We start from the raw sequence: 115,343 nt of genomic DNA on the forward strand, positions 1-115,343 counted from the left end.
GTCTGAACTGAGGCTTTCAAGATGCCGACCCATCCGGGTCAAGCTCACCAAGGCGCTACGCCGCAGCGAATTCCCGGATATCATCTCGCTCATCCGCCACAACATCGAACTTATCAAAGCGCGCTTGGGGCAGAGGGCTTGGCGCTGAAAGCGCACCTCGACGCCCCATCACCGCGCGACAGGCACGACTGTCGCAAACTCGCCGAAGAACGGCTTTTCTTCGAGAAGCTCGCGAGGGTTGGCGTGCCGGCGGTTAGACCGATGCAACTCGGAGATGGGATGCGGCTATACGGCGCTCTAATTGCATGAGCTGCCGGTATGGCCTGCATCAGACATCAATGTGGCCAGGCAGTTGCCTGACCACGATCTGACAACAACGCTAGCAGAGCAGGGTTGACATAAAGGTTCTCGCGTCCGGCCTTCATTCCCTGCAGAAACCCTTCCGAGGTCAGTGCCTTGAGATAAACGGCGGCGGTCTGGCGTTTGGCCACGCCGGACTCGACCAGGTCGCTAATCCGGCAATAGGGGTTCACGAAGATCAACTCGGCCAGTTCGCGGGAATAAACTTTCGGCAGGCTCTACCGCATCCGTGTGACCCGTCTGTTCCAGCAGGTCGCGGATGGCGTGGATTTTTGCGGTGGTCCATTGAGCCGTCGTCCTGACCGCGTCCAGCATGAACAGCACCCACTGCTCCCAGGCTCCTCCGGTGGTGACGTCCAGCAGATACCTGTAATAGAGCGCCTTGTTCTGAATAATGTGCCGGCTAAGATAGAGCACCGGGATATCCAACAGCCCTTTGTCTACCAGATAGAGCAGATTCAGTACGCGTGCCGTTCTGCCGTTGCCGTCGACGAAGGGATGGATGGCCTCGAACTGATAGTGTGTCACGGCAAGACGAACCAGCGGATCCGTTTCTTCGGCCGCGTGGATATAGCGCTCCCAGTTTGCGAGCTTCGCGCGCAGAAGGTCCGCTCCTTCCGGGGGGTATAGATCACGGTGCCCGTCGCATCGTTCATCAACGCGGTGCCGGGCGTGTCGCGGATATCGAGATCAACGCCCTTGATCGTGCGGCAGGCCTCAACAGCGATGGCAGTCGAGAGCGGGCGTTGCTTTAGCATCTCGAAGCCGCGATGCAAGGCCGTGCGATAGCGCAGTGCCTCCTTGGTCGCGGGATCGGCCTGACCGTCGCTATTGTTGGCGAAGCGGAACAACCGGTTGGTCGTGGTGACGATGTTCTCGATTTCCGAGCTGGCTTGGGCCTCGAGTAGAGGGATTGAGCTGATTAGCACCGCCTGATTGGGGATGAGTTGTCACGAGACTCGCAGCTCCGCCAAGGTGGCCCGCGTCTCGATGCAGGCTTTAAGTATCGCTTTTGTCTCGAGGTCCTGCGCAGGCGGGTAATTCTTTGTCTCGATTGAACGAACGGTGAATGGCGAGACGGAAGCAATTGTCCGTGATTGGCTTATATTGTTGACGAGGAGAAGTGCTCCGAACGGGTCAACTCAGCTTTCGAGGGAATCCCGCAGCCGGTAGTAGGCGATCATGGCGGATGCATAGATCGGGTGCAGATCGTGAAGCGGCAACGGCTTGATATCGGTTAGCTTCAGGGGCAGCGGGTTCACCGTCGAATTGAGGAGATGGGCACCGATCGCTGTGCCCAACGCGCTCGCCATCGCCACGCCGCGCCCGTTATAGCCAAGCGCCATCGTGAGGCCGGGTGCCGGCTGGTGAATATGCGGCAGGTGATCCCGGGTCATCGCCACGCGCCCCGTCCAGCGGAATTCCAGCGATACGGAGCGGACCTCGGGAAAGAATGCGTGAAGAGCCCCGACAATGCGGTGATAATCCGCAGGCGAACGCGGATCGGAGAAGCTGCCGCGTCCACCCATCATCAGCCGATCGCCCGGCCCGATCCGGAAATAATTGCCGACGCGGCGGCTGTCGGAGACAGCGCTTCTTTCAGGCAGGATGCGCTCCAGGAGATTGCTGTCGAGTGGCGCGGTGGCGATTTGGAAGCTGTTGGCCGGGATCACCGTCGCCTTTAGCCCCGGCCATAGAGAGCTGCTGTAGCCATTGGTGGCGATGACGACATTGTCGGCCACGACTTTGGCTCCGTTGCTGAACATGACCGCCCAGCGCGAGCCGTTGCGCTTCAGTTCTGTCGCTTCGCTATTGCCATGAACTTTTATGCCGGCGGCAAGCGCGGCGCTCGCCAGGCCGCGTGCGTAGTTCAACGGATGAATACTGCCGGCCCGCATGTCGATCCAGCCGCCGACAAAGCCGATGCCGCCGGTCCTGCGTTTCATAGCCTGTGCGTCCAGCATCTCGACCGGCGCGCCGCGCGATTGCCACTGCAGCATGCGCTTTTCGAGCGTGGGCAGGTGCGATTTCTTGACGGAACCCTGTATCCAGCCTTGGCGGATCGGCTCGCATTCTATGCGATGCTTTTCGATCAGGGAAAAGACGGTATCGGCGGTGCGGCCGGCAAAATCCGTCGTCGCCTCGCCAAAGACCGCGTCGAGCACGTCCGGGTCAAGCTTCAGTCCCGGAATGACCTGTCCGCCGTTACGTCCGCTGGCGCCGAACCCGGGGCCGACCATATCGGCGACGATCACCGATGCGCCGCCCTCGGTCAGGCTCAACGCTGCAGTCAGGCCCGTATAGCCAGCGCCGATCACGACCACATCGGCCGTGTGGGCTCCTTCAAGCGCGGGTGTCGCGGGCGCGGGATCGGCGGTGGCGGCCCAGAGGGAAGAAGCAGGGTCGAGCATGAGAAGTGACCTGTCGTTTATACGGGATGCGTCACGCGGCGCAGGAAGTCCTGTGTACGCTCGTGCTTTGGATTGCGCAGGATCTCGCCGGCCGGCCCTTGTTCCACGATCCTGCCACCGTCGAGGAAGAGGACGCTATCGGCCACTTCGCGCGCGAACTGGATCTCATGCGTGACGACGAGCATGGTCATGTGCTCCTCGGCGAGCGCACGCATCACCTGCAGCACCTCGCCGACCATTTCGGGATCAAGCGCCGAGGTCGGTTCGTCGAAGAGGATCGCCTGTGGCTGCATGGCAAGCGCACGGGCAATGGCGACGCGTTGCTGCTGCCCGCCCGATAATGAGCCGGGATACGCATTGACCTTGTCGGCAAGCCCGACGCGCGTCAGCAGCGCCACCGCCCTTTCACGCACTTCGGCCGCATCCTGCCTGAGCACATAGAGCGGTCCCTCCATCACGTTCTCCAGAGCCGTGCGATGAGGAAACAGGTTGAAGCGCTGGAACACCATCGAAACCCGGGTGCGGATATCATGAATGCCAGAGGATTCCGCGTCGACCGGCTGGCCGTCGATCGCGATGCGGCCGCTCTGATAGGTCTCAAGTCCGTTGACGCAGCGCAGAAGCGTCGATTTGCCGGAGCCCGATGGTCCAATCAGGCACACCACCTCGCCCTTGCCGATCCCGGCCGTGACGCCCTTCAGCACCTGATGACTGCCGAAGGATTTGTGTACGTCGTCGAAACGGATCATGGGGCCTTCCCCATCGCGATCTCGACGCGGCGCATCACGAAATTCAAGGGGATCGTCAGGCAGAGATAGAGCAATGCCACGAGGGTGAACACGGTCATGTTGTTGAAGGTCGATGACGCAAGCATTTTGCCCTGCATGGTCAGTTCGGCGACCGAGATTACCGATACCTGAGAGGAATCCTTCAGGAGCATCACAACATTGTTCGCATAGGGCGGCAGCACGATCCTGAAGGCCTGTGGCAGCACCACGCGACGCATCATCAGCGGCCGCTTCATGCCGATCGACTTGGCTGCCTCCACCTGACCCTTGTCGACCGCCTCGATGCCGGCGCGAAACGTCTCGCCGATATAGCAGGAATAGGTCAGCGCCAGGCCGATCACCCCGGCCTGGAAGGCGGTCAGATCGATACCGATCTCCGGCATCACGAAATAGATGTAGAAGAGGATGACCAGGATCGGAATGCCGCGCACGAACTCCACGAGGACGCGTGTCGGTGCGGCGAGCGCGCGGATGCCGGAGGTCCGAAGCAGTGCCCAGACAAGACCGAGCACGGTCGCCAGGCAGAGGGCGAGGATCGTGACCGCGATCGTCAGCCATAGCCCCTTGAGAAGCAGCGGCATGTATTCCGCGGATTGCGTGAGAAACTTGCTCATGAATCGCTTTCTTTGCGACGATGCGGGTCATCCTTCGGCGGGGAGACGCGGTGCATGGATGCGCTCTCTCGTGGCGTTCGGTTCAAAGCCCGTATTTGGCGAAAATCTTTGCGAGTTCGCCGCTTTCCTTCAGTTTGGCGATGGAAGCATTGACCTTTTCCAGAAGCTGCGGATTGTCCTTGGCTACGGCTAGGGAGACCTCGCCCTGTTTCAGCGGTTTGTAACCGTCGACAAGCCGTATGCCGAGGTCGGGGTTTTGAGATATCTGGTAAGCGATGATGGGCTGGTCGCCGAAGCCGGCCTTGATACGGCCAAGCTTCACGTCACGCATGATGTCGGCGATCGAATCATAGAGTTTCACTTCGCTGAAGGTGCCCAGTTTCTGCAGGGTATCGGCGAATGTGGTGCCGATCTGTGCGCCGACCGTCTCGCCGTTCAGCTCTTCGATCGTATAGTTCTCCGGGTTGGCGGCGGCGACGAACATCGCGTCGCCATAGGTGTAGACCGGCGTGCTGAACTCGACCACCTGCCTGCGCTCCTCGGTCGCGAACATGCCGGCGGAGATCAGATCGATCTTGCCGGTGGTCAGGGCGGGAATCAGCGCCGAGAAGGCGGTGATTTCGAATGTGGCGCTGTCACCCGTGTCAGCCGCGATCGCGCTCGCCAGATCGACCATGGCGCCCGTCGGCTTCTGCGTCGCGGTATCGACGAATGTGAAGGGCACGCCCGTCGTCGTGATACCCACCTTGATCGGATCCTGGGCGAAGACCGGCGTTGCGGCCGCCATGACAAGCGCCGCGGCACAGGCGGCAATAAGTTTCAGTTTCATGAAATTCCCCTTGTCTGATTCGTTGTTTTCGTTCGGAAGCGAGCAGAACAGGCTAGCTCAGCTACATTCATCATTGACAGATTTTCACAATAATGAAATTTCTGCCATCTGCAATTGGTTAAGCGGAAATTTTTCATTTTCGTGAATTCAGGATATGAAGTGTGTGCTAGTCTGCCAGAAAGGGCGAGTTTCTCCCGAAAATCGCCGAACATCCGAGAGATAATGGGCCGGCATCGAGGAGATCGAAGGCCTTTTCAATATTGTGAACGAGAAGGTCTGATCGTTAATGACAGCTCCAGGTTCTTCGACGGCTCCGGCTCCGAGAGTTGCGCAGGAAGATGGCGAGGAGGATCGCAGCCTCGGTCTTGCGGTGCGCCAGGCGCGCCAGGCGCGTGGCCTCTCCCTCAAGCAGGTCGCGGATCGCGCCAATATTTCGGTCGGGCTTCTGAGTCAGATCGAGCGGGGCATCTCTTCGCCCTCGGTGCGGGCATTGCGGGCGATTTGCGGGGTTCTGGACCTGCCGGTCCAGGCGCTGTTCGGCGGCGAGGACGATACAGGCAGCCAGGAGGCTCACCGGATCGTCCGGCTCAATCAAAGGCGCAGTGTCGATTTCGGCAGCAAGGGCATGATCAAGGAGTTTCTGACCGTTCATGACGAGGGCGCGCTTCAGGTCATGGAGATCGCGCTGGAGCCGGCGGGCGGTTCGGGAGACGAGCCCTATAATCATGATGGCGAGGAATGCGGTGTCGTCCTCGAAGGGCGCCTGGAACTTTATATCGACGGCAGCGTCTATCGCCTTGGTGAAGGCGACGCGTTCCATTTCGAAAGTGCATTGCCGCACAAGTTCCGCAATCTGGCGAACGGCCGGACACGCGTGCTGTGGATCACCACGCCGCCGGTGTGGTGAATTCGGGCTGGAATGATCTATTCGTCAGTCAGGTTCTCAGAACCAGTCTTCCCGCCGCCGGATCTCGGCAGCAATGATGGATTCATCCCTGCGCAATGATAGATGACGTGCCGCAGCGAGAGCCTGCTTCCACTCGTGAAGCGCGCGGTCCTTCCGGCCGTCCAGCCAATGCGCAACGCCCACCCAGAGCCCCAACTGCGCCGCTCCTACAGGGAATACCCTACTGTAACGCTTGAGTTCATGAAGCGCTCGTCCCTCCCAATTGTCCCAGCGGTCGTATCGATCAGAAAGACCAGCTTCGCGCCCGCGCAAGAACACTTCCAACGCGCCGGAGATTCCAACCAGGATGCTGTGAGAAGACGGTCTGGGCATCTCGCGCAGCAGGCGCAGTGTCTCAATCGCGGCTTCAACACTCTCGGCTGACTGACCCACCCGGGCGAGTGCGAGCGCAAGCGCGCCGCTGGCCGTGATCCGAGCCGCGAGATCGACCGAGCCGGGCATTGCGGATGTTATCAGCCGCAGGATATCGACCGCTTCACGCGGTCGGTCCGTGTGCAGCACGCACAATGCCTTGCAGCGCAGGGCCCAGATTTCTTGCTGTATGTTGCCGGCATTCTGCGCTCGCGCAAGCAACGCCAGGGCTGTTGGTTCCAATGCAGCCTGGTCGCCTCGATAATAAAGGGACCAGAAACGCATTCCTTGCGCATTGCACCATCTCAACTGGTCTCCGGCCGTCAGCGCAAGGCTTTGCGCCTGATCAAGTCGCTGATCGACCATTGACCATTCACAGCGTCCAAGTCTCCAGAGCGCATCGAGATTACATACATGAGAGTGGATCGCAGGGTCGGCGAGAGCAACCGCCGCCTTCTCGGCCTTTGCCATGAAATGGGCGCTCGCCCGCCGCCAGCCGAGCATGCCAAGACCGCACGCCAGCTGTGCGGATGCCACCGCCATCTCCGCGGAAACGCCAGTGCGCTCCGCGTGAATAACCGCCCCGACCAGATTGCACATGCCGCTGGAAAAGCGCAGTTCGAAATAATCCACCATCGCCGCCTGATTCAGGCAACGGGATAATTCGCTCTCCCAGTCGACCGGATCCGGCATATTGTCCCGTGTGGGCAAATCCTGGGATCGGGGAAAGACCTGTTGGGCTACGAGCCGCGAGCCACGGCCGATCAGACGGATGAGAATTTTTGCGGGAGTACGCGGGACAGGCTTACCCGCCATTCTGAGCGCATATCTGATCGCCACGCCTTGAGCATGGATGTCGCCGCGGCTGTAATGGGCTTCGGCCATCTGCCGGCGCCAGCGCACCGATCGAAGCCTTTGTTCATCGCTCCAAAGCTGGCGGTTGGGCTCGTGCTGCAAACAAATTCCTAGAAATGCCTCAACTTCCCGGAAAGCGCCGATCTGCAGTGCATTTGTTGCCGCCTTGTCTGCATATTTGACCGCCTTTTCGTAGTTTTCGGCGGCATTGAAGTGTTGAACGAGGTCCGCGATGTCGGCTCCCACTGCGTCCGGTCGGCTCAGTTCGATCCAGCTCGCCAATCTTTCATGCAGCCGATGGCGCAAATCGCCGGGAATGGAGCCGTAGACCACGTCCCGGATCTGGTCATGACGGAATTCATAATCCGCCGGATCGGCACCTTGCCGCACGAGATGCGCCGCGAGAAGGGATTGAATCGGGGCATCGATGTTATTTCCATGCAGTGCCCTGAGGGTGGCGCCCGTGAACGAACGCCCGATCACCGCCGCTGCCTTGATGACATCCTGAGCCGCGGCGTCCAGACGATCGACACGCTCTCGTATGACCCGTTCCACACCCTCGAAATATCGCAGGTCGTCAAGCGGGCGAATGGATTGCCAAGACCCGTTGCGCTCCGCGATCAGGCCCTCACTCTTCAATGTCAGCGAAATCTCTTCGGCGAAAAACGGGTTGCCGCCGGCCAGTGCCGCGACGTGGCGGGCTATCTCGTCCTGTGGCGGCGCGCCGCCGAGCGTGCGGGCAACGATTTCGTGGATCGATGCGTCGCTGATTTCCGCCAGTTCGAGAATGCGGAAGAACCGTGCGGGATCATCCGATTCCATGTCCGTCGGCACCGCGCTCGCTCGTTGCCGCAGATTTCTCAACTCCTCCGGCACCTCCTCCGCACGAACACACAGGATAATCAGGAGTGACGACAATGACCCGAGCACCCACTCGACGAGCCGCCATGAGGCGGAATCGAGCCATTGGCTGTCTTCCAGGACCAGTATCAGCGGGCGGGGAGCCGATACGCCTATTATCTCGCCCAGAAGGCGCATGGTCGCATCGGCGCGATGCGCACCTTCCAGATGTTTCGTTCCCTCGTTCTGAGGGATCTCGGTGGCCAACACGTCGCCAAGAAGCGGCAGGCGTTCGACTATAGCTGGGTGATCCTGAACACGAATGCGGATATTCTGGAACACTTCGAAGCCGTCGGCGTCCACCGGCAAACCGACGAGGGATTCCAGCACGCGTCGCCACGCCAGCAGTGATGTGCGCCGTTTGTCCCGTTCAGCGCGGGATACCGACACCATCATACCGTCTGCGCGCAGATCGTCCGTGAAGGCATTCACCAGCGTGGTTTTGCCGATACCTGGCTGGCCCAGCACGACGACAAGACGGTTGGTTCCGGCAAGCGTCTCGTCAAATGCCTGTTTAAGGAACGCCAGTTCGCGTTGACGACCAATCGGCCTCGCCGGTGGCAACACTGCCCGGCTTGGCTCCAGCGGATGAAACACGGGCGCCATATCGCCGAGCCCCTTCAGCTGGAGCGTGCCGCGCTGATCGAACGAGAACCCGCCTCTGGCCGCCCGTTCAGTCTGGGCATCGCACAGAATGTCGTTGGCGACCGCCGTCATAAGCCGGGCAGCGCGGTTCATCGGTGGGCCGAAAACCATCAGCTGTCTGCGGTGCGGGCTTCCAACGACACGAAAGAGCGCTTCGCCTGTCGCCACACCAATCGAAACGGTCAGGCCAAGCTGTCGGACGATTGCATCAATAGCGCGGGCGGCATCGACGGCGCGCTGCGGGTCGTCACGGTGAAAGGTGCCGCGCGCGCCGAAGGCCGCGACAAAGACCAGCCCCTTGTCGTCGAAAAACAACTCCCCCGGTGGACCGCCTCGCTCACGCAGTGCTTCCTGGAGTGAGGCGCACAGGGCCTGATGGCGCGATAGTGCGAGGGGAGTACGGTGTTCGAGCCCGGAGATCCGCGCGAAGAGAGCTGAAATAGGCCTGATTTCGGCCAGCGCATCCAGCCGCGCCGCCAGCCTTCCCCCTTCGTCAACATCAGTCCCCGGCATGTCATGATGATCTTCCGGCGCCAGCCCGGCTGCAACGTCACGCAGTTGCGGGACCAGAAAGCCTGCCAGCCAATGGGAAGGCAGGTGTCGATCCCTGCTCTTTTCGCCCGGATGCGGAATCTTTGTATCTGTGGCCGTATCGCCCGCCAGGGCATTGGCCGCGTCTTTTGAAAGGACATATTCCCAGCTGCGTGCCGCCGCCATCGCCTTGGCCGCCTCGACGATCGCGTCGCCACCGGCGACGAGGTGCCAGATTGGTTCGCCGCCCACAATGGCGGTCCAGAGCTGACCCGCACCGATGCCGAAATGCAGCGCCGGTTCTTTTTCCCCTGCGGCGGCCTTCGGTCGTTCATCACGATCACGGCAGATTGCATCGGTGCATTCCGTGGCTGCCCGGACGGCTCCGACAAAGCCTTCATGATCGGCCGGCCAATAGGCGAGCAGGGAATCGCCAGCGAAATAAAGCACCTCGCCGCCGCGTGCACCGATCTGTTCCGCGCATCGGGTGTAGGAGAGGGTCAGCAGCTTCGGTATTTCTTCGAGCCCGCCATGTCCGCGCCGCGCCAGCTGTTCGACCAATGCGGTAAATCGCGAGACATCGATGAAGAGCACCGCGGCTGGAAACTCTGTGGCTGCAGGACGTTCTCCCCGCGCGCCATACAGCCTGCCGAGCAGACGCAGCGGCAGAAAACTTGCCAGCAGTTCGTTCCTCTCATCCATGGCCAGCGTTCCCACCTGGCTGCTCGCTTTTGGAGGTGCCGCAAAGGCGGCGTGCGGTATCTTCTCTCGATCCGGCGGTTGCGAGCTGCCCAAGGCCGGGGATTTTCGCACATATTTGATCGATAGCTAATAACTATCGCAAGGGACCGGAGGATCGGCCGGCAAGACAGGCAAAATCGCTATACAAATTTGCCGGAGGGAGTAGATTAGAGGTCGCCATTTACGACGTGCATCGCATCTGAGGGGAAGCGTTATGCGAAGTTTCGTGAGTGGGGGCGGCATTTCAATCGGTTATGATGATGTAGGTAGGAAATCTCTCCTGCTCATCGCATCGGCACGGAGCGAGGATGATGGGCTCCGGGCTTGACACCGACTCGCGCACCGCGTGGATCTCGCAAGGTTTCGAGCGCCTTATTCATCGTGTCCGCGGCGCTCCCGCGGCCGTCCATTTCGATGTTCTGATCATCGGCAGCGGCTATGGCGGAGCCGTCACGGCCGCGACATTCGCAGGCCGGCGTCAAGGCAACGTTCCTGTTCGTGTTGGGATGCTGGAGCGCGGCAAGGAATATTTGCCCGGCTCGTTTCCGACCGGTCTCGGCGAACTGCCACGCCACATCCGGCGCGAGCGCAACAATGAGGGCCTGTTCGACATCAGACCCGGACCGGAGGTGACGACGATCGTTGCCAACGGAGTTGGCGGCGGCTCGCTGATAAACGCCGGCGTGATGGAAATTCCCTCGCCGAGTGTTTTCCAGAAGGGGTGGCCGAACCAGCTCGCAAATCTGGCCGGTTGGCATTCATTCTTCGACCGCGCCTCTGACCTGCTCGGCGCACGCGTGGACGGTGTACCCAATACTATTACTGCGCATGCCGATGGGCTGCCGCAAAAATTCAGTGCTTTCAAAAGTATGGCGCCGAGTAACAGGTTTCGGCCGGCGGCGGTCACCATCGCGATGGCCGGTTCCACCAGCACGGGTAATGTCAGTCTCAACAAATGCACGCGTTGCGGCGATTGCGCGACGGGTTGCAATTTCGGCGCAAAGAACTCGCTGGACGTCAATCTGCTCGTGCGTGCCCAGCAGAACGGCGCGGAAATATTCAGCGGCGCGACCGTGCTCAATATCGAGAAGGATGGTGCCGTCGGCTGGATCGTCAATGCCGTGCACACCAACGCCACGCTTAGGGCACGTGATGGAGAGGTTCTGAGGATCAGGGCGCGGAAGGTCGTGCTGGCCGCGGGTACCCTCGGCTCCAACGAGATCCTGCGCAGATCGCATATGATGGGGCTATCGATTGCGAATGAGCAACTCGGCGAGCGCTGCTCGACCAACGGTGACATGCTGGTCGTCGACTATGGCACCAGGGCGGCGGTGAACAGTGTGGCGGATGCCGCTGTGCAGCCCTCGAAACGTGCGGTCGGACCCACGATCACGGGCGTCATCGATCTCCGGGACACGGCAGGTGTTCTCATCGAGGAGATGGCGGTTCCGGCGAGCCTCCGCCTCGCATTCACGGAGATCTTTGCGACGACCAACACTTTGCACGGTCTGGACAAGATCGACTGGTCAACGCATCGGCAGGGCTTCCCGAATGACGACGCTTATGCCGTGCCGCGCAAGTGCATCGAACACTCCGCGCTTTATGCCGTCATGGCCGACGACGGCGCCGCCGGCAGTATGGAACTCGATGGCGCGGTATCCGATGATCGCGACGGAATTGCGCGAATACGCTGGGAAAAGCTTCCGGATCTGCCAATCTTCGACACGCAGGTGGATATATTGACCGGACTTGCGAAGAACTCCGGTGGACGGATCATGGCAAATCCCCTTTGGAAATTGCTGCCGTCGGAGCTCACTTGGCTGCTGCGGGAAAAGCGTGGACCACTGACGACCGTGCATCCACTCGGGGGCTGCACCATGGCCGAGACGGGTTCCGAAGGAGTCGTGAACCACCTTGGCCAGGTGTTCTCAACCGGGACCTCAAGCGCGGTTCATGATGGGCTGGTCGTGCTTGACGGGTCGATCATTCCAACGGCGCTCGGAACAAATCCCGCGCTCGCGATCTCGGCGGTTGCGCTGCGCGCCGCCGAAGCGCTGGCCCTGGAATGGGGATATGACGTAGCGCCGCCGGCCGCTCCGGTTGCGGCCCTGGTCCGTCCGATATTTCGCTCGACCGATAGCGCTGTTCCGCCAGCAAAAACGGAAGTGGAGGTGATCGAGCGGATCGTCGGGCCAGTGCGGTTGAAGCTCAAGAACGGTGCTACCGGTTCTTATATCGTTGAAATGACCCTGCGCTTTCTTCCCAAAGCGTTGGCTGATCTCACGCCGAGCATCGGCGGCGATCCCGTTCTAAAGGTTGCTGCTGATCAGTCCGATCCGGTGGCGCGCAGCGCCATCCGTATCTTCCCGCGCGCCGAGTGGGAGATGCTCGAAAAGAGCTGGGACCCACCCGGCCTGAGAGAACAGAAACTTGATGCCATCGCACATTTCAGCGCGCCGCTCACCGGCGGTCTCAGGGTGTTCGAGCGACAAAGAAGCTGGGCTCTCGGCCGTATCGGGCGCGCGGGCAAGGCATGGCTCTTCAACCGGGGCCTGCGCGATATCTATCAGGCGATTGTCGACGGCGATGGAGGGCCGGGACCGCTGGCCCGCATCAAGTCAGGTCTTGCCATCGCCAGCCGCTCGGGAGAAATCCGTGCGTTTCGCTATGACTTGAGGATAGGGATACCGGACGCCGGTGCCAAGATCGCGCTCAATGGCGACCATGTGGTTGGCACAAAGACGTTCACTTACGCTCGCCGGGGCAATCCATGGAGACAGCTCATGGAAGTGGCGCTCGAGCAGTTCCCGGGTCTCACCGGCTCCACTCCGCACGTCCTGAGGCTCGACCTGGGATACCTGGCGCGCATTGGCGTGCCGCTTTTCCGGATAACCGGGCAGAGCGATGGAATCGGTGCGATCGGTGAACAAGTTACCGTTCTCGGTTATTTCCTGCGATTGCTGCTCGGCCAGCACATCTGGAGTTTCCGCGCGCCCGACAAGGACGTGGATCCGGCCAATGATGTCATCGATTTTTCTCCCCCGGCTACGCTTCAGCTGCCCGGCGGCGGTTCAGTGACAGCGCAACGAATCCCGATTCCAATGGGTTCCGAGAAACCCAACCTTGGGGGCGGGCGTGTTCCCGGCGAGGTGCTAATTACGCGTTATCCTCATCCCGGCACCATCAGGAGACCGGTGGTCATGCTGCACGGCTACAGTGCCGGCGGTACCACCTTTGCCCATCATGCGGTGAGCCCGAACTTCGCCAGTTATCTCTGGAACACTGGACGCGACATCTGGGTGGCGGATATGCGGACCAGCCCCGCCCATGCCACCGCAACGCAAGCCTGGAGTTTCGATCAGATCGGGAAAGAAGACGTCAAGAAGGTCATCGAAACCGCGGCCGCCAACTCGGTGGATGGAAAGGTCGACGTGATTGCCCATTGCATGGGGGCGGTCGTCTTCAGCATTGCCGCGCTTGAAGGCAGGCTGAATGACCTTGTCGACCGTGTTGCCTTCACGCAGGTCGGGCCGCTTGTCGTCTTCACGCCGGCGAATGTTTTTCGAGCCTATGCGATGCGCTATCTGATCGATTTCCTGCCGGACAAATATGAATTCAATCCCAAGAACCCGACCCTCGCCGACGATTTATGGGATCGGGTGCTTTCCACGCTGCCTTACCCGGTCGAAGAGTTCGATGTTGAAAATCCGGTCTGCCCCTGGAAGCGCACTCCCTGGACAAGAACGCGGCATCGCATGGATGCGCTCTACGGTCGTGATTTCAACGTCGCCAATATGGAACCCGAGATGCTGCGGTTCATCGACGAGCATTTCGGCGCACTCAGCCTCAAGACGGTAGCAACCACGCTGCACTTCGTCAGATATGCCCTGATGACCAACCATGAGGGCCGAAACCTGCTCGTATCGCGCAGGAAATTTCGTGAGAATTGGGTCTTCCCCGCATTCAGCGTGCATGGCGCCGAAAACGGGCTCTCCCACGTTTCAACTGTCGATCGTATGCAAAAGATCCTGGATGATGCGGGTCGGGTCTATGTCGCGCCGTTCATTAATCCGGGAGCCGGCCATCAGGACGCGCTGGTCGGTACCAAGCGTCATGCGACCTTCCAGAAAATCCAACAGTTCTTGGATGCTGATATTCCGTCCCAGCCAACCGACGGAAACACGAAGAAAACCGCTTATCCGCCGTGGATCGGGCCGATCATCACCGAGGAGAGGCCAGATACGCCGGCGCTTGTGCTGCGGGTCGGGTCGTTGCCGTCTCACCGGATGGCGGACGGCGTGGTCATGCTGCGTGTCCAACAATCTGGCAATCAAATCCTTCGACCCGACAATCCCGCTTTGCCTTGGGATCTGGCATATATCATCGATCACATGGTGGTACACAGATCGGCAGCGCTGGAGAACGGAGGCTGGGATGCGTTCGAAGCGCCGCTTCCGACGATCATGCCCGGCCATGATCCCGCTCATCCCGGCAACGCGCTGCTGGTCCTGATCGTCTATGACGAACCGAGCGAATTGTTTATTCCGGCCCGGGGTCTTTTCCGGGCAGTGGCAAGTGAGAGGCAGGTCTTCTGGTTCGACCCGATTGGCCACCGCGATGAAAAACCCGATAACTCGTTTCTGTTTGAGAGCTTTGAGCAGATGGCAGAGGCGACTTTCCGCGCTCTGGTGACGCCACGGCTTCATTCCATGTCCGACGACAAGGCAGAAACGAGGCAAGGGAGACTTGCCTATCGTGGTCTCGCCAAACTGAAGAGCGTCACGTTTGAACCTGATCCGCAGCCGGTTGCATCCGGCGGGTCATCCATGATGATGAATTTCGAACTGCCGGCAGGGCAGGGAACACTCGAACGTCTGATCGATATGGATCGCGACTTGTTGAACGGGGTGGTTCCCTACGATGCGCCGACCAATCCGCCCTCGGCGCCCATCGAGGCCGGCACCAGCTTTTCGCTCGCATCGTGCCAATATCCGGCCGGGTTCTTCGATGGGCCCGTCGCCGGCCGATCCTATGTTCGGATCGCCGAACACCTGCAGGGTACCGTGGGGATCAAGCCGCGCTTCATGTTGTTCGTGGGTGATCAGGTTTATGTCGATCCGACGGCGGGGCTATACGATCCGGCGAGTGAAGACGACCGCTATCGGCTGCCCTATGAGGCGTGGTTGAGACAACGGGACGTCCGCAACGCGCTGCGCCAGATCCCGTCGTTCATGCTGCTCGACGATCACGAGATCGTCGACAATTGGGAGCCGCTTTCGGACCCTGACGATGAAACGAACCAGGAGACGAAGAAAAGGGGTTTGGAGGCGTTCCAAAAATATCAGCGCGGTATCAGGCCGGGTCTCGAGGCTTTCGATTTCGACGGGTTTCATTTCTTCATGCTTGATACCCGAACCGAACGGACACATCGCAAGGTCGACAATCTGGCAAACGCGCATTTGTTTGCGTCTGATCCGGCCCAGCCAAACAACACAATGGAGAGGTTGAAGGACTGGCTATCGACCGCACCGGGGCCGAAATTCGTCGTCACACCTTTGATGCTGCTGCCGCGTCATCGCCGGGCGGTGCAACGCGACCGGCGTCTAGATCCGGGAAATCTCAGCAGCCTGCATTCCGACGGTTGGGACGGATATCCGAACTCGTTGCGCGAGGTGTTGACGCACATCGCAACGAACCAGATTCACAATGTGGTCTTTCTATCCGGCGACGAACATCGAGGTTGCATCGCGACGATTGACCTGCTCGATGCGGCCAACACTCCAGTTACCCGCATTCACTCGATCCATACCGCTGGGATGTATGCCCCTTATCCTTTTGCGAATAGTATCGACGAGGAGATCGTAGACAGTGAGACGATCGACATCGCGACTGCGTCCGGGAGCTTCAAATGCGTCGTCAACGCGACGCGGCCACCCCCCGGCGACGGCGCAACCTTCTTCTTCGTCCGCAAGGTCGGCGCCGACTGGAAACTGGATTGCGAATTCGCAGATGGATGGAGCCGGACGCTTACGCTGTGACCTTTTGGGACGGGCGGTATTGCTACCTTCCTCTTCTTACCCGTCAATCCATTCGAGCGCCACGCCTTGCGGGTCTGTCCAGGCGATGGGAACGCCATTATCGGAAAGCAGGAAGCGACCCGGCGCCGGAGCCTTTCGGGTGCGATTGGAAATTTCCGGAAAGACGCGGGGTGACTCATTGGAAATCCAATGCTGGCAGAGGGACATTGCGCGCGCGGCGAAAGCATCTCTCTCGGCCTGATTTGCAATATAAGTCAGGACGGCCGTATGAAAGATGACAAGAGTGGCATCGGCCGGTGCCTCCTGGCAGAGCCTCTCCAGGTCATTTCCGATCAGATCGCCTTTTATGAGCCGCAGCTTCTGCGCCGCTGCGATGCGCAACCCCGCCCTTAAATTTGCCAGACGGTCCTCTTGTTCGGGCCAGACCAGTGTTTCCAGCCATGTGCATTGCGATGGATCAGCGGCATCGATCGGGTTGATATCCAATCCCGCGCGCCAGATAATTTGCGGCATCGCTGTAGGAATAGGTGCGGCTTGATTGAGAGAACAATTGAAAACAGGATAATTTAATTGTGGCTTGGCTGGGTAGATCGACCCGCGCCCGTAGTTGTAACCGTAGAGATCCGGAATAAGGCATAAGCCTGCAGACGCACCGACCTCGATCAACGCCAATGGCTGTGGCAGGTGAGTGAGCAAGGGCAATAAGACAGCGCACCGTGCAGGTTCGTTGGTTTGCGTCGAGCGTAACAGCATGACAGAACGCACCATATTGGAATGGGCCAAAAGCGTTCTACGAAAGTCTGGCCAATCCTTGGGAATCCCGAACAGATGGCGTATGGCAGCAAACAGCAGGTTCGGTTGCTGCTTTTCCTTCGGCAATGTCATGAGGAATCCAATAGCGGTTCGGTCTTCCGCGACGCCCTGCGCCAGCGTCTCGTATAGCGATGAGCGGCCACGGGCCTCCTCTTCAGCAAATCTGGCGTAGCGAGCCGAAAGCTCGACTGCGTCCTGCTCGCTCATATTTCACATCCATCGTAGTTTGATCTTTTGCGGCCATGGCTTGTTTAAAGCACGCTCAGGAAGGAAACAATAATCAGCCGTCACCTCGACGAAAACCAGCGATGAGGTGCCACGTCTGATGATGATCACCCTAGAGAATATTCGATGAGCCGAACCGGACGACAGTTACTGGCGATTCTGGTTGTTATGCAGAGTGGAAAATCTTGTATACAAAAAAGTTGACTTTGCGCGCATGACAGATGATCTTACATACGAAATTTGCTGTGGAGCTGAATGAGGGAGGAACTCGAATGGCCGGCAACTTCATGCGGCTGGTTGGCGTCGCGATACTGGCCGTATCCGCTACAGGAAGCGCGGCCGACGCAAAAATCATCGATTTTCGTATTCTTGAAACAATCAGCCCTGCCTTTGAAGGGACGGCTTTCGGCAAAGCAGGCGCCTATGAACGTATCGACGCGGTGGCGGAATTCGCCATCGATCCGAAATCCGAGCGCGGTCAAAAAATCGTCGATCTCGACAAGGCGCCTGTCGACGCCATGGGTATGGTCCGCTTTTCAACGGAAGTAACGATCTTGCGTCCCGTTGACGCGACAAAGAGCCAGGGCGTGCTTTTATATGAAGTCCCAAACCGTGGCAGAAATCTCTCTTTCACACTGATGAATCTCTCGGACACGTCCAGCTTGCCAAAGACGGTGGAGGATCTGGGTGATGCCTACTTGATGAAGGAGGGCTATACGGTCGTCTGGAGTGGCTGGCAGACCGGCATTCCGGAAGATCTGGTAAACCTCTCTTTGCCCAAATTGTCCGATGTTACGGGACTCTCGCGTGAGGAGTTCGTGTTCGACAAGGCCGAGCCCGTCAGCGTGGCGAAGCTGACTTATCCGGCAGCCGATTTCGATCCCAAAAAAGCAACTTTGTCAGTGCGCCTGAGGGCGGAGGAGCCCCGCGCTGTCGCACCCGGTCTTTCATTCAGATATCTGTCACCGACATCGATCGAGATCACCCGCCCGCAAGGGCTGGACGCGGGAGCGATCTTTGAGTTCACCTATCCGGCCAAGGATGCGGTGCCGGCCGGCTTGGCGTTTGCCGCGACGAGCGATCTCGTTTCTTACCTGCGTGGCAATCCCGGGCACGATGCACCTGCGATCCTCACCGGGGTCAAGAGCACGATCGGTCTCGGCATCTCGCAGTCCGGCCGCTTTCTGCGCGATCTCATCTATCAAGGCTTCAATTCGGACGAACAGGGCACCCGGGTATTCGACGGTGCCATGGCACATATTGCCGGGTCACGGAAAAGCTTCACCAATTATCGCTTCGCACAAGCTGGCCGCTATTCGCGCCAGCATGAGGATCACGATTTTCCGGGTGACCAGTTTCCCTTTACCTATGCAGAAACAACCGATCCGCTCAGTGGACGAAGCGGCAGTATTCTGAGTGCTTGCAGCACCAATGATACCTGCCCGAAGATCATGCATACGGATACCTCAACGGAGTTCTGGCAGGCGCGGGCCTCGCTCATCTCGACATCACCGACCGGCGAGCCGCTCCAGATGCCTGAAAATGTGCGCCTCTATTTCATTGCCGGAGCACCACACTTTACGAGTTGGACGCCGCAAGGCGAGCAGGCATCGATATGCCGGTTTCCAGCTAATCCTCTGAGCTCTGCGCCGGTTATGCGCTCTCTGCTCGCCGCGATGCGTAGCTGGGTTCTCGATGGGAAAGACCCGCCTGCAAGCGTCTATCCTTCGGTGGCGGACGAAACGCTGGTGCCGTTAGACGAATTGAAGCTGCCCGTTTTTGGGCAAGACGCCTATACGCCGGTCTATAATGTCCTGAGGGTGCGTGACCATGATACCCTACCGCCCAAGGACGGCCCTTCCTATCCGGTTCTTGTGCCGCAGCTTGATGAAGATGGCATTCCCATCGGTGGCATCAAGGATCCGGCGGTCGCTGCTCCGCTCGGCACTTATTGGGGTTGGAACCTTCGCAAGGATGGTTTTGCTGGCGGCGATCTTTGTGGGCTGAATGGCAGCTACATTCCGTTGCCGATATCTGGCCAGGAAGCGAAAGGAGATAGCCGCAAACCGGTGGTCGACCGTTATCCCGACGCGGACGCGTATCTGAAGGCCCTTTCTGCGGCCAGCGACAAACTTATTGCCGCAGGAGTGATGCGCGCAGAAGATACCGACCTCATCCAGGAACGCGGCAGGGCAATGTTCCCACAGCAATAAGGGCGATCATTTCTGATCCGGGTCTGTCTGCGATGGGGCGTCCTGTCTTGCAGCGAAATCCGACAAGATGGCGCGCTGGCCCTTATGGATCCGGCGCTCGGCCTCGGTCAGCGAAAACCAGCCTGCTTTGTCAACTTCGGGAAATTCTTGGAACGATCCTGATCGTGGTGGCCATTCCATGCGGAACGTGTTGCTGGTGATCGCCGCGACATCGATTTCGGGATCAGCCTCGACTGCCCAGGCGATGACGATCTTGCCGCTGGGCTGCCTGTATTCATCCAGACGTTCGAAGCGCCCGTCGATTTCGACGCCGAGTTCCTCCCTGGTCTCGCGCCGCGCGGCCGTCAACTCGTCCTCTTCCTCATCGATCAGGTCCTTCGGTATCGACCAGGCGGCTTCGTCCTTGCGCGCCCAGAATGGCCCGCCCGGATGGACGAGCAGCACCTCGTAGCCGCTTTCGACGCGGCGGTAGATCAACAATCCGGCGCTGCGTTCCGCCATGCCGATTTTCTCGCTGAATTGCAGAGAGGAAGGGCCAATGATGGCCCTCCCGAGATTATACGAAGCCCTTGGTCAACTCCAGCGCCTGGCGTTCGAACAAGCGGCGATAGACTCCGTTCTCGCGCCGGATGAGCTGCGCGTGATCGCCTTCCTCGATCACGCGGCCGCGATCGAAGACGAGCAGCCGGTCGAGCGAGCGCACGGTCGAGAGCCGATGCGCGATGACCAGCGTCGTCCGTCCGACCATCAACCGTTCCATCGCCTCCTGGATCAGCACCTCCGATTCCGAATCGAGGCTCGATGTCGCCTCGTCGAAGATCAGGACCGGCGCATCAGCCAGAAAGGCGCGGGCGATCGCGACCCGCTGGCGCTCGCCACCGGAAAGCTTGACACCGCGCTCGCCGACCAGCGTCGAATAGCCCTTGGGCAGGGCACTGATGAAATCGTGAGCGCTTGCAAGTCTTGCGGCATTCTCGATTTCGCGCATTGACGCGCCTGGCCGGCCATAGGCGATGTTCTCCGCCAGCGAGCGGTGGAACAGGATCGGCTCCTGCTGCACGATGGCGATCTGGCCGCGCAGCGACGACTGCTCGACTTGCGCGATATCCTGACCGTCGATCAGGATGCGCCCGTCCGTGACGTCGTAAAGCCGCTGGATCAGCTTGACGAAGGTCGTCTTGCCCGACCCCGAATGCCCGACGAGGCCGACACGCTGGCCCGCGGGGATCGTCAGCGAGAAGTTCCTGTAGAGCGGCGTGACATGGCCGCCATAGTGGAAGGTGACGTTCTCGAAATCGATACGGCCTTCCTCGATGGCGATCGGTCGCGCACCCCGTTGGTCCTCGATGCCGAGGGGCTGATCGTGGATCTCGACCAGTTCCTCCATTTCGTTGACCGAGCGCTGGACATTGCGCACATGCATGCCGACATCGCGCAGATAGCCCTGCAGAACAAAGAAGGCCGTGAGCACGAAGGCAATATCGCCCGCGCTTGCGCGGCCGCTGCTCCACAGAACGATCGCGAAGCCGATCACCGCCGCACGCAGAACGAGCAGCGTCAGCCCTTGCATGGTTCCGTTGATCGTGCCGCGCACCCAGGTGCGCCGCGTGCGGTGACGCCACTTCCCGACGACCCTGGCAAGACGCGCATCCTCGCGCATCTCCGCGCCAAAGGCCTTGACGACCGGATTGCACGAGACCGCGTCGGCGAGCGCGCCGCCGAGCCGCGTGTCCCAGGCATTCGCCAGGCTTGCGGCCGGCGCGACATAGCCGAGTGATAGCGCAACTGTCAGCGTGACATAGACGATCGAGCCGATGGCGATGATGAGGCCCATCATGGGCCAGTACCAGCCGAGCAGCAAGGTCGAACCCACCAGCATGACCGCCGAGGGCAGCAGCGCCACGAGGATGGTGTCGTTCAGCAAGTCGAGCGCCCACATGCCGCGCGTGATCTTGCGCACCGTCGAACCGGCGAAGCTGTTGGCATGCCAGTCGGTCGAGAAGCGTTGGACGCGATGGAAGGCGTCGGCGGCGATCTCCGACATCATTTTCAGTGTCAGATCGATGATGCCGATGAAGGCGATGTGCCGCATCACAGTGGCGGCGCCCGAAAGGCCGAGCAGCACCAGAAAGGCGGTCACGGCCGCATTCCAGGCGATCTCGTCAGTGGCGGCACCGCGCGCCACGGCGTCAACCAGATGACCGGAATAAAGCGGCGTCAGCACGTCGGCCATTGTCGCGACGAGCACAGCGCCGACAATGACGGCAAGCCTTGCCGGCTGACGGCGCCAATGGACGCTCAGGAATCGAAACACATCGCGAAAGGCGTTGCCCCGCAGGGCATTGCGGAAGGAAGTCATGGTGTCAGCCGGATGCGGCACGCATCCGGTCCCAAATCAGAAATTCATGAAAAATGGCGCCGGACGCAAAACACGTCTTCAGGCGGTGCCGGTGTGATGCCAAGCGCATCCCATATGGGAGGGGCTCGGGCGGCAGCTGCCTTGACGTTGCGGCGCGGTAATCGGCAGGTGGTGACCTAGCCGCGCATGCGCTTCAAGCCGCTGCCTTTATGAGAAGAATAGAATGCTGGCATTCTTAGCCTCCCTTTGAAGGACAGAAACGGGAGGAACTTCATAACCGCGCAAAGTAATTTCGCCAAGTCCCCTTATTTCTTTCCTCCTGGAGGTGTGATCCGGGTGCAACAGGTCGATCGAGTGTGGTGCTGCACCCGCATAAGTTGAATGGAGGTCGACCAATTTTGACTTGGAAGGCATCTGCGGCATGATACCGTGATACTATGAAGCGATTTTTCCGTCCCGGAGGCATCATGTATTCCAAGGTCAGAGCTCTAGCGATAATCCTGCTGTTCATTGCAGGCGGTCTTTATCCGGGCCAGGCAGCGCTGGCCGAACGGGCGGCACCTTCAGGTGGCGTGCTGTCGCTTCTCCCGCCGCCGCAGACAACAGACCATTCCGTCGCCCTTGCCGGACGCACGCTCAAGTATCAAGCCAAGGCCGGTACACTGTCGCTTTTGTCGGGCAAGGGCGATGTCACCGCGGAAATCTTCTACGTCTCCTATACGCTCTCCGGCGAGACCCCCGACGCCAATTCGAAGCGTCCGATCACCTTCGTCTTCAACGGTGGTCCGGGCGCGGCATCCGCCTATCTGCATATCGGCGCCATTGGTCCGCGCATCATCGCGACCGCCGCCGATGGTGCGTTCCTCCCGCCGCCTCAGACGCTCGTGGATAATCCGGATAGCTGGCTCGACATGACGGACCTCGTCTTTGTCGATCCGGTCGGAACGGGTTACAGCCGCGAAGCGCCCGGCCAGGAGACGCGCAATTTCTGGGGCGTCAACCAGGATGCGACGTCCATGGGGGCATTCGTCCGGCTTTTTCTCACCCAGACCGGCCGCATGGGATCGCCGGTCTTCCTTGCCGGCGAAAGCTATGGCGGGTTCCGGGCGGCTTTGCTCGCCAAGACGCTGCAGGAAGACGCAGGCGTCAATGTGAACGGTGTCGCGCTCATCTCACCGGCGCTCGAATTCATGCTGGTGCGGCCGGACGAATTCGATACGCTGCACTGGGCGCTCGAACTTCCGTCGTTGGCCGCGGTGCGTCTGCAAAGCGAAGGTGTTGCCGGCGACGCGCTGCAAGCGCGATTGGCCGAGGTCGAGCACTATGCGCTCGGCGATTATCTCGCCGCCCTGACCGGCGGGCTGGAACAGGGCGGCCAACACGCAAGCCAGCGTGTGGCGGAGATCACCGGCCTGCCGCTCGATCTCGTCCAGCGGAACTTTGCGCGTATTTCGACGGGGCTTTTCGTCAAGGAGTTTGCGCGCAAAAAGGGCGATGTGCTGAGCGCCTATGACGGCACGATCGCAACGGCGGATATCGCCCCCGACAGTTCAAGGAACAATGGTCCCGATCCGGTGCTCGACCGCAGCGTACCGGTGCTGACCTCGGCCTTTGTCGACTATGCGCGGAACGAGCTGAATTTCCACACCAATATCAGCTATCGGCTCCTGAACGGCGAGATCAGCCGTGCCTGGGACTATGGCATCGGCTCACGCCAGGGCTATGCCGGCGTCATGAACGATCTCCAGCGGGCGCGCTCGCTCAATCCCGCCCTCGGTGTGCTGATCATCAACGGCTATACCGATCTCGTGACGCCCTATATGACGTCGCGTTATCTCGTCAGCCAGATTCCTTCCCTTCCAGGCGCAAGGCGCATCCGCGTCGCGGCGGTGGAAGGGGGGCATATGATGTATTTCAGGCCGGAAGGTCGACGCGCGCTGAAGGAACACGCCTCGGAACTCTATCGTGGGGTCACGGAATGATCCGGAGTGCAATCGCGTTTGCGTGCTTGACGTGGTGGCCACCCCACGCTCATTCTGCATCTGCGATCGGCCGGAACGGGAGTAAACGGCAGGGCCGCATTTAGACATAGTTCAGGCCTCGGGAGGAGCGCATGGACGAGCACCCATTCGATCGCCATGCAGATCGGATTCAGGCCGCGATTGCGTCGGACGCGACGGCCAGATCCGCGCTGATCGCCTCCTGGCGCCGCTCCTGCAACCTGCACCGGCTTGATCCCGCTTACCGCAAATCCCCCAAGCGCTTGTCTGACGCCCAGTTGAACGAGGCACGGCAGAGGATTGAACCGCTTGTCGTGGCGGCCAAATCCAGCCTGGACAGACTTTATCTCGCGGTGGGCGGGGCTGGATGCTGTGTTCTGCTGGCCGATCGCGATGGCGTGCCGGTCGAGCGGCGCGGAGCCATTGCCGATGACGATACGTTCCGCGAATGGGGCCTTTGGACGGGCGCGATATGGAGCGAGGACAGCGAAGGCACCAATGGCATCGGCACCTGCCTGGTGGAGCAGCGGGCGCTCACCATCCACCGTGACCAGCATTTCCTGACGCGCAACACGGATTTGAGCTGTACGACGGCGCCCATCTATGATCACGAGGGGAATTTGGCCGCGGCGCTCGATGTGTCGTCCTGCCGGGCCGATCTGACGGAAGGGTTCGTCAATCTCATTTCCATGGCGGTGATCGATGCGGCGCATCGGATCGAAATGGACAATTTCCGCATGGCTTTCCCCAAGGCGCGGATTTTGCTGGCGCCGGTCGCTGAGAAGAGCAGCAGGGCGCTCGTCGCGGTCGATGCGGATGATCTCGTGATCGGCGCGACCCGCGCTGCCCGTCTGGCGCTGGGGATCACGCCCGGTTGCCTGAAGAAGCCGCTGCCGGTGAGTAGTCTCTTCGGCTCCACGATCGAAGCGGAGAATTTCGCCGATGCCGAACGCGGCGTTCTGCAACGGGCGCTGGCGCGTGCGGATGGCAATGTCTCGGCCGCGGCCCAATCGCTCGGCGTTAGCCGCGCCACGCTGCACCGCAAGCTGAAACGCCTGGGTATTGAGCGCCCACATTGATTTTGGCGTCGGCAAGTGTCGCAGGATTGCGACACTTCGCAGATCAATCGCCTTGGGTTGGGCTGACAGCAAAGGCTGCTGCGGCGATGCTTCCTTCGGAACGCCGCATCCAGCGGCGTCGCTTCTCGGGAGGAAGACATGAACAAGGTAGAATTTTCCCGCACGGTGAAAGTCCCCTTCGCCAAGCGGTATGACAATTTCATCGGCGGCCAATGGGTCGCGCCTAAGTCGGGACGCTATTTCGAGAACATCTCCCCGGTGACCGGCCGGCCGCTCGGCGAAATCGCCCGCTCGGATGCGGCTGATGTCGAGGCCGCACTCGACGCCGCCCATGCCGCCAGGGAGGCCTGGGGACGCACGAGCGCCGCCGAACGGGCGCTGATCCTCAACCGCATCGCTGATCGTATGGAAGAAAACCTCGATCTTCTGGCGCTTGCCGAAACCTGGGACAACGGCAAGCCGATCCGTGAAACGACAGCCGCCGACCTGCCGCTCGCCATCGACCATTTCCGTTATTTCGCCGGCGCTATCCGTGCCCAGGAGGGTGGCATCTCCGAAATCGACCACGACACGGTCGCCTATCATTTTCATGAGCCGTTGGGCGTCGTCGGTCAGATCATCCCATGGAATTTCCCGCTGCTGATGGCCTGCTGGAAGCTCGCCCCGGCGCTCGCCGCCGGCAATTGCGTCGTCATCAAGCCCGCCGAACAGACGCCCGCGACTATCATGCTGTGGGCCGATCTCATCGGCGACCTCCTGCCAGCCGGCGTGCTCAACATCGTCAATGGCTTCGGCCTCGAAGCGGGCAAGCCGCTGGCCTCATCCCCGCGCATTGCCAAGATCGCGTTTACCGGCGAAACGACGACCGGTCGGCTGATCATGCAATATGCCAGCCAGAACCTGATTCCCGTCACGCTGGAATTGGGCGGTAAGTCGCCCAATATCTTCTTCGGGGATGTGACCGCTGAAGATGATGATTTCTTCGATAAGGCGATCGAAGGCTTCGTCATGTTCGCGCTCAATCAGGGCGAGGTCTGCACTTGTCCGAGCCGGGCACTGATCCACGAAGACATCTACGATGAATTCATGGAGCGCGCGCTGAAACGCGTCGAGGCGATCGTTCAGGGTGATCCGCTCGATCCCGCCACGATGATCGGCGCGCAGGCATCCTCCGAACAACTGGAGAAGATCCTCTCTTATATCGACATCGGCCGTCAGGAAGGTGCTGAGGTTTTGACCGGCGGCGAGCGCAATGAACTGCCGGGCGACCTTGCCGGCGGCTATTACGTCAAGCCGACTGTCTTCAAGGGCCACAACAAGATGCGCGTCTTCCAGGAGGAGATCTTCGGGCCGGTCGTCTCGGTCACGACCTTCAGGGATGACGACGAGGCCTTGTCGATCGCCAATGACACGCTCTACGGCCTCGGCGCGGGCATCTGGAGCCGCGATGCCAATCGCTGTTATCGCTTCGGCCGCGCCATCCAGGCGGGCCGCGTCTGGACGAATTGCTATCACGCTTATCCCGCCCATGCGGCGTTTGGCGGCTATAAGCAGTCCGGCATCGGGCGCGAAACGCACAAGATGATGCTCGACCACTACCAGAATACGAAGAACATGCTGGTCAGTTACAGCCCGAAGAAGCTCGGCTTTTTTTAAACTTGGCAAGCCTCGGAGCGGCGCGGCCATGCCGCGCCGCCTGGTTACTTTGATGTCGCTTGATCTCACCTGGAAGTCTGCAGCTTCCTCGGGATCCTGCATCGGGAGGATCATATGACCGGTAAAGTTTCGGCCACAACCGCTGCGTTGCAGTTGCTTGAGGAGATCGTAGCGGATCACGGTCCCGTCCTCTTTCACCAGTCCGGCGGCTGTTGCGACGGTTCGTCGCCGATGTGTTATCCGCAGGACGATTTCATCGTCGGCGATAATGACGTGCTGCTTGGGTTTATAGGCGATGCCCCGTTCTATATCAGCGCCTCTCAATTCGAGGTGTGGAAGCATACCGATCTAATCATCGACGTGGTGCCCGGGCGCGGCGGCATGTTCTCGCTCGACAATGGGCGGGAAAAGCGGTTCCTGACGCGCTCGAAGGTCTGTGCCGTCAGATAGAAAGCCGTCACGGACACTGGCGATGCAGTCTGCCCCTCATCAATAATCATTCCAAATTAAGACCTTGGGAACCCAGGAGGCTTTTCTGGCGTTTTCCAGCCTATCCAGGTTCAAAGCTGTTCCTGGACCTGTTCTGGAGAGACGACACAATGGCCCGGAGATCCATCTGGCGCGGCTATGGCTACGCTTGGGTAACGCTCGCATTTTTTGTTCTGACCATTGTCGGACATTGGATGTTTGGCTGGTTTGCTTTCGTGAACGAACAGCGGAGCCACGGTGAAGCAGCTACCTTTGGTCCGTATGCCGTCGAGATGATGCGCGATACGCTGGAGAACTGGCAGTCGGAATTCCTGCAACTCCTTTGGCAGGTCGGCGGACTGGCCTTCCTGCTCTTTCTGGGCTCCCCCCAATCGAAAGAGGGCAATGACCGCCTGGAAGCGAAAGTGGACGAATTGCTCCGGCATCTCGATCAGGAGCGCGGTGAGGCGATCATCCACGAGATTGATGATCGTTATTCCGGCAGGCATACCGACGAGCCGCATGCCCATCTGTGATGGCTTCACCGCGCGATGGCCTGATCGCGCGCTACGGAAAGCATGATCATGAGGCCTTCCGGACTCCAGTCCCGTGTGATCCGGCCGCCGAGCGGGCCGAGGGTGGCGCGCATCAGGAGTGTGCCGAAGCCTTCATCCGCGGGCTCGGATTCGACGGGTGGGCCGCCGCGCTCGCGCCATGTCAGGACGAACTGGCCGCCATCTTCACGGCAAGTGATGTCAACACACCCCCGCGCAGCGGAAAGGGCGCCATATTTGGCTGCGTTCGTTGCAAATTCATGCAGGAGCAGCGCGAAATTCGTCACCGCCGTACCGCTGAGCGGCAGGTCGGGGCCAGTGATGACGGCGCGGGGTTCGCCATTATCCCTGTCCTCCTCGAACGGCAGCAGGATCGACCGGATCAGGGCGTGAAGCGTCGTCTGTCCCTCACCACCGGCGGTGGCGTCCCACATCTGGGGAAGGGTCAGAGAGTGGGCCTGGGCCAGCGCGGCGAAACGCTCACGCACCCCGGAGATGAGTTCCTCGGTGGAGCCGGCCGACCGGGCGCTCAGCGTCACCAGGCTGCTGGAGAGGGTGAAGAGGTTCTTCACCCGATGGTTCATTTCCCGCAAGAGCAGGCGTTGCTGCTCTTGCGCCTGCTTGCGCTCGGTGATGTTGCGGGCGATTTTCGAGGCACCGACGATCCGTCCCTGGGCATTCCTGATGGGAGATACCGTCAGCGAAATATCGATCAGCGTGCCGTCCTTGTGCTGCCGAACGGTTTCATAATGGTCGATACGCTCGCCGCGACGGATACGCGCTAGGATTCGCGGTTCCTCATCCTGCCGATCCGATGGCATGAGTACGGTGACCGGTTGGCCGATCACCTCATGGGCTTTGTAGCCGTAAAGGCGCTCCGCTCCGTTGTTCCAACTCGTGATGATGCCGTTGAGGTCCTTCGACAGGATGGCGTCGTCGGAGGACTCGACGATAGCCGCAAGCCGCTGCGCCGTCTCGTCGGCGATCTTGCGTCCGGTGATGTCCACCAGCAGGTTGACCGCACCGGTCAGTTCGCCGGCTTCGTCAAAAAGCGGCGTCGGAAAGGCGAGGAAAGGCACGCGGTGACCATCCGGCCGCTCGGCGGCGGCCTCCATGCCAGCGATCGCCCGCTTCTCCTTAAGCGAGATGGCCATCGGGCATTCGTCATGGGGCGGGGACGTGCCGTCGGGCCAATAGAGCTTCCACGATCCGCAAAACCGGTCTTTTCCAAGTTCGGGCCGAACGCCCCACAACTCGGCGGCGGCTTCGTTATAGAAAGAGATGCGTCCTTCGGCGTCCGTGGTGTAGAGCGCCGCCTGCAGCGTCTGCAGGATTGTTTCGAATTCCTTCTTCCGCCGCATCAGGGCCCCGCGGGCCTTATGCTGTTCGGTGTGGTCGCGAAAAACGTTGATGGCACCGGCAACATTACCATCGGCATCTTTCAGCACCTCGATCGAGAGCAGCACCACAATGCGGCTCTTGTCGGGCCGTTCTATCACGATTTCCCGGTCGTACACGCTGTTGCCGGTCGCAAGCGCCACGGCCATCGGCCACTCCAGGTGGGGTATTTCGGCTCCTTCGACGTCAAGAAGGCGCCAGGAACCGCAGAAGCGCTGAGCGGGATCGCCGAGACGAGGAGAGCAGCCCCACAGTTCGGTCGCCGCCCGGTTGTAGCGGATGATCAGGCCATCCCGATTGCAGACACAGACGCCGACCGGCAGAAGCTCGAACAGCGGATCATTTGCATTCACATCGAGCGCACCATCCGCAAGCTGCAGCGCATTGGAAAGATCGGCGAAAGGGTTCATCGCATGCTCCGGAACGTGGACACTGAAATCCGGGGGCCGAAGCCGCTCGGTTGAAGCCGCTGCACCAGCCGACTACCTTATTCAAGAATATCATGCGCAACGGCTTTTTCCAGTGGGCTCAAGACTTGCGGATATATCGGAGGGCTCAGCTGCCGTCCCTGTCCAGTTCCGGATAGTGGCGGAAGATGCCGAATTCATTGAAGGCGAGACGCCGTTCGGAGGTAAGGTATCGTTTGATGTTCGGCCTTTCCCTGACCGCATCGCGGAGGGCGGCCAGCGCCGGATATTTTTCTTCATAACGTTTCATGGCGCGGGGGAATGCATAGAGCAGTCCCTCGATCACCTGGAACAGCGAAAGATCAACATAGCTCAGGCTATCGCCGACGCTATGTCTGTCGCCATGCGGGTTCTGCCGCAGCACTCGTTCGAAATAGCCGAGATATTTCGGCAGCCGCTCATCGATAAAACTGGCGGCACGCGCCTTGGCGGGATCCTTCTGCTCTTCGTAATATTGCGAAACCGCGATCGGATGATGGGTGTCGTGGGCTTCGACCAGGAAATCGGTGATCGTCAGTTGCAGCCCGTTTGCGAAAAAGCGCAGCGTCTCATCCTGCGGGGCAAGCCCGAGCTTTGGCCCGAGATAGAAGAGGATATTCGCCACATGCGAGATGAGCACATTGCCATCCCTCAGGAACGGTGGGGCGAAGGGAATATGCTGTTCCGTGCGGCTCGCCATGATCTTCATCATCGCCGCGGTGTCCTTGCGGGCCACGTCCACATAGTCGGCGCCGGCTTCCTCCAGCGCCAGCCGGACGAATTCGCCCCGGCCCGGAATGCCATCCCAATAGTAAAGCTCATAGGCCATGCGATCGTCTCCCGGTCTGCTTACGTGGAATTTCAGCTAGCATTTGCACCGCTGAGGCAAATGGACCGGAAGGAGAATAGGTTCCCAAACGGGAATTGGGAACCGCTTCATGGCTTGCTGCTGGGCCTATGGCTTCAGATCGATCGCGGCCCTGAAGCTGCCGTCCATGTAGAAAGGAACGGATGTGTGTACATGCGCGATCTTCCAGCTTCCCTGTACCTTCTTCAAACCGAGCGTCTGACGAAACCAGAGATCGACGTTCTCACCATCTGTCTTGGTTCCGGACATATGGATGAGCCCCGTTGAGAAGGCCGCCTGGTCGCCAACGGCGATCTCGACGTTGCGGGCTTCGCCGCCGATCGGACCACGCCAGGTAGAGAACCAGGCTTCAAGATCTTCGGCATCATCACCCCTGAACTCCAGTGGCGGGGCGAGTGTGAACTGCACGATATCGTTGGTCAGGTGTCTGCGTACGCCTTCCGCATCCTTGTTGCTGATCGCGTTCGACCAGGCGGCGATGACACCTTCCACCTCATGCTTTTCGCTGGCTAGAACCATCTTTGCTGTCCTCCTGTCAGTTGGGTCTGTCCCAAGGACGAACGGACAGGCACCGATCCGACAGGGTCGAAGAAAATTCTGCTGGGGTGAAATAATTCAGGCGGAAGCGCCGGTTTGCGCGAGCTGGTCGAGATGCATGCGGATATGGGCGGCTTCGGCCGCAGTATTGGCGAGGGAGATGGCGCGGTCGAAGGCGATGCGTGCCTCCTCGTTGCGGCCGAGCTTCATCAGCAGACCGCCCTTAACGCCGAAATAGTGGAAATAGCCGGAAAGCCTTTCCTCCAGCGGTTCGATGAGGGCGAGCGCATCGGCGGGCCCGCGCACCTTCTCGACCGCGACCGCGCGGTTGAGCGTGACGACAGGAGAGGGGGTGTGTGTCTCGAGCGCAGCATAAAGCAGTTCGATCTCCCTCCAGTCCGTATCCTCGGGACGCGCCGCGCGGGCATGCAGCGCGGCGATCGCCGCCTGGATCTGGTAAGGACCAGGGCGTCTGTGCCGCATCGCCTTGTCGATGAGCGCCAAGCCCTCCGCGATCATCTGCCTGTTCCAGCGGCTGCGGTCCTGGCTTTCGAGCAGGATGATCGCGCCGTCGGCGTCGAAACGAGCGGCTGCGCGGGCATGCTGAAGGAGCAGCAGCGCCATCAGTCCCATGATCTCGGGTTCAGTGGGAAAGATGCGCAGGAGCAGCCGTGCCAATCTTATGGCTTCGTCACAAAGCGGAAACCGCGCCTTGGCCTCGCTCCCACCTGCCGAATAGCCCTCGTTGAAGATGAGATAGACCATGGCGCTGACGACCGCCAGCCGCTCCGCCCTTTCGATCGGGCCGGGCGTCTCGAAAGGCAGATCGCCCGCGCCGATGCGCGCCTTGGCCCGGGTAATGCGCTGCTCCATGGCGCTTTCGCTGACGAGGAAGGCGCGCGCGATCTGCCGTACCGGCAGGCCCGAAACGATCCTGAGCGCCAGTGCGATCTGCTGCGTGGCAGGGAGATCAGGGTGACAGCAGATGAAGAGCAGGCGCAGGATGTCGTCGCGATAATCGGCGACGTCCATCTTCTCGGCGACGGCGGATTCGGTATCTCCGAGGTCGGACAGCTGCTCTTCGGGTGGCAGTGCCTGATGCTTCGCCTGGCGCCGCACCACGTCGATCGCGCTGTTGCGCCCGACGAAGATCAGCCATGCCGTTGGATCGCGCGGCGGGCCATTTTTCGCCCAGCTCTTGAGCGCCTTCAGGCAGGCCTCCTGGAATGCTTCCTCCGCCGTGTCGAGATCGCGGAAATAGCGAAGCAATGCGCCCACCGCCTGGGGGCGGGCGGCAGTCAGCGCGGTGTCGATCCAAAGGGTGTCGTTCATGTCTGGCCTGGTGCGGGATGATAAAGCATGATTGGTCGGATTTCATAGGAGCCGGTGCCTGGATTGGCGCGCGCGAGATCGCGTGCGGTATCGAGCGCAGCATCGAGCGATGCGGCCTCGATCACGTAGAAGCCCAGGAGCTGTTCCTTCGTTTCGGCAAACGGCCCGTCTATGACGAGCGGCGCATCGCCGTTCTTGCGCAGGGTGGTCGCCGCCGTCGTCGGCAGGAGCCGGGCGACGGGACCGAGCCTTCCTTCCTTGGCAAGCCCCTCCTGCACGGCCATGAGTTTTCCCATGACCTCGTCTTCTTCCTCCTTGGACCAGGAGCCGACGACGTCTTCCGAATTATAGCAAAGGATCGCATAGAGCATTGGCACATTCCTCATCTCGTTCTCAGGACGAATGAGTATGGCCTTTCCCGACATCAGGTCGAGAATTTTTTGTTTCTGATGCGGTGGCTTATCGCATGGCCCTGCCGCCGCCGATGATCAGATTACTCCAGTCAGCGATGAAACGCTCGCGCTGCGCATGATCCTGGGCGGCGAGAAGCTCCGGGCCGATGCGGATCGGCCGCGCGATACCGGATTGGACGAGCGTCAGCGGGCCGTCGACATCCGGCGGCAGGGGACCTTTTTCGGAAAAGAAGAAGGCCTTCTCGCGGGCGACGGCCTGGCCCCGCGGCGATAGCAGATAATCGAGAAACCGGGCGCCGAGATCGCCGCGCGTCGCATTCTTCGGGATCATCGCGCCTCGGCTGAGAATCAGCGTGTAATCGCGGGGTAGGACGATCTTCAACTGCGGATTCCGCTTGTGCTCGGCATAGGCGTAGGAGCCGAGAATATTGTAGCCGATGTAGAAATTGCCGCTCGCCACCTGCTGCAGGACCTCGCTGTTACAACAGCGGACAGCGGCATCGGCACGGCTCATGCTCTCCAGAAGACGGCCATAGACGGTGGTCGTCTGCTTCGCGTCATAGAAGGCGAGCAGATAGCCGATGCCGGACTGGCGCAGATCATAGGTGCCGATCCGCCCGCGATAGAAATCGAGCTTGCGGCGAAGCAGATCGGCGAGCTCCACATGCGTCCGGGGTACGTCTCCGGCGGGCACCAGATTGCTGTTATAGACGAAGACGGACGGCTCGAAAGTGAAGCCGAAGACCTCGTCGCGCCAATTGGCCCATGGGGCGACGCTTCCGGTCCGTGGCGAACGATGCGGTACGGCGCAGCCGTCATTGGCGAGTTTAACCAACTGGTCGACGGAGGACGACAGATAGATGCTGCCAAGCGCGCTCCCATTGCCGCAGGCCTTGTCCGCATCATTGTAGAGATCGTTGGTGACATATTCGACATATTCGACGGCGATCTCGGGAGCCATCTTCTGGAAGTCGAGGATGAGCGGTTTCATCGCGTCGATGTCGGTGGCCGCATGGATGGAGAGCACGTCGCGTTCGACCTCTCCGGCCGCGAAGAAGTGGCGGCTGCCCTCCAGCGCATTTGCCGAACCGGCGAAGAAAATGACGGCCGCCGTGGCGGCGCAAAAGCGGATCAGAGCATTCTTCATTTCTGTTTCCTTACTTCTGCTTCTCCGCTCGCCAGGGGAATTTCGAGATAGACGGTGAAGCCGCATTCTCCTTTTTCGCGGAAGCCGAGATTGCCGCCATGGGCGGTTGCAACCTCTGACGCAATGGCGAAACCAAGGCCGCCGCTGCCCTCATGCGCCTTGGACGTGACGAAGCGCTGCGTCACCTTTTCCCATTCCTTGGGCGGAATGCCCGGCCCGTCGTCCTCGACTTCGACACGCGCATTGTCTTTGTCGCTGACGACCCGCACTTCGAGGCGCGATATCGTTCCATGCCTGAGCGAATTGTCGATCACGTTGACAATCGCCTCGCGTAGGGAGACCGGATCGCCCAGCACCATGGGCGCTTCGTTGGGCGCCTCGAACGAGACCACGATATCTGGATCAATGGTGATCGGGATGGCCGCGCGGAAGGCGCGCCTTGCAATATCCACCAGATTGACCGGCGCCAATTGCACCGATTCCGAACGGTGGATCACCATGGCGTGGCTCAAGAGCTGGTTCGTCAGCCGCGCCAGTTCATCGGCACGCTTCTTCACCCGGGCGAGATGCCGGCGGCCGGATTCGTCCATCTGGTCCTGGCCGAGCAGGTCCACCTGCGCTGAGAGCGCAGTCAATGGCGTCCTGATCTGATGGGCGGCATCGGCGATGAAACGCTGCAAAAGGTCCACCCGCTCGTTGAGCCGGCCCATGAAATGATTGATCGAGGCTAGGAAGGGCTGAAGTTCGCGCGGCGCCTCGACCTCGACCGGGGTCAGGTCCTGCGGATCGCGGCGGCGCATCGCGGCGCCCAGATGGGCGATCGGCTGCAGCGAGTAGCGGATGGCGAGCATGGTTCCCGCCAGGGCGAGGAGGCTCATCGCCGCAACGAGAATCGTAGCCCGATAGGTCAGCTCGCTGGCGAGCGCCCTGCGGGCCTCCGTCGTCTGCGCAACAATGACATGAGCGAAGCCCGAGAGGGTGGGATCCGAAAGCGCGCGGGCGACGATGGTGAGGCGAACCGGAACGCCGCGAAATTGCGTGGAAGCAAAGACCGGATCGGCGCGGACTGTATCGAGATCGATATCCGTCTGGAGATCATCATAGCCGGTCAACGTCCGCCCGGCGGGGTCCACGACGCGGTAGAAGATACGGTCGCTCGCCGCCAGCCCAAGCAGTTCGAAAGCTGATGATGGCAGGTTAATGACGAGATGGCCCGCGTCGACGGTCAGGCTTTCCGCCATCTGGATCGCCGCGCCGAGCAGCAGCCGGTCATAGGCGTCGTCCGCCGCGGCCCTGGCGTAATACCAGGCGGCAGTGATCAGCAATGCCGCTCCCGTGCACAGGACGAGGGCAACCCTTAGCGCCAGACGCCAGAAAAGCGAGGGCTCACGCCGTGTCATCGGAGACCAGCTGGTAGCCGAGGCCGCGGACGGTGACGATGCGGGCGCGCGAACCCTCAAGTTTCTTGCGCAGCCGGCCGACATAGAGCTCGATGGCGTTGTGATGGCCGGCCGGCTCCTCGAAGCCGAAGAGCTGGTCGAGCAGTTCGTCCTTGCTGAAGACGCGGCCCGGGCGCGTGGCGAGGATTTCCAAGAGCGTCATTTCCCGGCGCTTTAACTGCACCTCGCGCTTGCCGACCCGTACGCTGCGGCTCGATCGGTCGAGGACGATGTCGCCGCACTCGATCAGATTGGTCGCTTCCCCGGCATGGCGGCGCAGGAGAACGCGGGCGCGCGCCTCCAGTTCGCGGAAATCGAACGGCTTGACGAGATAGTCGTCGGCGCCGAGATCCAGCGCTCCCACACGATCCTCGATCTCGGAACGTGCCGTCAGCACCAGGACGGGGATGGACTTCCTGGCCTGGCGCAGGCGGCGCAGGATCTCGAATCCATCGAGGCTGGGGAGCATGACGTCGAGAATGACCAAGTCGTAATCGGTGAAATCGAGGATGTCGGACGCGGCCTGGCCATCGGTTTCCCAATCGACCGTATGCCCGACCGTCTCGAACCGGTGGCTGATCGCCTCCCCCACGTCCTGGGTATCCTCGACAAGAAGAATGCGCATTTTGATGCATTTGCACGGAAAATGGCGGCAATCAAGAAGAAGCGCGTGGAAACGGCCACCGCTGGATTCTCCCGTGACAGCATGGTGACAGGTTTCCCTTCTATGAATGCAGCAGCCTGTCCGCGGGAGAAGGACCGGACAGCGGCGCGGAGGAAATCGCGAAACTCACCCGAATACGGAAGCCAGGAGCTTCCGCGGGGTTCTCTGCACAGGGCCGATGCATCGTGACTGCATGCGATGCGACGGCCTGCATGCCGTTGTGACGAGATCCGGCATCCGGCGTAGGCCGATATAATCAACGTGGGAGAGGATTATGATGAAATTGAAGACTGGAGCCCTCGTCGTCGGCATGCTGTTCGCGGCGCTGGCGGGAAACGCGATGGCGGAGCCGGCGAAGCCCGAATGTCTCGCCGGGGCAAAGCCCGGCGGCGGCTTCGACCTGACCTGCCGTCTGGCGGCCAATTCGCTGCTCGAAGCCAAGCTGATTAGCAAGCCCATGGCTGTCACTTATATGGAAGGCGGCGTCGGCGCGGTGGCCTATAACCACGTGATCGGCAAGCGCGGCTCCGACGGCAATCTGATCACTGCTGCTTCTTCCGGCTCGGCGCTGCTGATCGCCCAAGGCAAGTTCGGCCAGTATGACGAGAACGCCGTCCGCTGGCTCGGCGCGCTGGGCGCTGATTACGGCGTGCTGGTCGTCGCCGCGGATTCGCCGATCAAGAATCTTGGCGAACTGATCGAGGCCTACAAGGCCAATCCTTCCGATTTCGCTATTGCCGGCGGCGGCGCCGTTGGGTCGCAGGACTGGATGAAGGGTGCGATCCTTGCAAAGGCCGCGGGCCAGGATCCGAAGTCGATGCGCTACGTCGCGCTGGAGGGCGGTGGCGCCGTGCTGACGGCGCTGGAGGGCGGCCATGTCAAGGTCGGCTCCGGCGATGCCGCCGAGATGGTGCAGCATCATACCGCCGGAAAAGTCCGCATCCTCGCTGTCATGTCGCCGGAACGCCTGCCGGGCGAACTGGCCGAAGTGCCGACCGCCAAGGAGCAGGGCGTCGATATCGAATGGCCGGTCTGGCGCGGCTATTACGTCGGCAAGGATGTTTCCGATGCCGATTACAACTGGTGGGTGGATACCCTCAACAAGCTGGCTGAGACGCCGGAGTTCAAGAAGGAGCGCGAGGCGCGCGGCCTTTATGAATTCACCCTCATCGGCAAGGATTTCGACGATCAGGTGAAGTCCGATGTCGCCCGCTTCAAGGTGCTTGCCAAGGAAGCAGGCATGTAATGACGTGAAGCGGTTTGCCGGTATCCGGCAAGCCGCCTTTCCTCTTCGTGCAAACGACGGAGAAAATCGATGTCGGACAAAACAAAAAGTACATCCCTTGCCGGAAGAGTAGGCGGCGTCTGTCTTCTCGCCCTGGCGGTCGCCTATGGTATCGGCGGCAGCCGGATCGAATATGCCTTTGCGTCCGATCCGCTCGGGCCGCGGGTGATGCCGGTCGCGCTGGCGATCGTGCTTGGCATCTTGTGCCTGTTCTACCTGCGAAAGCCGGGAATAGCCGAGGCTTTCCCGACCGGACCGCTTCTCGTCAAGACACTCGCCGTTCCAACACTCATCATCATTGCCGTACTTCTTCTGGAGCCGCTCGGCTTTGCTGCGTCGATCTTCATCCTGACGGCGGGAGTGGGCTGGGTCTTCGGTGCGCCGCTGCGCAAGGCGCTGATCGGCGCCGCCGGGCATGCTCTCCTGTGGTGGTTCGTCTTCTCCTGGCTGCTTGAGGTCTATCTGCCGAAGGGCACGCTTTTCGGCTAAGCCGGAAGCGGGGAACCTGACCGAGGATATTTCCATGAATCTCGAATATCTCTGGGGCGGCTTTTCCGTTGCCCTCACACTGCAGAACCTGACAATCGGCTTCATCGGCTGTTTCATCGGCACGATGGTCGGCGCACTGCCGGCGATCGGCCCGATCAATGGCATCGCGCTGCTCTTGCCGATCGCCTATACGATGGGCCTGCCGCCGGAAAGCACGATGATCCTGCTTGCCTCGATCTATTGCGGCGCCGAATATGGCGGGCGGATTTCGTCCATCCTGCTCAACGTGCCGGGCGACGCCGGCGCAGTGATGAGCGCCATCGACGGCTATCCGCTGGCGCGCCAGGGCCGTGCCGGCGAGGCGCTGATGCTGAGCGGGCTTGCCTCCTTCGTCGGCGGCATGATCGGCGCGACCGGTCTGGCGCTGTTTGCACCGCTGCTCGCCGGCCTCGCCACGGGCTTCGGTCCGGCTGAATATTTCGTGCTGATGGTCTTCGCCTTCGCCACGCTCGGCTCCATGGTCGGCAGCCAGCCGGTGAAGACGCTTATCGGCTGCACGCTCGGGCTGATGCTTGCGACGGTCGGCCTCGATGCGACGTCCGGCGCCTACCGCTTCACCTTCAACGAGCCGGAACTTGGCGACGGCATCGAGTTCGTGGTGCTGGTGATCGGGCTTTTCTCGATTTCCGAAGCGCTTATCATCCTCGAAAACCAGGCTTCAGGCTTCACTGTCATCAGGCAGCTTGGGCGGATGATCGCGCGGGCCGACGATATTCGCAAATCCGTCGGTACTGCGTTGCGCAGCGCCGTGATGGGCTTCGTCGTCGGCGTGCTGCCGGGCGCCGGGGCCTCGGTGTCGAGTGCGATCGCCTACACCACCGCCAAGCGCCTGTCGGACACCGAGGGTACTTTCGGCAAGGGCGATGTGCGTGGCCTGGCGGCTCCAGAGGCCGCCAACAACGCCACCGCCTGCGGCGCCTTCGTGCCGATGCTGACGCTGGGCGTGCCGGGCTCCGGCACCACCGCCGTCATGCTCGGCGCGCTGATGCTCTACAACATCCAGCCGGGTCCGATGCTGCTCACCGAGCGTCCGGAGATTGTTGGCGGCCTGGTCGCCTCGCTCTTCATCGGCAATATCCTGCTGTTGATCCTCAACCTGCCGCTCGTCAACCTGTTTGCCCGTGTCTTGACGGTGCCGAACTGGCTGCTCGTGCCGGGCATCCTGGTCCTGTCGATCGTCGGTGTCTATTCCACCCACGCGTCGAGCTTCTCGGTGCTCCTGATGCTCGGGATCGGCATGGTGGGCTGGCTGTTGCGCAAGCTGGGCTTCGATATGGCGCCGATCATCCTCGGCTTCGTGCTCGGCCACGTCATGGAGATCAATCTGCGCAACGCGCTGGCGATCAGCGGCGGAGACATCTCCATTCTGTTCCAGAGCAAGATTTCGCTGGTGCTGTGGGTGCTTGCCGCTGCAATGGCCGCTCTTCCGGTTTTCCTGAGCCGGCGGGCGAAGAAGCGGCTGAAAGCCACCGCGCCGGCCTGACCGGCGCGGGTATCCGTCATTTTCTCAAGGGGTCGGCTTGTCCGGCCCCTTAACTGTTTCGGGCGCGGCGAAATATTGCGGATGCTGCTGGCGCAGCACGGCGATGATCGAGTTGATGCGTGACAGATGGTGACGCATTGCCGCTTCGGCGCGCGCCGCGTCGCGGTCGCGCAGCGCATCGATGATGGCGGCATGTTCCTTGATGACGACGGGCTCGTTGAAGGCGAGGCTGAGATAGCGCACCCGGTCCATCTGCGCCTTTTGCTCGTTGATTAGCGTCCAGACGAGGCCGCGGCCCGATCCTTCGGCGATAGAGCGATGAAAAGCATCGTCGAGATCGTGGAAGAGCTCGCGCTCATTGACGTCGACCGCCTTGCGCTGGCGCTCGACGATATCCTCCAGGCAGTCGATCAGCATCTCGGAGCGATGCACGCAGGCATCCCTTATCACCGCCGCTTCCAGCGCCTCGCGGATGAAGCGGGCATTGAGAACGGCGGCCTCGGAGATCTTGCACACCTCGGTCGCCCGCTTGGGCTGTATGCGGACGAATTCGATCTGCGCAAGCCGGATGAAGGCTTCGCGCACCGGCTGGCGCGAGACGCCCAGTTGCTTGGCGATCTCGGCTTCCGAGAACTTCGCGCCAGGTGGCATCTGCAGGGTGAGAATGGCCGAGTGCAGCGTCGCGAAGACACGATCCGCGATGGTCGGATCCCCGATTTCCGGCTTTTCCGCCAGCTTTTCCTCCTTGGTCGAAAGTAGGTCCATTTCGAGCCGTTTTCCCTATTTACAAATCTACCATACCAGTTTTTACTAAGAAGGCCAGCCGCCGCCAGGATCGAATTTCCGGTCCTTTCGTGGGTACTGATAAATGATTTTGGGAGGGAATGCCTGCATGTCGATGGCGCAGCAGCGCGCGCGAGGGCGTGAAGAGACATTGTTGGACGTAGACCGGCTTTTCCCGGCCGACCCCGGCACGCGTTCCGTGGCGCGCGAACTTTACGCCCATATCCGTGATCTGCCCATCGTCAGTCCGCATGGCCACACCGATCCGCGCTGGTACGCTGAAAACGAGGCCTTTCCCGACCCGGCGCAGCTCTTTGTCGTGCCGGACCACTATGTCTTTCGCATGCTGTTTGGCCAAGGCGTGAAGCTCGAGGAACTGGGCGTTCCGACGCGCGACGGCACGGCTGTCGAGACCGACAGCCGTAAGATATGGCGTCGCTTTGCGGAGAATTATCATCTGTTCCGCGGCACGCCCACGCGTCTCTGGCTCGACCATTCCTTCTCCACGCTGTTCGATATCGATGTGGTGCTCTCGGCCAAGACGGCGGATTTCTACTATGACCGCATCGCTGAGCGGCTGGCCCAGCTGGACTATCGGCCGCGCGCGCTTTTCGAGCGTTTCAACATCGAGGTGATCGCCACCACGGAGAGCCCGCTTGACGATCTGCGCTGGCACCAGAAGATCGGCGAATCCGGCTGGACGGGCCGGGTGATCACCGCCTACCGGCCGGACGCGGTGGTCGACCCAGCGTTTCAGGGTTTCCGAGAGAATATCGAAATTTTTGGCGAAATCTCCGGCGAAAATGTTGGAAATTTTGCCGGTTATCTCGACGCACATCGTGCCCGCCGCCGCTTTTTCAAATCGCTCGGCGCGACTTCCACGGATCACGGCCATGCGACGGCGCGCACGGAGAACCTTGACCGTGGCGAGGCCGAGCGGCTCTATCAGAAGGCGCTTAGGGGGGATATTTCAGCCGAGGAAGCGGATGCCTTTCGCGGCCATATGCTGACCGAGATGGCGCGCATGAGCCTTGATGACGGCCTGGTGATGCAGATCCATCCAGGCTCCTGGCGCAACCATTCGCAAGCGATCTTCAACCGTTTCGGCCGCGACAAGGGCTTCGATATCCCGACGCGAACGGATTATGTCAAGGCGTTGAAGCCGATGCTCGATGTGGTCGGCACCGAGCCCGGCCTTTCCGTCATCCTGTTCACGCTGGACGAGACCGCCTATTCGCGCGAGCTGGCGCCGCTAGCCGGCGTCTATCCCTGCCTGAAGCTCGGACCGGCCTGGTGGTTCTTTGACAGTGCCGAAGGCATGCGGCGCTTCCGTGAACTGACGACCGAGACGGCGGGTTTCTACAATACCGTCGGCTTCAACGACGACACGCGCGCCTTTTGTTCGATCCCGGCGCGCCACGACGTCGCGCGCCGGGTGGACTGCGCCTTTCTGGCGGAACTGGTGGTAACCGGCAGGCTTCGCGAGGACGAGGCCCATGAGGTGGCGCACGATCTGACTTACCGGCTGGTGAAGGAGGCCTACAGGCTCTAGCCAGCGATTTATCAACGGGGCAGGTGCCCAAATCGGGAGGAGAAGACATGAAATATTTTGGAAAATTCAGCGCCGCACTGGCGCTTTCCGCATCGCTGCTGGCGTCGATCGCCGCCGCGGGTGCGCAGGAGCTGGTGCTGAAATCCGCCGACACCCATCCGGACGGCTATCCGACTGTGGAAGCCGTCAAATATATGGGCGAACTTCTTAAGCAGAAGACCAATGGCCGCATCGGTATCGAGGTCTTCCATTCGCGCCAGCTCGGCGAGGAGAAGGAAACCATCGAGCAGACGCAGTTCGGCGTCATCGATCTCAACCGCGTCAACATGGCGCCGTTCAACGGCATCGTGCCGGAAACCGTCGCGCCTTCGCTGCCCTATATCTTCCGTTCCAAGGAGCATATGCGCACCGTGATGGATGGTCCGATCGGCGACGACATCCTGAAGGCCTTCGAGGCGCAGCAATTGATCGGCCTTGCTTTTTATGATTCTGGCGCGCGTTCCTTCTATAATTCCAAGAAGCCGATCAAGACGATCGACGATCTGAAGGGCATGAAGTTCCGCGTCATCCAGTCGGATCTCTTCGTCGACATGGTCAACGCGCTTGGCGCCAACGCCACGCCGATGGCCTATGGCGAGGTCTATTCCGGCATCCAGACGGGGCTTATCGACGGCGCGGAGAACAACTGGCCGAGCTATGAATCCTCCAAGCACTACGAGGTCGCCAAATATTATTCGCTCGACGAGCATTCCATGTCCCCGGAAGTGCTGGTGATGTCGAAGAAGAGCTGGGACAAGCTCTCGCCGGAGGATCAGCAGGCGGTGCGCGAAGCGGCGAAGGAATCCGTCGGCAAGATGCGCGAACTCTGGGATGCCAAGGAAAAGGAATCGCAGAAGATTGTCGAGGAGGCTGGCGTCGAGGTCACACACCCTGACAAGCAGCCCTTCATCGACGCGATGAAGCCGGTCTACGAGAAATTCGCCAATACCGATGTTCTGAAGGATCTGGTGAAGCGTATTCAGGAGACGCAGTAAACACGGAAGCGAGAGGGCTTTTTCGGAAGTCCTCTCGCAAGTTCCTCGCAGGCACCGACTATTTGGCCTTCGGGCCGTCTTCTCCCCGGTGGGGAGACGGACGTCGAGGGGAATGTCAGTGCCTCTTCTCCCCGATGGGGAGAGGGTGGCTCGCAAAGCGAACAGGTGAGGGGACGCGAAAAGCGTCGTTCACTATTCAGAAATACATCAAGGATCGTGTCATGCAGACCGCCATGCGGCAAAGCGCTGCCGTTCTATCCCGCATCTCGACGCTTGCCCTATGGGCAGCCGGCATCGGTCTCGTCCTGATGACGGCCTTCACCGGATGGCAAGTGTGGGCGCGCTATGTCCTCAACGCTTCGCCAAGCTGGACCGAGCCGCTTTCCGTTCTTTTGATGAATTGGTTCATCTTCCTGGGCGCCGCCGTCGGTGTGCGTGAGGGCTATCATCTCGGCTTCGACGTGCTTTTGTTCCTGCTGCCGGAGAAGGGCAAGGCGGTGCTGCGCACGATCAGCGATATGGCGGTCCTCTTTTTCGGCGTAGGCATGGTCTGGTACGGCTTTGATCTGGCGCGCGGCACCTGGTCGGCGGTGATGCCGTCGCTGCGCCTACCGGTCGGCGTCGATTACCTGCCCATCCTCGGCGGCGGCGTTCTCATCGTTCTTTTCACACTTGAGCGTCTCGCACGCCGCTTTTCCGGCCAGGAAAAGCTGGACGTCGAGATGATCGACGCGACGGCCTGAGGCAGATCAATGGCACTCACAGTTCTTTTCGGCACTTTCGTCCTGCTTCTCCTGATTGGGACGCCGATCGCGTTCTGCCTGGGGATCGCATCCTTCGCCACGGTTCTTTATCTCGGCATTCCGCCGGTGGTGGTTTTCCAGCGCATGAATGCCGGCGTCAGCACCTTCGCGCTGATGGCGATCCCGTTCTTCATCTATGCTGGCGACCTCATGGTGCGCGGAGGCATAGCGCAGCGGCTGGTCGCTTTCGCGGGTTCCCTGTTCGGCCATCTGCGCGGCGGGCTGGGGCAGGTGAATATCGCCGCCTCCACGCTTTTCGGCGGCATCTCCGGTTCCGCTGTGGCGGATGCCTCGGCGATCGGTGGGTTGATGATCCCGCAGATGAAGGCGCGTGGCTATGGCGTCGATTATGCCGTCAACGTCACCGTGACGAGCGCCATCATCGCGCTGATGATCCCGCCCTCGCATAATATGATCATCTATTCGATCTCGGCGGGCGGCATGATCTCGATCGCCGATCTCTTCACCGCCGGCATCATTCCCGGGCTCCTGCTTGCGGTCGTCCTGATGGTTGCCGCCTGGGCCGTCGCCAAAAGACGTGGCTATCCGCTCGGACAGTTTCCGGGGTGGGTTGCGGTTGCGCAGCTGGCGGTGGCCGCCATCCCCGGCCTGATCCTGATCGGCATCATTTTCGGCGGCGTGCGTTCAGGCGTTTTCACCGCGACGGAAAGCTCCTGCATCGCCATCCTCTACGCGGTCCTCATCACCATAACCGTCTACCGTTCGATGTCGCTGAGCGACTTCGCCGAGGCAACGATGGGCGCGGTGCGCACCACGGCGATGGTGCTCCTCATCATCGGTGCCGCCGCCTCCTTCGGCTGGCTGCTCGCATTCCTGCGCGTGCCGGCAACGATGATCGCCTTCATGCAGTCGATATCGAGCGAGCCGCTTGTCATCTTCCTGCTGATCAATGTTCTGCTGCTCTTCCTGGGCACCTTCATGGACATGTCGCCGCTGATCATCATCACCACTCCGATCTTCCTGCCGGTCGTCCAGGCCTATGGCATGGATCCCGTGCATTTCGGTGTGCTGCTCGTGCTCAATCTCGGTATCGGCCTGTGCACGCCGCCCGTGGGCGCGGTGCTTTTCGTTGGCTGCGCGGTGGGCAAGATCAGGATCTGGGAGGCGATGCGCACGATCTGGCCGTTCTATTGCGGCGCGCTCGCTGTGCTGATGCTGGTCACCTACATCCCGGCGCTGTCGTTGTGGCTGCCGAAACTGTTTCATTAGAGCATGATGCCGAAAAGTGCGTAGCAGTTTTCGGATGACATCATGCGCCCACGCAATACGAGGTATGAAATGACGGATCGACAAAATCCCCTTCCATGGGTCGAGACCGGGGGAGGGGTAAGCCGCCGCGTGCTTTCCCACACGCCGGAGGTGATGCTGGTGGAATTCCGCTTTGGGCCCGACGGGTTTGGCGCGCCGCACCATCACCCCCATATCCAGGCGACCTATGTACGCGAGGGCCGCTTCGAGTTTACCATCGATGGCGTTGCGCACATCGTCAGCGCAGGCGACACGCTGATCGTGCCCTCCAATGCGGTGCACTCCTGCCGGGCGCTCGAGCCGGGAACATTGATCGACGTGTTCACCCCGCGTCGCGACGATTTCCTCTGATCATATCCATATCCCAATTCGAAAACACGAGGAGGCAGAGATGCTGAAAACCGAAACGCGCCAGGCTATCGACCCGCGCCATGCAAAGACGCTGGACACGGCGGCGCTTCGCAAGGAGTTCCTGATCGAGGACCTCTTCACCGAGGGCAGGATCAATCTCGTCTACAGTCATCTCGACCGCATGATCGTCGGCGGGGCGGCGCCAGGCGCGACCACGCTTGAGCTCAAGGAGACCAAGGAAACCGGCACGCCGGGCTTCCTCGACCGGCGTGAGGCCGTGATCGTCAATGTCGGCGGTGAGGGCACGGTCTCGGTCGGCGGCACGGATCATACGCTCGGCAATCGTGACATGCTCTATGTTGGCATGGGCGCCGGCGCGCTGACCTTTTCGGGCAAGGATGCGCGCTTCTACATCCTTTCCGCGCCCGCCCATCGCGCGCTGCCGACAAGGCTGGTGCGGATCGCCGACGCCAAGCGTATCGATCTCGGCGACCGGGCGACCTCCAACGAGCGCTCCATCTTCCAGTTCGTTCATCCCGACGTGATGGAATCCTGCCAGCTCGTCGTCGGCATGACCAAGCTCGCGGAAGGCTCCGTCTGGAACACGATGCCGGCCCATGTCCACGACCGGCGCTCTGAAGCCTATCTCTATTTCGACCTGCCGGAGGACCAGCGCGTCTTCCATTTCATGGGCGAGCCCTCCGAAACCCGCCATATGGTGGTGAAAAACGAACAGGCGATCCTTTCGCCGGGCTGGTCGGTGCATTGCGGCGCCGGCACCGCGTCCTATACCTTCATCTGGGCGATGGCGGGCGACAATGTCGATTACCGCGATGTCGATATGGTGAAGATGGAGGATCTGCGGTGAGCGGGCTCTTCGATCTCTCTGGCCGCCGCGCCTTCGTAACCGGTGCGAATACCGGTATCGGACAGGCGATCGCGCTCTCGCTTGGCAAGGCTGGTGCGCAAGTGATCTGCGCCGGCCGATCCTCGATGGCCGAGACGCTTGATCAACTCGAGGAAGCCGGCGCGACGGGGTTCGAGTGCCTGACCGATTTTGCCGACAAGGACGCCGCCGTCGCAGCTTTCGGGAAGGCGGCGGAGGACCACGGCTCCATCGATATTCTCGTCAACAATGCCGGCATCATCCGGCGTGCTGACGCGGTCGATTTCACGGAAGCCGACTGGGACGCGGTGATGGACGTCAACCTGAAGTCCGTCTTCTTCCTGTGCCAGGCTTTCGCCCGCGATGTTTTCGCCCGACAGGCGGAGGGGACCATCATCAACATCGCCTCGATGCTGTCCTTCCAGGGCGGCATCCGTGTCGCGTCCTATACGGCTTCCAAGAGCGGCATTGCCGGTCTGACGAAGCTGCTCGCTTGCGAATGGGCTGGCAAGGGCATCAATGTCAACGCGATCGCGCCCGGCTATATCGCCACCAACAACACCGAGGCGCTGCGCGCCGACCGGCAGCGCAACGAGGATATCCTCAAGCGTATTCCGGCTGGCCGCTGGGGTGAGGCGTCGGATATTGGCGGTGCCGCGGTGTTCCTGGCATCGAAGGTGGCGCGCTACGTCCATGGCGCGGTGATCCCAGTTGATGGCGGGTGGCTGGCGCGGTAAGTCGTTAATCGGCTACCGGCCTTGGGGCCTGTGGGTCAGCCGCCCCTCATCGTCGATCAGTATGAGACGCGCGGGGCGGCATCTCCCCATTGCCAGAGCACGAGATTGAGATCCGTCTCCTCCGTGCCCGACGCATAACTCCGGACAAGCAATGCCTGGTAGCCTTTGGCAATCAGCCGCCGGGCAAAGGCTTGCGTCCGTGCCTTTCCAGTTGTCTTCATCTGATCGCGCCAGGTGCTATCGGCAAGGGTGGCGGCATCCATGCCTTCCGCTCTAAGGGCCGTGTCGTCTCGGCTGTCGAAGACGTGGTCGATCTCCGCTTCGTAGGAGACGAGGGTGGTAGGCTGAAGTTGCCGACCTGGTTTGCCTCCCTGAGCGCGGTCAGCGCCGATAGCGATGTGTAGAGCGCGGGCGTTCCCTTCGGATTGAAGCGTCCGCCATAGAGTGCGCCCCCACGTCCCGAGAGCGGTTCATGCGCATAGACCGGATTGGGGGCGCGAAAAAGCTGGCCGCAATAGGGCATTGCCGATGTCAGGCGTGAACGCCGGCATCGACCGCGTCGATATAGTCGAGCACCTCGTCGGCGCGTCCGCTGCGCACCAACTGCATGGCGGTCTCGCCGGAGAAGCCGGGCAGCGGCTCGGACCGATACCAGGCATAGGCCATCAGGGCGGAGCCGAAACGCGGCTCGACCTTGTTGAGGACCTCGACCATCTCACGCAACCGCTTCTGTGTCCTGTCGGAGCGGACACGGTCCTTGCGCTGCACCGCATCCCGACCGAGACCCGCGGTTCGCGCCACTTCCTCGCTGGTCGTGCGCAGCGCTTCGGCGATCTTGCGCGGAGCAAAAAAGCCATTGTCCGCATACTGAACCAGTCTTATTTCGCCTTCCTCGAGTAGTGCCGCATATACTGACGTAATATAGCGTCTAAATGTGCGGTATTCGAGGAATTGGAGCTGGAGCCGCCTTACCGCAGCGCTTTTCCATCCGCGTCAAAGAGGTGCAGCTTGGCCGGATCGGCGGTCAGGCGCGCCTTGTCTCCGCGCTCGAAGGGCTGGTTACCGGGAAGCTTGGCGATCAGCGGTTCCTCGCCGGACAGGCCCTCGACATAGAGAAGCGTGACCTCGCCCAGCGCTTCGATGATCGAGATCGTGCCCTCGATGATGAAATCCTCGCCAGTGGCGATCATCAGATCCTCCGGCCGCACACCGAAGCTCACCGCCGCGCCCTTTTGCGTTTCCGGCGTGGCGATATCGAGCGTGATCTGCCGGTTCTGCGGAAGGGCGACCGTGGTCTTCGCGCCGGTGTCGACGATCGTGGCGGGAATGATATTCATCGCCGGCGAACCGATGAATTTGGCGACGAAGAGATTGGCCGGGCGCTCATAGAGCTCCATCGGGGCGCCGACCTGTTCGATAACACCGCGTGACAAAACGACAATGCGATCGGCAAGCGTCATCGCTTCCACCTGATCGTGGGTGACATAGATCATGGTGGTGTCAGGCATTGCCTCGCTGAGCTTGGCGATCTCGATGCGGGTCGCCACGCGAAGTGCGGCGTCGAGGTTCGACAGGGGTTCGTCGAAGAGGAATACCTTCGGGTCGCGGCAGATCGCCCGTCCGATGGCTACGCGCTGGCGCTGGCCGCCGGAAAGTGCTTTCGGCAGGCGGTCGAGATAATCGGTCAGTTGCAGGATATTCGCCGCCGAGCGCACGCGGCGATCGATCTCCTGCTTCGATTCCCGCGCGATGCGCATGCCGAAGGCCATGTTGTCATAGACCGTCATGTGCGGGTAAAGCGCATATGACTGGAACACCATGGCGATGCCCCTTTTTGACGGCGGAACATCGTTGACCATCTCGCCGCCGATTTCCAGCGTGCCGCCGGAAATATCCTCGAGCCCGGCGATCATCCTGAGAAGGGTCGACTTGCCGCATCCGGAGGGGCCGACGAAGACGATGAATTCGCCTTCCTCGATTTCCAGGTCGATCCCGTGGATCACCTTGACGTTGCCATAGGACTTCTGGATGTCCTTCAAACGTACTGCCGTCATAGTGTCCCTCCCTCCGGTCAGCTTATTCTTGCGAAGAATGCGTCATATGCGGGCAGCTCTATCTTGTCCTGACGCAGCAAACCCGAAAAACCATGATGATCGAGAGGCTCGACGTGCCCCTCCGGCCGGGCGATGAACCGCTCTTCCTCCGACAGGTTGAAGGCGCAGAAGATCGTCTCGTTGCCGTGACGCCGGACGAATGACAGGACAGGCCCCTTCGTCTCCATGAATTCGATATCGCCCCTTATCAGCGCCGGATGGTTGCGGCGGAAGGCGAGCAGGCGGCGATAATGGTTGAGCGTCGATCCCAGCACATGCTCCTGCGCATCGACGGCAAGCGGCAGGTGCTCGCGCGGCACCGGCAGCCATGGATTGCCGTCCGTGAAGCCGGCCGCATGGCTGTTCTTTTCCCAGACCATCGGCGTGCGGCATCCATCACGGCCCTTGAAATCCGGCCAAAACTGGATGCCGTAGGGATCCTGCAAATCTTCGAAGGCGATGTCGGCCTCGGTAAGTCCCAGCTCCTCGCCCTGATAGATGCAGACCGAGCCGCGCAGCGAGAGAAGCAGCCCGGCCAGAAGCCGCAGATAGCGCTCGGGATCGGCCGCCTGTGCCGCCCAGCGGGTCGCCGGCCGCACCACGTCATGGTTGGAGAAAGCCCAGCAGGCCCAGCCTTCAGGAGCAGCTATCTCGAATTCACCGACGATGGAGGCGATGCGGTCGGGCGACAGCATGTCGGGCGACAGGAACTCGAAGGCGTAGCATTTGTGCAGCTTGTCGCCGCCGGAGGTATATTCCGCGACGAGTTCCAGCCCGCGCTGTGCCTCGCCCACTTCGCCGATGGCGGCGATCGCCGGATATTCCTCCATCAGCGCGCGCAGCCGGCGCAGGAAGCCGAGGTTCTCCGGGCGGTTCTTATCGTATATATGATCCTGATAATTGTAAGGGTTGACCGCCGGTGTGACCTTGGCATTGCGCTTTTCCGGCGGCAAAGGCGGGTTATCGCGCAATTCCTCGTCGCAGAAGCAGAAATTGACCGCGTCGAGACGGAAGCCGTCGACGCCGCGCTCCAGCCAGAAGCGGGCCACATCCAGAATCGCGTCCTGTACCTCCGGATTATGGAAATTCAGGTCCGGCTGCGAGGTCAGGAAATTATGCAGGTAATATTGCCGGCGTCGCGTGTCCCATGTCCAGGCCGAGCCGCCGAAGACCGACAGCCAGTTGTTGGGCGGCGTGCCGTCGGGCTTGGCCTCGGCCCAGACATACCAGTCCGCCGTCGGGTTGTCGAAGCTCTTGCGGCTCTCGACGAACCAGGGATGCTGATCGGAGGTATGCGAGAGAACGAGGTCGATCATCACACGGATGCCGAGACGGTGCGCCTCGGCGACGAGATGGTCGAAATCCTGCAGCGTGCCGAACATTTCGTCGACGCCGCAATAATCCGAGACATCGTAGCCGAAATCCTTCATCGGCGAGGGAAAGAAGGGCGATATCCAGATGGCGTCGACGTCGAGCGAGGCAATATAGGGGAGTTTTTCGGCAATGCCGCGCAGGTCACCGATGCCGTCGCCGCTCGTGTCGCGGAAGGAGCGCGGATAGACCTGATAGATGACCGCGCCGCGCCACCACTCCGGGTCGGGTTCCAGTCCGATGGGAGCGCGGTAGGGCGCGTTGCCGTCACGAATTGTCGTCGTCATGAAGAATATGCCCGTATATGTTCAACCGCCCTTGACCGATCCCGCCAGAAGGCCGCGGACCAGGAAGCGCTGGAGACTGAAGAAGACGATCAGCGGAACGATGATCGTGATGAAGGCGGAGGCAGTGAGGATTTCCCAATTGCCGCCGCGCGATCCCAGGAGATTGACGAGGCGCCCGGTCAGCACCAGCTGGTCGTCGCGCGAACCCAGGAAGACGAGGGCGACGAGCAGATCGTTCCACGTCCACAGGAACTGGAAGATCGCGAAGGAGGCGAGCGCCGGGAAGGACAAGGGCAGCACGATCTTGACGAAGATGTCGAAATCGCTGGCGCCATCGACGCGCGCAGATTCCATGATTTCCCTGGGAAGACCCGCAATGTAGTTGCGAAGGAGATAGATGGCGAGCGGCAGGCCGAAGCCTGTATGAGCGAGCCAGATGCCGAGATAGCCCTTGGGCGATACGCCGAACTGCGCCCCGATGTCGTTATAGAGCCGGAGGAGCGGAATGAGCGACATCTGCAGCGGTACGACGAGAAGGCCGACCACCAGCGCGATGAGAAGCGCCCGGCCGGGAAATTTCATCCAGGCGAGCGCATAAGCCGCGAAAGCCGCGATCAGGATCGGGATGACGGTGGAGGGGATCGCCACCGTCAGCGAGTTGATGAAGGACTGGCCAAGGCCCTGGGCGCTCAGCACTTCGCGATAATTGTCGAGCGTGAACTGCGGCGGCACGGAGGTGGTGTAGAAGATACGCTCGCCGCGCCGTCCCTTCATCGGTTCGGCGGAGGAGATGGTGAAATCGCCGTTTTCCGCCACCGTCATGGTCACTCCGTCGGACAAGGTCGCGGTCTCTCCAGCCTCGAACTCATCAGGCGTTTGCACGGAATTGCCAAAGGCGGACACGGTGCCGGTGCCGCCGTCGAAGACATTGCCGGTAATGACATAACGGCCGTTCTGCTCGACCTGGGTATCGGGCGCCGGCGCGCGGTAGACCGCGTTCTGCTTGGACGGCGCCAAGGCCGTCCACCATCCGGAAACCGCGATCTGGTCCTTGTCGCGTAAGGAGGAGATCAGCAGGCCGGCCGTGGGCAGGGTCCAAAGGACGACGAGGAAGAGAACCGTGAGATGGACCACGAAGGTGAGGGGCGAGCGGCGTGAGGAAGACCCGATCATCTCAGCGTCCCTCCATCTCTTTGGCGGCGTTGCGGATATTCCAGACCATGATCGGGATGACCAGGATCATGATAATCATGGCAATGGTGGCGCCGCGGCCGAAATCGCCGCCGCCGCGGAACATCCAGTTGAACATCAGATTGGCGAGCACCTGCGTGTTCCACTGGCCGTTGGTCATCGCCAGCACGATATCGAAGACCTTGAGAACCAAGATGGTGATGGTGGTCCAGACCACGGCGATCGTGGCCCAGATCTGCGGCACCATGATCTTAAAGAAAATCTGGAGACCGCTGGCGCCGTCGATGACCGCCGCCTCGATGGTTTCCTCGGGGATTCCGCGCAGCGCCGCCGACAGGATCACCATGGCGAAGCCGGTCTGGATCCAGATGAGGATGACCATGAGGAAGACGTTGTTCCAGAAAGGCAGGGTGATCCAGGCTTCCGGCGTGCCGCCGAAATAAGTGACGATGGCGTTGAGGATGCCGATCTGCTCGGTTCCTTGCGGGCGGTAATCATAGACGAATTTCCAGATCACCGACGCACCCACGAAGGAGATCGCCATCGGCATGAAGATCAGGGACTTGGCGATATTGCCCCACCATATCCGGTCGGTCAGCGCGGCGATGATCAGGCCGAAAAAGGTGGTCGCCGCCGGCACGATGAGGAGCCAGAGAAAATTGTTGAAAATCGATTGGCGGAACTCGCCGTCGCCAGCCATCCAGCGGTAATTGCCTAGACCGACGAACTGCTGTCCGTCCTTGCCATGGAAGCTGAGCCAGGCGGATTCGATGACGGGATAAACCAGATAGACGGTCAGTGCGAGGAGTGCGGGGGCGAGGAACAGCCATGGTCTGATCATGTTGCTTCTGCGCAGATTGCGTGAAGCGGCGGCGCCGCTGCGGCCCTTTGAAGGGAAAATCCAGTCCAGCGCCCAGTTGCTGGCGATGAAATAGATCGCACAGCCGGCGACCCCGATGATCATGGTGAACAGGGCAAAAAGAAGCTGCTGCATTCGGATTCCTCCCCCGGGTTGATTACGCTGGACGGCGGTCTTGAAAGCCTCTCACCGGTTCTTCGGGCGACCTCTCCCCCGCAAGCGAAGGTGAGGAGACGCAGCGGCAATGCTTGGCGCCTCTCTTCTCCCCCACGACGTGAGGGAGAAGTGGCGAGTGTAGCGGGCCGGTGAGAGCAGCTTGGCTCCTACTTGATGGCATCCCAGGCTGTCTGCGCTTCCTTGGCCGCATCCTCGGCGGACTTGCCGCCGACAAAGTCGACCATGGCAGTCCAGAAGGCGCCTGCGCCGATCTTGCCTGGCATCAGGTCCGAACCGTCAAAACGGAAGGTGGTGGCCTCCGCCAGGATCTGGCCCTGCTTTTTCAGGATATCATTGGCATAGGTATCAGGATTGACGGCCTTGTAGGGCGTGAGAAAGCCCGATTGCGCCATCCACACCTCATGTGCGATCGGCGTCTTCAGGAACTCGATGAAGGCCTGCGCGGCGGGGCTGTCCTTGGTAATCATGGCGAGCGTGCCGGCGCCCAAGACCGGCTTGCCCAACTCCGGCTTGCTCGCATAGGGCGGGAAATAGAAGAAATCGGCATCCACGCCCAGTTCCGTCCCCTGCGGGAAGAAGGATGAGATGAACTGCGCCTGATGGTGCATGTAGCATTTCGGCGGCAGCGAGAAGAGACCGTCAGGGCTTTCTCGGAAATCGGTCGTCGCGACCGCGGCGGTGCCGCCGGCGACGAATTTCGGATTTTTGGCGAACCAGCCGAACTCATCGATGGCATTGACCACCGCAGGGTCGGTAAAGGGTATTTCGTTGGTTACCCATTTATCATAGGTCTCCGGCGACGCGGTGCGCAACATCAGATCCTCGACCCAATCGGTGGCGGGCCAGCCGGTGGCGCCGCCCGAGCCGAGACCGATACACCATGGCGTGCCGCCATCGGCGACGATCTTCTCTGTCAATGCCTTCAGATCCTCCATGGTCTGGGGGATCTCGTAGCCCGCGTCCTCGAAATTCTCCGGCGAATACCAGACGAGCGATTTCACGTCGGCCTTGTAGGGGAAGGCGTAGAAATGCTCTTCGCCATCCTTGCCCTTGTAATTGCCGAGCTGCACCCAGGAATCGCCGGCTGCATAGTTATCAAGGACGAACTTCTTCGTGTCTTCGCCGAGCGGAGTGAGCAGCCCCTTGGACGCGAGATCGGCGATGAGGCCGGGCTGCGGCAGGATGGCGATATTGGGTGGACTGCCGGCCTGGGTGTCGATGACGATCTGCTGTTCGTAATTCTCCGAGGACGAATATTCGAGCTTGGCGCCGGTGGCGTCCTCGAAATAGGCGGCGAGGGACTTGAACAATGTTTCGTCCTCGCCGCGCCAGGGGCCGAACACCGTCAGGGTCTGGCCGCTCAGATCATGGCCGGCCTTGAAATCCTCATAGCTCTTCCAGTTGAAGCGCGCGTCCTCGCCCGGCTTGAACTTCAGATCCGCGGCCTGGGCAAAGGTGGCGCATAGCGCAGCCACCGCAACGCCCAAAAGAAATGTCCTTCGCATCGAATATCCTCCCTGCCTCGATCGAACACGGTCAGCACTACTGGAACGGTCTTCAAGCAGACACGGCGAACCAGCCATGTCACTCAAAGCGCTTTGGTCGAACTGAGGACATATCGCCTGCAGCCAAGAGTCAAGGAAAAACTGATGGTTATGAGAAAGAACATCTCATTTGCTGCGCTGCAGCACAAATTTTGGGAACAAGTTTCTGCATTTTCCGCTTTCATTTGAAATGGGGCTGTAGTTTTATAAACGGAGGAGAGGGCTGAAAACCCATAAGAATGGACGCTTTTCCAAAGCGCTTTGAATCGGGGTAACCATCTTGAACCTCAAGGAACTGGCAAGGCTGCTCGATCTCTCGCAGACAACGGTGAGCCGTGCCCTCAACGGCTATCCCGAGGTAAACGAGGCGACGAGGCAGCGTGTGCTTGCCGCGGTGAAAACCACGGGCTATCGCCCTAACCGGGCGGCACAGCGCCTGGCGACGGGCAAGGCCGGATCGATCGGTCTTGTCATGCCGACGGGAACCGGAGATGGTACGGATCTGCATTTTGCCGAATTCCTCTCCGGCCTTGGTGAAAGTGCCGAGATACGGGACGTGCAGCTTGTCATCGACCCGAGCCGCGTTGGAAATGAGGTTGCTGCATTCCAGCGGCTTGCGGCGAGCGGCACGGTCGACGCCTTGTCTCTTTCTTATGTGCGCTCCAGCGATCCCCGGATCGAGGTGCTTAAATCGCTGAAACTGCCGTTCCTCGTCCATGGGCGGCATGTTGGTTCCGAGCCCGATTATCCCTTCATGGATATCGACAACAAGGGTGCTTTTCGCGATGCGGCGCGCCTTCTCATGCAACTGGGCCATAGGTATATCGCACTGCTCAATGGTCCGGCCGAACTGAGCTTCGCCGTCTGTCGTCGCGAGGGCGCGTTCGAAGCGCTTGCCGATCACGGCGTCGCGCTGGAGGAAAGGCTCTGCCAGCACAGTGCGATGACGGAGGAGAACGGCTATCGCGGCATGATGCGGTTTCTCGACATGCAGGAGCCGCCGACCGCCGTTCTGTGCTCGAGCATCGTGCTGGCGCTTGGCGCGACGAGGGCGATCCATCAGAGCGGACTGCAGATAGGTCGTGACATCTCGATCATCGCCCACGACGATGTCTTTCCCTATTTGAAGCCGGAGAATTTTTCGACGCCGCTGACGACGACGACGTCATCGATCCGCGCGGCCGGCGCCCGCATAGCGGAGCGTCTTATCGATGAAGTCGCGGGGCGCAAGGGTATGCCACAACAGGAGATCTGGAAGGCCGATCTCATCGTGCGGGCCTCGACCGGCCCGGTTCCTGCCCGCAGGCGCCGGGGAACAAAACGACACATCGAAGCTGCTGAGTAGATTCCACGGAGTCGGGCGGCGGCGCGAGGTCATTTGTCTTTTGGATCTGTAACGTTTCAGATTGATCTCTAGCCAGGGTCCGGCAGTCAACGGTCACATCGCCTGTGGATGCAAATCTCAATATATTCAATCGGTTGATTTGAAATTGAATCTCAATCATTTCTTTCCGCGGAATAGGGGCTTGCATAAGAAATCATTTTCAATACGATCATCTGTAACGTTTCAGATTGGGAGGATATCAGATGCGTTATGGTTTGATTGCGGCTCTGTCCGCCTCGGTTGCCTTTGCGGGTGTTTCGCTTGCTGGAGCGGCCGATCTCGAGGTCACCCATTGGTGGACGTCGGGCGGGGAGGCAGCGGCGGCGAAGGTGCTTGCCGAGGAGTTCGACAAGCTGGGCGGTGACAAATGGGTGGACGGCGCGATTGCCGGCAGCGGCAGCACGGCGCGTCCGATCATCGTCAGCCGCATTCTGGGCGGCAACCCAATGGGCGCCACCCAGCTCAACCATGGCCGTCAGGCGGAGGAGCTGGTGCAGGCGGGCCTGATGACCGACCTCACGGAGCTTGCGGAAAAAGAGGGTTGGGCGAATTTCATTCGTCCCAAGAGCCTGCTGGATTCCTGCACCTTCGAGGACAAGATCTATTGCGCTCCTGTCAATATCCACTCCTGGGAGTGGATGTGGACCAATCCCGATGCCTTCAAGGAGGCGGGTGTGGAGCCGCCTAAGAACTGGGAAGAGTTTGTCGCCGCCGCTCCCAAGCTCAAGGAAAAGGGCATAACGCCGCTGGCGACCGGCGATGGCTGGCAGGTGAACGGTATCTTTACCGTCCTGACGGCCGCCCTTGGCGGCAAGGACCTTTATCTCAAGGTCAATAAGGACAAGGACGGCGAAGCCGCGCGAGGGCCGGAGATGAAGAAGGTCATCCAGGCATTGGCCGATGCGCGCTCGATGGCCGATCCCGGCTATGTCGGCCGCTCCTGGAACGAAGCCACCAACATGGTGATGACGGGCAAGGCTGGCGGTCAGATCATGGGCGACTGGGCGCAGGGTGAATTCAGCACCGCCGGCAAGGTCGCTGGTAAGGATTATGACTGTCTCCCTGGGCTGGGCGACCATGCTCTGCTTGATACCGGTGGCGATGCTTTCTATTTCCCCAAGAACAGCAATCCCGAGGTCACCAAGGCGCAGATGAAGCTCGCCAGCATGCTGGTTTCGAAGCAGACGCAGGTTGCCTTCAATCTCGCAAAAGGATCGCTGCCGGTCCGCGGCGATATCGATATGGCGAGTGCCAATGCCTGCATGAAGAAAGGCATCGAGATTCTCAACAATCCCGAAAACATCATTCCTTCCACTGATCAGCTGCGCGCCCCGGACACGCAGGGACAGATTGAAGGGTTGGCGGCCGAGTTCTTCTCCAACCCTGACATGAGCGTGGAGGATATGCAGGAGCGCTTCGCCGAGATCGTTGAGTCTGCGTATTGAGGACAGGCTGTAGGCGCCCATGTTCCACCCCTTATCCGGCCACTTCGCTGCTACCTTCTCCTCCAAGGGGAGAAGGTGGCGGAGCAAAGCGAGGTCGGATGAGGGGTGCTGAGCGACGTGGCCGGGCGAGGGGATGCCTGCGCTTTTTAAGGAGAGGCCATTGATGGCTGGTGACAGAAAACCGCTCGGACTTTTCCGCAATCTCAACGCCAAGATTGCCGCGCTTCCGATGATCGCGACCGTGCTCGTCGTCTTCATCGGCTGCACGCTGTGGACGGTCGTTTATTCCTTCACCTCGTCGCGTTCGCTGCCGATGCTGAACTTCGTCGGCATCGACCAGTATACACGGCTATTCAAGTCATCGCGCTGGATGGTTTCGGTCGAGAACATCGCGATCTACGGCTGTCTGTCGCTGGTCTTTTCCATCGTTGTCGGCTTCATCCTTGCCGTCTTCATGGACCAGAAGATCCGCTTTGAGAACACGTTCCGCACAATCTTTCTCTATCCCTTCGCGCTGTCCTTCATCGTCACCGGTCTCGTCTGGCAGTGGATCCTTAATCCGCTCGGCATCGAGAAGGTGGTGCGCGATCTGGGCTTCGAGAGCTTCAACCTTCCCCTGCTGACCGATCGCAGCCTCGTCATCTACGCCATCGTTATCGCCGGGCTCTGGCAGGGGACAGGCCTCGTCATGGCGCTGATGCTGGCTGGTCTGCGCAATATCGACGAGGAAATCTGGAAGGCGGCGCGTGTCGACGGCATTCCAACCTGGAAAACCTATGTCTTCGTCATCATCCCGATGATGCGCCCGGTCTTCGTCACCACGCTGGTGCTGATCGCGACCGGCATCGTCAAGCTCTATGACCTCGTTGTCGCCATGACCAATGGCGGCCCGGGCATCTCCTCGGAAGTACCGGCGAAATATGTCTACGACTTCATGTTCGCTTGGGCCAATCTCGGCCAGGGTCTCGCCGCGTCCACCGTCATGCTCACCACCGTGCTGATCATCCTCATTCCCTGGGCGATGCTCGAGTTCGGCGGCCGGAAAGGAAGGGCTGGATAAGATGGCGGAAGCAACGGCAATCCAGACACGTTCCCACGCCCATACGGAGCCTTGGGGCGCCAAGCCCAAACGCATGTTCGCGCCCTCGACCATCATGGTCTATGGCGTGCTGATCGTGGCGGCGCTTTATTACCTCCTGCCGCTTTACGTGATGGTCATGACATCGCTTAAAGGCATGCCCGAAATCCGTCTCGGCAACATCTTCGCACCGCCTGTTGAAGTCACCTTCGAACCCTGGGTAAAGGCGTGGAGCCAGGCCTGCACCGGGCTTTATTGCGAAGGCATCAGGACCGGCTTCTGGAATTCGGTGAAGATCACCTTCCCCAGCGTCATCGCCTCGATCCTGATCGCGTCGGTCAACGGTTATGCGCTCTCCAACTGGAAATTCAGGGGCTCGGAAGTCTTCTTCACGATCCTGCTTTTCGGGGCGTTCATACCCTATCAGGTGATGCTCTACCCGCTTGTCATCATCACCCGAGAGCTCGGCATCTTCGGCACGCTCACCGGCGTCGTCGTCATCCATACGATCTTCGGCATGCCGATCCTCACCTTGCTTTTCCGTAATTACTTCGCTTCGCTGCCGCCCGAGCTCTTCAAGGCCGCGCGGGTGGATGGCGCGGGTTTCTGGCGTATTTTCTTTCAGATCATGCTGCCCATGTCCCTGCCGATCTTCGTCGTCGCCATCATCCTCCAGGTAACCGGCATCTGGAACGACTTCCTGTTTGGCGTGATCTTCGCAGGCACACCGAATTTTCCGATGACGGTACAGCTCAACAACATCGTGAACTCGGTTCAGGGCGTCAAGGAATACAACGTCAACATGGCCGCGACGATCCTCACGGGCGCGGTGCCGCTCCTCATCTATTTTCTCTCGGGCCGCTATTTCGTTCGGGGTATCGCAGCCGGGGCGGTGAAGGGATAATGCTTATGAAGATGGACACCAATGTCGGTACAAGCGTCTCGATCCGGGACCTGTCGCTCAGCTTCGGCTCGGTCAACGTTCTGCGCAAGCTCGATCTCGAAATAAGGGACGGGGAGTTCCTCGTGCTTCTGGGGCCGTCCGGCTGCGGCAAGTCAACGCTTCTCAACTGCATCGCCGGCCTCCTCGATGTCTCCGAGGGGCAGATCATCATCAAGGGCAGGAACGTCACCTGGGAGGAGCCGAAAGACCGCGGCATCGGTATGGTATTCCAGTCCTATGCGCTTTATCCGCAGATGACGGTGGAGAAGAATCTGTCATTCGGACTGCGTGTCGCCGGCGTGCCGAAAGAGGAAATCAAGAAACGCATCGCGCGCGCCGCCGAGATATTGCAGATCGAACCGCTTCTGCAGCGCAAGCCCTCCGCGCTTTCCGGTGGCCAGCGGCAGCGTGTGGCGATCGGCCGGGCGCTGGTGCGCGACGTCGATGTCTTTCTCTTTGACGAGCCGCTTTCCAATCTCGATGCGAAGCTGCGCTCGGAGCTGCGTGTCGAGATCAAGCGTCTGCACCAGAAGCTCGGCAACACCATGATCTATGTCACGCACGACCAGATCGAGGCGCTGACGCTCGCCGACCGCATCGCCGTGATGAAGGGCGGCGTGGTACAGCAGCTCGACGATCCCATGACTATCTACAACAAGCCGCGCAACCGTTTCGTCGCCGGCTTCATCGGCTCGCCCTCAATGAACTTCATCTCCGGTACGCTTGCTGAGAAAGCGGGGAAACCGGTTTTCCGTGCGGATGATCTCGAGGTCGCGCTCCACGGCTATGAGGCCGACGAGGCGCTGGCGCCCGGGCGCGAAGTTGTGCTGGGCCTCAGGCCCGAGCATATCCGCATTGGCGGGGAGGGGAGCGACGGGCATGAGGCCATCGTCGATCTCGATGAGCCGATGGGCGCCGACAGCCTCGTCTGGCTGAAAGTGGCTGGCAAGCCGCTTTCGGTCCGCGTCGAATCCGGCAAGCGCTATCGTCCGGGCGAGAAGGTCAAGGTGCATTTCAATGCGCCCATGGCTTCGGTGTTTGATGCGAAGAGTGAAGAGCGGGTTTAGAGCGGATTTTTATTTTGATGGAATCGCTAGGCACCCCCTCTGTCCCGCAGGTATCTCCATTCGAAAAGAACCCAACATCGTGAACATGCCCGCGTATCCAAAGACCAACTCCACCATCGACCTCGCGGGCGAATGGCGGCTGCGCGATGTCGGTGACCGCCATGATGTGCCGATGCCGATCCCCGGCGATGCCATATCCGCGCTCCATGCGGCCGGGGCGATTCCCAATCCCTATTTCGGCCGCAATGAGTACGAGCTGCGCTGGATCGCGGAGGAGGACTGGCTGGCAAGCCGCACCTTCACGATCCCGGCGGATGCGCCGCTCGAAGGCTGGCATCTCGATGTCGATTGTCTCGATACGGTTGCGGAGGTCCGGATCAACGGCAGAACCGTGCTGGAAGCCGCCAACAGCTTTCGCCGGTTTCGCGTGGATGTCTCGTATGCGCTTAAAGCCGGCGAGAACCGCATCGAGATCCTGTTCCGGTCGAACGTCAGAGCCGCGCAGGCGTTGCAGGAAGCACAGCCATTCTACGTGCCTTATCATGCGGGCAATTCGCCGATTCCTCACGGCAACATGCTGCGCAAGGCCCAATGCCATTTCGGCTGGGACTGGAATATCGCCATCGCGCCCTTCGGCCTTTACGGACGCATCGCGCTCGAACGCGTCGACAATATCCAGATCGGGCAGGTGCTGGTGCATCAGGCGCATGCGAATGGTTCCGTCCGCCTGACGGTCGAATTCGAGGTGGACGCAAGGCACGGCGACAGCCTCAGCTATGCGCTTGAGTTCGACGGACTGGTTATATCAGGACATGCTGATATTTCCGCCGGCGCCAACTGGCTGACGGAAAGCTTTGACATCGACAAGCCGAAGCTCTGGTGGCCGGCGGGCAGCGGTGAGCAACATCTCTATCAGCTCGACATCCGCATTGGTGCGCTCACCGAAACCCGCCGGATCGGCCTGCGCCGCATCGAACTGGTGACGGAGGCGGACGAGGGCGGCAACCGCTTCCTCTTCCGCGTCAATGGGCGGGACATCTTCTGCCGCGGCGCCAACTGGATTCCGCAGGATGCGCTTCCCTCCCGCATCAACAGGCAAGCGACTGGGCAACTGCTGCAATCCGCCATCGATGCCAACATGAACATGATCCGTGTCTGGGGTGGCGGCTTCTATGAGCCGGACTGGTTCTACGATCTCTGCGACGAATTGGGGCTGATGGCCTGGCAGGATTTCATGTTCGCCTGCAATCTCTATCCCTCGACGCCGGAATTCCTTGCGGAAATCGATGAGGAAGCCCGCTATCAGGTATCGCGCCTTTCGCACCACGCCTGTATCGCCCTCTGGTGCGGTGACAACGAGCTGATCGGCGCGCTCAACTGGTTCGAGGAATCGCGCAAAAACCGCGACCGCTATCTCGTCAGCTACGACCGGCTCAACCGCACCATCGAAACGGCTCTCAAGGAAACGCTGCCCGAGGCTAATTGGTGGCCGTCGAGTCCATCGCCGGGGCCGATGAGCTTCGGCGATGCCTGGCACGACGATTCCTCCGGCGACATGCATTTCTGGAGCGTTTGGCATGAGGGGAAGTCGTTTCACGAGTATCGGAACGTCAATCCGCGTTTCTGCTCGGAATTCGGCTTTCAATCCTTCCCCTCCGTGTCCGTCATCCGAACATTCGCCGGGGCTGAGGATATGAACATCGCCTCGCCGGTGATGGAAGCACACCAGAAGAATGCCGGCGGCAACGCGCGCATCGCCGAGACGATGTTCCGCTATTTCCGCTTTCCGGAAGGGTTCGAGAATTTCGTCTATCTGAGCCAGATCCAGCAGGGGCTGGCGATTCGCACCGCGGTCGAATATTGGCGCTCGCTGAAGCCCCATTGCATGGGCACGCTCTATTGGCAGCTCAACGACACCTGGCCGGTGGCCTCCTGGTCGAGCCTCGATTACGGCGGCGGTTGGAAGGCGCTGCACTATATGGCGCGGCGCTTCTTCGCGCCGGTGACCGTCGGCGCGATCCCCGACAAGGACGGACAGGAAGTGAGTTTCCATGCCGTCAATGATACTCCGCACCCGGTTGTCCTCGATCTCGAAATTTTAGCGATCGACATGTCGGGCGATGCGGTGGCGCTGCAGCAGGTCAGAGAGACCGTGGCGACCGACCGTGCCGTTCCGATCGTCTCCATTGCGCTCGATGAAATCCCTGAAGCGTCGATCCTGCTCTATCGCTGGTCGGCCTCGGACGGGAGCGCAGGCCGCGATCATTTCGCGCCGCAACCCTACAAGGCGCTGGCGCTGCGGGACGCCCGCATCGGGATGGTGGTGACGACCACCGCCGAGGGGCTTTCCATCACGCTCGAAGCCTCGGCGCTGGCGCTCTTCGTGACGCTCGAATGCGAGGCGCGAGGGCGCTTCTCCGATAATGTGCTCACCCTTTTCCCTGGCGAACAGACGACCATCGCTTTCATCGCCACGGAACAGGAAGCGGCAAAGGCCGCGGCGACCCTGGTCATACGCGATCTCCATTCGAGCTCTCGCCCGCAATTCCAGTCATAATGAGGAACGAGAAATGACAGAATTCTCCTATCAGCTTTATAGCTCGCGCAATTTCCCGCCGCTCGACGATACTTTTGCCATGCTGAAGCATGCCGGCTACAGGAATGTCGAAGGCTATGGCGGTGTCTATGGCGATCTGACTGCCCTCAAGAAGGGCCTGGACGACAACGGTCTTTCAATGCCGACCGGCCATTTTGGCATCGACATGCTGGAGAGCGAGCAGGACCGCGTGTTGGAGATTGCGGAAACGCTTAGGATGAAGGCGATCTATTGCCCCTATCTTCAGGAGGAACTTCGCCCGGTCGACGCCGCCGGCTGGAAGGCTTTCGGCGAGCGCCTGCGCAAGGCGGGCGAACCCTACCGCAAAGCGGGCTATATCTTCGGCTGGCACAATCATGATTTCGAGTTCCAGCCGCTCTCCGACGGCTCGGTCCCGCAGCAGCTGATCTTCGAGGCAGCGCCCGACCTTTCCTGGGAAGCGGACATTGCCTGGGTCATCCGCGGCGGCGGAAATGCTCTCGAATGGATCGCCGCCTATGGCGACCGGATCACCGCGGTACATGTCAAGGATATCGCGCCCGCCGGCCAGAACGTGGATGAGGATGGCTGGGCCGATGTCGGTCACGGCACTGTCGACTGGGCGGGTATCATGAAGGCGCTGCACAAGACGCAGGTGGAATATCTCATCATGGAACACGACAATCCGAGCGATGCCGAACGCTTCGCCGGTCGTTCGCTTGAGACGGCAAAGCGCCTCTGGGCCGCGGCTCACTGAAACAGAGACCCGAGCGGTCTACGGAAGGGAAGGCTGCTCTACAATTTATGAAAGTCTGGAGACCTACATGGCAAAAACGCTTGGTGTCGGCATTATCGGCTGCGGTAATATCTCGACCACCTATCTGAAACTGGCGCCGCTCTTCAAAGGTATAGAAATGCGCGCCTGTGCCGACGCCAACCCCGCGGCGGCCAAGCTCAGGGCGGGGGAATATGGCATTGTCGCGCAGAGCGTCGACGAGCTTCTGGCGAACGATGATATCGACATCGTCGTCAACCTGACGATACCGGATGCGCATTTCATGGTGACAAAGCGCATCCTGTCGGCCGGCAAGCACGCCTATTCGGAAAAGCCGCTGGTGCTTTCGCTGGGAGAAGGGCTCGAATTGAAGAAGCTCGCCGACGAGCGGGGGCTGAAGGTCGGCTGCGCGCCGGATACCTTCCTCGGCGGAGCACACCAGCTTGCCCGCAGGGCGATCGATGAGGGCAAGGTCGGCAAGATCACCTCCGGCACCTGCCATGTCATGAGCCACGGCATGGAGCACTGGCATCCCAATCCAGATTTCTTCTTCAAGCCCGGTGGCGGGCCGATCCTTGATCTCGGACCCTATTACATCGCCGATCTCATCAATCTAATCGGCCCGGTGAAGCGCGTCGCGGCACTCATCTCGATGGCGACGCCGACCCGCACCATCACCTCCGAACTCCGCAAGGGCGAAGTCATTCCAGTGGAGACGCCGACCACCATTCAGGCATTGCTCGAATTCGCGGAGGGCGCCACCATCACGCTTTCGGCAAGCTGGGACGTCTGGGCGCATCGGCACGACAATATGGAGCTCTACGGCACGGAAGGCTCGCTTTTCCTGCCCGATCCGAACTTCTTCGGCGGCGACGTGCTGATCGGTCTTCCGGGAAAGAAGAAGATCAAGCCGATGAAGGGCTGGAAGCATCCCTTCGGTGTGCCCAACCAGAAACATCCGCAAGGGGCGATGGCCAATTACCGCACGGCGGGTCTCGCCGATATGGCCGCCGCGATCATTGAAGGCCGCGACATGCGCTGCTCCCTCGAGCGCGCCCTGCATGGAGTGGACGTGATGTTGTCCATCCTGCGCTCGGGTGAGGAAAAGCGTTTTGTCGACATTGAGACGACCTGCACGCGGCCCGAGGCGCTGGGCATAGCGGAGGCCAAAGCGCTATTGCGTAAATGAAGTGGTGAGGGCGCACCGGAGCGATACGGTTGCGCCCTTTCAGGATTTTCCTTCAGTCCGGGGTCTGCTCTTCGCTTCGCTCCGTCTCATTCTCAATTCCGGTAATCAATTTGCGCAGAAGATCGGCAAGCGCCTCGCGCTCTTGTCGGTCCAGTACCTGCAGAAACCGGGATTCGTTGGCCATATCCATGCGGAATGCCTCCTCGGCACGCGCCACACCGGTCTCGGTCAAAGCCACCAGAACGCTACGCCCATCACTTGATGACTTTTCGCGCCGGACCAGCCCCGCCTTCTCCAGCCGGTCGAGCCGGTGCGTGAGCCCGCCTGAGGAAATCATCAGCGAGGAATATATTTCCGTCGGGGTCAGGCGGTAGGGCCGCCCGGCACGCCGGAGGGTCGCGATTACGTCGAATTCGCCACGGTCGAGACCGAAGCCGGCGAAAGTGGCCTCAATGCTGGGGCGCACGAGGTTGGACAGCCGAAAGGCCCGCCCAAGGATCGCCATCGGCTCGGTGTCGAGATCGGGTAATTCCCGGGCCCACTGCCGGCGCCGCCGGTCGACATGGTCGCCCTTGGCGTCATCTTCGTTCTCATTGATCCTCTTCGTCATTCGCTTCCTCGAATAATTCGCACGGACGAAACATACACATGGAGGCTCGGCCCGAAAAGATGTCTCGACAAGAAGATATATATCTTGACAAGAAGATAGTTTTGGTAGATATCTTCTCGTGAAGATAATATTGTCAACGCCAGAAGGAGAGGCAGCATGTTCAGGATCCTTCGTCATCGGGAGCCCCAGCCCGGCCAAAGCCGAACCGTCCGCTTCGAAGGGCGCGATCTCGGTGGTCCGGTGTCATTTTTCCTTGTCGATGCCGAACCGGGCCAGGGATCGGCACTCCATGTCCATCCCTATCAGGAGACGTGGGTTGTGCGAAAAGGAGAGGCAGAATTCACGGTTGGCGAGGACCAGACGCGCGCTTATCCCGGTGATATCGTCGTTGCGGCGGCCAATATTCCGCATCGTTTCGAAAATGTCGGTGCGCGAAGGCTTGAACTGGTCTGTATTCATCCAAGTGACACGATCATGCAGAAAAATCTGTGAAAACGAACTTATTCCGTGGGAACGCAAAGGAGAGCCGCAATGCCCAAGATGATTTTCATAAACCTGCCGGTGAGGGATATCGCCGCTTCGACCCGCTTTTACGAGGCGATCGGATGCAAGAAGAACGAGCAGTTCAGCGACGACAAGGCATCCTCGCTGGTCTGGTCCGACACCATTACTTTCCAATTACTGACGCAGGATTATTTCGCGACATTCGCGACGAAGCCCATTGCCAACGCGCATGAAACCGTCGGCATGTTGATTGCCCTTTCCTGTGACAGCCGTGAGGACGTGGACAGCATCACAAAGGCCGCCGCGGCCGCCGGCGGCAAGGCCGACATCCGCGAGCCTCAGGACATGGGTTTCATGTATCTTCGTACATTCGAAGATCCCGATGGCCATGTCTTTGAGCCTGCCTGGACGGACATGGCCGCCGCCGCCTCCATGGGCGAATAAATCAAAATCACCCGATGCTCTGCAACGAACCGGGATCGGCGCCGCCGATCCTGGCGAGCACCGCCTGGGCCAGCTTGCGTCCGGCGAGCTTGAAGCTCTCGTCGACGACGATCAACTCGGGACGGAACCATGGCAGGATGTCGGAGGACTGTTTCGAAGCGACGTCGACATCCGATCCCAGGCGCAACCCTGCTGCTTCCAGGCCGGCCACGGTCGCGATCGCCGAGGCGCTCGAGCCGCAGACGATGCCATCGGGACGGTCGCTCCGCCGCATGATCGCCTCGGTGCGCTGGCGCAATATTTCGAGCGGCGCATCGATATCGATCCCCGGCAGGATGGTTCCGGTGCCGCCGCTTTCCCGTACGGCGTCGAAAAACCCGCTCACCATGTGCCCGTAATAGGTGAGATGCGCCGGCGGCGTCAGGATCGCCAGCCGCCGGCGTCCCCGTTCGACCAATCTCGCGACCACGTCGCGGGCGAAGCTGTAATTGTCGAAATCATGGAACGGATGCTCGATGCCCATGTCGGTGCGGCCATGGGTGGCGAATGGCACGTTGTGTTCCGTCAGGTAGCGCACGCGCGGATCGTCCGGTTCGGCGCGCGAGAAGATGATGCCATCGGCCGAGCCTGTCTCGACGATATAGCGGATCGGCTCCATCGGGTCCTTGGAGTGGGAATAGGGCGTGACGATCAGGTGGTACTGGGTATCGGCCAGGACTTCGGACACACCGTGGATGACATGGGAGGTGAAACCCATGATCTCGTCCTGCGTGTTGAGGACAAGGGCAATGACATTGGTCTTGCCGGTGCGCAGGCGCACGCCGGCACGATTGGGTCTGTAGCCCACCTGTCTCGCGATCAGCTGAACGCGCTTCCTGGTCTCTATGCCAATCTCGGGCGCGTCCTTCAGCGCCCGGGAAACCGTGGTGACCCCAAGACCCGTCATGAAGGCAATCGTCTTCAAGGTGGGCCGATCGTTCTCCTGCGCTCCCTGACCTTCCTTCTTGCCGCTATCTGCTTCAGTCTTCATTCACAATGGTCCGCCCGTCGCGCCGAAAGCTGTCCTTTCGCTTATACGACCGGGTGCCGAAAACGCAAAGGTTTCGGGCGGGCGAGTGTGGATTTAAAGCCGGTTGGCTTCGTAGTCGCTGCAGGAATAGTCCAGGATAGACAATCCGTCGGCCAGATAGTCGGCAAGAAGCGGCGTGCCGAAGAGATAATCCGCCGTGTGCTCGTTATGCTCCCGCGCGGCATCACTGCGCACGTCCTCCCAGTCTTCGGTGGCATGATCATCACGTCCGAGCCACATCAGGGCGACGAGGTCGATCTGCTCGTCGACGGAAAGATTGGCGATGAGCGAGCGCAGCTCCTGCTCCACCGCATCGTTTTCATGATCCTCGAGGACCGCGGTGCCGCGGTCGTCTGACGGGTTGGAGCCAGGATCAGGTTCGGTGACGACGTCCTTCGCATAATATTCCCGTGCTTTCATGATGATGAAGCAGACCGTCTGAAGCGGAATGGTCAATTCCATGTCGCCGGTCTCGGTCTGAGTGGTTCGTCGCGTCATTTCCATCATGCCTCCGTGCCGAATGGAGAAGTAACGCACGCCCCGACGCGCGGTTCCTTGCTTGAAGGGGTTGGACATTCCGGTCGGGGTGGTCAATATCGTCACCGCAGTCATTCGATGCGGGAGGAACAAGCGCATGAACAGAATAGATCTCGAGGGCCAGCACGCGATCGTGACCGGAGGGGCGCAGGGGCTGGGCTTTGCCATGGCCACGCGCTTCGTGCGATCCGGCGCGTCGGTGACCCTGTGGGACATGAATGCAGAACTGCTGGAGACGGCGAAAGAAGCGCTTGGGTCCGCCGCAAGGACGGTCGTCGTCGATATTGCGGATCATGAAGCGGTTGCCGCCGCGCATGCGAAGACCGAGGCCGAGGGCGGCCCCGTTTCGATCCTCGTCAATTCCGCCGGTATTGCTGGTCCCGCCGCATCGCTCGATACCTACGATATCGCCTGGTGGAATAAGATCATCGACATCAATGTCAACGGCACCTTCTACGTCAATCGCGCCGTCGTGCCGGGGATGAAGGAGCGCAATTACGGGCGCATCGTCAACATCGCCTCGATTGCCGGCAAGGAGGGAAATCCCAATGCGTCGGCTTATTCGGCCTCGAAGGCGGCGGTGATCGGGCTCACCAAATCACTTGGCAAGGAGCTAGCCGGCTACGATGTCGCCGTTAACTGCATCACGCCGGCGACAGCGCAGACGCGCATCCTGGAACAGCTGACACCGGAATTCATCGAATATATGCGCTCGAAGATTCCACGCGGCCGGTTTCTCGAAGTGGAGGAGGCGGCTTCCATGGTCGCATGGCTGGTTTCGAAGGAAAACAGCTTCACGACCGGTTCGGTCTTCGATCTCTCAGGTGGTCGCGCGACCTACTGACCTTCAGCGTAGCGCCCGGCGCTGCTCGGGCGTCAATGGTCTTATCCGGTGGCCATGCAGGAGGAGATAGAGCTTGGCCGTCTCCTCCAGCTCTTCCGTCGCGTATTGCGCGTCGAGCAACGTCTTGCCGGCGACCACCGGACCATGATTGGCGAGCAGGACCGCATGGCTCTTTTCGGCCCTTGTCGCCACGGCCTCGGCGAGCGCCTTGTCGCCCGGCGGATAATAGGGGACGAGCGGCAGTGAGCCAACGCGCATGACATAATAGGCGGTCAAGGGCGGCAACACATCCTCGGGGTCGATATTGGCGAGAATGCTCACCGCCACCGAATGAGTGGAATGGAGATGCACGACGGCGCCGCTCTCGCGCCGCTGGCAATACATGCACTGGTGCAGAAAAGCCTCCTTGGTCGGCTTGTCCCCGTCAATATGCACGCCCTCGGCGGAAAAGCGCGAAAGATGTTCGGGCTCGAGGCTGCCAAGCGAGGCATTGGTCGGCGTCATCAGGATTTCGCCGTTCGACAGCCTGGCGCTGATATTGCCGGTGGAGCCGAAGGTCAGTCCGCGGTCAAAGAGCGATTTGCCGACGCTGACGATCTGATCGCGCAGTTTGGTCGCTTCCGAAAGAATGGCGCTCATTTCAGTTGGTCCCATGCCTTGAGGAAGAAATCGTCCGCGCCGAAATTGCCGGATTTGAGGGCGAGCGCGATTGGCGAGCCGCCGTCGAGGCTGCGCGTCCAGGGAACGCCGGGATCGATCTCGGGGCCGATCCGGAGCGCGGCGACGCCGAGCCCGTTGACGACCGCGCCCGACGTCTCGCCGCCGGCGACGATCAAGCGGCTGAAGCTGTTCTCGCGCAGCGTTATAGCGACTTCCGCCAGAAGATGCTCCACGAGTCCCCCGGCGCGGTCACGGCCGAGCTTCTCTTGCGCCGAGCGGACCTCATCAGGATCCGCGCTGGAATAGGCAAGCGGGTGGGGGTGGCCGGCGGAAGCGAGCCAGTCGGCAACACCTGCGGCGGTGGTGTTTCCCTCGGCGATGGCGATCGGATCGATTTTCAGGGCAGGGACACCCGCGGCGATCGCCGCGGCGATCTGCCGTCGCGTCGCCGCCGAACAGGAGCCAGCGAGGATGGCGGCCCGCCCGGCGGGCGCTGCGAAGGTCGTATCGGCCTTCCTGGTAGCCAGCTTGCCCGCCCGGCGGAAATTCTCCGGCAGGCCGATGGCGATGCCGGAGCCGCCGGTGATGAGCTTCATGTCGGCTGCGGCCCGTCCGATCGCCCGCAAATGATCCTCGGTGACCGCGTCGACAATGACGAACCGGTCGCCCTTCGTTTCAGCCTCGGTGAAAGCGGCTGCGATCGCCTCGCCGCCCCGATCAACAACGGAGTAGGGAATGAGGCCGACTGGCAGTTTCGTCTGCTGCTGCAGCACACGAACGAGATTGGCGTCCGTCATCGGTGTCAGCGGATGGTCCTTCATAGGGCAGTCGGAAAGCAGCATCGAGCCGACGAACAGATGCCCTTGATAGACCGTTCGGCCATTGGCAGGAAAGGCCGGGCAGGCGAGCACCAGGGGCGCATCGAGAAGGCCGGCAAGCGCTTCCGCGACCGGGCCGATATTGCCTTCAGGCGTGGAATCGAAGGTCGAGCAATATTTGAAGATGATCTGTTCGGCCCCTGCACTGAGAATCGCGCGGGCCGCATCGAGCGACAGGCTGACCGCTTCCGCCGCGGGAATCGTCCGCGACTTAAGCGCGACGACGACGGCCTCGGCATCGCCGAAGTCGAAATCCGCCGGCGGTACGCCGACCACCTGCACCGCGCGCATTCCTTCGCGCGAAAGCGTCAGGGCAAGATCCGTCGCGCCGGTCAGATCATCAGCAACCGCACCCAAAAGCATATTACTTATTCCTCCCTTTAGTTCGCCACATGATCTTGTCCGAAAAAGTCTGCAACCTTTTGCTGACGCTGACCTTCGGTTCGGGATCGTTTTATGCCGTCGCCCCGGCGATGATTTCATAGCCGGTGTCGACGATCAGTTTTTCCTCCGGCCTCCGGCTGCTCTCCAGAAGCTTCTCGACCGCGATCCTGCCGATATCGAACCGGTGGGAACGGATGGTCGAAAGCGGCAGGGGAAGCACCTGGCCGATATCGAGGCCGTTGAAGCCGAACAGGCCGAGCTCCCTACCGACACTTATGTTCGCGCCGAGGCAATGGAAGAAGCCGCCGACGGCCATGTCGTCATTCGAAAATACCACGACATCGAGGTCTGGCTCCCACGACAGGAGCGCGGCAAGCGTCTTGCGGCCGGCCATGGTGGAGCTTGGACCGTCGAACCGCTCTTCGGCGGTCAGCCCCAGGTCGGCCTCGGCAAGCGCGGCGCGGACGCCTTCGTAGCGCAGGCGCGCGCGGTGATCGGCGTTCCAGTCATGGCCGACATAGCCGAAGCGCCGGTAGCCGCGTCCTATCAGGTGCCTGCCGGCGTCGAAACCGGCCCGGCGCTGCGAAAGACCGACCGCGATATCGATCGGCTCGGCGTCGATATCCATCAATTCGGCGACGCGGACCCTGCTGTCGGCAAGCATCCGCCGGGTGGCATCGGTATGCTCGAAGCCCGTTGTGATGATGGCGGCGGGCTGCCATGCCAGGAGCGAGGAAAGAAGTTCCTGTTCTTTCACCGGATCGTAATCGGTCACGCCGATCAGCGGCTGATAGCCGGTCGAGGCAAGCGCGGTATGAATGCCGCGCAATACCTCCGGAAAAACGATATTGGAAAGCGAGGGCAGCAGCACCCCGATCAACGGTGCGCCCGCCGAGGCAAGCGCGCCAGCAGCGCGGTTCGGGACATAGCCGAGTTTGACGATCGCCTCCTGCACTCGGACGCGCGTCGTCTCCGCAATCGATCCCTTGTTGCGGACAACGCGTGACACGGTGATCTCGCTGACCCCGGCCAGCCTTGCCACGTCAGTCAGCGTCGGCGCACTCCGCCGCATCTCTGTAAATCTCCTCCACCAGCGAACGCGTCCGAAATTTATGACAGCGCTAGCATTTTACCTTGCACCATGCCGAAGCCTGTGTCTAGAATAAATGGTAGCGCTGTCATAAAGCGTGTTGCTGCATTGTCTGGGAGGAGATCGTGAAGCAGTCGAGCATTGCCGTTGTCGGCCTGGGCTCCATGGGGCTGGGCATGGCCCGTTCGCTGCTGCGGACAGGGCTCGATGTGTCGGGCTGCGACATCAATCCCGCCGCGCTCGACGGGCTTAAGGCAAGTGGTGGGCATCCGTTCGCGACACCTGCGCAGGCCTGCGAAAACGCCGATATCGCCGTTATCGTGGTGGTGAACGCGGCGCAGACCGAAAGCGTGCTCTTTGGCCCGGATGGCGCCGTCGCGGTCATGAAACCCGGCTCGCTCATCATCTCTTCGGCGACCATGTCGCCCGCCGATGCGAAGGCCCTGGCGGCGCGCGCGGCGGAGAAGGGCATCCATATCCTCGATGCGCCGATCAGCGGTGGCGCGGCCAAGGCCGACGAGGGGAAACTGACGGTGATGGCTTCCGGCTCGGCCGAGGCATTCGCCAAGGCAAAGCCGGCCCTCGATGCCATGGCGGAGACGGTCTATGAGCTGGGCGATGCCGTTGGGATCGGATCGTCCTTCAAGATCGTCAATCAGTTGCTGGCGGGCGTGCACATCGCGGCGGCCTGCGAGGCGATCACCTTCGCCAAGAGCCTCGACCTCGACATCACCAGGGTGTTCGAGGTTATCACGAAATCGGCCGGCAACAGCTGGATGTTCGAAAATCGGGTGCCGCGCGTGCTTGCGGGTGATTACAACCCGCGCAGCGCGGTTTCGATTTTCACCAAGGATCTCGGCATTGTCTCCGACCTTGGCAGGAAGCAGAAATTTCCGCTGCCGATCGCCAGTGCCGCATTGCAGCTTTTCGTGATGACCGAGGCGGCCGGAATGGGCGGTGATGACGATGCATCGGTGGCAAGGCTTCTTGCCCGCATCGCCGGTGTCACACTGCCTGGCGTGAAGGAAGAGATCTGACATGCCGCGTTTCGCCGCCAATCTGACGATGATGTTTGGCGAGTATGCCTTCCCCGACCGGTTCGGGGCAGCGGCTGCCGCCGGTTTCACGGCAGTGGAGTATCTTTTCCCTTACGATTTTCCGGCCGAGTTCATTGCCGAAAAATTGTCGGAAGCCGGGCTGAAGCAGGCGCTCTTCAACCTGCCGCCGGGCGATTGGGCAAAGGGGGAAAGGGGGCTTGCCGCCTTGCCGGAGCGTGAAGACGAGTTCCGCCAATCGGTGAAGAAGGCGATCGACTATGGCCGCGTGATCGGAACGCCGCTGTTGCACATGATGGCGGGTATCGCATCACCGGACGATCCGGCGGCCCGGATTGCTTATCGCGATGCCGTTGCCTTTGCCGCCGATGCCGCGGGTGCGGAAGGGATCGGCCTGGTGATCGAGCCGATCAACGGGCGCGACATGCCGGGCTATTTCCTCAATGATTTCGATCGGGCGGTGGAGATCATCAGCGATCTCGACCATCCCAATCTCAAGCTGCAGTTCGATATCTATCACCGCCAGGTGATGCGGGGAGACGTGCTGACGGCGTTGCAGGAGATGATGCCGCTCATCAGCCATGTGCAGATCGCGTCCGTGCCGAGGCGCAATGAGCCAGGAACCGGCGAACTCGACGATTTCAGGGTTCTGCGGGAGCTGGATAGGCTGGGTTACCAGGGCTATGTCGGTTGTGAATATCGGCCGGGCGGGGAAACCGTTGCCGGGCTCGGCTGGCTGAAAGGGATATGAGCTTGCAATGCGTGCCGCTTCCGGGATTACTACCGATGCACCGCAGCAACGGCGGGTGAGGACGAAGGGACGCAGACGACGCGATTGAATGCCCCTATGGGGAGCGGACAAGGGAGGATGACCGCGAATGAATGTGCTGGTGATAGGCGCCGCCGGAATGGTGGGCCGCAAGCTGGTCGAGAGGATCGCCGCGGAGGATGGGGTCCTGGGCGGCTCCATCGATCATCTCTGGCTGGTCGATGTGGTCACCCCGCCGGTGCCGTCGGCGCTCGAAGGCGTTGCGACCGCGGCGGCAATGGATCTCTCGGCGCCCGACAGCGCGGCAAAGATAGCGGGCTTGCGCGCGGATCTGATCATCCATTTGGCGGCCATCGTCTCAGGCGAGGCGGAGGCGGATTTCGAGAAGGGCTATCGCATCAATCTCGATGGCACGCGGGCGCTCTTCGAGGCGATCCGTCTGGAGGGGCAGAAGGAACCCTATTGCCCGCGTCTTGTCTTCGCCTCCTCGGTCGCGGTCTTTGGCGCTCCGTTCCCGGAACAGATCGGGGACGAATTCTTCACCACGCCGCTAACCAGCTACGGCACGCAGAAGGCGATCTCCGAACTGCTCCTGTCCGATTATTCCCGGCGCGGCTTCTTCGAGGGGATCGGCATCCGGCTTCCGACGATCTGCATCCGCCCCGGCACGCCGAACAAGGCAGCGTCTGGCTTCTTCTCCAATATCCTGCGCGAGCCGCTCGCCGGCCAGGAAGCGGTGCTTCCCGTCGACGAGAATGTCCGCCACTGGTTTGCGAGCCCGCGTTCGGCGGTCGGGTTTTTCATTCATGCCGCGCAGCTCGATCTCTCCAATGTCGGGCCGAGGCGCAATCTGACGATGCCCGGTCTGTCGGCCCTGATTGGCGAGGAGATCGAGGCTTTGCGGCGCGTGGCCGGGGAAAAGGCCGTCAAGCTGATCAGGCGCGAGCGCGATCCGGTGATCGCCGGGATCGTCGCGGGCTGGCCCACGAATTTCGATGCCGCGCGGGCCGCGGCTCTCGGATTCAAGGCTGAAACGAGTTTCGACGAAATCATCAGGATCCATATCGACGACGAACTTGGCGGAAAGGTTTGACATGGCGTCAGCGGGAAAATCGGGAGAGGGGAAGATCGCGCTGGTGACCGGCGGCGGCACGGGCGTCGGCCGTGGCATCGCGGAAGCGCTGAGCGCGGAGGGCTATACCGTCGTCATCAGTGGCCGGCGGGCCGATGTCCTCGACGCGGCTGCGCGCGAGATGGCGGCGAAGACGGGAGGCTCGGTCAAGCCGATCGCTGCCGATGTCGGCGATCCCAAGGCCGTCAAAGCCCTTTTCGACGAGATCGAAAATACCTTCGGCCGTCTTGATCTTCTCATCAACAATGCCGGCATCAATGTTCCGGCGGTTCCGATGGAGGAGATCACCTTCGAGCAGTGGAACGCCATTGTGGCCGCGAACCTCACCGGAGCATTCCTCTGCACGCAGCAGGCGATGCGGCTGATGAAGGCCCAGAAGCCGCGCGGCGGGCGCATCATCAACAATGGTTCAATTTCCGCGACGACGCCGCGACCGTATTCCGCACCCTATACGGCGACCAAGCACGCCATAACCGGGCTGACGAAATCGACCGCGCTCGACGGGCGGGCTTTCGATATCGCCTGCGGCCAGATCGATATCGGCAATGCATCCACCGATATGACGTCGAAAATGAGCAGCGGCGTCCTGCAGGCCAGTGGCGAGACCGCGAGCGAACCGACGATCCCGGTCGCGCATATCGCCAATGCGATCATCTACATGGCGAGCCTGCCGCTCGATGCGAATGTGCTGACACTGACGGTGATGGCGACCAAGATGCCGCTGGTCGGACGAGGATAGCAAACAACGCCATATCGGCAGAAAACGGGGAGCATTTCTGCCGCGGCGTATCGGAAAGAGAAATATCTGCACTCTGGGAGGAGCGGAAATGGCAGCGGTAAATTTCGTCGACGTGAGGAAGTCCTTCGGGGCGGTTCCCATCATCAAGGGCGTCGACATCGAGATAGACGATGGTGAGTTCGTCATCCTGGTCGGGCCGTCCGGTTGCGGAAAATCGACCCTGCTGCGCATGCTGGCGGGGCTTGAGAACATCACCGCCGGAGAGATCCGCATCGGCAACCGCGTGGTCAACACGGTTCCACCCAAGGACCGCGACATCGCCATGGTGTTCCAGAATTATGCGCTTTATCCACACATGACCGTTGCCAACAACATGGCCTTTTCGCTCAACCTGAAGGGCACCTCCAAGGAGGAGATCAACAAGCGCGTCAAAGGGGCGGCGGAAATCCTCGGACTTTCACGCCTCCTCGACCGCTATCCCAGGCAGTTGTCGGGCGGCCAGCGCCAGCGCGTGGCCATGGGCCGGGCCATCGTCCGCGATCCGCAGGTCTTTCTCTTCGACGAGCCGCTTTCCAATCTCGACGCGAAGCTGCGCGTCGCCATGCGTGCGGAGATCAAGGAACTGCATCAGCGGCTGAAGACCACGACGGTCTACGTGACGCACGATCAGATCGAGGCAATGACCATGGCCGACAAGATCGTCGTCATGCATGACGGGGTCGTGGAACAGATCGGCGCGCCGCTCGACCTCTATGATACCCCGGCCAATCTCTTTGTTGCCGGCTTCATAGGGTCTCCGGCGATGAACATGATCCCAGGCAAGCTCAGCCCTGACGACCGGACCAAATTCGTCACTGGCAACGGCACCATATTGCCGGTCTCCAATCCGTCCGCGAAGGCGGAAGGACGCGAACTGATCTATGGCCTGCGGCCCGAATATATCCATCTCGATCCGGCGGGGCTGCCGGCCGAGGTCGTGGTGATCGAGCCGACGGGCTACGAAACGCAAATGATCGCCAAGCTCGGCGGCAGCGACGTGACTTGCGTGTTCCGCGAGCGTGTGCAGGCTAAGCCGGGCGAGACGATCAATGTTAAGATCGACGCCGCTCACGTTCATCTGTTCGATGCTGAAACCGGGGAGAGACTTTCGAAATAATCATCAGCGGGCGATCGGGAAGGACGAGGAGGAGATGTCGTCCTGAAAGCCTGCGGGCAAAACCCCTGCCGCGGCAATCACCATTCGGGACGGTGGGTGCCGGAGAAATCGGGTCCCGTTATTGTGAGGAGGAGTAGCATGACCATCAAGAGACGTGATTTCATCGCCGGTTCCGCGGGCCTTGCCGGGCTCGCCGGGCTCAATTCACTGGGCATCCGCCCGTCATTCGCGCAGAGCGAGCCGACCTACAAGCCCGAGGAAGGTGCAAGCCTCAGGCTCCTGCGCTGGACGCCTTTCGTCCAGGGCGACGAGGATGCCTGGCTCGCCAATACGAAGAAGTTCACCGAGGCGACGGGCGTTCAGGTGCGCATCGACAAGGAAAGCTGGGAGGACATCCGCCCTAAGGCGGCCGTTGCCGCCAATGTCGGCTCGGGCCCGGATATGGTGATGTGCTGGTTCGACGATGCCCATCAGTATCCCGACAAGCTCATCGACATGACCGAACTCGCCAACTATCTCGGCGACAAGTATGGCGGCTGGTATGACGGCGTTCGCGGCTATGCCGTACGTGACGACAAATTCATCGCCATGCCGCTGACGGCGATAGGCAACGCCGTCTGTTATCGCGACAGCCATATGAAGGCGGCGGGCTTCAGCGAGTTTCCGAACGACACCGCGGGCTTCCTGGAACTCTGCAAGGCCTTGAAGGCCAAGGGCACGCCGGCCGGCTTTCCGCATGGCAAGGCCGTCGGCGACGGCAACAACTATGCCCATTGGCTCCTGTGGAGCCATGGCGGCAAGATGGTCGACGAGGAAGGCAAGGTCACCATCAACAGCCCGGAGACGATCGCGGCCATCAACTATGCCAAGGAGCTCTACGCCACCTTCATTCCGGGCACCGAAAGCTGGCTCGACATCAACAACAACCGCGCCTTCCTGGCCGGGCAGATTTCGCTGACGGCCAATGGCGTGTCTCTCTATTATGCCGCGAAGAAGGATCCGGCGCTCGCCGAGATCGCGGAGGACCTGCGCGCCACGAACTTCCCCGTCGGTCCTGTCGGCAAGAGCGTCGAGCTTCACCAGACGAGCTCGATCCTGCTCTTCAACCACTCGAAATATCCGGAAGCTGCCAAGGCCTACATCAAGTTCATGATGGAAGCCGACCAGATGAATGCATGGCTCGAGGGTTCCAGCGCCTATTGCTGCCAACCGCTCAAGGCCTTCGCCGACAATCCGGTCTGGAAATCCGATCCGATCCACGCGCCCTATGCCCGCGCGTCGGAGACCCTGCGGCCGAACGGCTATGCGGGCCCGCTTGGCTATGCCTCCGCGGGAACAATGGCAGACTACGTGCTTGTCGACATGTTCGCCACGGCGGTTACCGGCCAGATGTCGCCGGAAGATGCCGCGGCCGACGCGGAAAAACGCGCCAACCGCTATTATCGCGTCTGACGCGCTTTTCGCGGGATCGCGGACGGCTTCTCCCGGAGAGGCCGTCCGCCATGCCGAACGATGTCTCCCAGAGCCTGGTGTAAGCAGCTGGCGGACGGGAGCAGGAATTCACCGGAGATGTCCGATGTCGATCACCCTACCGTCCGAGAAGACCGGCTTTTCATTTTCCGCTCTCATGCAGAACGGAAAAATGCTTGCCTTTCTGTTCATGTTGCCGGCGGCTGTCTTTCTCGTCTGCTTTCTGACCTACCCGCTGGGGCTCGGCGTCTGGCTCGGCTTCACCGACACCCGCATCGGGCGTCCCGGAATATTCATCGGGCTGGAGAATTACGAATACTTGGCAAGGGATTCCGTCTTCTGGCTGGCCGTGTTCAACACGATGCTCTATACGATCGTCGCCTCCATCCTGAAATTCGCCTTGGGCCTCTGGCTGGCACTGCTTCTCAACGAGAAGCTGCCTTTCAAATCCTTCTTCCGCGCGATCGTGCTCTTGCCCTGGGTGGTGCCGACGGTCCTTTCGGCGCTGGCCTTCTGGTGGATCTATGATGCCCAGTTCTCCATCGTCTCATGGTCGCTGATGGAGCTTGGCATCATCGACCGGCCCATCAATTTCCTCGGTGATCCCAACAACGCACGTGCATCGGTGATCGCGGCCAATGTCTGGCGCGGCATTCCCTTCGTCGCCATATCGCTGCTCGCCGGGCTGCAGACGATCCCGCAGTCGCTGCAGGAAGCGGCCTCGCTCGACGGGGCGACGAGTTGGCAGCGCTTCCGCTATGTGACGCTGCCGATGCTGACGCCGATTATCGCCGTCGTCATGACCTTTTCGGTGTTGTTCACCTTCACGGATTTCCAGTTGATCTACGTGCTGACCAAGGGCGGACCGGTCAATGCGACCCATCTGATGGCGACGCTTTCCTTCCAGCGCGGTATTCCCGGTGGACAATTGGGTGAGGGTGCGGCGATCGCGGTGGCGATGATACCCTTCCTGCTCGCCGCCATCATGTTCAGCTTCTTCGGTCTGCAACGCCGCAAATGGCAGCAGGGCGGCCAGGATTGAGAGGTGATCGAATGACCACGCAACCCAATACCGCACCAGCCGTCCTGCACGATGACGCGGAAGGCATGAGCTATCTGAACCGGCTGCCGCGGCGGATCGTCGTCTTGTACCTGCCGCTTGCCGTCTTCGTCTTCGTGCTCTTGTTCCCGTTCTACTGGATGGCGATCACGGCGGTAAAGCCGAATGCGCAGTTGACGGACTATAACAATTACAGCCCGTTCTGGGTTGTCCAGCCGACGCTTCAGCACATCAAATATCTGCTTTTCGAAACCTCCTATCCGGGATGGCTGGTCAATACCATGGTGGTGGCGGCCTGCGCGACGGTTCTGTCGCTCGCCGCGTCGGTCTTTGCGGCCTACGCGATCGAGCGCATCCGCTTCACCGGCGCACGGACGACCGGGCTCCTGATCTTTCTCGCTTATCTCGTGCCGCCGTCGATCCTGTTCATCCCGCTGGCCGTCATCGTCTTCAAATTCGGCATCTATGATTCCAAGCTGGCGCTGATCTTCACCTATCCGACCTTCCTCATTCCGTTCTGCACCTGGCTCCTGATGGGCTATTTCCGCTCGATCCCCTTCGAGCTTGAGGAAAGCGCGCTGGTCGACGGTGCATCGCGCTGGCAGATCCTGGTGAAGATCATTTTGCCGCTGGCCGTGCCGGGGCTGATTTCCGCCGGCATTTTCGCCTTCACGCTTTCGTGGAACGAATTCATCTATGCGCTGACATTCATCCAGTCGTCGGAGAACAAGACCGTTCCCGTCGGTGTTCTCACCGAGTTGGTGCGAGGCGACGTCTTCGAATGGGGCTCGCTGATGGCCGGTGCGCTCTTCGGGTCGCTCCCGGTGGTGCTGCTCTATTCCTTCTTCGTCGACTATTACGTGTCTTCGATGACCGGAGCGGTGAAGGAATAACGCCGATCCCATCTGCTTTCATTCCGGCCGAACAAGGCGCTCGGCCGGAAATGCTGTCTGCAACAGTCGTTTTTGTGATAATCACTACGGTAACGATGCCGCAGACGGGAAGGATCACAGCCGCAAATGGTTTTGCAGGGCTTTGAGAAAAGCGAAACCGGGCATGGCCCGCGAAAGCGCAGCCTCTATGAAGAGCTCTACGAGCGGCTGAAAGAGAATATTGAAGCGGGCCGGATCGCCCCCGGAACCGTCCTCCTCGAAGGCCCGTTGGCCGAACTGCTCGGCTCAAGCCGTGCACCGGTTCGCCAGGCGCTGAAGCTGCTTGCCGGTGAAAGCCATATCAGCCGCTTCGAAGGGCGTGGCTTCGTCGTCGGCCCCCAGGGCACGCCCGCGAAACGCGTCGATCTCGTCGAAAGTCTTGGCGATCTCGTCAATTCCGAGCGTCCGTTATTTGCCTGGCAGACACTTTATGAGGAAGTGGAGCGGCGGATCGTCACTCGCTCCTTCTTTGGGCGCGCCCGCATCAACGAGATCGAGCTGGCGCGTCGTTACGGCGTCGGGCGGGCGGTGGCCCGCGATGTGCTTTTGAAGCTCGAAACGCTGGGCATCACCGGCAAGGATGAGCATTTCCGCTGGACCATCGTTCCCCTGGACGACCGGCGCATCACCGAGCTTTACGAGGTGCGCGAGCGGATCGAGCCATTCGCCATCGCGCAGGCCATGGATGCCGTCCCGGACAGCGAGATCGACCGGATGTTAGGCCGGCTGACCGAGGCCGCCAAAGCCTATCCGCAGGTCCCGGTCGATCTCCTCTATGATCTGGAGTTCGATCTTCACATCCGCTCCATGCAGGCCTGCCCGAACCGGGAGATGATCAGCATCCTGCAGCGCACCCATTGCGTCATCACACTCTCCAAGCATGTGCTATGGCATCAGTCACGCATGCCGGAGAACGATCCCTTCATCGCCGAGCATATCGCGATTTTCGAGATGATGCGCCGGCGGAACGAACGGGACCTGATGCGAGCGATGCGCGATCACATCGCCAGTTCACGGCCCAAGGTGATCGAGCGGGCCAAGGAGGTGCGCAATTCCGTGGAGCCGGAGGATTGCAGTTTCATCGTCTAAACGAAACTGCTCCAATAGATCAGGTGACGGCGCCGATCTGCCAAGGGACGAATTCGTTGTCGCCATAGTCGTAGGTTTCGCTCAGCGTGCGCTCGCCCGAGGCGACGGCGATGATCCTTTCGAAAATCCGCTCGCCCGCTTTCTCGATCGTGTCCTCGCCGGTGACGATGCCGCCGCAATTGATGTCCATGTCTTCCTGCATGTGCGCATACATCGTGTTGTTGGTGGCGATCTTGATGCAGGGCGCGGGCTTGAAGCCGGAGACAGAGCCACGCCCCGTAGTGAAGCAGATCACGTTACAGCCGCCCGCCACCTGGCCGGTGACCGCAGCCGGGTCGTAGCCCGGCGTATCCATGAAGACGAAGCCCGGCTCATCCACCTGCTCGGCATATTCATAGACGGCCCTGAGCGGCATGGTGCCGCCCTTGGCGACAGCGCCCAGCGATTTCTCCAGGATGGTCGTCAACCCGCCTGCCTTGTTGCCATGGGAGGGGTTGTTGTTGAGTTCCGCGCCGTTTTTTTCCGTATATTCGCGCCACCACTCAATGCGGTCGAGAAGCTTCTTCGCCACATCCGGCGTGACGGCCCGGCGGGTGAAAAGATGTTCCGCCCCATAGATCTCCGGCGTTTCGGCCAGCACCGACGTGCCGCCCTGGCGCACGAGGAGATCGGAGGCGTAACCGAGCGCCGGATTGGCCGAGATGCCGGAATAGCCGTCGGACCCGCCGCATTCCAACGCAAGCTTGATGCCGGAGAGCGGCTGCGCCGTGCGTTTGGCCGCGTTGATCTCGGGCAACATTTCCCGGATCACCGCGCAGGCCGCTTCGATCGTCTTGCGCGTGCCGCCGACTTCCTGGATTGTCATGGTGCGCAGCCGGTTGCCTTCCTCCAGCTTGTAATAATCGAGAATCGGCTTGATCTGGTTGGTCTCGCAGCCGAGCCCGATGATCAGGATGCCGCCGAAATTCGGATGCCGAGCATAGCCCTGGATGGTGCGGGCGAGATAACGGTAGCCGACGCTGTTGGTGTTCATGGCGCATCCGCCGCCATGGGTCAGCGCGACGACGCCATCGACATTATCGAAACCGTCGAGCCCGCCGCTGCGATTGAAATGGTCGGCGACATATTTCGAGACGGTGGCGGAGCAATTCACCGTCGAGATGACGCCGATATAATTACGCGTGCCGATGCCGCCCAGGCCCCTGTCGAAGCCCATGAAAGTACGGCGCTGGCCTTCCGGCACCATTCCGGTTTCCTTAATGTCGACGCTGAACTGATGGTCGTGCTCGGAGGCGATCATCGCCAGGTTCTGCAAATGGACATGTTGTCCCGGTGCGATGGCCTGTGTCGCGATGCCGATCACCTGCCCGAATTTGCGCACTTCTTCTCCCGGCGCGATCGCCTTGATGGCGATCTTGTGGCCACGGGTTATGGTCTCTTGCGCGGTGAGATCCTTGAAGCCCGTGGAACTCCCGGCGGGAATGGCCTCGCGCGCCACGGCCACATTGTCGAGCGGGTTAAGAAGGATGACGGGCGCGGCTGAATTCGACATGGTGATCTGTTTTCCAAAAATGACTATTGCGGGCAATAAACAATCAGTCAGGCGCGCGGTCGTCAAGTCTCATCGCGGGCAAAGGCGCCGTTCTCGCACCCTTCAATACGGCATCATACACGTTTTAGTATTGCGCCGGTTGACAAGTTGCACCGGCTTTTCCATCCTCCCGCCTCAAATTAAGATTCCGTAAAGGGGAATGGAGATGAATTTCAGCAAGATCCTGCGCCGGTTTTCGATAGGCGCCATCCTCGGTTCTCTGGTATTGGGAGCCACTTTCGCGGTCGCACAGGCTCCGACGTTTTTCCGTATCGGCACCGGCGGCACCGCCGGAACCTACTATCCCATCGGCGGGCTGATCGCCAACGCGATCTCCGGTCAGGGGGACAAGGGCGTTCCGGGCCTTGTCGCTACCGCTGTATCCTCGAATGGGTCGGTCGCCAACATCAACGCCATTCAGGGCGGTTCGCTGGAATCCGGCTTCAGCCAGTCCGACGTTGCCTACTGGGCCTATACGGGCACGGGCCTTTACGAAGGCAAGGGCAAGGTCGAGGACCTACGCCTGATCGCGACGCTCTATCCCGAGACGATCCATCTCGTCGCCCGCAAGGATGCGGGGATCAAATCCGTGGCGGATCTCAAGGGCAAGCGCGTCTCGATCGATGAGCCGGGTTCAGGCACCATCGTCGATGCCCGCATCGTGCTGGCCGCCTACGGCCTTACGGAAAACGACATCAAGGCGGAACATCTGAAGCCTGGTCCGGCGGGCGAGCGCCTGCGCGACGGCGCGCTGGACGCCTATTTCTTCGTCGGTGGTTATCCGACCGGTGCTATTTCAGAGCTTGCGACCTCGACCGGCATCTCGCTGGTGCCGATCTCAGGCCCGAAAGCCGATAAGCTCCTCGAAGAGTACAGCTTCTTTTCCAAGGATACCGTTCCGGCGGATACTTATAAGGGTGTAGAGGAAACGCCGACCATCGCCGTTGCCGCCCAGTGGGTGACGAGCGCCAAGCAGCCGGACGATCTCGTCTACAACATCACCAAGGTGATGTGGAACGATGCGACCCGCGCCGCGCTCGATGCGGGTCATGCGAAGGGCAAGCTGATCACGCTCCAGAATGCGGTCACCAGCCTCGGCATTCCACTGCATCCGGGCGCGGAACGCTTCTACAAGGAAGCCGGCGTCCTGAAATAGGCGCGTTCAAGCTAAGATCGACAGACGGCGGTCGCGGAAAATTCCGGGGCCGCCGTCTTTTCAATGATAAGATTGTAAAGGCGTAACGGAGCGATATCGGCATGGCGGCAGACGAGAAATCTTCGCTATCTCCCATGGAACTGGACGAAGCCAAGGCGCGGGAGTTGGAGGAACAATTCGATTCCGAGATACGGTTCCGTCCGCTGGCCCCGCTTGCGAGCCGTCTGGTCGGCACGCTTCTGGTCGCCCTGTCGATCTTCCACTATTACACCGCGGGCTTCGGGCTTCTGCCGGAGATGATCCATCGCGGCATCCACCTCTCCTTCGTGCTGGGGCTCGTCTTCCTGGTCTTTCCCTTCACTCGCAGGGGCTATGACCAGCCGGCGACTTCCAGCCTGCTCAGACCACTCGGCATCTCCATCATCGACTGGTTCCTGGCGATCGGCGCGGTGGTGGCGGTGCTGCATGTGCCGCTGATCCCGCTGGACGATCTCGCATTCCGGGTCGGCAATCCGACGACCACGGATGTCGTTCTCGGCGGTCTGCTGATCGTCGTGCTGTTGGAGGCGACACGGCGTTCCGTCGGCTGGCCGCTGCCGATCATTGCGCTGATCTTCATGGCCTATGCGATCTACGGTCCCTCCATGCCGGGCATCCTGGTCCATCCCGGCGCCAGCATTTCGCAACTGGTGGATCATCTCTATCTGACTACCCAGGGCATTTATGGCATCGCGCTCGGTGTTGTCGCCACCTACGTCTTTCATTTCGTGTTGTTCGGTGTCTTCGCCACACGGATCGGACTTGGGCAGCTCTTTCTCGACTGCGCCGCCTGGGTCGCCGGCCGTTTTGCCGGTGGCCCGGCCAAGGTCTCGATCTTCGGATCGGCATTGTTCGGTATGATTTCCGGTTCCTCGGTCGCCAATACCGTCACGGTCGGCTCGCTGACGATCCCGGCCATGAAACGGCTCGGCTACAAGCCGCATTTCGCGGCAGCTGTCGAAGCGGCTTCCTCGACTGGCGGGCAGATCATGCCGCCGATCATGGGCGCCGCCGCCTTCCTGATGATCGAATTCCTCAACCTGCCTTACACGACCATCATCCTCGCGGCGATCGTGCCGGCCTTCATGCATTTCTTCGGGGTGCTGATCCAGGTGCATTTCGAGGCCAAGCGCACGGGCCTCAGGGGCATGACGCCCGAGGAAATGCCGGATCTAAAAGCGGCCTTCAAGCGCGACTGGCCGGCCGTTATTCCGCTGGTGGCGCTGCTTGTGGTTCTTCTGTCGGGTTATACGCCCTATCTGGCTGCGTTCTGGGGCATCACGCTTTGTGTTCTCGTTGGCCTTCTCAACCCGCGCAAGCGCATGTCGATCGCCGAAGTCTTCGAAAGTCTGCGCGACGGCGCCAAATATGCGCTGGCCGTAGGCGCGGCCGCAGCTACCGTCGGCATCATCGTCGGCGTGGTGACGCTGACGGGCGTCGGCTTCAAGATCTCCTATATCGTCACATCCACGGCGGCGCAGCTCGCAGGCTGGTTTGAGGCATTTATCCCCGCCGCGCTGGTCGGCCCGCAGGCGCTGACGCTTCTGTTCACGCTGATCATGACCGGCATCGTCTGCATTCTGATGGGCTGCGGCATTCCGACGACGGCCAACTACATCATCATGGCGACGATCGCAGCTCCCACACTCGGGCTGCTCGGTGTCGAGCAGATCGTGGCGCATTTCTTCGTCTTCTATTACGGGGTGCTTGCCGACATCACGCCACCGGTGGCGCTTGCAGCCTACGCCGCCGCCGGCATGGCCGGCTCGGATCCGTTCAGGGCGGGCAATACCGCATTTCGCCTCGGTCTCGGTAAGGTTCTGGTGCCGTTCGTGTTCGTGTTCTCTCCGTCGCTCTTGCTGGTGACGTCGAATTTCACGTGGTCGGCATTCGCTATCGCCTTCATCGGCTGCGTGGTCGGCATCACGTGTCTCGGCGCCGCGCTCTCGGGCTTCTTGCTGGTGCGGACGAAATTCTGGGAGAATATCCTGCTGATATTCGCCGCCATCCTCTTCGTCGTGCCCGAGGTCTATTCCTCGCTATTGGGTGCCGCGCTTATCGTCCCGGTGCTCATCAGGCATGTTCTGGGCATGAGGCGGGCACCGGTGCCGGGCTGAGGTGCAATGCACGATCATCGCGGGAGGCCATGTTCATCATAGTCCATGATCTCGTCGGCAGACTGTTGCGTGATGGCGGGTATCGTATTCCAGCGGTGCCGAATCGCGGCAAGTTCTTCGAGAAGAACAGCCTTGCGGAAGGGAGCGGCAACACGGCGTAGCCGTTCCTCCAGCGCATGCCGCACCGCCGTGTCGATATCCTCCCTCGTCTGCCGCGCAAGGGTACGGGCAAGCTGTTCCGTCAGCGGATCCTCGATTTTCAACATCGTCGCGGCTTTTTTTGCGCTTGGCTTTGCCTGATCTTATCCAAAAAACTGCAAATGCACTGAATTATTGGTCCGTTCAGCGCCAAAGTTCCGATGCGAATATGCATTGTGGAGTGGATGGATGTCCCTTGAATACCCGCATCGGTAGAATTAATGTGCCTCGCGCGCCATTTCAGTTGACAAATGAATCGTTTTAAAAAATCATATTATATAATTTAAGTCCGGGAGGCGGCGACAATTTCCTTGAAGCGATATGCGCATTTGATTCTGCATTCAGGATCGAAAGGGAAGGGTTTGCCAATATCCGGATTTGGGTGGGATCGGTCGCCTGCACTCCGGCAACAGCCAATACGGCTGGGGCCTGAGGCGGTTGCCGGCTGAAATGCGATCATCAACTGGGAGGATATCCGTGAAGATACTCAAGATTGCTTTAGCAGCGCTTCTGGCCGTGGCTGGAATGGGCGCTAGCCAGGGTCTGGCACAGGACAAGGGCACGATCGGCATCTCGATGCCGACCAAATCATCTGCGCGCTGGATCGCCGATGGCGACAACATGGTGAAGATCCTGCAGGATCGCGGCTACGGCACCGACCTGCAATACGCGGAAGATGACATACCCAACCAGCTGTCGCAGATCGAGAACATGATCACCAAGGGTGTGAAGGTTCTCGTCATCGCTGCGATTGACGGCACGACGCTTTCCAACGCGTTGCAGCAGGCCAATGATGCCGGTATCAAGGTCATCGCCTATGACCGCCTGATCCGCGATTCCGCGAATGTCGACTACTATACGACCTTCGATAATTTCCAGGTCGGCGTGCTGCAGGCGACCTCGCTGGTCGATGCGCTCGGATTACCCGATGCGGCAGGCCCCTTCAACATCGAGCTGTTCGGCGGCTCGCCTGATGATAACAACGCCTATTTCTTCTATGACGGTGCGATGTCGGTGCTGCAGCCTTTGATCGACAGCGGCAAGCTCGTCGTCCAGTCCGGCCAGACCGGCATGGACAAGGTCGGCACGCTGCGCTGGGACGGCGCGGTCGCGCAGGCCCGCATGGACAATCTTCTGTCCGCTTACTACACCGACAAGAAGGTCAATGCGGTCCTCTCGCCCTATGACGGCCTGTCCATCGGCATCCTCTCTTCGCTTCGCGGTGTTGGCTACGGCACGGCAGATCAGCCGTTCCCGTATGTTTCGGGTCAGGATGCGGAGATCCAGTCCGTCAAGTCGATCATTGCCGGCGAGCAATATTCGACCGTGTTCAAGGACACGCGCGAACTGGCCAAGGTCACGGCCAACATGATCGATGCCGTGCTTTCGGGCAAGGAGCCGGAAATCAACGATACCAAGACATACGACAACGGTGTCAAGGTCGTTCCGTCCTATCTCTTGAAACCCGTTCTGGTCGATAAGAACAATTGGAAGGAAGTTCTGGTCGGTTCCGGTTATTATACGGAAGACCAGCTTCAGTAAGTAGCGAACCATACGCTGGGCCTCGGATTTGATGCCGGGGCCCTTCCTGCCGTCCCGATCCGCCCGGCCCTGGGTTCGTGGCGACGGAGGCGGCTGATACATGCGGGTGCGGATCACAATGAATACGATCCTTGAAATGCGTAACATCTCCAAGAGCTTTCCTGGTGTGAAGGCCCTGGACAATGTCAATCTCTCGGTCGCCGAGGGAGAGATCCATGCGGTGGTCGGCGAAAACGGCGCCGGCAAATCGACCCTGATGAAGGTGCTGAGCGGGGTTTATCCCCACGGCAGTTATGAAGGCCAGATCATCTATTGTGGTGAGGAGCGACAGTTCCGCGGCATTCACGACAGCGAGCGGGTCGGCATCATCATCATCCATCAGGAACTGGCGCTCGTTCCCCTACTTTCGATCACAGAGAATATTTTCCTGGGCAACGAGCAGGCGCGATACGGCATCATCGACTGGGAATATTCAGAGAAGCGGACGCGCGAACTCCTGAAGAAGGTCGGGCTCAATGAAGACCCGGCGACGCTCATCACCAACCTCGGCGTCGGCAAGCAGCAGCTGATCGAGATCGCCAAGGCGCTCTCCAAGGAAGTGAAGCTGCTTATCCTCGACGAGCCGACGGCGAGCCTCAACGAAAAGGACAGCGACGCGCTTCTCGAACTGCTTCTGGAATTCAAGGCGCAAGGCATTTCCTCCATCCTGATTTCCCACAAGCTCAACGAGGTGGAGAAGGTTGCCGATCGCATCACCGTGCTGCGCGATGGCTCGACGGTCGAAACCCTCGAAAAAGACGATATCAGCGACGACCGCATCGTCAGGTCCATGGTCGGGCGCGAATTGTCGGATCGTTATCCCAAGCGCACGCCGAATATCGGCGAAACGCTGTTCGAGGTGAAGGACTGGGTTGTCTACAACCAGCTCCATCCCGATCGTCAGATGATCAAGGGCATCAATCTCAACGTCCGCGCGGGAGAGATCGTCGGTATCGCCGGGTTGATGGGCGCCGGGCGCACCGAATTCGCGATGAGCGTCTTCGGCAAATCCTATGGGCGCAATATCGGCGGCGAGGTCTTTCTCCATGGACGCAAGGTTGATGTGTCGACAGTGGGCAAGGCCGTCGAGAACGGCATCGCCTATGTCACCGAGGACCGCAAGACCTACGGCCTCAACCTCATCGACCACATCAAGCATAACACGACACTTGCCAATCTGAAGGGCGTTTCACGCTCCGGCGTCATCGACGATTTCGCCGAACTGAAGGTCGCCAACGACTATCGCCGGAAAACCAATATCCGGTCCTCGAATGTCTATCAGCTGACGGGCAATCTCTCCGGCGGCAACCAGCAGAAGGTTGTTCTTTCGAAATGGCTGTTTGCGGCGCCTGAGCTCCTGATCCTCGATGAGCCGACGCGCGGCATCGATGTCGGCGCAAAATACGAAATCTACGAAATCATCAACAAACTGGCGAACGAAGGGAAGGGCATTTTGGTCATATCGTCCGAAATGCCCGAACTTCTCGGCATATGCGACCGCATCTATGTGATGAATGAAGGTCGTCTCGTCGGAGAAATGCCAGCCAGCGAAGCCAGCCAGGAAAAGATCATGCGTTCGATCGTCCGCGCTGAGGGAAGGGTGTAACAATGAGTGAAATCGCATCGGCGGAAAACAAACCGGCCAAGCCCAAACAATCGCTGTCCCTCTACAGCAATTTCCGCGATTACGGATTGGTGATGGCGCTGATCCTGATCATGCTGTTTTTTCAGTATACCACCGGCGGCACGCTGTTCCGGCCGGTCAATCTGACCAATCTGGTTCTGCAGAACAGCTACATCATCATCATGGCGCTCGGCATGCTCCTGGTGATCGTGTCCGGACATATCGATCTGTCCGTCGGCTCGGTCGCCGGCTTCATTGGCGGCCTCTCGGCCGTGATGATGGTGCAATGGCACATACACTATGTGCCGGCGACGCTCCTGTGCCTTGGTGCAGGTGCCCTTATCGGCGCCGCCCAGGGATATTGGATCGCCTATCACAAGATACCGGCCTTCATCGTCACACTTGCCGGCATGCTGGTGTTCAAGGGGCTCACGCTGGCGCTTCTGGGCGGCCGGTCGATCGGTCCGTTCCCACCGCAGTTCCAACTGCTCTCCTCAGGCTTCATTCCGGATTTCTTCCCTGGCTACGGCATTCACGTCACGTCCATGCTGATCGGCATCCTCCTGGTGGCGTTCCTGATCTATTCGAGCGTGCGTCGCCGCATCAAGCGCGAGCGCCACGGTTATGAGGGCGAGCCTCTCGTGCTGTTCGCCGCGAAGAACCTGATCATCGGCGGTCTGGCCCTGTTCCTGTGCTATCTCATGGCGACCTACAAGGGGCTTCCGAACGTCCTCATCGTGATGGCTGTGCTGATCGGACTGTTCACCTTCGTCACCCGGCACACCACCATTGGTCGCCGGATCTACGCGATGGGCGGCAATGAGAAGGCGGCCAAGCTCTCCGGCATCCACACCGAGCGGCTGACCTTTCTCACCTTCGTCAATATGGGCGTTCTGGCCGCGCTGGCGGGATTGATCTTCGCCGCCCGTCTCAATACCGCGACGCCCAAGGCGGGTCTTGGCTTCGAGCTCGATGTCATCGCCGCGGTCTTCATCGGCGGCGCTTCCGCCATGGGCGGCGTCGGCCAGGTGATGGGAGCCGTCATCGGCGCCTTCATCATGGGTGTCATGAACAATGGCATGTCGATCATGGGCATCAATATCGACTGGCAGCAGGTGATCAAGGGGTTGGTCCTGCTCGCGGCTGTCGTCTTCGACGTCTACAACAAGAATAAATGATCGGTGGAGGTTCCTGTTTCCATATGGGAGCAGGAACCTTTCCTATGCCTGTCCCTGTGCAGACCTGAACAGGGCTGATTTCCTGTTTTTCAGGAATAGCGCAGATGCCGCTCGACATTCTGGAGATGGGCGCGCATGGCGGTCGCGGCACCGACTGTATCCCGGTTGGCGATGGCATCGATGATCTGGTCATGTTCGGCGAAGCTGTGATGATCGACCGGCGGCCGGACCGGTGTGTCTCGCAGCCGTCCCCAGGTCACTTCGCGCTTTACAGCATTGAGCGTATCGAGAAGGCCCAGCAGCAGGCTGTTCTGTGTCGCCTCGGCGATGGTGCGATGAAGCCTATTGTCCCATATTTCATACTGACGCCATGACGGGGCCTGGCGGGTGCGCACGATACAATTGCGCATATCCGCCACCTGCGCCGGAGTGGCGTTCAGCGCCGCGCATCGGGCGATCTCGGGTTCGATCGCGATCCTCGCCCCCATCACTTCAATCGGATTGCTGCGCCGTGCCATGGCGCTGATATCGGCCACTGTATCGATGGGCCGGCTTCCGGTGAAGGTACCCTTGCCTACATGACGCCAGAGTTGACCCTCGGCCTGCAAGTCGGCGAGCGCTTTACGGAGCGCCGCGCGGCTGACGCCGAGAATTTCCGCCAGCTCGCGTTCGGGGGGCAGGCGTCCGTCGCTCGGCAACTCCGTCTCCAGGAGGAAGCCACGCAATTTGCGCGTTGCATCCGATTGCCTTTTGGTCTCAGTTGAATCCATCATATTTATGAACCAATTTGTAGATTGGTTCAGTTTATATTCGGTTGATTCATCTCTGTCAATCGTATGCGAGCCGCGATCTTTAGGAGAAGCTACTGCTCATTTAACACATTGAATTAAAAGGAATAATTATTTCATACCAAGGAATATATGTGCGTGATCGGCGTGTGGTGTACGGGAGGAATTCAGGGCCATGTTGACTCTGATGGCGATATCAATCTATTTTAATATAAGAATTGGTTCGAATTGCGTCAGGAGGAGATGCGCTCGGCCAATCGCTATGGGAGGAATAGAGATGTATAGATTTGCTGCCAGATTGAGAGCGGCCGCAGCCGCTTTGACCTTCGGCGGGCTTCTTGCCGGCACGCCGGTAGAAGCTTTGGCTGATCCAATCCGCATCGCGTTCGGCGATATTGCGACGGTCGAATCCCTGCATTTGCTGATCGCTTTCGAACGAGCCAAGGAAAAAGGGCTCGAGCTCGAAGTGACCTATCTGAAATCCGAGGATATCGCGGCCCAAGCGGTGGTCGGCGGGCAGGCCGATATCGGCATCGGCGCGCCCTACGCCCTGATCCAGAAGGTCAATGCGCCGATCCGCATGTTCCTGCAACTCAGCCAGCTGCGGTTCTACCCCGTGGTCAATTCCGAGTTCTATAAGGACTGGAAGGATCTCGACGGCCAGGAGATCGCGGTGCATTCGCGCGGTTCGGGCACGGAAGCCATCATGCAGCTGATGGCCGACAAGCATGGCATCACCTATTCCAACATTTCCTATGTGCCGGGCGCTGAAGTCCGCACCGGTGCGTTGCTGCAGGGCAATATCAAGGCGACGATCGTCGATTCTTCAGGCAAGCGTATTCTCGAGGACAAGGCGCCGGGCAAGTTCGTCTTTCTGCCGCTCGATGACGTCAGCGCGACCGACGAGGCGCTGTTCGCCAATACGGCGTTTCTCCAGAAGGACCCACAGGGTGTCGAGACGCTGATCGAGGCGATCCTCACCACCTGGCGTGAAGTCGAGGCCGATCCGAAATCCGTGCTGGTGCTGCGCGAGAAATACAAGCTCCTACCCGATGCCACGCCGGAAATGGTGGCCGATATCGAACCCTATTTCACCGAGGCGGCAAAGCTGGGGCTGCCGGTCAACGGCGGGGGCGAAGAGGCTGCGCGCGACGATTTCGAATTCTACACGGTCTCGGGTGCGTTGACCGGCAAAGCCGACGAGCTCAAGGTCGGGGATTTCTGGGAATTCGGGCCGCTCGATACCGTGCTTGCCAAGATTGGCACCAAGTAAAGGGGCGAGACGATGTCTTCATCCGTTAATTTGGGAGACGTGACTGGGGTGCACAAAAACCCGATCAATGTCGTCCAGCTCCTCGGCCGGGCATTTGACGCCAGGCCGGCGCTTTGGTCGGTCGCGTCTCTCGCTCTTCTCTTCAGCGCCTGGGAGATTGCCGGCCTGATACCGATCAGTATCGCGTTCCCGACCTTCTCCGCGACGGTGGCGGCTTTCGTGGAAATGGTGCTCGACGGCACGATGGCGCATGCCTATTTCCTGACGTTGCAGCCCCTTATCCTGGGCATTGCCATTTCCGCGGTGTTCGGCATCGTCATCGGCGTGGTGATGGGGCTTTCGCAGAAAGCTGAATGGCTGATGGCGCCGGTCTTCATCGTGCTGCAGGCAGCACCCATGGCCGCCCTCGTGCCGCTGGTGACGTTCGTCTATGGCATCGGCCTGACGGCAAAGACACTTGCGGTCATCATGCTGGCTCTGCCGGTCATCGTGCTCAACTCCTACAAGGCGGTTCGCCACGCCAACCCGTCGCTGATCGCCATGTGCTGCTCGTTCCAGGGCACGCGTCTGCAGCAGATCGTCAAGATCATCATTCCCGATGCCTCGCCGGTCATGTTCGCCGGTTTGCGGCTGGGGATTGCCGCCGGATTCATCGGCGTCATGCTGGCCGAACTGCTGATCACGCCTACGGGTGTCGGCGATCTCATCACCTATCACCGCTCCGTCGCCAACTATGCGCATATGTACGCAGCCGTGGCGTCCATCATCGTCGTCTCGACCGTCACGCTCGCCGGATTGCAACGTTTCGAGCTCCGGTTCCTACGTCCTGAAAAGAGGAAGAGGTAACATGCCGCAAGCCGTTCGATCCCATGTCCACATCGATGCCGCGGCGACCAGCGACGATCCCGTCGTTGAGGTGCGGGGCGTCTCAAAGACCTATGCCGACGTCGAGGCGCTGCGTAATATCGACCTCGATTTCGCGCGCGGCAAGCTGACAACCCTCCTGGGGCCGTCGGGATGCGGCAAGACCACGCTGCTTAAGATCATAGCCGGGCTGATCCCCGCCAGTTCGGGGGAAGTCCGTGTCAACGGCCGGGTCGTTACCGGTCCAGGTCCCGAACGTGCTTTCGTCTTTCAGGATTTCGCCCTGATGCCCTGGGCAACCGTGATGCGCAATGTCGCCTTCGGGCTTGAGCTGCGGGGTGTCAGCCCCGCAGAACGCAGACGGGTGGCGATGCAATATATCGAGAAGGTGGGGCTCGCCGGTTTCGAGGACAAATATCCGCATGAGCTCTCCGGTGGCATGCGCCAGCGCGTCGGTATCGCCCGTGCCTTCGCCGTCAACGCGGACGTGCTGCTTCTCGACGAGCCTTTCTCGGCCGTCGACGAGCAGAACCGCCGCAAGTTCCAGGAGGATCTGCTCCGGCTGATCGAAATCGAGAAGAAGACCTTCATCTTCGTCACGCATTCCATTGAGGAGGCCGTCTATGTCTCGGACCGCATTGTGTTGCTGTCGCCGCGCCCCGGCCGGGTATCGCAGGTGATCGATCCAGATATTGATCGAAGCGCTTCGCCGGATGACATTCGCCGCGCACCAGCCTATCTCGACACCGTCGAGGAGATCTGGGACGGGCTCAGGCAATATGCGGATTGAGGTGCGGCGATGACTATATCAGGACACCGCATCCCGATGATGGCGTCGCTCATCGTGTGGGGACTGCTCTGGGAGATCGTCGGTCGGCTCGATCTGATCTTCCTGATCCCGCCGCTGAGCGGGATCTTCGAGGCTGGGATAAAGTTGGTGCAGACCGGCTCCTGGCAGGCGGCCTCGATCATCACCCTGCGCAGCTTTGCGCTCGGCATGACGTTGGCAATCGGCGTCGGCGTTCCGCTCGGTATTCTCATGGGCCGGTTCAAGGCCGTCGACAATCTGATGGGCCTCTGGGTCAACATGTTCGTCAGCGCACCGCTCTCGGCCCTTGTTCCCGTGCTGATGATCCTCTTCGGTCTTGGCGAGACGACTGTCGTCGTCACGGTCTTCCTCTTCGCGGTCTGGATCATCGTCCTCGACGCGCGGGCAGGGGTCATGCAGGTGCCGTCATCGTTGATCGAGATGGGCCGCAGCTACGGGGCGAATGGCTGGACGCTCTTCGTCAGGATCATCCTGCTTTCGGCCTTGCCGGAAATCCTGGCAGGCATCCGCATCGGTCTGATACGCGGGGTCAAAGGTGTTGTGATCGGCCAGATCCTGGTATCGATCATCGGCTATGGGGAACTGTTCGAGCTCTTCTCCCGCAGTTTTGAAATGGAGAACTTCTGGGCTCTCACCATGATTCTGTTCGCGGCGGCGATGCTCCTGTCCGCGCTGATAGAAATCTTCGAAAAACGCATCGAATATTATGCTGGAGAAAGATAATGAACGTGCATACCTCTGGAGAAAAATACCTCTTCGCGCCTTTGCCCATTCCGACCCTGCCGGTCTCGGGGAGCGACGCGCTGTTTCCGGTTCATCGCATCTATTGCGTGGGCCGCAATTTTGCCGATCACGCCATCGAAATGGGCCACGATCCCAATCGTGAGCCGCCGTTTTTCTTCCAGAAGAATCCGGACGCGCTTCTCCTCTCGGGCGAGGATTTCCCCTACCCATCCCAGACAAGCGACGTGCACCATGAAATCGAGCTGGTGGTGGCTTTGAACCAGGGCGGCACCGACATTCCGGTCGAGAAGGCGCTGGAGCACGTCTATGGCTATGGCATCGGCCTCGACATGACCAGGCGCGATCTGCAGGGCGAGGCCAAGAAGCTTGGCCGCCCCTGGGAAACCGGTAAATCCTTCGAGGCGTCGGCGCCCTGCACACCGCTCATCCCGGCTTCGAAGATCGGCCATCCAACGGCGGGATCCATCTGGGTGAAGGTGAATGGCGAGTTGCGCCAGAGCGGCGATCTCAACCAGATGATCTGGAAGGTGCCGGAGATGATTTCCTATCTCTCCGGGCTTTTCGAATTGCAGGCGGGCGATCTGATTTTTGCCGGCACACCCGCAGGCGTCGGCGCGGTTGCGCGCGGCGACACAATTCATGGTGGCATAGACGGGGTCGGCGAGATTCACACGCGCGTCGTGTGATTTCCGCCGACTGCCGGGCATCGCCGTCTGTAAAGTGGGTGGCGATGCCCGGCTGGAGCCGCAATGACTTTGCGAGGCCTCCGATGGCGGCCGCGTTCGTCGCTGTTCTCCGGTTTTGCTTCACCATCTCCGCCCGGTGGGGGTTCCGGCCAGGCGGGTTTCATGGATCGCTTCATGTACAGCATCGCCTTCCTGCTTCCTTTCGCTATCGGTCTGGCGCTCGTCGGCTGCATTTCCGGCTTCCTGGCGGGGCTTCTGGGTGTGGGCGGCGGCATCGTTGTGGTGCCGGTACTCTATCATGTGCTGGCGGCGTTCGATGTCGATGTCGCCCTGCGCGCCCATATCTCGGTGGGAACATCACTGGCGACGATCATCCCGACATCCTTTCAGTCGATCAAGGCGCATCGCGCCCGTGGCGCGGTGGACACGGCATTGTTGAAATGGTGGGCACCCTTTGTCGCGCTCGGTGTTCTCATCGGCGTCGTCCTGGCGGGTGTCTCGCCGGGCGCCCTGCTGACCGCCGTGTTCGGGATCGTCGCGGCGCTGGTCGCGCTGCACATGCTGCTGACCCCCGAAGGGATGCATCTGGTGAAAAGCCTTCCGGCCAAGCCGTTTCAGGCGCTGATGGCCACCGCCATCGGAACGATTTCCACGCTGATGGGCATTGGCGGCGGCACTTTGACCGTCCCCACATTGAGCCTGTGCAATTACCCGGTGCGACGCGCCGTGGGAACGGCTTCCGTCATTGGTCTGATCATCGCCCTGCCTGGTGCCATCGGCTTCGTGATCAATGGCTGGAAGGCGAGCGGCCTTCCGCCCCTCTCACTGGGCTATGTCAATGGTGCCGGCTTTGTCGCCATTGCGCTTACGAGCATGCTCTTTGCGCCGCTCGGCGCCAGGACGGCTCACACGATCGACCCCAAATGGCTGCGCCGGCTCTTCGGCATCTTTCTCGCTATAACCTCCGTGAAAATGCTTTTCGACGTTTATCGTCATTGGATCGCATAGATCCAGGCGGTCTCGTTGAGGAAGTCCGTTCATCCGGCTGGCATCGTTCGTCCCCGCTGATCACGTAAATGTCAGGGCCGATGCCGGCATTTCGCCGAATAAACCGGATAAGACTCGGTCAGCGGCCAAATGCCGCCACGCGTCCTACATCGAAGAGGCTCAACATGGTTACGCGCCGCAGCTTTGCCGCCCTGCTTGCCAGCGGTCTGGCGATGCCGTTCGTCCTGCGTGCTCATGCGCAGGCAATCGAAGATCTGCGTGGCAAAATCGAAGGTATGACGCAACTTCACTCGCTGCAGGTGCAACGCGGCGAGGACGTGCTTTTTGCCGAAGCCCCTCGCGGGCCGGGCCTCGATGGTTTGGCCAATATAAAATCATGCGCGAAAAGCCTGGTAGCCCTGCTTCTGGGAGTGGCGATTGACCGCGGTGAGATCGCCGATGTCAAGGCGCGGCTGGGCGATGTCGCCCCTGGGATCATTCCCTCCAACCCAACCGAGGGGGTGGGGGACATCACGATGGAGGATCTCGTCAGCCTGCGGGCGGGGCTCGAACCCACTTCAGGCCCCAACTATGGCCGTTGGGTGAGTTCGGACAATTGGCTTGCCTTTGCGCTGCGGCGCCCGATGGTGGCATCTCCAGGCAGCCGCATGATCTATTCCACCGGCACAACCCATATTCTGGGCGCTGCGCTCGCGGAGGCGACGGGAGAGAGCCTGCTCGAGCAGGCGCGTTCCCGGCTTGGCGCGCCGATGGATTTCGAGGTGCCGCCCTGGACCCGCGATCCCCAAGGATATCACCTGGGCGGCAACGAAATGGCGTTGAGCCCCCGGGCCATGCTCAAGATCGCCGTCATGCTGCGTGACGAAGGGCGATTTGAGGGTCGGCGGGTGGTCCCGGCAAAGTGGATAAATGCCTCGCTCGTTCCCCGTGGCCGGTCGCCCTTTTCCGGATTGGAATATGGATATGGCTGGTTTTTGTCGGAGTCCGGCTTCGTCCTCGCAAGGGGCTTTGGCGGGCAGATCATCGCGGCGCATCCTGAACGCCGGCTGGCCATCGCCATCACGTCGGACCCGACACAACGGGCCCGTTCCGAGGGATATTTCGGAGAGCTGATGGGGCTTATCGAGGGACCGATCCTTGCCTTGGCGTAAGGGCATATCTCTTCCATCCGCGTTGCATCCAGTACGCAAAGGATGATCCGGCTAGCGACAACAGACCCTTCAAGGCGATGGCTCCAATTCATCAAAGCCGCGGTGCGAATTCTCTTATGCGCTCAATGATCTGCTCAAAGATGGGGCGCTCTCGATAATACAAAGACCTCGTGCTGTTATAGGCTGCCTGATATTCGGCGAAGACCGCCTCGTCGGTGATATTGAAGGCTGGGTTGACCGTCAGATCCCGCTCCTCAGAGCGGAACCGCTTTTTCTTATGAGCGAAGTAGCTGTCGCCGCCGAGAAATTCGAAGACCTCGGTGTTCCCGAGAAGCGCATAAACATCATAATAATGGCGCAGGAAGTTGGCGGGAAAGTCGCCGGTTTCGCGCTGCTTGCGGAATTTCGTGGAGATGGTTTGTAGCTTTTCCACGAGTGTATAGCCGGGATGATAACAGGCGATGCCGAGCGCGCGATTGTCCGTGATGTCCACCTTGTCGGCTGCGAAATCGTATGCCCATGAGCTGATGTCGACCGGCCGGTTCGGTGTGAGATCGTCGAACCCGAGTTCCAGGAGGACGCCTTCCTTCAGGTCCGTTTCATCGGAGGTCGCGGCGGGATAATGCAGCCGGATGCCGCCGCTTCGAAACTTCTCGTCGTCGAAGACATGATCCCGCTCGACGCTCACTATTCCGTCGATCGAGATTTCTTCGGCAAGCCTGTCATAGAAGTTCCGCCGGCTTTCGATCTGTTTCGGCTTATCCTGATTGCGGCCTATAGCAACAGTCATTCCCCCAGGTGGATTTATCCTGAGATCGATGTCTTCGGAGAAGCGGTTGATAATTCCGAAACCCTTGGAGAGGGATGTGCCACCTTTCAATTCAAAGGAATAACCAGCCTGCTTCAGGCGGAAGAGGGAGAATGCCTATTTCCTCGCCGACAATGCGGAGCAGGTCAGGAAATTCCGGATGCCGGTGTAGATAATCAGCCATCGACAGCGCCCGTCTCGGTGAAAACGTTTCTGAAGAACTTCTTCGCTCGCACGCCGCCATAGTCATCAGCGGCCTGCTGCAAAGCACCTTGATCAAGCTCTCTCGCCACCACCTTCGCGCGTTCCAATACCTGGGTTTCGTCCTCGGCAAGCCGCTTTAGATTATTGACCAGATCGACCAGGAGGAATTCTTTCGTTGCAACTGCCGGAAATTCGGGCTTCATCCGGAAATCATAGACCCGGTTGCCAAGCTTGAAGCGGCCATGGCGCTTCCTGTTATACACAACGGTTTCGTTATAAAGCTGTGTGGCGCCGACGCCGAGCGCATTATAGGCATTAGGCGTCAGCAGCAGAAACCGCTTGTCCCTAAGAAACGTTTCCACGAGATCACGGTCACTGGCCGGAGCGCGTCCGAAGCTGGTGGTTTTCGGGCGCATATAGACGCCGCCGGAGAGCTTTGTCAGCTCGCCAGCGTCCAGCAACTTCCTGATGTCCCGATCCACCGAGGTAGTCCATCGCGTCAGGTCCTCCCTGCGGTAAACCTTGCCCGGGACAAGGTTCTGTTTCAGTTCGTCCAATCTGGCCATGTTTGTCACCTGACTATCCAAGATAGGGCAGAGGGCAGAGGGCAGAGGGCAGATTGTGCAAGTATTTTCATTAAAAATTCATGCACATCGGAAGCGGCGGTTGGGTTACGCCGCTTCCCAGACCTTATTGAGAATGCGTGCTGCCAGTGCAGCCTTGTCCTGTGGCAGGAAGCGGCCATAGTGATTGACCACCATTTCCGGCGTGTCCTGGATTGCGTAACTCGCCTGTTCGTAGGAGCCCGTCAGCTTCAGGATATGGGTAGCCAGAACATCTCGGACATTGTGCGGTCCGTGGGGAAGCAGTCCCTTGATAGCGCCGCGGCCGGTATAAGGATTGTAAATACCGTATCGCTGGATCACCAACCGCCACGCCTCATAGAAGCTCGTCTGATTATAGGATGCGTCCTTGCTTGTCGTCTTCACGGTCTTGACAAACAGCGTGCCGGGATCCTCGGCGCCAGCTAGCAGCACGCCGCGATGGCGTTCGATATAGGCGTTGAGATATGTGTAGAGGTCCTGGAGATCCGGAAGGATAAGCCTGAACGGTTTAGAGCCGAAGAACGAAGAGTTGGCGTTTTTGAAGGCGTTGGACGGGATCAGCACCCCCCAACCTCGGTCCCGCTCGCTCCAGCGGATTTCGCCACGCTTCGTGTCTTCCAGCCGACGTTCCGATGTTGGGAAGTGACCGCGTGGGCATACGAGCAACTGCCGAAGATTCTTCTGGCGTAGGCCGAGATGGAGTCCAAGGCGCAGCATCAGGAACGACCGGACCGCTTCGGCCGCCGCGCGAGGATATCGACGCTCGTCGGGCATCCGCTTGAGGATCTCATCCGTGATCTTGCGGTATTCGGCCAGTGGGCTTTCCGCCTCGAGTATGCACATGATTGGTTCGAACGGATCGCGATGAATACGCGCCACCCGCTGAATTTCCCTGGATCGCTGTGAGGCATGCTTGAAGCAAACATCGCAAGCTGCGTGCCAGTTCTTCCGGGCGAATGCAATCTCAGCGCTTGTGATCAAGCCTGGTATCGGCTTCACATTCCCGACCAGTTCCGGGTGTTGCCATATCCAGCCGGTGTCCGGTCGAACCATGCCGAGGAGAACACTCAGCATGTCCTCTTCCCATTTGGTATAGAAGCCGCGGCGCCTTTCGCGCCATTGCAGGTACCAGTCCCAAATGCCTGGGAAGACGAGCAGGCCGAAGGTCAACTGGCCAAGCGGAACTCCGTACCCTTTCACAGCGCTTTTCGGCGATGCCGCCAGAGCGCCGAACATCAGGCCGAGATGCTCGATCTTTTGCGAGGCCGTCTCTTCGCCCCAAACGCCATTCCGCTGAAATCCAAGCGTCGTCAGCGTGGCCGTCTTGAAACGGACCAGGTTTGCCATTTCCATTGCCAGCCGGGGAGGGGCATCGACAACGCCGGCAAGCAGATCAGGATCTTCGATCGAACCGCCATCTGCGTCTACATTATAATCAGGAGCGCCTGTAGTGGATCGAGATGAGAACGTACCCCCATAGGAAATGGCGGGAAAACGAATAGCGTATCGCTGTCTGGTTGCTGTGGCCTGAAAGCGCCGTAATCGGTGGAGCCGGAGATGATCACCCGGCGAACCCATTCCAGAATTTCTTCGCGCTTGCTGAAAGGCAGGGTATTGAAATCGTCCGGCAGATGCCATGCGAGCCGCCGCCGTTCGGCGGCGAGGATCGCCCATCGCCGGTCCGAACCGATATCGCGCAGGCCGTCGGTGAAATACCGTTCGCCCTGCCGGCGCAGGCGCGCGATGCGGTGTGGCGGTATGCCTCCGAGAATCTGTGGATCGATTTCCAGACCGAGCAATAACTCCAGCCGATCCAGCAAGCGGTTCGCTGACGCGGAATTGCTACCGACCGACATTGTCCAACGACATCGATCAATGCCTTAGGGGTCATTCCGCCCCAGCCGGGGCTGCCCTAAAAACGCCGCCATGTGAAGCACTTGATGTGTGCCGTCAGGCAATGCCACGCGTCACATCCTGATGGGGATGTTGAGCAATGGAATTTCGCGCGTGAAGGTGCCAGCTGGCCGTTCTCGATCTTACACACTTGAGTGAAACCCCTTAAAGAAGTCGCTTCTTCTCCTAGGATTCCAGCCGCGGTGGCGTCTCAAGCTGAAGGGCAACCTCCTCCCATCGTTCCGCGAATGGACCATAGGCGGTCTTGATCTCCACGCCCACGGGCAGTTCCGGGCACTCATTCTCGCCATTGCTGCCCCAATTCACCCAACCAGACTGGCGACGCTGGACAATCTGGAATGCGCCGGAGGGTTTTGAGGTCCACCAGATCATCGCTCGGCCGCTTTCCTCGTGATATTCGACCGTCTTGTCGGCCGGGCCTGGGAAGATGGTTTCATGCGGTACGGCGGACACGTCGATTGGCTTATCCGTTAGGATCCAAGGCCGGTCTCGGAGATCGGCCTTCACATGGGCGCTGGCGCGTACCCTGGCCAGCCGGTCGCGCAATTCCGCCTCGCTGAGCACGCCTTCCCAGGCGCAGAAGAGGCGCCAATAGAGGTCCCAATGGGCCGATTCGATATCCGACAGGTGGCCGCGGAATTCCTCGAACTTCTGGCTCTGATTGTCCGAATTGGCGACAGTGTCGGTGACCATGTCAACGAGCTCGCCGGCATAGGGATCGCCAACCCGGTAGCGCGTGCCGCCGAAGGCGGCGAAGCGGTCGAAGACCAGTTCGCCCTTGCCGCCCTCGAACTCGTCGCCCACCGTGATCTTGTTGGTGACAGAGCGGCCGTTGATGACAGTCTGGAATGGATCGACCGTGTAGCGGCGCTGAAACCAGGAGGTGCGATAGGTGAACTTCCAGTCGATGCTGAAGTGCTTGTCCTTCAGCTCCTCCAGCAGCCCGTCCGGAATCACGCCATGCATGCGGTAGTGATGGAGGACCGGCCCCCGCTCGACCGTCTCGATACGCACCGTCGTATGCTCCGGCGGGTTGATCAGGCCGTTTTCCGGCGTGAAGAAGGGACCGTAGAAGCCGCCGATGGCGTTGTTGCCGGAGGGCAGGAGCTCGAAGCCGTCCGCCAGCGCCTTGAAATGCCGGATGCCCCATTTCGACGAACCAAGGCCCTTCGCCGTGCCAGAGCAGAGCTCAAGGTCAAAGGCGCCAGTGTCAAGGCGCGCAAAGCAGTCGGCCTCTCTGCCTTCGAGGGCGGTGATACCGGCCGGCTTTTCGGACGGATCGACCGGCGCCTCCAGCGTCAGCCGGCAGGTGCCGGCAAAGCTGACGCAAGCGACGAAGCGCGTCCTACCAGCCACGGCGTCGGCTTCGAGGCGCTGGCACAGCACCCGGTTGCCGGCATCGTCTCGCGCCCACCACAGTGGCTCGCCGAGTTCCGCCGCGACCTCGAACACGACGGGTTCATGATCGCGGGCGCCTTGAAGCGGGTCGATGATGAGGACGGAATAGGCCATGGTATGTCTCCGAAAAGTATCGAGAAAAAAGCCTGCCCACGGGCGCAGGCAGGCGAGAGGAGGATTAGGATTTGCTCGGCGTTTTCGGCCCGCCGGAGCGCAGGAACAGCGGGCGCTGCTTCAGGCTGTCGATGGCAACGGCAAGGATGATCACCGCGCCCTTGATGAGGAGTTGGGTGAAGAACTGCACATTGAGCAGGATGAGGCCGGTGGAGAGCACGCCGAGGATGACCGAGCCGATCAGCGTGCCGACGATGCGGCCGCGCCCACCAGCAAGGCTCGTGCCGCCGAGCACCACGGCGGCGATGGCATCGAGCTCGTAGCCGGTGCCGGCCGTCGGCTGGGCCGAGATGACCCGGGCGGCGAAGATCACGCCGGCAAGCCCCGCGCAGGCGCCGGCCAGCACGTAGACCGAGGTGACGACCCGCTTGACACGCACGCCGGCGAGCTTGGCCGCCTCAGCATTGCCGCCGACGGCATAGACGTGGCGGCCGTAGCGCGTGCGCTCCAGCACGAACCAGACCACCGCATAGACGACGACCATGATGATGACCGGAACGGGGATGGGTCCGACATAGCCGTTGCCGAGATCGCGGAAGTTGAGACCTGACGAGACGATCGGCTGGCCGTCGGTGATCGTATAGGCAAGGCCGCGCAGGAAGGTCATCGTGCCGAGCGTCACAATGAAGGGCGCGAGCGCAAGATAGGCGGTGAGCCAGCCGTTGACGAGGCCGCAGAGAGCGCCCACCGCCATGCCGGTCAGCACCGCGAGCGGTGCCGGCACGCCGGCAATCGCCGCGATCACCGCGACGACGCCCGAAACCGCGATGGTCGAGCCGACTGAGAGGTCGATCCCGCCCGTCAGGATGACCACGGTCATGCCGGCGGCAAGGATGGCGTTGATGGAGATGGCGCGGGCAATGTTCAGGAGATTGTCCACGCGATTGAAGTTGGGCGCGATGGCGGCCATCAAGAGGACGAGCGCTACGAGCACCATGAGGATGCCGACGCGATCCCACCAGCGGGCAAAATCGAAGGGTTCGCGCGCCGGCTTTGCCGGGCTCATCGCATTGGTCTGATCGCTGTTCATACGTGCACTCCCGTCCTGGCTGCTTTCGCCACCGTGCCGGTGGCATGCAGCATCACTTCTTCTTCTGAGGTTTGAGACGACTCCAGTTCGGCGACGATGCTCCCCTCGCGCATGACGAGCAGGCGGTCGCTGATACCGATCGCCTCGGGTAAGTCGGAGGAGATGACAAGGATCGCCTTGCCCGCGCGGGCCAGGCCGTCGATCTGTTCGTAGATCTCCCGCTTGGCGCCGATGTCGACGCCGCGCGTCGGCTCGTCGAGGATCAGCACGTCGCAATCGCGCAGCAGCCAGCGGGCGAGGGCCGCCTTCTGCTGGTTGCCGCCCGACAGCGCCTTGACCGGCAGGTCGATGGCGTTGAGTCTCAGCCGCAGCCGCTCCATCTCGCCAAGCACGGCCGCGCGCCGCTCCTGTCGCCGGATGACGCCGGCCGACACGAAGCGGTCGAGCGAACTGATGGCGACGTTGTCCTCGACGGCGTGGTCGAGAAAGAGGCCCTGCTCCTTGCGGTTTTCCGGCACCATGCCAATGCCATCGGCGATCGCCTCTGTCGGATCTGCCGGAGCGCTCGCGCGCCCGTCGATCTCGACGTCGCCCTGCGTTCGCGCATCCGCGCCAAAAATCAGCCGGCCGACTTCCGTGCGGCCCGAGCCGATGAGGCCGGCCATGCAGACCACCTCACCGGCACGGACCGTCAGATCCACCGGGCCGACAGCCGGACCCACGAGGCCTTTCACCGTCAATAGCGGGCGCCCCGGCTGGCGCGGCTCGTGATGATAGAGGTCGGCCACGGTGCGCCCAACCATCATGCGAACCACGTCGGCCGGGCTGATCTCGGTGAGCATGCCACTGCCGACATAAGCGCCGTCGCGGAAGACGGTGACCCGGTCGGCGAGTTGCCAGACCTCTTCCATGCGGTGGGAAATGTAGACCATGCCGACGCCGGCCGCGCGCATCTGCCCGATGAGCTTGTAGAGCTCGAGCGCCTCGGCGCGCGAAAGGGCGGCGGTCGGCTCGTCAAGCACCAGCACACGGGCATTCTCGCCGACCGCGCGAGCGATCTCGACCATCTGCTGCATGCCGACGCTGAGCGAGCCCAGCTTGCGCCGCGGATCGATCGTGGAATGGATGCGCGCCAGTTTTTCACGCGCCTCCCGTTCCATCAGTGCCCGATCAAGCATGCCGAAGCGAGTCCTTGGTTCGCGGCCGAGCGCGAGGTTCTCGGCGACCGTCATCTCGGGCACCGTGTTGAGCTCCTGGTGGATGATGGCGATGCCGTGCCGGGCGGCATCGCGCGGCGAGCGGATGTCGACTGCCTGCCCATCGATGTGGATGGTGCCCGTGTCCCGCTCGATATTGCCGGCGAGGATCTTCATCAGCGTCGACTTGCCGGCGCCGTTCTCTCCCATGAGCGCGTGCACCTCTCCTGCCCGGAGATCGAAACGTACATCGTTCAGAGCGAGCGTCGCGCCGAACCGCTTGGAAATGCCTTCAAGGTTCAACAGGGGATGGGACATGTCATGTACCTCGCATCGGGTGGCTGGAAGCGGGGGAGAGACCGCTTCCAGCCGTGGCCGTACGCTCGCGTCTTACCAGCCGGAATACTGAGTGACGTTCTCGCGGTCGACGAGCACGCTCTCGATCAGCATCGTCTTTTCGGCGGGCGGATTGCCGGCAGCCATGGCTTCCGCCACCTTGACGGCCTGGCGCACCATCTCGGCCGGGTTCTGCGTCGCCGTGCCGATGAAGGGCGAGCCCTCCCGCTTCAGTTCCTCGACTGCCTCCGGGCTGCCGTCGACGCCGGTCACCTTGATCCCGCTGGCCTTGCCGGCCTGCTCGACGGCAAGCACCGCGCCGAGCGCCGATGGGTCGTTCATGCCAAAAATGCCGGTGACGTCCGGATTCGCCGTCAGCATGTCGGTGGTGACGGCAAGGCCCGAGGCGCGGTCGTTCTTCGAGGCCTGCTGGCCGACGATCTTAATGTCCGGATAGTTCTTGGCGACATTCTTGCAGCCAGTGATGCGGTCGATGATGGTCTGGATCGGCGTGCCGTCCACCAACAGCACCTCCCCCTTGCCGCCCATTTGCTTGAACAGATAGTCGCAGGAGCGTTCACCCGCCTGCACCGCATTTGTCATGATCACCGCATCCGCCCCCTTGGCTGGGGTATCGACCGCGATCACGATGATGCCGGCCTCCTTGGCACGAAGGATGGCGGGCTCGATGCCGGCCTCGTCGACGGCGGAAATGACGATGAGGTTCACGCCCTGCTGGATGAAGGCGTCGATCTGGGTGTTCTGATTTGCAAGGTCGAGCTGCGCATCCTGGGTGTTGACGGTGGCGCCGATCGCCTTGGCCGCGTCTTCCGCGCCCTTGGTCATGGCCGAAAAGAATGGGTTGGACATGTCCTGCACCATCAGGCCGATCTTTTCGATCTTCTTCGAGACATTCTGGGCGGCAGCCGGCTGAATGGAGCCGAGGGCAAGGACGGATGCCGTTGCCGCAAGCTGCAGATAGGTTTTGAATCGCATGGTTTCCTCCTTTTTGATCGCCCGCCGTGATGTGACGGACGGCCTCCTGGCGTTAAGTTTCGCGACAATCACCGCGATGTCTGCATTTCCGACTCCAAAACCTAATCGTTTAGGTCGATCGTCGGAATTCTCTCCTCCCCGGCATGGTTTTCCGCTCAAGCCGCCTGAAAGGAACCGTTCCTGCCGCCGCCGTGCAGCGCGCAGCCGCACGAACCGCGCAGCATCAGCCGCGCCGGCACCTGTTGGTGATGCTCTGGCAGGTAGACCGGGCTCGGGGGCTTCCCCTTGCGCTCGGCCGCCTCCTGCCTTTCTATGATCTCGCGCAGCATCATCGCCGCCCGCCGACCAATCTCCGCACTTTGCTCGTTGAGCACGGTGATTGGCGGATCGGTGAGCGTCGACCAGGCAAATTCGTCATAGGCCACCACCGCCATGTCGGCGGGAATACGGATTGCGCGTTCGCGCAAGAGCTCCATCGCGCCCAGCAGCAGCGGGTTGTTGCCGGCGATGAGAACATGCGGCGGCGCCTCGCGACCGTCCAGATGCCGCGCCAGCGTTTCGCGGGCCGAGGCCGCGTCGTTGGCCGTCTCCAGAACGACGAGGTTCGCGCCGTGGTGGAGCGCGGCCTCACGAAGGCCGCTTTCGCGACCAAAGCGCGATGACCATTTCGAAGGATAGACGAGGAACAGCCAGTCCTTGTAGCCATGCTCGGCGAGATGCTGGCCGACCATCAGGCTGGCCTCGTGGTTGTTCGTCGTGACGCTCGGGAAATGCGCGGCCTCCGGCGGCGGCGAGGAATCGACGAAGACGACGGGAATGTCCCATTTCGCCAGGAGCTCGGTATGCTCGGGTTGGAGCGTCAGAGCGGAGATCACGCCGGCCGTTCGCGATTCGATGAGACGCTGGATCATGCGCGCTTCCAGCCGCGCTTCATAGGCGCCGTCGACCGCGACGTCGCCTATAACGACGGTCCATTCGGACGGATCGAGCGCCTGCTGGATGCCGTCCATAAGGTCGAGATAGTAGGAGTTTGACGTGCTCGCGGTGATAACCGCCACGGAATCCCGCTTGGCCCGCCGCAATTCCTGAGCTGCTCGGTTCACGACATAACCGAGTTCGCGTGCCGCCTTGAGAATCTGCTCGCGGCTCTGCTCGGAAACGCCATCACCACCGCCCAGCGCGCGCGAGACCGTGAAGACAGAAAAGCCAGTTACCCGGCTGATATCTCGGATTGTTGAACGCGCCAAGCCATCCTCCCAATAGCCAGCCTAAACGTTTAGGTAAACTACAGCAATTGTCGGAGACGTCAAGGCCATGCACCATAATCGGCAGATCGATGGCAAACGCTAAGACCCGATGACTGTCAGGGGGCTCGCACTGGAGAATTACTTTTAGGGTAACTCTTAGGGTGTCATTTCGCCCCGAGCGGGAACCGACCCCCTTCCTGACCTCCCGTGTTTTTCGCAAATGTTCTTCGACACCAAAAAGCAGCGGGTGACGTGCCGGACGGCGAGGGTGAGATGCAGGCGCGCTCGTCCCATCATGGCTGGTTGCGGGAACCGATTCACCTGGCTACTTGCTTTCGGTCAGGAGGGCGGACCACGCCAGTTTTCGCGCAGGATTGAGTACCGCCGTCTGTTATAGACGCGCCCCACCATCTTCAAATGCATTATTCCCTTTCGCCAACCACAACGCCCGCGCCTGTTCGGCCTGATCGCCCTTGAGCTTTTCGGCCATCCATAGAAGCGCGCCGAAGATCATGGCGCGATCATCGCCGGTCAGTTCAACGACGCCTGATTTGACGACGAGGCGCCCAGTTCGATCAGGTGTCGTGTGCGCCTGCGGCGCTCAACTTGCCAAGTGCGCATATCATGCCGTGCCTGTGCTGCCCTGTGCCGGTTGCGCGCCGCCCGGTTGCGTTTGAGCGCTGCTGCTGTCGCGAACATTTGGCTTTGCAGATCGCTGCGATTTGCCGCGAAAGAACGTGGCCCCACGTTTCGCCCATGCAGCCTTCCTGTCCATATCGGTGGTTTCTGCAAGCCGGCCCCTCAAGGACAAGCCGCTGCGCGGTGGCTGAGCCATCCTTGACTGCCCGCCTTCGCCCCGACATTTCGCAGGGAAGCTGAATAAGGCGGGAGTGGGAGCGCAGCGCTCCACTTCCGACGAAGGGAAGGGCGGCGGAACCGTCGCGATAATGAAGAAAACAGTTTGCGGAATGTACCGTTAGGTGGTACATTGTGACAGTGTTGGAGGCAGGGAATGATCGCAGGGTTTCGGGACGAATGGCTGCGGGCGTTTTTCGTGGATGATGTTCATTCCCGCAATATCCCGGCCGATCTCGAAAGCCGGTTGTTCCGCAAGCTCCAGATGATCGACGACGCGGCGACCGATCAGGACTTGCGTGTGCCGCCGAGCAATCATTTCGAGAAGCTGAAAGGCAATCTCGAAGGTTTCCATTCCATCCGCGTGAACAAGCAATGGCGGCTGGTGTTCCGATGGGATGGAAACAAGGGCGAAGCGTCTGGCCTCTATCTGGACGACCACAGCTATCGATGAGGTGACAGGAATGCTTATGACCGCACGTAAGCCGGCGACAGTCGGAGAAATCCTGGTGGAAGAGTTCATGCAGCCTTTGGGATTGACGCAATCGGCGTTGTCCGAGGCAATGGGCGTTCCGCGCAAGCATGTGAACGAGCTTTGCAATGACCGGCGAACCGTCACGGCCCCGACCGCGCTCATACTGGCGCGCGTGTTCGGCAATAGCCCCGATTTCTGGCTGAACGTGCAGCGCCGCACCGATTTGTGGGAAGCGATGCACTCGCCGCGTGAGCGTGAGCGAATCGAACGGGCCAGACCACTGGCTTCGGCCGCTTGAAGGCGGATTGCGATTTGATGCGGTCGCCAGTCCATCGCTACCAGTGATGGGGTATGGTCCCGACGAAGCTCTGGCGCGGGAAGGCAAGAGCGCCAATGTCTTCGCCCCAACCTCTTCGGACACCGACCGATTTGCCGTATGGGTGCAGGGACTCGGCTCCTGGGTGGAATGGGACGGTGATGGCAATGCCGCGGCGTTGGATCGGTCAATCGGCGGTCTGCTGATCGGCGCGGATGGCTTCGTCACGGAAACCTGGCGACTTGGCGTTGTTGCCGGCTACAGCCACTCGTCCTTCGATTTGGATAAGCGCGCCTCCTCGGGCGACAGCGACGATTATCACCTTGGGCTCTATGGCGGCACCCGATGGGGCGCTCTCGGCTTCAGGGCAGGTGCCGCCTACACTTGGCACAGCATCGAGACCGTGCGATCCGTCGCCTTTCCTGGCGTTAGCGACCAACTGTCGGCCGATTACGACGCGGGAACGACCCAGGTGTTTGGCGAACTTGGCTATAAGGTCGACCATGGCAGCTTTGCCTTTGAGCCGTTTGGCAATCTCGCCTATGTCAACGTCCACACTGACGGCTTCAATGAGAACGGCGGTGCTGCCGCACTTACAACCCTCAGTTCCGACGCGGACGTGACTTCACCACGCTCGGGTTGCGCGCCTCGACAGGCTTTAGTATCGGAGCGATCCAGGCAACAGCAAGCGGCATGGTCGGCTGGCGTCATGCCTTCGGTGACGTAACGCCGTTGTCCAGTTTCGCATTTACTGGCAGTAACGCATTCACGATTGCCGAACGCCCATCGCCGAGGACGCCGTGCTGCTTGAGGCTGGACTTCATTTCAGTCTTTCAGCCAAGGCCTCTCTGGGCGTCTCCTACTCCGGCCAGATCGCCAGCAACGCCGGCGACCACGGTTCCGGGCGGATTTTTCCGCGAAGTTCTGACCCTTGGCGAAACCTTTGGAAACCTGCTCTTGCCAATGAAGTTATCACCGACCTCTCACTCGAAAGCCTCATTAAATAGCTATGGCAGGCCACACGGGAACCGTCGCAAGTCTTCTTTGAGTATACCCGGCCTGAACATCAGCCTTGAACACGGCGCAACCTTGGCCTTGACTCGGCCGTAGACCGTCTGCAGTCTTCATGCCAGAGCGTCCTTTTCACTGAGCGATCTACCTTAAAGCCTGTCTCACAAATCGGGGTTTACCTCTGCCGGACCGGGAGCTTTGTCAGGCTGTCGCTTCTGGGGCATTGTCCACGCTTGGTATCCGTCCGGTGAGCACCGCAGGTAGCTCGAAGCTGACCTCCGACTAGCGGTTTGATCGGAGGGCCACGATTGCTGCTGCGGCTGTCTCGGACAGCTTCGCCATCTCGCGATCGGGCAGCGCCATGTGCTCTGTGGCTATTTTGAAGAGGTAGTCGGCGATGTCTTCTGCTTCAGCATTACTCTGGAGAGCTTTTGTCCACCTGACCGAAGAGAAGGAAATTAAATTTCTTGGGATATGAAAATTGGGCCCATAGAAATGGAATTGCTGGACTGGTCGGAAAGGCGCAGCATAATTCCGCAGACTATTAATTTGCAGAATAATTTTTGGGTGATTTTTTGAAAAAAACAATTTTGTCTCTATCTATCATTTTTGCTGCCTTGTCCGGGACCGCATTTATCACGTATGCGGATACGGTTCCCGCTACAACGGCGGATACTTTGCCAACATGCGATTACAATAATCCAACATTCCCCTGCCGTGATGGGCATGGACGCATATGCACCGATGGCTCCCCTGGCGTGTTGATATGCTCCCGTCCTCATTAAGATTAAATTTTGCATTCATGGAGGTAATTATGAAAAAAGCAATTTTGTGTTTGTCAATTGTTTCTGCTGCATTAGGCGCTGCAATGGGGGTATCCCAAGCAGATCTTATTGGCGTGCCTAGAGGGCCTGGCGGCCCTGGAACGCCAACTTGCCAGGATTTGCATGATGCTAACCAGGCTGGCTATTGTTTGGATCAGCAGGGCACACTGCTGTGTTATCGTTCGAGTGATAATACATATCAGTGCAAACCTGCATAGAACTTCTAACTGTCAGTAATTGATGGTAGATTTAGTAATCTCGGTCGCGTCCATAGACGGTAAGCACGACACAGGACGCGACCGCAGAGACTTTTTTCAGTGGGCGGAGCGGCTGACGGACCATAGCTGTGTCAGCAAGCACGGTGACAAACCGGATATTTGCCGAGATCAGCCGATCGATCTCATGAAGCGCGATCTCCGGCTTGATGCGGGACGCGCGCAATCGCTCGGCAACGCCAGCTTTTGCCATCCGATCCTGATCGCCGGTCCAACTGTCGGGCATAACAGCCACAGGCCAACAGGAACCTCGTCGCGTGCCAGTGTCAATGACACCAGCGTCTGGCAGTTGGCGCGGTCTCTCAGCATAGATGCATATTGTGGTGCGACCCCAACAGAATGGTCGCTCTTCTTCGGAAGAGCTATACGCGCGATGCTACATCGATATTTCAGGATCTGTTTTTTTGACGAAATCCCTTTCCCGCCTGACCGTAATCGCGGCCTTGTTGCCCTTGACGACGGCATGCATGGCCGTCGGCCCCGACTATGAGAAACCTGTGGTGTTGGCGCTGTCCAAATGGAATAGCAAAGCCAGTACGCAGGCTCCGCGCCTTGGTGACTGGTGGAAGAACCTCCACGATCCCGTACTCGATCAACTGGTCGCGGATGGCATTGCTACAAGTCCCGATGTCGCAACTGCCAAGGCAAAGGTGCGGCAAGCGAGGGCCAATTATGCTTCCGCAGGCGGCGTTCTCTTTCCTTCTCTGGACGGAAGCGGAAACTACATGCGCTCCGATAACGGTTCCACGGCGGCGTCGAGCCAATCGAGCCTAGGTTTCAAGACCCAGTGGGAGCTTGATTTGTTCGGGGCCAATCATCGAGGCGTTGAAGCCGCCTATTACAATATCGAGGCGGCGGATGAACAGCTTCGTGGGGCGCTCGTCACCCTGATTGGCGATATCGCAACCAATTATGCGCAGCTGCGTGGCGTGCAGGCAAACATCGCCATTGCGCAACGCAACGCGGCATCGCAGCGCCAGACGGTTGTTCTCACGCGCAGCCAGCTTCAGGCCGGTCAAATATCGCAAGTCGATCTTATTAGTGCCAAAACGCAGGCGGCATCCACGGAAGCCCAGATACCCGGCCTGCGGATCAATTACGCGACCTATCTCAACAAACTTTCCGTTCTGACGAGCCGCTCCTCGTCCGCGCTCGCGGCCGTGCTCGACAAAACCCACCCCATTCCCTCCGTTCCGCGCAAGGTTTCAGCCGGATTGCCGGCCGATCTGCTCCTGAGCAGGCCGGATATTCGCGCGGCCGAACGTGAATATGCGAGCTTGACAGCCAGCATCGGACAGAAACAGGCAGCCCTTTATCCTAGGATTTTGTTGAGCGGCGACATCAATACGGGCGGCGCGAAGATCGGCGATCTGGCCCGGCTGTCCACGATCGGGTGGAGTTTCGGGCCGAGCCTCAGCGTGCCGATTTTCAACCGTAGCAAGCTGAACGCCGATGTCGAAGTGACCAGAGCCGCTCGCGACCAGTCTTTCATCGCCTATCGCAAGACCATCGTGACGGCGCTCGGCGAGGTTGAAAATGCAAGCGTATCGCTCAACCAGAATCGCTTGCGTGTCGCCCAACAGCAGCGAATCGTGAGCAATAGCCGCAAAATCAATGAACTGACCCTCGATCAATACAGGGCCGGCACGAAGAGTTTTATCGATGTGCTAACCGCGCAAAGAGACCTCCTGAATGCGGAGACCGGTCTTGCCCAGGCCAGAACGGACCTCGTCCTCGGCTACGTCGCCCTGCAGAAGGCGCTGGGGGGTGGCTGGAACGGCCGCATCGACGTCAGCAAACCGGAAATCGTTGACGGCCCAACCGGACCGCATTTCGTCAAACCAGCGATACCGGCCTCGCCGGCAACAGATACAAGGCCGTCATGAAAACCCGGTCAAAGCGACGCTTCCGCTGGCATCATTGGCTCCCTATTCTGACGGTATTGCTGATCGGAGCCTATTTCACTCTCCGCCACTGGACGCAGGATGAGCCGATTCCAAGCACGACGACTGTCCGGCGCGGCGATATAGAAAACTCGGTGCTTGTAACAGGGACGCTGCGGCCGAAAAGGCTTGTGGGCATCGGCGCGCAAGCGACAGGCCGGATCCTGTCTCTCAAGGTGAGACCCGGACAGAAGGTCAAGGCGGGCGAGGTCGTGGCACTCATCGATTCGACTAACCAGCAAAATGAGCTCAACAAGGCTCAGGCGACCTTGCAGCGAAACGAGGCCATTCGCGATGAGAATATCGCGAATCTCGAACTGGCGCGGCAGGATCTTGCGCGCAATCAGATGATGATCGGCAAGAATGCAGTCGCCAGATCCGAATATGACAAGGCCGTCGCCACGCTGAAATCGAAGCAGGCGCAGCTTGCCAACAGCGAAGCAGCCATTGCTGCCTCGAAGGTCGATGTGCAGATTGCCGAAACCAACCTCGCTTATACTCGTATTACGGCTCACATCGATGGTACCATCCTGGTCACGGTGGTTCAGGAAGGCCAGACCGTCAACGCGCAACAAAGCGCGCCAACTATTGCAATTCTGGGGCAACTGGACGAGATGACCGTGGAGGCGGATATTTCCGAAGCGGATATCACCCAGGTGCATGAAGGGTTGCCGCTCTACTTCACCATTTCCGGCCAGAATTCAAAGCGCTATGAAGCGAAGCTCGAACGGATCGAGCCGGCGCCGGATTCCATCGTCAATGACAAGAGCTTCAGTTCGAGCAGCAGTGCTCCTGCATCGAGCGGGGCGATCCCGTCGGCTATTTACTACAAGGGAATATTCAGTGTTCCAAACTCGGACGGGTTGCTCAGGACCTATATGACGACCGAGGTTCACATCGTTCTCGCCAAGGCCACGAACGTGCTTCTGGCTCCCGTATCTGCGCTGCGGGCATCGGGTTTATCGGATAAGGCGACCGTTCGCGTGATCACGGGCAACGGCGCCATAGAGGACCGGGAGGTCGAGACCGGTATTACCGACAAGGTCAATATCGAAATCCGCTCGGGCTTGAAGGAGGGCGACAGGATTGTAACTGACAATCAAACGCCAGCTCCAGCGGTCGCCGTCGGTACGTGACATGAGCGAAACCCCTCTGATCGCGCTCAACGGCATCACTCGAGTATATCCTTCAGGTGATGAATTCGCGACTGTACTTCACCATATCGATCTCACCATTCAACGCGGAGAGATGGTGGCCATCATCGGTGCGTCCGGCTCAGGCAAATCTACGTTGATGAATATCCTCGGATGCCTCGACCGACCCTCCGAGGGGGAATATCTGATCTCTGGACGCTCGACCTCGGAGCTTGAAGCTGATGAGCTGGCGGAACTGCGGCGCGAGCATTTCGGCTTTATTTTCCAGCGCTATCATCTGCTGAATGAACTGGACGCGGTGGGCAATGTCGAAATCCCTGCCATCTATGCCGGGCAGCGCCGTGATGTGCGTCGCGAAAAGGCCGAAGCCATCTTGCAGCGTCTCGGCATGGGCGAGCGGAAGCATCACCGGCCGAGCCAGCTTTCTGGCGGTCAGCAACAGCGTGTCTCAATTGCCCGCGCGCTGATCAACAATGCCGATGTCATTCTCGCCGACGAGCCGACCGGAGCGCTCGACAGCCACAGCAGCGAAGACGTCCTCAGCATTCTTCAGGAGCTGAATCGGGAAGGGCGTACAATCATCATCGTCACGCATGATCGCAATGTTGCGGCGCGTGCCCAGCGCATCATCGAGATCAATGACGGTATGATCATTGCCGATAGGCGAAATGGTACCGTCCACAGCGATGGCGCGAGCAATGCCGACGTGCATAGCAAGCTGGAAAAGCCGAAACCGTACGGCGGGATGCGTGACCGTTTCAACGAAGCCTTTGCGATGGCTTTGCGTTCTATGAATGCACATCGCATGCGCACATTCCTAACGATGTTGGGCATCGTCATCGGCACAGCGTCGGTGGTCTGCGTGGTGGCTCTCGGTCAGGGTTCCCAGAAGCAAATTCTCGACCAGATCAGCGACCTCGGCACTAATACGCTCTATATCAGTCCCGGTCGGGGCTTCGGCGATCTGAAAGCGGCGCAGATC

Annotated in this window: 99 protein-coding genes and 5 pseudogenes (2 of these 104 cut by a window edge); 58 read left to right on the top strand and 46 right to left on the bottom strand. The window is 60.4% G+C overall.

Annotation, left to right across the window (positions count from 1 at the left end):
• Positions 1–11, top strand: partial view of an ABC transporter ATP-binding protein gene (locus tag ATN84_RS22080; protein ID WP_068884665.1) — the final stretch only. It extends 1,045 nt beyond the left edge of the window; 11 of the gene's 1,056 nt are visible here — the last part of the coding sequence; the start codon falls outside the window, past its left edge; its stop codon occupies positions 9–11.
• A gap of 324 nt (positions 12–335) precedes the next feature.
• On the opposite strand, the gene ATN84_RS27895 is transcribed toward ATN84_RS22080, so the two are convergent.
• From ATN84_RS27895 to ATN84_RS22105, 7 genes are all read right to left on the bottom strand, one after another.
• Positions 336–533 carry a hypothetical protein gene (locus ATN84_RS27895; RefSeq protein ID WP_342027697.1) on the bottom strand — a complete coding sequence of 66 codons (198 nt, stop codon included), beginning with the start codon at positions 531–533 and terminating at the stop codon, positions 336–338.
• On the bottom strand, positions 511–963 hold the full coding sequence (locus ATN84_RS27900; RefSeq protein WP_342027698.1) for a Fic family protein: 453 nt from the start codon (positions 961–963) through the stop codon (positions 511–513). The genes ATN84_RS27895 and ATN84_RS27900 overlap by 23 nt, the downstream gene beginning before the upstream one ends.
• Positions 885–1,304, bottom strand: a complete 420-nt coding sequence (locus ATN84_RS27905; RefSeq protein WP_280139619.1) for a Fic/DOC family N-terminal domain-containing protein — start codon at positions 1,302–1,304, stop codon at positions 885–887. Before ATN84_RS27905 ends, ATN84_RS27900 begins: the two co-directional genes overlap by 79 nt.
• A 198-nt stretch (positions 1,305–1,502) precedes the next feature.
• Positions 1,503–2,771 carry an NAD(P)/FAD-dependent oxidoreductase gene (locus tag ATN84_RS22090; RefSeq protein ID WP_068884666.1) on the bottom strand — a complete coding sequence of 423 codons (1,269 nt, stop codon included), beginning with the start codon at positions 2,769–2,771 and terminating at the stop codon, positions 1,503–1,505.
• A 17-nt stretch (positions 2,772–2,788) separates the two neighbouring features.
• Positions 2,789–3,520: an amino acid ABC transporter ATP-binding protein gene (locus ATN84_RS22095; RefSeq protein WP_068884667.1), complete on the bottom strand. Its 732-nt coding sequence runs from the start codon at positions 3,518–3,520 to the stop codon at positions 2,789–2,791.
• Complete coding sequence (locus ATN84_RS22100; RefSeq protein ID WP_068884668.1) at positions 3,517–4,173, bottom strand: amino acid ABC transporter permease; 657 nt, start codon at positions 4,171–4,173, stop codon at positions 3,517–3,519. Before ATN84_RS22100 ends, ATN84_RS22095 begins: the two co-directional genes overlap by 4 nt.
• 82 nt (positions 4,174–4,255) lie before the next feature.
• Entirely contained in the window at positions 4,256–5,002 is a 747-nt protein-coding gene (locus tag ATN84_RS22105; protein ID WP_068884669.1) for a substrate-binding periplasmic protein, read from the bottom strand.
• A gap of 286 nt (positions 5,003–5,288) precedes the next feature.
• Here ATN84_RS22105 and ATN84_RS22110 point away from each other — a divergent pair, with 286 nt between their 5' ends.
• The gene (locus tag ATN84_RS22110; RefSeq protein WP_068884670.1) at positions 5,289–5,909 is read left to right on the top strand and encodes a helix-turn-helix domain-containing protein; all 621 of its coding nucleotides are present in this window, start codon (positions 5,289–5,291) and stop codon (positions 5,907–5,909) included.
• Positions 5,910–5,945: 36 nt separating this feature from the next.
• Here ATN84_RS22110 and ATN84_RS22115 read toward each other — a convergent pair whose 3' ends face one another.
• Positions 5,946–9,968, bottom strand: coding sequence for an AAA and adenylate/guanylate cyclase domain-containing protein (locus ATN84_RS22115; protein WP_161939612.1), 4,023 nt, complete (start codon positions 9,966–9,968; stop codon positions 5,946–5,948).
• Positions 9,969–10,303: 335 nt separating this feature from the next.
• On the opposite strand from ATN84_RS22115, the gene ATN84_RS22120 reads away from it, so the two are divergent.
• Complete coding sequence (locus ATN84_RS22120; protein ID WP_244491175.1) at positions 10,304–16,030, top strand: alkaline phosphatase D family protein; 5,727 nt, start codon at positions 10,304–10,306, stop codon at positions 16,028–16,030.
• Between the two features lie 36 nt (positions 16,031–16,066).
• Here the strand turns inward: ATN84_RS22120 and ATN84_RS22125 are convergent, their stop codons facing one another.
• Positions 16,067–17,050 (bottom strand): DUF2332 domain-containing protein, encoded by a 984-nt coding sequence (locus tag ATN84_RS22125; protein WP_068884673.1) that lies wholly within the window; start codon positions 17,048–17,050, stop codon positions 16,067–16,069.
• 290 nt (positions 17,051–17,340) lie between these two features.
• Between ATN84_RS22125 and ATN84_RS22130 the strand changes: the two genes are divergently transcribed.
• Positions 17,341–19,281, top strand: coding sequence for an alpha/beta hydrolase domain-containing protein (locus tag ATN84_RS22130; protein ID WP_244491168.1), 1,941 nt, complete (start codon positions 17,341–17,343; stop codon positions 19,279–19,281).
• Between the two features lie 6 nt (positions 19,282–19,287).
• Here ATN84_RS22130 and ATN84_RS22135 read toward each other — a convergent pair whose 3' ends face one another.
• Positions 19,288–19,782 (bottom strand): NUDIX hydrolase, encoded by a 495-nt coding sequence (locus tag ATN84_RS22135; RefSeq protein WP_068884674.1) that lies wholly within the window; start codon positions 19,780–19,782, stop codon positions 19,288–19,290.
• A gap of 55 nt (positions 19,783–19,837) precedes the next feature.
• Positions 19,838–21,640: an ABC transporter ATP-binding protein gene (locus ATN84_RS22140; protein ID WP_068884675.1), complete on the bottom strand. Its 1,803-nt coding sequence runs from the start codon at positions 21,638–21,640 to the stop codon at positions 19,838–19,840.
• Positions 21,641–22,107: 467 nt separating this feature from the next.
• Between ATN84_RS22140 and ATN84_RS22145 the strand changes: the two genes are divergently transcribed.
• From ATN84_RS22145 to ATN84_RS22165, 5 genes are all read left to right on the top strand, one after another.
• Positions 22,108–23,622 carry a S10 family peptidase gene (locus ATN84_RS22145; protein ID WP_068884676.1) on the top strand — a complete coding sequence of 505 codons (1,515 nt, stop codon included), beginning with the start codon at positions 22,108–22,110 and terminating at the stop codon, positions 23,620–23,622.
• Between the two features lie 131 nt (positions 23,623–23,753).
• Positions 23,754–24,719 carry a helix-turn-helix domain-containing protein gene (locus tag ATN84_RS22150; protein ID WP_068884677.1) on the top strand — a complete coding sequence of 322 codons (966 nt, stop codon included), beginning with the start codon at positions 23,754–23,756 and terminating at the stop codon, positions 24,717–24,719.
• A gap of 138 nt (positions 24,720–24,857) precedes the next feature.
• Complete coding sequence (gene adh, locus ATN84_RS22155) at positions 24,858–26,375, top strand: aldehyde dehydrogenase (RefSeq protein ID WP_068884678.1); 1,518 nt, start codon at positions 24,858–24,860, stop codon at positions 26,373–26,375.
• A 114-nt stretch (positions 26,376–26,489) separates the two neighbouring features.
• Complete coding sequence (locus ATN84_RS22160; protein WP_068884679.1) at positions 26,490–26,825, top strand: DUF779 domain-containing protein; 336 nt, start codon at positions 26,490–26,492, stop codon at positions 26,823–26,825.
• A gap of 149 nt (positions 26,826–26,974) precedes the next feature.
• Positions 26,975–27,379, top strand: coding sequence for a DUF6766 family protein (locus ATN84_RS22165; protein WP_068884680.1), 405 nt, complete (start codon positions 26,975–26,977; stop codon positions 27,377–27,379).
• Positions 27,380–27,384: 5 nt separating this feature from the next.
• Here ATN84_RS22165 and ATN84_RS22170 read toward each other — a convergent pair whose 3' ends face one another.
• From ATN84_RS22170 to ATN84_RS22205, 8 genes are all read right to left on the bottom strand, one after another.
• Positions 27,385–29,205, bottom strand: a complete 1,821-nt coding sequence (locus tag ATN84_RS22170) for a PAS domain-containing sensor histidine kinase (protein ID WP_082766435.1) — start codon at positions 29,203–29,205, stop codon at positions 27,385–27,387.
• A gap of 145 nt (positions 29,206–29,350) precedes the next feature.
• Entirely contained in the window at positions 29,351–30,070 is a 720-nt protein-coding gene (locus ATN84_RS22175) for a glutathione S-transferase (protein WP_068884681.1), read from the bottom strand.
• Between the two features lie 126 nt (positions 30,071–30,196).
• Positions 30,197–30,628 carry a YybH family protein gene (locus ATN84_RS22180; RefSeq protein ID WP_068884682.1) on the bottom strand — a complete coding sequence of 144 codons (432 nt, stop codon included), beginning with the start codon at positions 30,626–30,628 and terminating at the stop codon, positions 30,197–30,199.
• Between the two features lie 96 nt (positions 30,629–30,724).
• Positions 30,725–31,978 carry an RNA polymerase sigma factor gene (locus ATN84_RS22185; RefSeq protein WP_068884683.1) on the bottom strand — a complete coding sequence of 418 codons (1,254 nt, stop codon included), beginning with the start codon at positions 31,976–31,978 and terminating at the stop codon, positions 30,725–30,727.
• Positions 31,975–32,349, bottom strand: coding sequence for a YciI family protein (locus tag ATN84_RS22190; protein ID WP_068884766.1), 375 nt, complete (start codon positions 32,347–32,349; stop codon positions 31,975–31,977). The genes ATN84_RS22185 and ATN84_RS22190 overlap by 4 nt, the downstream gene beginning before the upstream one ends.
• An 88-nt stretch (positions 32,350–32,437) precedes the next feature.
• Positions 32,438–33,538 carry an ABC transporter substrate-binding protein gene (locus tag ATN84_RS22195; protein WP_082766436.1) on the bottom strand — a complete coding sequence of 367 codons (1,101 nt, stop codon included), beginning with the start codon at positions 33,536–33,538 and terminating at the stop codon, positions 32,438–32,440.
• Positions 33,535–34,938, bottom strand: a complete 1,404-nt coding sequence (locus ATN84_RS22200) for a sensor histidine kinase (protein ID WP_068884684.1) — start codon at positions 34,936–34,938, stop codon at positions 33,535–33,537. Before ATN84_RS22200 ends, ATN84_RS22195 begins: the two co-directional genes overlap by 4 nt.
• Positions 34,925–35,602, bottom strand: coding sequence for a response regulator transcription factor (locus ATN84_RS22205; RefSeq protein ID WP_068884685.1), 678 nt, complete (start codon positions 35,600–35,602; stop codon positions 34,925–34,927). Before ATN84_RS22205 ends, ATN84_RS22200 begins: the two co-directional genes overlap by 14 nt.
• A gap of 313 nt (positions 35,603–35,915) precedes the next feature.
• Here ATN84_RS22205 and ATN84_RS22210 point away from each other — a divergent pair, with 313 nt between their 5' ends.
• From ATN84_RS22210 to ATN84_RS22220, 3 genes are all read left to right on the top strand, one after another.
• Entirely contained in the window at positions 35,916–36,887 is a 972-nt protein-coding gene (locus ATN84_RS22210) for a Bug family tripartite tricarboxylate transporter substrate binding protein (protein ID WP_201026424.1), read from the top strand.
• 69 nt (positions 36,888–36,956) lie between these two features.
• Positions 36,957–37,415, top strand: coding sequence for a tripartite tricarboxylate transporter TctB family protein (locus ATN84_RS22215; RefSeq protein ID WP_068884686.1), 459 nt, complete (start codon positions 36,957–36,959; stop codon positions 37,413–37,415).
• A gap of 34 nt (positions 37,416–37,449) precedes the next feature.
• Complete coding sequence (locus ATN84_RS22220; RefSeq protein ID WP_068884687.1) at positions 37,450–38,958, top strand: tripartite tricarboxylate transporter permease; 1,509 nt, start codon at positions 37,450–37,452, stop codon at positions 38,956–38,958.
• A 24-nt stretch (positions 38,959–38,982) separates the two neighbouring features.
• On the opposite strand, the gene ATN84_RS22225 is transcribed toward ATN84_RS22220, so the two are convergent.
• Positions 38,983–39,723 (bottom strand): GntR family transcriptional regulator, encoded by a 741-nt coding sequence (locus ATN84_RS22225; protein ID WP_068884688.1) that lies wholly within the window; start codon positions 39,721–39,723, stop codon positions 38,983–38,985.
• 127 nt (positions 39,724–39,850) lie between these two features.
• Between ATN84_RS22225 and uxaC the strand changes: the two genes are divergently transcribed.
• The 7 genes from uxaC to kduD all read left to right on the top strand — a co-directional run bounded on the left by uxaC (position 39,851) and on the right by kduD (position 46,373).
• Positions 39,851–41,293 (top strand): glucuronate isomerase, encoded by a 1,443-nt coding sequence (uxaC, locus tag ATN84_RS22230; RefSeq protein ID WP_244491169.1) that lies wholly within the window; start codon positions 39,851–39,853, stop codon positions 41,291–41,293.
• A gap of 47 nt (positions 41,294–41,340) precedes the next feature.
• On the top strand, positions 41,341–42,327 hold the full coding sequence (locus ATN84_RS22235; RefSeq protein WP_068884689.1) for a TRAP transporter substrate-binding protein: 987 nt from the start codon (positions 41,341–41,343) through the stop codon (positions 42,325–42,327).
• 221 nt (positions 42,328–42,548) lie between these two features.
• A complete protein-coding gene (locus ATN84_RS22240) occupies positions 42,549–43,070 on the top strand; it encodes a TRAP transporter small permease (RefSeq protein WP_068884690.1) in 522 nt (173 codons plus the stop codon).
• A 9-nt stretch (positions 43,071–43,079) separates the two neighbouring features.
• On the top strand, positions 43,080–44,360 hold the full coding sequence (locus tag ATN84_RS22245; protein ID WP_068884691.1) for a TRAP transporter large permease: 1,281 nt from the start codon (positions 43,080–43,082) through the stop codon (positions 44,358–44,360).
• A gap of 69 nt (positions 44,361–44,429) precedes the next feature.
• Positions 44,430–44,750, top strand: coding sequence for a cupin domain-containing protein (locus tag ATN84_RS22250; RefSeq protein WP_068884692.1), 321 nt, complete (start codon positions 44,430–44,432; stop codon positions 44,748–44,750).
• 40 nt (positions 44,751–44,790) lie between these two features.
• Entirely contained in the window at positions 44,791–45,618 is an 828-nt protein-coding gene (gene kduI, locus ATN84_RS22255) for a 5-dehydro-4-deoxy-D-glucuronate isomerase (RefSeq protein ID WP_068884693.1), read from the top strand.
• Entirely contained in the window at positions 45,615–46,373 is a 759-nt protein-coding gene (gene kduD / locus ATN84_RS22260) for a 2-dehydro-3-deoxy-D-gluconate 5-dehydrogenase KduD (RefSeq protein ID WP_068884694.1), read from the top strand. Before kduI ends, kduD begins: the two co-directional genes overlap by 4 nt.
• Positions 46,374–46,429: 56 nt before the next feature.
• On the opposite strand, the pseudogene ATN84_RS22265 reads toward kduD, so the two are convergent.
• The 7 genes and pseudogenes from ATN84_RS22265 to ATN84_RS22295 all read right to left on the bottom strand — a co-directional run bounded on the left by ATN84_RS22265 (position 46,430) and on the right by ATN84_RS22295 (position 53,856).
• Positions 46,430–46,896 (bottom strand): annotated as a pseudogene (locus tag ATN84_RS22265) (RES family NAD+ phosphorylase).
• An 8-nt stretch (positions 46,897–46,904) separates the two neighbouring features.
• Positions 46,905–47,255, bottom strand: coding sequence for an MbcA/ParS/Xre antitoxin family protein (locus ATN84_RS22270; protein WP_068884695.1), 351 nt, complete (start codon positions 47,253–47,255; stop codon positions 46,905–46,907).
• Positions 47,256–47,341: 86 nt separating this feature from the next.
• Positions 47,342–48,427, bottom strand: coding sequence for an ABC transporter ATP-binding protein (locus ATN84_RS22275; protein WP_068884696.1), 1,086 nt, complete (start codon positions 48,425–48,427; stop codon positions 47,342–47,344).
• A 17-nt stretch (positions 48,428–48,444) separates the two neighbouring features.
• On the bottom strand, positions 48,445–50,124 hold the full coding sequence (gene bglA, locus ATN84_RS22280; protein WP_068884697.1) for a beta-galactosidase BglA: 1,680 nt from the start codon (positions 50,122–50,124) through the stop codon (positions 48,445–48,447).
• Positions 50,125–50,145: 21 nt separating this feature from the next.
• The gene (locus ATN84_RS22285) at positions 50,146–51,297 is read right to left on the bottom strand and encodes a carbohydrate ABC transporter permease (protein WP_068884698.1); all 1,152 of its coding nucleotides are present in this window, start codon (positions 51,295–51,297) and stop codon (positions 50,146–50,148) included.
• Position 51,298: 1 nt separating this feature from the next.
• Positions 51,299–52,309, bottom strand: coding sequence for a carbohydrate ABC transporter permease (locus ATN84_RS22290; RefSeq protein WP_068884699.1), 1,011 nt, complete (start codon positions 52,307–52,309; stop codon positions 51,299–51,301).
• 188 nt (positions 52,310–52,497) lie between these two features.
• Positions 52,498–53,856, bottom strand: coding sequence for an ABC transporter substrate-binding protein (locus ATN84_RS22295; protein ID WP_068884700.1), 1,359 nt, complete (start codon positions 53,854–53,856; stop codon positions 52,498–52,500).
• A 319-nt stretch (positions 53,857–54,175) separates the two neighbouring features.
• On the opposite strand from ATN84_RS22295, the gene ATN84_RS22300 reads away from it, so the two are divergent.
• The 8 genes from ATN84_RS22300 (at position 54,176) to ATN84_RS22335 (ending at position 64,351) form a co-directional block, all read left to right on the top strand.
• Positions 54,176–55,240, top strand: a complete 1,065-nt coding sequence (locus ATN84_RS22300) for a substrate-binding domain-containing protein (protein WP_068884701.1) — start codon at positions 54,176–54,178, stop codon at positions 55,238–55,240.
• Between the two features lie 242 nt (positions 55,241–55,482).
• Positions 55,483–56,724, top strand: a complete 1,242-nt coding sequence (locus ATN84_RS22305) for an ABC transporter substrate-binding protein (protein ID WP_068884702.1) — start codon at positions 55,483–55,485, stop codon at positions 56,722–56,724.
• Between the two features lie 163 nt (positions 56,725–56,887).
• On the top strand, positions 56,888–57,784 hold the full coding sequence (locus tag ATN84_RS22310; RefSeq protein ID WP_068884703.1) for a carbohydrate ABC transporter permease: 897 nt from the start codon (positions 56,888–56,890) through the stop codon (positions 57,782–57,784).
• 1 nt (position 57,785) lies between these two features.
• Positions 57,786–58,706: a carbohydrate ABC transporter permease gene (locus ATN84_RS22315; RefSeq protein ID WP_068884704.1), complete on the top strand. Its 921-nt coding sequence runs from the start codon at positions 57,786–57,788 to the stop codon at positions 58,704–58,706.
• Positions 58,707–58,711: 5 nt separating this feature from the next.
• Positions 58,712–59,812 (top strand): ABC transporter ATP-binding protein, encoded by a 1,101-nt coding sequence (locus tag ATN84_RS22320; protein ID WP_068884705.1) that lies wholly within the window; start codon positions 58,712–58,714, stop codon positions 59,810–59,812.
• An 85-nt stretch (positions 59,813–59,897) separates the two neighbouring features.
• Complete coding sequence (locus tag ATN84_RS22325) at positions 59,898–62,369, top strand: beta-mannosidase (RefSeq protein ID WP_068884706.1); 2,472 nt, start codon at positions 59,898–59,900, stop codon at positions 62,367–62,369.
• Positions 62,370–62,382: 13 nt separating this feature from the next.
• On the top strand, positions 62,383–63,144 hold the full coding sequence (locus ATN84_RS22330; protein WP_068884707.1) for a sugar phosphate isomerase/epimerase family protein: 762 nt from the start codon (positions 62,383–62,385) through the stop codon (positions 63,142–63,144).
• A gap of 67 nt (positions 63,145–63,211) precedes the next feature.
• Entirely contained in the window at positions 63,212–64,351 is a 1,140-nt protein-coding gene (locus ATN84_RS22335; protein WP_068884708.1) for a Gfo/Idh/MocA family protein, read from the top strand.
• 52 nt (positions 64,352–64,403) lie between these two features.
• Here ATN84_RS22335 and ATN84_RS22340 read toward each other — a convergent pair whose 3' ends face one another.
• Complete coding sequence (locus ATN84_RS22340; protein WP_068884709.1) at positions 64,404–64,961, bottom strand: MarR family winged helix-turn-helix transcriptional regulator; 558 nt, start codon at positions 64,959–64,961, stop codon at positions 64,404–64,406.
• 156 nt (positions 64,962–65,117) lie between these two features.
• Between ATN84_RS22340 and ATN84_RS22345 the strand changes: the two genes are divergently transcribed.
• Both ATN84_RS22345 and ATN84_RS22350 read left to right on the top strand, forming a co-directional pair.
• Positions 65,118–65,453, top strand: coding sequence for a cupin domain-containing protein (locus ATN84_RS22345; protein WP_068884710.1), 336 nt, complete (start codon positions 65,118–65,120; stop codon positions 65,451–65,453).
• 39 nt (positions 65,454–65,492) lie between these two features.
• Positions 65,493–65,909: a VOC family protein gene (locus ATN84_RS22350; protein WP_068884711.1), complete on the top strand. Its 417-nt coding sequence runs from the start codon at positions 65,493–65,495 to the stop codon at positions 65,907–65,909.
• Between the two features lie 7 nt (positions 65,910–65,916).
• Here the strand turns inward: ATN84_RS22350 and ATN84_RS22355 are convergent, their stop codons facing one another.
• Together ATN84_RS22355 and ATN84_RS22360 are read right to left on the bottom strand one after the other, a co-directional pair.
• Positions 65,917–66,939 (bottom strand): LacI family transcriptional regulator, encoded by a 1,023-nt coding sequence (locus ATN84_RS22355; RefSeq protein WP_068884712.1) that lies wholly within the window; start codon positions 66,937–66,939, stop codon positions 65,917–65,919.
• Positions 66,940–67,032: 93 nt separating this feature from the next.
• The gene (locus tag ATN84_RS22360) at positions 67,033–67,476 is read right to left on the bottom strand and encodes a DUF3775 domain-containing protein (protein WP_082766444.1); all 444 of its coding nucleotides are present in this window, start codon (positions 67,474–67,476) and stop codon (positions 67,033–67,035) included.
• A gap of 136 nt (positions 67,477–67,612) precedes the next feature.
• Between ATN84_RS22360 and ATN84_RS22365 the strand changes: the two genes are divergently transcribed.
• Positions 67,613–68,359: an SDR family NAD(P)-dependent oxidoreductase gene (locus tag ATN84_RS22365; protein WP_068884713.1), complete on the top strand. Its 747-nt coding sequence runs from the start codon at positions 67,613–67,615 to the stop codon at positions 68,357–68,359.
• 3 nt (positions 68,360–68,362) lie between these two features.
• On the opposite strand, the gene otnC is transcribed toward ATN84_RS22365, so the two are convergent.
• The 3 genes from otnC to ATN84_RS22380 form a co-directional block, all read right to left on the bottom strand.
• Entirely contained in the window at positions 68,363–68,998 is a 636-nt protein-coding gene (gene otnC / locus ATN84_RS22370; RefSeq protein WP_068884714.1) for a 3-oxo-tetronate 4-phosphate decarboxylase, read from the bottom strand.
• Entirely contained in the window at positions 68,995–70,260 is a 1,266-nt protein-coding gene (gene otnK, locus ATN84_RS22375) for a 3-oxo-tetronate kinase (RefSeq protein ID WP_068884715.1), read from the bottom strand. Before otnK ends, otnC begins: the two co-directional genes overlap by 4 nt.
• Before the next feature lie 91 nt (positions 70,261–70,351).
• Entirely contained in the window at positions 70,352–71,353 is a 1,002-nt protein-coding gene (locus tag ATN84_RS22380; protein ID WP_068884716.1) for a LacI family DNA-binding transcriptional regulator, read from the bottom strand.
• Positions 71,354–71,496: 143 nt separating this feature from the next.
• On the opposite strand from ATN84_RS22380, the gene ltnD reads away from it, so the two are divergent.
• The 9 genes from ltnD (at position 71,497) to ATN84_RS22425 (ending at position 80,773) form a co-directional block, all read left to right on the top strand.
• Positions 71,497–72,408 (top strand): L-threonate dehydrogenase, encoded by a 912-nt coding sequence (gene ltnD, locus ATN84_RS22385; RefSeq protein WP_425287439.1) that lies wholly within the window; start codon positions 71,497–71,499, stop codon positions 72,406–72,408.
• A gap of 1 nt (position 72,409) precedes the next feature.
• Positions 72,410–73,177 carry a 2-oxo-tetronate isomerase gene (otnI, locus tag ATN84_RS22390; RefSeq protein WP_068884718.1) on the top strand — a complete coding sequence of 256 codons (768 nt, stop codon included), beginning with the start codon at positions 72,410–72,412 and terminating at the stop codon, positions 73,175–73,177.
• 127 nt (positions 73,178–73,304) lie between these two features.
• A complete protein-coding gene (gene denD / locus ATN84_RS22395) occupies positions 73,305–74,288 on the top strand; it encodes a D-erythronate dehydrogenase (RefSeq protein ID WP_068884719.1) in 984 nt (327 codons plus the stop codon).
• Position 74,289: 1 nt separating this feature from the next.
• Complete coding sequence (locus ATN84_RS22400; protein ID WP_068884720.1) at positions 74,290–75,066, top strand: SDR family oxidoreductase; 777 nt, start codon at positions 74,290–74,292, stop codon at positions 75,064–75,066.
• Between the two features lie 88 nt (positions 75,067–75,154).
• Positions 75,155–76,222: an ABC transporter ATP-binding protein gene (locus ATN84_RS22405; RefSeq protein ID WP_068884721.1), complete on the top strand. Its 1,068-nt coding sequence runs from the start codon at positions 75,155–75,157 to the stop codon at positions 76,220–76,222.
• Between the two features lie 138 nt (positions 76,223–76,360).
• Positions 76,361–77,674: an ABC transporter substrate-binding protein gene (locus ATN84_RS22410; RefSeq protein WP_068884722.1), complete on the top strand. Its 1,314-nt coding sequence runs from the start codon at positions 76,361–76,363 to the stop codon at positions 77,672–77,674.
• Between the two features lie 124 nt (positions 77,675–77,798).
• A complete protein-coding gene (locus tag ATN84_RS22415) occupies positions 77,799–78,734 on the top strand; it encodes a carbohydrate ABC transporter permease (protein ID WP_068884723.1) in 936 nt (311 codons plus the stop codon).
• A gap of 11 nt (positions 78,735–78,745) precedes the next feature.
• Positions 78,746–79,645 (top strand): carbohydrate ABC transporter permease, encoded by a 900-nt coding sequence (locus tag ATN84_RS22420; RefSeq protein ID WP_068884724.1) that lies wholly within the window; start codon positions 78,746–78,748, stop codon positions 79,643–79,645.
• A gap of 126 nt (positions 79,646–79,771) precedes the next feature.
• Positions 79,772–80,773 carry a GntR family transcriptional regulator gene (locus ATN84_RS22425; protein ID WP_068884725.1) on the top strand — a complete coding sequence of 334 codons (1,002 nt, stop codon included), beginning with the start codon at positions 79,772–79,774 and terminating at the stop codon, positions 80,771–80,773.
• Positions 80,774–80,792: 19 nt separating this feature from the next.
• Here ATN84_RS22425 and ATN84_RS22430 read toward each other — a convergent pair whose 3' ends face one another.
• Entirely contained in the window at positions 80,793–82,325 is a 1,533-nt protein-coding gene (locus ATN84_RS22430; protein ID WP_068884726.1) for a UxaA family hydrolase, read from the bottom strand.
• A 205-nt stretch (positions 82,326–82,530) separates the two neighbouring features.
• On the opposite strand from ATN84_RS22430, the gene ATN84_RS22435 reads away from it, so the two are divergent.
• Both ATN84_RS22435 and ATN84_RS22440 read left to right on the top strand, forming a co-directional pair.
• Entirely contained in the window at positions 82,531–83,520 is a 990-nt protein-coding gene (locus ATN84_RS22435; RefSeq protein ID WP_068884727.1) for a TAXI family TRAP transporter solute-binding subunit, read from the top strand.
• 101 nt (positions 83,521–83,621) lie between these two features.
• The gene (locus ATN84_RS22440; protein ID WP_068884728.1) at positions 83,622–85,676 is read left to right on the top strand and encodes a TRAP transporter permease; all 2,055 of its coding nucleotides are present in this window, start codon (positions 83,622–83,624) and stop codon (positions 85,674–85,676) included.
• Between the two features lie 14 nt (positions 85,677–85,690).
• Here the strand turns inward: ATN84_RS22440 and ATN84_RS22445 are convergent, their stop codons facing one another.
• A complete protein-coding gene (locus ATN84_RS22445) occupies positions 85,691–85,942 on the bottom strand; it encodes a type II toxin-antitoxin system VapB family antitoxin (RefSeq protein ID WP_068884729.1) in 252 nt (83 codons plus the stop codon).
• Positions 85,943–86,399: 457 nt separating this feature from the next.
• Between ATN84_RS22445 and chvE the strand changes: the two genes are divergently transcribed.
• From chvE to mmsB, 3 genes are all read left to right on the top strand, one after another.
• Complete coding sequence (gene chvE, locus ATN84_RS22450; protein WP_068884771.1) at positions 86,400–87,416, top strand: multiple monosaccharide ABC transporter substrate-binding protein; 1,017 nt, start codon at positions 86,400–86,402, stop codon at positions 87,414–87,416.
• A gap of 118 nt (positions 87,417–87,534) precedes the next feature.
• Complete coding sequence (mmsA, locus tag ATN84_RS22455; protein ID WP_068884772.1) at positions 87,535–89,061, top strand: multiple monosaccharide ABC transporter ATP-binding protein; 1,527 nt, start codon at positions 87,535–87,537, stop codon at positions 89,059–89,061.
• A gap of 2 nt (positions 89,062–89,063) precedes the next feature.
• Positions 89,064–90,257 (top strand): multiple monosaccharide ABC transporter permease, encoded by a 1,194-nt coding sequence (mmsB, locus tag ATN84_RS22460; protein ID WP_068884730.1) that lies wholly within the window; start codon positions 89,064–89,066, stop codon positions 90,255–90,257.
• Between the two features lie 89 nt (positions 90,258–90,346).
• Here the strand turns inward: mmsB and ATN84_RS22465 are convergent, their stop codons facing one another.
• Positions 90,347–91,030, bottom strand: a complete 684-nt coding sequence (locus ATN84_RS22465; RefSeq protein WP_153020342.1) for a FadR/GntR family transcriptional regulator — start codon at positions 91,028–91,030, stop codon at positions 90,347–90,349.
• A gap of 292 nt (positions 91,031–91,322) precedes the next feature.
• Here ATN84_RS22465 and ATN84_RS22470 point away from each other — a divergent pair, with 292 nt between their 5' ends.
• The 7 genes from ATN84_RS22470 to ATN84_RS22500 all read left to right on the top strand — a co-directional run bounded on the left by ATN84_RS22470 (position 91,323) and on the right by ATN84_RS22500 (position 97,600).
• Positions 91,323–92,318 carry an ABC transporter substrate-binding protein gene (locus ATN84_RS22470; RefSeq protein WP_068884732.1) on the top strand — a complete coding sequence of 332 codons (996 nt, stop codon included), beginning with the start codon at positions 91,323–91,325 and terminating at the stop codon, positions 92,316–92,318.
• Positions 92,319–92,330: 12 nt separating this feature from the next.
• A complete protein-coding gene (locus ATN84_RS22475; protein ID WP_082766438.1) occupies positions 92,331–93,164 on the top strand; it encodes an ABC transporter permease in 834 nt (277 codons plus the stop codon).
• Position 93,165: 1 nt separating this feature from the next.
• On the top strand, positions 93,166–93,972 hold the full coding sequence (locus tag ATN84_RS22480; RefSeq protein WP_082766439.1) for an ABC transporter ATP-binding protein: 807 nt from the start codon (positions 93,166–93,168) through the stop codon (positions 93,970–93,972).
• A 9-nt stretch (positions 93,973–93,981) separates the two neighbouring features.
• A complete protein-coding gene (locus ATN84_RS22485) occupies positions 93,982–94,734 on the top strand; it encodes an ABC transporter permease (protein WP_068884734.1) in 753 nt (250 codons plus the stop codon).
• Positions 94,734–95,441: a fumarylacetoacetate hydrolase family protein gene (locus tag ATN84_RS22490; protein WP_068884735.1), complete on the top strand. Its 708-nt coding sequence runs from the start codon at positions 94,734–94,736 to the stop codon at positions 95,439–95,441. Before ATN84_RS22485 ends, ATN84_RS22490 begins: the two co-directional genes overlap by 1 nt.
• A 162-nt stretch (positions 95,442–95,603) precedes the next feature.
• A complete protein-coding gene (locus tag ATN84_RS22495; RefSeq protein WP_068884736.1) occupies positions 95,604–96,449 on the top strand; it encodes a sulfite exporter TauE/SafE family protein in 846 nt (281 codons plus the stop codon).
• A 164-nt stretch (positions 96,450–96,613) separates the two neighbouring features.
• Complete coding sequence (locus ATN84_RS22500) at positions 96,614–97,600, top strand: serine hydrolase domain-containing protein (protein WP_068884737.1); 987 nt, start codon at positions 96,614–96,616, stop codon at positions 97,598–97,600.
• Positions 97,601–97,691: 91 nt separating this feature from the next.
• Here ATN84_RS22500 and ATN84_RS22505 read toward each other — a convergent pair whose 3' ends face one another.
• The 9 genes and pseudogenes from ATN84_RS22505 to ATN84_RS22545 all read right to left on the bottom strand — a co-directional run bounded on the left by ATN84_RS22505 (position 97,692) and on the right by ATN84_RS22545 (position 108,129).
• The gene (locus tag ATN84_RS22505; protein WP_244491170.1) at positions 97,692–98,480 is read right to left on the bottom strand and encodes a nucleotidyl transferase AbiEii/AbiGii toxin family protein; all 789 of its coding nucleotides are present in this window, start codon (positions 98,478–98,480) and stop codon (positions 97,692–97,694) included.
• Between the two features lie 104 nt (positions 98,481–98,584).
• Complete coding sequence (locus ATN84_RS22510; protein ID WP_068884738.1) at positions 98,585–99,178, bottom strand: hypothetical protein; 594 nt, start codon at positions 99,176–99,178, stop codon at positions 98,585–98,587.
• A 105-nt stretch (positions 99,179–99,283) separates the two neighbouring features.
• Positions 99,284–101,037, bottom strand: a pseudogene (locus ATN84_RS22515) (hypothetical protein).
• 259 nt (positions 101,038–101,296) lie between these two features.
• Positions 101,297–102,643, bottom strand: a complete 1,347-nt coding sequence (locus tag ATN84_RS22520; RefSeq protein ID WP_068884739.1) for a hypothetical protein — start codon at positions 102,641–102,643, stop codon at positions 101,297–101,299.
• A gap of 64 nt (positions 102,644–102,707) precedes the next feature.
• Positions 102,708–103,733: an ABC transporter permease gene (locus tag ATN84_RS22525; RefSeq protein WP_068884740.1), complete on the bottom strand. Its 1,026-nt coding sequence runs from the start codon at positions 103,731–103,733 to the stop codon at positions 102,708–102,710.
• Positions 103,730–105,247: a sugar ABC transporter ATP-binding protein gene (locus ATN84_RS22530; protein WP_068884741.1), complete on the bottom strand. Its 1,518-nt coding sequence runs from the start codon at positions 105,245–105,247 to the stop codon at positions 103,730–103,732. Before ATN84_RS22530 ends, ATN84_RS22525 begins: the two co-directional genes overlap by 4 nt.
• 72 nt (positions 105,248–105,319) lie before the next feature.
• On the bottom strand, positions 105,320–106,261 hold the full coding sequence (locus ATN84_RS22535) for an ABC transporter substrate-binding protein (protein ID WP_068884742.1): 942 nt from the start codon (positions 106,259–106,261) through the stop codon (positions 105,320–105,322).
• 155 nt (positions 106,262–106,416) lie between these two features.
• Positions 106,417–107,508, bottom strand: coding sequence for a LacI family DNA-binding transcriptional regulator (locus ATN84_RS22540; RefSeq protein WP_068884743.1), 1,092 nt, complete (start codon positions 107,506–107,508; stop codon positions 106,417–106,419).
• A 391-nt stretch (positions 107,509–107,899) separates the two neighbouring features.
• A pseudogene (locus ATN84_RS22545) lies at positions 107,900–108,129 on the bottom strand (conjugal transfer protein TraD).
• Between the two features lie 391 nt (positions 108,130–108,520).
• On the opposite strand from ATN84_RS22545, the gene ATN84_RS22550 reads away from it, so the two are divergent.
• The 4 genes and pseudogenes from ATN84_RS22550 (at position 108,521) to ATN84_RS27085 (ending at position 111,207) form a co-directional block, all read left to right on the top strand.
• Positions 108,521–108,817: a type II toxin-antitoxin system RelE/ParE family toxin gene (locus ATN84_RS22550; protein ID WP_068884744.1), complete on the top strand. Its 297-nt coding sequence runs from the start codon at positions 108,521–108,523 to the stop codon at positions 108,815–108,817.
• A gap of 10 nt (positions 108,818–108,827) precedes the next feature.
• Positions 108,828–109,136 carry a HigA family addiction module antitoxin gene (locus ATN84_RS22555; RefSeq protein ID WP_068884745.1) on the top strand — a complete coding sequence of 103 codons (309 nt, stop codon included), beginning with the start codon at positions 108,828–108,830 and terminating at the stop codon, positions 109,134–109,136.
• Positions 109,137–109,182: 46 nt separating this feature from the next.
• A pseudogene (locus tag ATN84_RS22560) lies at positions 109,183–110,264 on the top strand (autotransporter outer membrane beta-barrel domain-containing protein).
• Between the two features lie 715 nt (positions 110,265–110,979).
• Entirely contained in the window at positions 110,980–111,207 is a 228-nt protein-coding gene (locus tag ATN84_RS27085) for a hypothetical protein (protein ID WP_153020344.1), read from the top strand.
• A 130-nt stretch (positions 111,208–111,337) separates the two neighbouring features.
• Here ATN84_RS27085 and ATN84_RS27090 read toward each other — a convergent pair.
• Positions 111,338–111,627 (bottom strand): annotated as a pseudogene (locus ATN84_RS27090) (transposase); the annotation flags it as partial.
• A 41-nt stretch (positions 111,628–111,668) separates the two neighbouring features.
• Between ATN84_RS27090 and ATN84_RS22570 the strand changes: the two are divergent.
• The 3 genes in view from ATN84_RS22570 to ATN84_RS22580 are tightly spaced (at most 56 nt apart) and all read left to right on the top strand, a layout consistent with a single transcriptional unit that may run on beyond the window.
• On the top strand, positions 111,669–113,150 hold the full coding sequence (locus ATN84_RS22570) for an efflux transporter outer membrane subunit (RefSeq protein ID WP_153020346.1): 1,482 nt from the start codon (positions 111,669–111,671) through the stop codon (positions 113,148–113,150).
• A 56-nt stretch (positions 113,151–113,206) separates the two neighbouring features.
• Positions 113,207–114,343 (top strand): efflux RND transporter periplasmic adaptor subunit, encoded by a 1,137-nt coding sequence (locus ATN84_RS22575; protein WP_244491172.1) that lies wholly within the window; start codon positions 113,207–113,209, stop codon positions 114,341–114,343.
• Between the two features lies 1 nt (position 114,344).
• A protein-coding gene (locus ATN84_RS22580; protein ID WP_068884750.1) for a MacB family efflux pump subunit crosses the window boundary here: on the top strand, positions 114,345–115,343 show its 5' portion. It continues 966 nt past the right edge of the window; 999 of the gene's 1,965 nt are visible here — the first part of the coding sequence; the start codon lies at positions 114,345–114,347; its stop codon lies off the right edge, out of view.

Origin of the sequence: Paramesorhizobium deserti, assembly GCF_001558695.1 — a bacterium.
GTDB lineage: Bacteria > Pseudomonadota > Alphaproteobacteria > Rhizobiales > Rhizobiaceae > Paramesorhizobium > Paramesorhizobium deserti.

Coding starts and splice junctions, on each gene's coding strand:
- ATN84_RS22365 (WP_068884713.1), top strand. CDS start 67,613: ATGAACAGAATAGATCTCGAGGGCCAGCACGCGATCGTGACCGGAGGG.
- otnC (WP_068884714.1), bottom strand. CDS start 68,998: ATGAGCGCCATTCTTTCGGAAGCGACCAAACTGCGCGATCAGATCGTC.
- ATN84_RS22125 (WP_068884673.1), bottom strand. CDS start 17,050: ATGAGCGAGCAGGACGCAGTCGAGCTTTCGGCTCGCTACGCCAGATTT.
- ATN84_RS22335 (WP_068884708.1), top strand. CDS start 63,212: ATGGCAAAAACGCTTGGTGTCGGCATTATCGGCTGCGGTAATATCTCG.
- ATN84_RS22555 (WP_068884745.1), top strand. CDS start 108,828: ATGCTTATGACCGCACGTAAGCCGGCGACAGTCGGAGAAATCCTGGTG.
- ATN84_RS22090 (WP_068884666.1), bottom strand. CDS start 2,771: ATGCTCGACCCTGCTTCTTCCCTCTGGGCCGCCACCGCCGATCCCGCG.
- ATN84_RS22510 (WP_068884738.1), bottom strand. CDS start 99,178: ATGGCCAGATTGGACGAACTGAAACAGAACCTTGTCCCGGGCAAGGTT.
- ATN84_RS22520 (WP_068884739.1), bottom strand. CDS start 102,643: ATGGCCTATTCCGTCCTCATCATCGACCCGCTTCAAGGCGCCCGCGAT.
- ATN84_RS22530 (WP_068884741.1), bottom strand. CDS start 105,247: ATGTCCCATCCCCTGTTGAACCTTGAAGGCATTTCCAAGCGGTTCGGC.
- ATN84_RS22200 (WP_068884684.1), bottom strand. CDS start 34,938: ATGACACGGCGTGAGCCCTCGCTTTTCTGGCGTCTGGCGCTAAGGGTT.
- ATN84_RS22120 (WP_244491175.1), top strand. CDS start 10,304: ATGGGCTCCGGGCTTGACACCGACTCGCGCACCGCGTGGATCTCGCAA.
- ATN84_RS22340 (WP_068884709.1), bottom strand. CDS start 64,961: ATGACGAAGAGGATCAATGAGAACGAAGATGACGCCAAGGGCGACCAT.
- ATN84_RS22550 (WP_068884744.1), top strand. CDS start 108,521: ATGATCGCAGGGTTTCGGGACGAATGGCTGCGGGCGTTTTTCGTGGAT.
- ATN84_RS22220 (WP_068884687.1), top strand. CDS start 37,450: ATGAATCTCGAATATCTCTGGGGCGGCTTTTCCGTTGCCCTCACACTG.
- ATN84_RS22210 (WP_201026424.1), top strand. CDS start 35,916: ATGATGAAATTGAAGACTGGAGCCCTCGTCGTCGGCATGCTGTTCGCG.
- ATN84_RS22165 (WP_068884680.1), top strand. CDS start 26,975: ATGGCCCGGAGATCCATCTGGCGCGGCTATGGCTACGCTTGGGTAACG.
- ATN84_RS22425 (WP_068884725.1), top strand. CDS start 79,772: ATGGTTTTGCAGGGCTTTGAGAAAAGCGAAACCGGGCATGGCCCGCGA.
- ATN84_RS22290 (WP_068884699.1), bottom strand. CDS start 52,309: ATGCAGCAGCTTCTTTTTGCCCTGTTCACCATGATCATCGGGGTCGCC.
- ATN84_RS22415 (WP_068884723.1), top strand. CDS start 77,799: ATGTCGATCACCCTACCGTCCGAGAAGACCGGCTTTTCATTTTCCGCT.
- ATN84_RS22400 (WP_068884720.1), top strand. CDS start 74,290: ATGGCGTCAGCGGGAAAATCGGGAGAGGGGAAGATCGCGCTGGTGACC.
- ATN84_RS22380 (WP_068884716.1), bottom strand. CDS start 71,353: ATGCGGCGGAGTGCGCCGACGCTGACTGACGTGGCAAGGCTGGCCGGG.
- ATN84_RS22195 (WP_082766436.1), bottom strand. CDS start 33,538: ATGAAGAATGCTCTGATCCGCTTTTGCGCCGCCACGGCGGCCGTCATT.
- ATN84_RS22465 (WP_153020342.1), bottom strand. CDS start 91,030: ATGATGGATTCAACTGAGACCAAAAGGCAATCGGATGCAACGCGCAAA.
- ATN84_RS22095 (WP_068884667.1), bottom strand. CDS start 3,520: ATGATCCGTTTCGACGACGTACACAAATCCTTCGGCAGTCATCAGGTG.
- ATN84_RS22475 (WP_082766438.1), top strand. CDS start 92,331: ATGTCTTCATCCGTTAATTTGGGAGACGTGACTGGGGTGCACAAAAAC.
- kduI (WP_068884693.1), top strand. CDS start 44,791: ATGCTGAAAACCGAAACGCGCCAGGCTATCGACCCGCGCCATGCAAAG.
- ATN84_RS27085 (WP_153020344.1), top strand. CDS start 110,980: ATGAAAAAAGCAATTTTGTGTTTGTCAATTGTTTCTGCTGCATTAGGC.
- ATN84_RS22440 (WP_068884728.1), top strand. CDS start 83,622: ATGGCGGCAGACGAGAAATCTTCGCTATCTCCCATGGAACTGGACGAA.
- ATN84_RS22430 (WP_068884726.1), bottom strand. CDS start 82,325: ATGTCGAATTCAGCCGCGCCCGTCATCCTTCTTAACCCGCTCGACAAT.
- ATN84_RS22235 (WP_068884689.1), top strand. CDS start 41,341: ATGAAATATTTTGGAAAATTCAGCGCCGCACTGGCGCTTTCCGCATCG.
- ATN84_RS22250 (WP_068884692.1), top strand. CDS start 44,430: ATGACGGATCGACAAAATCCCCTTCCATGGGTCGAGACCGGGGGAGGG.
- ATN84_RS22405 (WP_068884721.1), top strand. CDS start 75,155: ATGGCAGCGGTAAATTTCGTCGACGTGAGGAAGTCCTTCGGGGCGGTT.
- ATN84_RS22355 (WP_068884712.1), bottom strand. CDS start 66,939: ATGAAGACTGAAGCAGATAGCGGCAAGAAGGAAGGTCAGGGAGCGCAG.
- ATN84_RS22135 (WP_068884674.1), bottom strand. CDS start 19,782: ATGGCGGAACGCAGCGCCGGATTGTTGATCTACCGCCGCGTCGAAAGC.
- ATN84_RS22410 (WP_068884722.1), top strand. CDS start 76,361: ATGACCATCAAGAGACGTGATTTCATCGCCGGTTCCGCGGGCCTTGCC.
- ATN84_RS22360 (WP_082766444.1), bottom strand. CDS start 67,476: ATGACGCGACGAACCACTCAGACCGAGACCGGCGACATGGAATTGACC.
- ATN84_RS22100 (WP_068884668.1), bottom strand. CDS start 4,173: ATGAGCAAGTTTCTCACGCAATCCGCGGAATACATGCCGCTGCTTCTC.
- ATN84_RS22330 (WP_068884707.1), top strand. CDS start 62,383: ATGACAGAATTCTCCTATCAGCTTTATAGCTCGCGCAATTTCCCGCCG.
- uxaC (WP_244491169.1), top strand. CDS start 39,851: ATGTCGATGGCGCAGCAGCGCGCGCGAGGGCGTGAAGAGACATTGTTG.
- ATN84_RS22145 (WP_068884676.1), top strand. CDS start 22,108: ATGTATTCCAAGGTCAGAGCTCTAGCGATAATCCTGCTGTTCATTGCA.
- ATN84_RS22110 (WP_068884670.1), top strand. CDS start 5,289: ATGACAGCTCCAGGTTCTTCGACGGCTCCGGCTCCGAGAGTTGCGCAG.
- chvE (WP_068884771.1), top strand. CDS start 86,400: ATGGGCGCTAGCCAGGGTCTGGCACAGGACAAGGGCACGATCGGCATC.
- ATN84_RS22485 (WP_068884734.1), top strand. CDS start 93,982: ATGACTATATCAGGACACCGCATCCCGATGATGGCGTCGCTCATCGTG.
- ATN84_RS22160 (WP_068884679.1), top strand. CDS start 26,490: ATGACCGGTAAAGTTTCGGCCACAACCGCTGCGTTGCAGTTGCTTGAG.
- ATN84_RS22325 (WP_068884706.1), top strand. CDS start 59,898: ATGCCCGCGTATCCAAAGACCAACTCCACCATCGACCTCGCGGGCGAA.
- ATN84_RS22205 (WP_068884685.1), bottom strand. CDS start 35,602: ATGCGCATTCTTCTTGTCGAGGATACCCAGGACGTGGGGGAGGCGATC.
- ATN84_RS22295 (WP_068884700.1), bottom strand. CDS start 53,856: ATGCGAAGGACATTTCTTTTGGGCGTTGCGGTGGCTGCGCTATGCGCC.
- ATN84_RS22320 (WP_068884705.1), top strand. CDS start 58,712: ATGAAGATGGACACCAATGTCGGTACAAGCGTCTCGATCCGGGACCTG.
- ATN84_RS22130 (WP_244491168.1), top strand. CDS start 17,341: ATGGCCGGCAACTTCATGCGGCTGGTTGGCGTCGCGATACTGGCCGTA.
- ATN84_RS22445 (WP_068884729.1), bottom strand. CDS start 85,942: ATGTTGAAAATCGAGGATCCGCTGACGGAACAGCTTGCCCGTACCCTT.
- ATN84_RS22535 (WP_068884742.1), bottom strand. CDS start 106,261: ATGCGATTCAAAACCTATCTGCAGCTTGCGGCAACGGCATCCGTCCTT.
- ATN84_RS22525 (WP_068884740.1), bottom strand. CDS start 103,733: ATGAACAGCGATCAGACCAATGCGATGAGCCCGGCAAAGCCGGCGCGC.
- ATN84_RS22305 (WP_068884702.1), top strand. CDS start 55,483: ATGCGTTATGGTTTGATTGCGGCTCTGTCCGCCTCGGTTGCCTTTGCG.
- ATN84_RS22470 (WP_068884732.1), top strand. CDS start 91,323: ATGTATAGATTTGCTGCCAGATTGAGAGCGGCCGCAGCCGCTTTGACC.
- denD (WP_068884719.1), top strand. CDS start 73,305: ATGAATGTGCTGGTGATAGGCGCCGCCGGAATGGTGGGCCGCAAGCTG.
- ATN84_RS22190 (WP_068884766.1), bottom strand. CDS start 32,349: ATGCTCTATGCGATCCTTTGCTATAATTCGGAAGACGTCGTCGGCTCC.
- ATN84_RS22170 (WP_082766435.1), bottom strand. CDS start 29,205: ATGAACCCTTTCGCCGATCTTTCCAATGCGCTGCAGCTTGCGGATGGT.
- mmsA (WP_068884772.1), top strand. CDS start 87,535: ATGAATACGATCCTTGAAATGCGTAACATCTCCAAGAGCTTTCCTGGT.
- ATN84_RS22350 (WP_068884711.1), top strand. CDS start 65,493: ATGCCCAAGATGATTTTCATAAACCTGCCGGTGAGGGATATCGCCGCT.
- otnI (WP_068884718.1), top strand. CDS start 72,410: ATGCCGCGTTTCGCCGCCAATCTGACGATGATGTTTGGCGAGTATGCC.
- ATN84_RS22150 (WP_068884677.1), top strand. CDS start 23,754: ATGGACGAGCACCCATTCGATCGCCATGCAGATCGGATTCAGGCCGCG.
- ATN84_RS22180 (WP_068884682.1), bottom strand. CDS start 30,628: ATGGTTCTAGCCAGCGAAAAGCATGAGGTGGAAGGTGTCATCGCCGCC.
- ATN84_RS22240 (WP_068884690.1), top strand. CDS start 42,549: ATGCAGACCGCCATGCGGCAAAGCGCTGCCGTTCTATCCCGCATCTCG.
- ATN84_RS22215 (WP_068884686.1), top strand. CDS start 36,957: ATGTCGGACAAAACAAAAAGTACATCCCTTGCCGGAAGAGTAGGCGGC.
- ATN84_RS22185 (WP_068884683.1), bottom strand. CDS start 31,978: ATGAACGACACCCTTTGGATCGACACCGCGCTGACTGCCGCCCGCCCC.
- ATN84_RS22435 (WP_068884727.1), top strand. CDS start 82,531: ATGAATTTCAGCAAGATCCTGCGCCGGTTTTCGATAGGCGCCATCCTC.
- ATN84_RS22140 (WP_068884675.1), bottom strand. CDS start 21,640: ATGACTTCCTTCCGCAATGCCCTGCGGGGCAACGCCTTTCGCGATGTG.
- ATN84_RS22315 (WP_068884704.1), top strand. CDS start 57,786: ATGGCGGAAGCAACGGCAATCCAGACACGTTCCCACGCCCATACGGAG.
- ATN84_RS22310 (WP_068884703.1), top strand. CDS start 56,888: ATGGCTGGTGACAGAAAACCGCTCGGACTTTTCCGCAATCTCAACGCC.
- ATN84_RS22225 (WP_068884688.1), bottom strand. CDS start 39,723: ATGGACCTACTTTCGACCAAGGAGGAAAAGCTGGCGGAAAAGCCGGAA.
- ATN84_RS22175 (WP_068884681.1), bottom strand. CDS start 30,070: ATGGCCTATGAGCTTTACTATTGGGATGGCATTCCGGGCCGGGGCGAA.
- otnK (WP_068884715.1), bottom strand. CDS start 70,260: ATGCTTTTGGGTGCGGTTGCTGATGATCTGACCGGCGCGACGGATCTT.
- ATN84_RS22345 (WP_068884710.1), top strand. CDS start 65,118: ATGTTCAGGATCCTTCGTCATCGGGAGCCCCAGCCCGGCCAAAGCCGA.
- ATN84_RS22420 (WP_068884724.1), top strand. CDS start 78,746: ATGACCACGCAACCCAATACCGCACCAGCCGTCCTGCACGATGACGCG.
- ATN84_RS22285 (WP_068884698.1), bottom strand. CDS start 51,297: ATGATCGGGTCTTCCTCACGCCGCTCGCCCCTCACCTTCGTGGTCCAT.
- ATN84_RS22275 (WP_068884696.1), bottom strand. CDS start 48,427: ATGACGGCAGTACGTTTGAAGGACATCCAGAAGTCCTATGGCAACGTC.
- ATN84_RS22105 (WP_068884669.1), bottom strand. CDS start 5,002: ATGAAACTGAAACTTATTGCCGCCTGTGCCGCGGCGCTTGTCATGGCG.
- mmsB (WP_068884730.1), top strand. CDS start 89,064: ATGAGTGAAATCGCATCGGCGGAAAACAAACCGGCCAAGCCCAAACAA.
- ATN84_RS22490 (WP_068884735.1), top strand. CDS start 94,734: ATGAACGTGCATACCTCTGGAGAAAAATACCTCTTCGCGCCTTTGCCC.
- bglA (WP_068884697.1), bottom strand. CDS start 50,124: ATGACGACGACAATTCGTGACGGCAACGCGCCCTACCGCGCTCCCATC.
- ATN84_RS22480 (WP_082766439.1), top strand. CDS start 93,166: ATGCCGCAAGCCGTTCGATCCCATGTCCACATCGATGCCGCGGCGACC.
- ATN84_RS22245 (WP_068884691.1), top strand. CDS start 43,080: ATGGCACTCACAGTTCTTTTCGGCACTTTCGTCCTGCTTCTCCTGATT.
- ATN84_RS22495 (WP_068884736.1), top strand. CDS start 95,604: ATGGATCGCTTCATGTACAGCATCGCCTTCCTGCTTCCTTTCGCTATC.
- adh (WP_068884678.1), top strand. CDS start 24,858: ATGAACAAGGTAGAATTTTCCCGCACGGTGAAAGTCCCCTTCGCCAAG.
- ATN84_RS22500 (WP_068884737.1), top strand. CDS start 96,614: ATGGTTACGCGCCGCAGCTTTGCCGCCCTGCTTGCCAGCGGTCTGGCG.